Raw genomic sequence first — 114,265 nt, forward strand, 5'->3', positions numbered from 1 at the left:
CCACGGGGGTTAGTCCGGATCCGCATCAGTGCGGGAAGGGCGGCTTAGTTGACTTGCCAACCCCCACCCAACGCCTTGTACAACGCCACGCTCGCCTGGACCCGTGCCAGGCGCAGTTGCACATTCATATCCTGCGCCGCATAAAGCGTGCGTTGGGTTTCGAGCACGGTGAGCAGGTCTTCGGCGCCGGCCTGGTAGCGGCTTTGAGCGATGTCGAAGGCGTTCTGGGCTTGTTGCAGTTCTTCGGTCTGCCACCGCCGTTGCTGGTCGATTCCGCGGATGCTGCTCAGGGCTTTTTCGACGTCGGCGAAGCCGTTGATGATGGCGGCGCGGTACAGCTCCAGCAGTTCTTCCTGGCGGGCGCGGGCCTTGTCCCGTTCAGCTCTCAGGCGGCCGTTGTTGAAGATCGGTGCGGTCAGGCCGGCGGTGAGGTTGTAGACGTTGTTGCGCAGCAACTGGTCGGCGATGTCGGCGCCGGTGCCCAGGCTCAGACCGAGGGTGACGGAGGGCAGCAGGGCGGCGCGGGCCACGCGGATGTCGGCCTCGGCCGCCGTCAGGCGCGCTTCGGCGGCGGCGATGTCCGGGCGGCGACGCAGCAGTTCACTGGGCACGCCGGCCTCGATGGCGGGCCAGTGCACGCGGTCGAACTGTTCATCGGCGAGGTTGAGCGATTGCACCGGCTGCCCCAGCAGCGTCGCCAAAGTGATGTGTGCTTCCCGGGCTTGTTGCTGCACTTGGGGCAACCGGCGTTGCTGGGCCGCCACCAGGCTTTTCTGCTGGGACAGTTCCAACGCCGTGGCGCTGCCGGCGTCGTAGCGGGTCTGAACCAGGTTGAGCACGCTTTGGGCGTTGGCGAGGTTCAATTCGGCGATGCGTTGCTGTTCGCCCAGGGACAACGCCTGGGTATAGCTGTTGGCAACCCCGCTGAGCAACGTCAGCTCCACCGTCGCCCGGTCGAACTGGCTGGCCGACAGGCTGCTCAATGCACTGTCCCGCGCCGCCCGTTTGCCGCCCCAGAAATCCAGTTCATAGGTGGCGCTGAGGTTCGCGTCGTAGTAATCGATGGTGCGGCTTTCCCGACTCACGTCCAGTTGGCTGTAGCCTTTGCCCCGCAGCAACTCTTGTCGATTGCCGTTGAGCCCGGCCTTGATCTCCGGCAACAGTGGCGCACCGGCGATCACCGCGCTGGCCTGGGCCTGGCGAACCCGGGCCATGGCGGCGGCCAGGTCATGGCTGTCCAGGCGCGCTTGTTCGATCAGCCGGTTCAACTGCGGGCTGCCAAAGTGCGTCCACCATTGCTGGTTGTCAGTGCGAGCGCCTGGCGTTTCGACATTTTGCCAGGCCGGCGGCGGCTCGATGCCGCTGTCCGGTTTCGGCAGCGGCGAGCCACAGGCCGCCAGCATAAGGCTCGCGGCCAGAAGGGTCAGGTGCGCTTTCATAGGGTGCGATTCATTCACTGGTGAGGGCCGCGACCGGGTCGAGGCGAGCCGCCTTGCGGGCCGGCATGAAACCGAAGACCACGCCGGTGACCAGGGCGCAGCCGAAGGCACCGAACACCGCCAGCCATTCGAACGCCACGGCGATCTTGCCCAGCAGCAGCGCACCGCCCACCAGCAGCGCCAGGCCGATGCCGGCCAGTCCGCCGACCACCGAGAGCATCACCGCTTCGGTGAGGAACTGGCGCAGGATGTCGCGCTGGCGGGCGCCGGTGGCCATGCGGATGCCGATTTCCCGGGTCCGTTCGCGTACGGTCATGAGCATGATGTTCATCACGCCAATGCCGCCCACCAGCAGCGAGATCGCCGCGATGGCGCCGAGCATCAGCGACAGCGTGCCCTGGGTCCGCGCTTCGGCCTGGATCATCGCGGCGTTGTTGGTCAGTTCGAAATCCTGCTTGCCGTTGTGCAGGCGCAACAGCGTGCGGGAGACGGCTTGCTCGGCCTGCCGGACCTTGCCCGCGTCCCGGGCGGCGATCACCACGTACTCGGGATGACGGCTGCCGAACAGCCGTACGCTGGCGGCGGAGTAGGGCACGGCGATGCGGTTGTCGGCGTCCGAATCGCCGGAACTCGCGCCCTTCTCGGCCAGCACGCCGACCACTTGGAAGGGCACGTTTTCGATCAGCACGTAGCGGCCGATGGGGTCGGCGACGTCCTTGAGCAGCTTCTGCCGGACCTTGTGGCCGATCACCGCCACCGCTGCGGCACTGCGTTCGTCGGCGTCGCTGAAGTAGCTGCCCTGGACCACCGGCCAATTGAAAATGGCCGGGAACTGGGTGTCGTTGCCGCCCACGTAGCTGGTGTGGTCAAGGTTGCCGAAGCGCACGCTGGCTTCGGCACCGTTGACCGGCATGATCTGCTGCACCTCGGGCAGGGCGGCGAGGGCCGCCAGGTCCTGTTCGCTGATAATGCCCTTGGCCGCGCGCGGGTTGGGCGCGGTGCCGTTGAGGTAGATGATGTTGGAGCCGAAGGCGCCCATCTGGGCCATGACCTGGCGCTTGCTGCCTTCGCCCACCGCCAGCATCACCACTACGGAAGCCACGCCGATGACGATGCCCAGCAGGGTCAGGGCGGTGCGGAAGCGGTTGATCCACATCAATCGCCACGCCGCTTGCACGGCGTCGAGCAGCTCGCCTTTCCAGGCACCGTTGTGTTCGCTGCCGGCGCTCAGGCGCTGGCGCAGGTCCACCGCTTGCAAGGCTGACGGATTGACCGCCGAGGGTTGCGCATCGGCCACGGCGCTGTCGCTGATGATCAGCCCGTCGCGGATCTCGATGATGCGCTTGGCCCGGGCCGCCACCTCGCGGTCGTGGGTGATCAGGATCACCACGTGGCCCTGGCTCGCCAGTTCATCGAGCAGCGCCATAACCTCGATGCCGCTCTGGCTGTCGAGGGCACCGGTGGGTTCGTCGGCGAGGATGATGTGGCCGCCGTTCATCAAGGCCCGGGCGATCGACACCCGTTGCTGTTGCCCGCCGGACAATTGATGCGGTCGGTTACCGGTCCGGCTCGCCAGGCCCAGGCGTGCGAGCAGGGCGCTGGCCCGGGCGTGGCGCTCGGCCGCCGAGGTGCCGGCGTAGATCGCCGGCATTTCGACGTTTTCCTGGGCGGTGCCGGAAGGAATCAGGTGATAACCCTGGAACACGAACCCGAAGGCTTCGCGGCGCAACCAGGCCAGTTCGTCGCTGCCCAGGCGAGCGACGTCTTCGCCGGCAAAACGGTACTCGCCACTGGTGGGGCGGTCGAGGCAACCGAGGATGTTCATCAGCGTGGATTTGCCGGAGCCGGACGCGCCGACGATCGCCAGGAACTCGCCGGCGTGGATCGACAGGTCGATGCCGCGCAGCACTTCGACCCGAGGGCTGTCGCCGCCGCCATAGGCCTTGCGGATGTCGCGCAGTTCGATCAGCGGTGTGTTCATTCAGCCTCCGTTTCCGGCGGCCGGACCGATCAGCACCCGCTCGCCCTCGCTCAGGCCATCGAGCACCTGGGTGCGCAAACGGTCGCTGACGCCGGTGCGAACGGCCCGTGGCTGGACCTCGCCGTTGTCGGCCAGCACCCGGACCTGGCCGGTGGCTTCCTGCAATGCGGCGCTGGGCACGCTCAGCACATCCTTGGCCTGGGCGGCGACGAAGAAGACCTGGGCGGTCATGTCCGTCATCAAGGCGCGGTCGGCGTTGTCGACGTCGAGCAACACCGTATAGAGCACCACCCGTTCGCTGCCGCTGCGACCGCCGTTGGGATTGCCGCCCTGACTGGCCTCCAGCGGGCGCGGCGGCACCGGGAGAATCTGGCGCACGGTGCTGCTCCAGCGCCGGGTGCCGCCGGCCAGGGTGGTGAAATAGGCGTTCATCCCGGGTTTGACGTGGCCGATGTCCGCTTCCGAAACTTCGGCCCAGACGGTCATCGGCGTCAACTTTGCGATGCGCAGGATCAGCGGCGTTTGTTGCTGGGCGTTGAGGGTCTGGCCTTCTCGGGCGCCGACCGCGACCACGGTGCCGCTCATCGGCGCGTAGATCCGCGTGTAGCCCAACTCGGCCTCGTCGCTGCGCAGGTTGGCCTGGGCCTGGCGGATCTGGGCCTGGAACATGTCGATGCGTGCCTGGGTCGCCCGGACCTCGGCGCGGGCGGTCTGCACGTCCTCTTCGCGGGTGGCGCCGCCGGCCTTGAGTTGTTGCTGGCGCTGGAATTTCTGCTGCGCCAGGTCGTGCTGGGCCCTTTGCTCCTGCAACTGCGCCTTGAGGTTTTCGATGGAGAAGCGTCCGGCGTCGAGCCTGGCCTTTTGGGTGGAAGGGTCGATCTCCACCAGTAACTGGCCCTCGCGCACCTCGTCGCCGGCTTCGACGTGGATCTTCTGGATCTGCCCGGACGCCTGAGCCCCGACGTCGACATAGCGTCGCGGTTGCAGGGTGCCCAGGGCCGTCACGCTGTTTTCGATATCGCCGCGGGTGACGAGCGCGGTGGCCGGCGCTTCGCGGTTGGGGGCCACGGCTTGCCAGGCCGCGAAGGCGACAGCCGGAAGCAGGGCGAAGGTCATGAGCCAGGCGCGTCGGGTAGGGCGGGGAGGTTTCATGCAGGGTTCCGGCCGGTGGTATCGAGCCCGTCGCACGCGTGTCTGGGACGGGAGGCTGTTCTGGTAAACGAGCGCTTTGGGCGGGAATTTACTGGTTGAAACACTTGGTAGCAGGATCGCTACCCAGGAACAGGGTGGCCCCTGTGGCGAGGGAGCTTGCTCCCGCTGGACTGCGCAGCAGGCCCAAGGCAGGCGCCGCCGTTAGCGCTGTCGAGATGGAGCTGCAGATGAGGGCCGCTTCGCGCCCCAGCGGGAGCAAGCTCCCTCGCCACAGGGGCTTTGTGTCGCGCCATTTATTGCGGGGCGAACGCTGAGATAAAGGAAAGCTTTAAATCTATATGAGAATTACTATAAATTACGCGATTGATGCTGCCACCATCGTGCCACTGCCGAATCCAGGCACGCCGAGGGGCACAGGGATAGCGGTCGCAGGCACTGCGCACGGGAGTCAGGTTGGAAAACTACTATCGCGAACTGGTGTGTTTCCTCAACGCCAGGCTCGGCAACCGCCAGGCGGCCGAGGATGTGGTGCATGACGCCTATGTGCGGGTGCTGGAGCGCGCCAGCGACACGCCCATCGAACAGCCGCGGGCCTTTTTATACCGCACGGCGCTGAACCTGGTGATCGACGGGCATCGACGCAATACCCTGCGCCAGGTCGAATCCCTGGACGTGCTGGATAACGAAGAGCGCTTCTTCACGCCGTCGCCCCACACCAGCCTCGATCATGGCCAGCGCCTGGACATGCTGCAGCGGGCCCTGGCCGAATTGCCGCCGCTGTGCCGCGAGAGCTTTCTGTTGCGCAAGCTCGAAGGCCTGTCCCACCCGCAGATCGCCGAGCGGCTGGGCATTTCCCGAGCGCTGGTGGAAAAACACATCGTCAACGCCATGAAACATTGCCGCGTTCGCGTGCGACAGTGGGACGCATGCTGATTTATCTCCCGCCGGTCCCACGGCGGTAAATTTTTTTTCACTGTCCTCGTTCCTCTCAACAGACGACTGACCGCCCCGGGCACCTACCGCCACGGCGTCGGTAGGTCACCCAGGCTTTTCGCGCCCTGTTGAGGGGCTTTTCCAGAGGACACTGGACATGACACAGGCAATTGCAGCGCCCATCGTTCACGACTTGATCGGCATCGGCTTCGGCCCCTCGAACCTGGCGCTGGCCATCGCGCTGCAAGAACGAGGGCCCGTGCAGGGCGAACTGGATGTGCTGTTCCTCGACAAGCAGGCCGACTATCGCTGGCACGGCAACACCCTGGTGACCCAGAGCGAACTGCAGATTTCGTTCCTCAAGGACCTGGTGACCCTACGCAATCCCACCAGCCCATACTCGTTCGTCAATTACCTCAAGCACCACGGCCGCCTGGTGGATTTCATCAACCTGGGCACCTTCTACCCGTGCCGTATGGAGTTCAACGACTACCTGCGCTGGGTCGCCGCGCAGTTCGCCGAGCAGAGCCGCTATGGCGAAGAAGTGCTGCGCATCGAGCCGGTCCTGCATAACCAGCAGGTGGAAACCCTGCGGGTGATTTCCCGCGACAGCCAGGGCGAAGAATTCGTGCGCACCGCCCGTTCGGTGGTGGTCAGTGCCGGCGGCACGCCACGCATTCCCGAGGCGTTCAAGGCGCTGAAGGATGACGCTCGGGTGTTCCACCACTCCCAATACCTGGAGCGCATGGCGACCCAGCCGTGTGTGAACGGGCAACCGATGAACATCGCGATCATCGGCGGTGGGCAAAGCGCGGCAGAGGCGTTCATCGACCTCAACGACAGTTTCCCTTCGGTGCAAGTCGACATGATCCTGCGCGGTTCGGCCCTCAAGCCGGCGGACGACAGCCCCTTCGTCAACGAAGTGTTCTCGCCGGAGTTCACCGACCTGGTGTTCCAGCAACCCCACGGCGAGCGCGAGCGCTTGATCAACGAGTACCACAACACCAATTATTCGGTGGTGGACATTGACTTGATCGAACGCATCTACGGGATTTTCTACCGCCAGAAAGTCTCCGGCATCGCCCGCCATGCGTTCCGTACCCTGACCACGGTGGAGAAGGCCACGGCCACCGAAGCCGGCGTCGAATTGGCCGTGCGCAACAACGCCACCGGCGAGTTGACGGTGCGCCGCTACGATGCGGTGGTGCTGGCCACCGGTTACGAGCGGCACATGCACCGTACCCTGCTGGAACCGCTCGCCCAGTACCTGGGGGATTTCGAAGTGGACCGTCACTACAAGCTGATCACCGACGAGCGCTGCAAGGCCGCGATCTACATGCAGGGCTTCTGCCAGGCCAGCCACGGCCTGAGCGATACGCTGCTGTCGATCCTGCCGGTACGCGCCGATGAAATCGCCGGCTCGCTGTATGAGCACGGCAAGCTCCGCGGCCAGGGGCGTACGGTGCGTGACCAGTTGTTGGCTGCGGTGTAGAGCCCGAATGTCCTGACCCACCCGGATCCTGTGGGAGCGAGCCTGCTCCGGGCGGCGATCCGACGATGACGGCGGTACATCTTGCATCAATGCAAGCTGATCCACTGCTATCGCGAGCAAGCTCGCTCCCACACTGGTCTGGGCCGAACACCAGTCCTGCGGCCATCTGCGGTCCCCTGTGGGAGCGAGCTTGCTCGCGATGACGGCATCACATTCAGCATCAATGCAAACAGACACACTGCTATCGCGAGCAAGCTCGCTCCCACACTGGTTTTGCGCCGAACATCTATCTTGCGATCACCTCCCACAATGGGGCCGGTGTGAATACAGTTTTTTATTCAACCCCGAGCCCCCGTGAGTTCTTCAGGCAATTCCTCAGAAATTTCCTACACTCATCTCACGCCTGCCACGGTTCGGCAGGCTTTGACGGTTCGCTGTTCCCTCGCATTGGCAGTTTGAACCCATCCGCCGGTTGCCCTGGCTGAATGCAGTCGGTGGTGTTCCGGGCCGATTACGCCAAGCGCAACACTTGAACCCGATGAAGCTGTCTTTATGCGCAGGCCTGGCGGTGCTGTTGCTGGGCTCATTGAGCATGTCGCCGCCGGTGGCCGGAGCCCCCGAGACTTTGCAGGTGCTCGGGCGTTCCCATGTGGATGACTATGCGGCGTCACTGGGCGCCGCTGACTGGGCCTGGCTGCGGCAAAAGGGCACGCTTGTGCTGGGCACCTCGGCGCCGGACTACGCACCGTTCAGCATCACTGGCAATGGCCGCGACTATGAAGGCCTGACCGCCGACTACGCGCAATTGCTCGGTCAACTGCTGCACGTCTCAGTACAGGTGCAGCGCTATCGATCCCGTGCCGAATCGCTCGAGGCCCTGCGCAGCGGCGAGATCGACTTGCTCGACACCGCCAACGGTTTCGAAGCCGCAGAGCCGGACCTGAGCATGTCCCAAGCCTACGCCGATGACCTGCCCACCCTGGTGGCGCGTATTGACGACAGCCAGGACTTGCCCTCGGACCTGGCGGGCAAGCGAGTGGCGATGCTCTATCACTACCTGCCCCCGGACACGGTGAAGGCTTTTTATCCCGAGGCCACCTTGCAGTTGTACCCCTCGACCCTCAACGCCATCGGCGCTGTGGCGTTCGGGCAGGCCGACGTATACCTCGGGGACTCGATCAGCGCCAATTACCTGATCAGCAAGAACTACCTGAACAACGTGCAACTGGCGGACTTCTCGCGCATGGAGGTCCAACCCTTCGCTTTTGCCCTGCGCCGCGACAACCTGCGTTTGCTGCGCATCGTCAACGCCGCGCTGCAAGCCATTCCCGCCGGCGAACGCATGGACATCCTGCGCCGCTGGAGTGCGGGCGGGGCGAGCATGCCGGGACAGCAAGCGTTGCAGTTCAGCGTCAACGAGCAACGCTGGCTGGATACCCATCCGCGAATCCGGGTGGTGATCGACGAAAACTTCCTGCCCCTGACATTCATCGACCAGCAAGGCCAGTTCCGCGGCATCAGCGCCGATGTGCTGGCCAGGATCGGTTTGCGCACCGGCCTGAAGTTCGACATCCAGCGGGGCAAGTCGGTGTACGACCTGATCGAGCAGGTCAAGAGCGGCCAGGCCGATATGCTGGCGGCCATCACCGTCAGCACCGAATCGGACGATGAAGACGCGCTGCGCTTTACCCGCCCGTACCTGACCAACCCGTTCGTGCTGGTGGCGCCACCCAATGCCCAGGCCCCACTGACGCTGAACCAGATGGCCGGCAAGCGCCTGGCGCTGGTGCGCGGCAACGTACTGCAGCAATACCTGCAAGAACATTTTCCCGAGGTACAACGGGTGCCCGCCGAAAACGTCCCCGAGGCCATGGCCATGGTCGCCGCGGGCACGGTGGACGGCGCGATCAATTCGCTGATCAGCGCGCGCTACATGATCTCTCGGCAGTACCGCGACCGATTGCAAATCACCAGTACCGTCGGCACTTTGCCGGCGCGCATCGCCTTGGCGACCCCCCGCGGTTCGGTGGAGCTGTATTCGATCCTGGACAAGGCACTGTTGAGCATCTCCCCCGAAGAAATGGACGAGCTGACCAACCGCTGGCGCAGTGAGGTGGTGATCGACGACAGCTACTGGCTGCGCAACCGCACGACCATCGTCCAGGGGTTCGCCATCGCCGCGTTGCTGCTGCTGGTGACGCTGGGGTGGGGCCTGTACCTTCGGCGTCTGCTGGCGCAACTGCGGGCGGCAAAAGAGAACGCCGAGCAGGCCAACCGGGCCAAGACCACCTTTGTGGCGACCATGAGCCATGAGATCCGCACGCCGATGAACGCGGTGATCGGCATGCTGGAACTGGCGCTGAAAAAAGCCGACCGGGGCGTGGTCGACCGTTTCGCCATTGAAGTCGCCTCGGGCGCCGCCCGGGGCATGCTGGACCTGATCGGCGACATCCTCGACATCGCCCGCATCGAATCGGGAAAACTGTCGCTGACCCCGGAGCGGGCCAATCTGCACGAATTGGTCGAGTCGGTGGCACGCATTTTCGAAGGCCTGGCCTGGCAGAAACATTTGCATCTGCAACTGGATCTGGACGCGTCAATTCGGCGCGACGTGTTGATCGACCCATTGCGCTTCAAGCAGGTGGTATCGAACCTTCTGGGCAACGCGATCAAGTTCACCGACCAGGGCCTGGTGCGCCTGAGCGTGCGTGGCGAACCGGGCGCGGTGGAGGGACAGCTAGGTATCTGCCTGAGGATCGAGGACACAGGCAGCGGGATTTCGCCGCAAGACCAGCGGCGCCTGTTCAGTCCTTTCACCCAGGCCAGCCATGCCGGCCAGTCGGCCCGCAGCGGCTCCGGGCTGGGGCTGGTGATCAGCCGCACCTTGTGCGAAATGATGGGCGGCAGCCTGACATTGAGCAGCGTGCCGGGGCAGGGCACCCAGGTTGAAGTCCGCCTCAGCCTGCCGACGCTCGACACCTTGGCAGATACGCCGGCAGACCCGCCGCCAACCGAGGACGAGGCGCCCGCACCGCTGCGGCCGTTGAACATTCTGGTGGTGGATGATTACCCGGCCAACCGCCTGTTGCTGGCGCAGCAACTCAATTACCTGGGGCACCGGGTCCAGGATGCGCAGGACGGTGTCGAAGCTCTGCACACCTGGCGCGGCGAGCACTTCGATGTGGTCATCACCGATTGCAACATGCCGTTGATGAGCGGCTACGAACTGGCCCGGGCCATTCGCGCCGAAGAGCGCGCCCAGGGCCTGCCACCGGGGCTGATCCTGGGCTTTACCGCCAATGCCCAACCTGAGGAAAAGCAGCGTTGCGCCGAGGCCGGTATGGACGATTGCCTGTTCAAGCCCATCAGCCTCAAGCAACTGAGCGCGCGCCTGGCTTCCGTCGTGCCGGATGCCGTTGAAGCGACAGGCAGCGCCGATATCGACCTGAGCAGCCTGGAACAACTGACCGGTGGCGACACCGACGCCATCCAGCAATTGTTGCAGGAGCTGGTGCGCAGCAATGCCGCAGATGCCGACCGGCTGCGGCACCTGTTCAGCCAGCACAACATGCCCGGCCTGGCGGACCTGGCGCACCGGATCAAGGGCGGCGCCCGGATCATCCAGGCGCGGCGCCTGGTCAATGCCTGCGAAGCACTCGAAAATGCCTGTCGCGGAGCCGAAGGGGTATCGCTCGGCCAGGCGGTGGAGGATGTGCAGCAGGCGATGGAGCAGTTGGCAGAGCGTCTGGAAACCATGGCCGATGGACAATGACTCAAGAACACCCAAACTCCTGTGGCGAGGGAGCTTGCTCCCGCTGGACTGCGCAGCAGGCCCAAGTCTGTGAACGCCTCGCACTGAAGCGCCAGCCCATCGATCGAGCGGGAGCAAGTTCCCTCGCCACAGGATCAGGTCATCCACACGATTTCTCTCGTTTGATCGGGATTACTCTTTTCCTTCTGCTTTTTCGGACTTGTCCTACAGCGCCTCTCAAAACCTTCCTCTAGCCTGACGCCCCAGTTTCCTACCCGTTGCGTTGCTACTGGAATACCCCGATGCCTAACAAAGCACTACGTATCCTGATTGCCGACCCACAACATACCCATCGAGTGGTGCTGGAGCGCCTGTTCAATCAACTGGGCTATTTCCGGATTGTCCCCGTGAGTCACCTGCAGGAATTGTTGACGCTGGTGGAGTATGGCAGCGAGCCATTCGACCTGGTGGTGATCAACGCCGGGATGGCGAGCGGGGCGTTGGACTTGCACGATTTTGTTATCTATAACCCACAGGTTCGTCACGGATGGGTCTATAACGCGCCCGCGACCGGTGTGCGACCAGTGCCTGTCGGGCGTCGGTCGAGCATGCACTGGAGCCTGGCCCCGCTGCCGGACCTGGCGTCATTGCGTGGGCTGATGGCGCGGGTCGATGTGCAGGTCGACGCGTCGCAAGCACCGCTGGCGAGAGTGCTCCGGCAGGCTTATGGAAGCTGAGCCGCACCGTTGGTCCGAACTGTCAGACCTGACAGGTGGCCGGACCGGACATTTGTGCAAGAGTCCGCTGCCGTCGTGGCATCGGTGCCATGGATACCGACCGGGGGAATTGCCTTGAAAGACGTATTGATCGTGGATGACCACCCTGTCATACGAGGCGCATTGCGACTCATCTGCCAGAACGAAGGGTTCACCCGCGTGCGCGACGCCAGTGGCGCGGCCGACGCCAGGACCTTAATCAAGGAAGGCGCGCCGGATCTGGTGATTCTGGACTTGGTGATGAACGGTTTCGACGGCCTGGACCTGCTGGTCTGGATCATGGAGCAATTTCCTGACTGCGGCGTGCTGGTGTTCACTTCCCAGGATGCGCAACACTTCTGCAACCGTTGCATCTCGGCCGGCGCCCGGGGATTTGTGACCAAGAAAAGCGACCTGAAGGAGCTGATCAAGGCGATCCATGCGTTGAAGTCCGGCTATGCCTATTTTCCCCAGATGTCGGTCAGGCTCGATTTCCAGCAGCGCACCGAACAACAGGCGCTGGAAAGCCTGTCTACCCGCGAGCTGTCGATCCTGCGCATGCTGTCGATGGGCATGCGCGGCAAAGACATCGCCGAAAGCCTGTTCCTGAGCCCGAAGACCGTCAGCACCTACAAGACCCGTTTGCTGGAGAAGCTCGGTTTGAAGTCACTGGTGGGGCTGTCGGAGTTTGCCAGGCGTAATCATCTGTAGGCCGATGGGACGGATGTTCACAGATTTTTCCATTCACCAGAAATCCCGCTGTGGGAGCGAGCTTGCTCGCGATAGCGTCGGCACTTTCAACACTCATGCAAGATGACCCACCGCTATCGCGAGCAGGCTCGCTCCCACAGTAGAGTGGGGAACGGGCGTTCTGCAAATAGAACGCTAAGACCGGTTTTTGCGATCTAGTGCGTTAAAGACGCCGGTTTTAAGCTGTGTCCATGGCATCGCTACCCTGATCTGGAGACACAGCATGAAAAACATCATCGGCCTCTACACCAGCCCGCGGCCTCATTGGGTGGGCGATGGCTTTCCAGTCCGCACGCTGTTTTCCTACGACAACCTGGGCAAGCACATCAGTCCGTTCCTGCTGCTGGACCACGCGGCCCCTAGCGAATTCACACCGACTCCTGAGCGTCGCGGCGTCGGCCAACATCCCCATCGTGGTTTCGAAACCGTGACCATCGTCTACCAGGGCGAACTGGAGCACCGTGATTCCACTGGCAGCGGCGGTACGATCGGCCCGGGCGACGTGCAGTGGATGACTGCCGCCTCGGGCATCATCCATGAAGAGTTTCACTCCGAAGCCTTCGCCCGGCAGGGTGGGTTCATGGAAATGGTCCAGCTGTGGGTCAACCTGCCCGCCAAGGACAAGATGGCCCCGGCGGGCTACCAGACGCTGCTCAAGGCTGACATTCCGAACATCGCCCTCAAGGACGATGCCGGCAGCCTGCGATTGATCGCCGGTGACTTCGACGGGCAGCACGGCCCGGCAAAGACCTTCACCCCGATCGACGTCTGGGACATCCGCCTGAATGCCGGGAAAAACCTCACCCTCGACCTGCATGAGGGCCACAACACCGCTTTGGTGGTGCTGCGAGGTTCGGTCCAGGTCAATGACCGCGAACGTGTCGAGGCCGGACAACTGGCACTGTTCGAGCGAGCGGGCGACCAGTTGAGTCTGCAAGCCAACAACGACGCGGCGGTGCTGCTGCTCAGCGGCGAGCCGATTGACGAACCCATCGTCGGCCATGGCCCGTTCGTGATGAACAGCGAGCAGGAGATTCACCAGGCGTTCAGCGATTTCCATTCGGGTCGCTTTGGGCGGATGGAAGGCTGAAACCAGCCACGCCGAAATAAATGTGGGAGCGAGCTTGCTCGCGATGGCGGCATGACAGTCAAAGATAAGGCGACTGTCGCACCGCCATCGCGAGCAGGCTCGCTCACACTGTTTTATGGTGTATCTACAGTATCTTCAACTTGTGCCACTCTAGCCGTCGATGATCTTCCTGGAGCTGTCCCGATGCTGTCCCTGATCTCCGACCACCCGTTGCTCTGTGCCCTGGTGCTGCTTGTGCTCGACCTGCTGATGTGGCGGCTGGTCAGTGCCAGCCGGACCTATTGGAAAATCGGTGGGCGGTTGGTGATTTTCTCGCTGTTCAGCATGTTGCTGTTCAACGAGGGGCTGAACCCGATGGTGCCGGCGCAGTGGCCCGACGACGTGCCGCGGCACCTGGCCGCCACTGGCTTGCAGATCGCCTGGTGGCTGTTCGCCGCACGTACCCTGACGGTGATGATCGGCGCGGCGATGATGCAACGGGTCGGCCACACCGGGCGGCTGTTGCAAGACCTGCTCGGTGCGGTGATCTTCCTCATCGCCGTCATCGCGGCGCTGGCGTATGTGCTGGATCTGCCGGTCAAGGGCGTGCTGGCGACCTCCGGAGCGATGGCGATCATCGTCGGCCTGGCGTTGCAAAGCACCCTGAGCGACGTGTTCTCGGGGATCGTGCTCAACACCACCAAGCCCTATCAACTCGATGACTGGATTTCCATCGACGGCACGGAAGGCCGGGTCACCGACATCGACTGGCGGGCCACGCGCTTGCAGACCTCCCAGGGCAGCATGGCGGTCATTCCCAACTCCCTGGCGGCCAAGGCCAAGATCGTCAACTTCAGCCGACCCAGCGATGTGCACGGCTTGTCCATCAGCGTCCAGGTCAGCCCGCACGCCCGGCCGCAGAGAGTCATCGAAGCGTTGGAGCGGGCGATGATCGGCTGCCGGAGCCTGCTGGCCAGCCCGGCGCCCTGCGTGACGCTCAAAAGCTCCGGCAGTGACGGGGCGCAATACGAAATCAGTGGCTTCGTGGCGTCGATGAGTCAGAAACGTGACGTGCGCAATCAGCTGTTCGACCTGGCATTCCGGCATCTGCGGGCGTCAGGCATCAGCCTGTTGTCCACTACTGAAAGCGCGTCGGCCAGTGCCTTTTCGCGGCCTCGGGCGCTGCTGGAAAGCTCGAGCATCTTTTCCACCCTGCGCCAGGAAGAGAAAGAGACCTTCAGCCAGAACATGACCCTGCAGACCTTCCGCGCTGGGGAAATGATCCTGCCGGCCGGGGAGGTCAGCGATCATCTGTTCATCATTGAGTCGGGGGTGGTCAGCGTCACGATGGTGCGCAATGGCCAGGTACTGGAAGGTGGGCGCATGGGACCGGGCGAGGTGATTGGCGAAGCGGGCATCGTCGCCGACCAGGCCACCCTGGCGGACTTTTCCGCCAAGACCTTCTGCACCCTTTATCGCATCGAAAACAGCTACCTCAAACCCTGCCTGGATGCCCGTCGCGATATCAACGACGCGATGAAAAACCTGTTGGATTTCCGCATGCACCTGGCCCAGAACCTCACCCGCGAAGCGCCCAAACCGGTGGCCAAGAAGCGCTTCCTGCAATGGCTGCGTAGCCGGGCTTGAGCAACTTCCGAGGTCGAATCCGACCCCCTGTGGCGAGGGAGCTTGCTCCCGCTGGGTTGCGTAGCGACCCCAAAATCTTTGCGCCTGCTGCGCAGTCGAGCGGGAGCAAGCTCCCTCGCCACAGGGGCGATATTTGCCAGCCCTTTTGGGTTCATGGCCCCTGCGCAAAACCCGCACCGATGGGTCCATTGGCTACCCGAACTTCCCAACAATTGGCTATTTGTAGTGCGCCAGCGCAGCGCTAACGTAGCGCCACACCACATTGTTCTGGAGTTCACCATGCAACCGCGTATCGATTTCTACACCGCTTCCCCTGACGCCTTCAAAGCCATGCTGGCACTGGAAACCGCCGTCTCGAAACTGGGTTTGGAAAAATCCCTGCTGGAGCTGGTCAAGCTGCGTTCTTCGCAGATCAACGGCTGTGCCTTCTGCATCGACATGCACACCGCCGATGCCCGTAAGGATGGCGAGACCGAACGCCGCCTGTACGCCGTGACTGCCTGGCGTGAAGCGCCGTTCTTCACCGGCCGCGAGCGCGCCGCACTGGCCTGGACCGAAGCCCTGACCCGCCTGAGCGACACACACGCCCCGGACGCCGACTACGAACTGCTGAACCAGCATTTCACCCCCAAGGAAATGGTCGACCTCACCGTGGCCATCAACGCCATCAACGGCTGGAACCGTTTGGCGGTGGGCTTTCGGAAGATGCCGGAGGCTTGATTGTTTCACCTGTTGAGGTGGGGCACGGGGAGCCCTCCACGATAGTCTGGTATCCAGGTTCCGTTTAACCGCCACCCAAAAAACTGTGGGAGCGAGCTTGCTCCGGGCGGAGATCCGACGATAGCGTTGGATCAGCAATGTTGATGTTGACTGACACGACCGCTATCGCGAGCAGGCTCGCTCCCACAGGGGGTTGCATGAACCTCCGGATCTGAATACGACAGATATCCAATGTGGGAGCGGGCTTGCTCGCGAATGCGGTAGGCCTGTCAGAATCAAGGCGGCTGACACTACGCTATCGTCGGATCGCCGCCCGGAGCAAGCCCGCTCCCACAAAACAGCGTTGCCGCCCCTGAGGTCGGCTTTTTCCCTCCTGCATCCTTTTGGCATCGCCACCGCAATAGGTTTGCTTCCCCTTAATGGGAAAGATTACTATTCCCGCCCCGTCCCAGCAGCACACCGCGATGACCCCTAAGTTGCCCCGCAGGCCCGGCTTTTTCGAGCATTACGAAGAGTTGATCGGCACCTGGACCCGTCGCCTGCGCAGTCGTGAACAGGCCGAGGACCTGGCCCATGACACCTTCGTGCGGGTGCTCGAGTCCGATTCGGCGGCGGTCCAGCAGCCGCGGGCCTATCTTCATCAGACGGCACGTAATATTGCAGTAGACAGTTATCGGCGCGAAGATCGACGGGGAGCCATGGAGGAGGCGGTCCTTGACCATCGTCAGTCGCTGTCGGGCGACCCGGAGCACTTCATGCACGCGATCCAGCTGGCGGACTCCATCGAACGGGCGCTTGCCGAGCTGCCGGCCAATTGCCGTACGGTGTTTGTCTGGCAGAAGATCGAAGGCCTGACCCAGGCGGAAATCGCCGAGCGCCTGGGCCTGTCAAAAAACATGGTGGAAAAGTATATGATCCGCACCCTGCGGCATCTGCGTGATCGGCTGGACGGACCCGACTCATGATCTGCGCCTACTTTTCACCCGAACCACAGGACCTTCCATGATGGACAGCCGTGCATGCCCGTGCGGGCAGGACAGGGTTCGCGATGACGCCGCGCAGTGGTTCGTACGCCTGCAAGCGCCTGCCATGGGGGCCGATGAGCGCCAGCGTTTCGAGGCCTGGCTGGACGAACATCCCAACCACCGCGATGAAATCCAGTTGCTGCAAGGCATCTGGAGCGCCACGGACCTGTTGCCCAGGGAACGTCTGCAAGCCCTCTGCGAACCGCCGGTCCAACGTCCCAAGCGCCGTCCGCTGCTGCGCTACGCGGTGGCAGCCGGTGTCCTGACGGTGGCGGTCGGCCTGGGGCTGTTCAGTGGCTTGGGTTCGCCCGCCGACTACAGCGCTGAGTTCGCCACGGCGCTCGGCGAGCGTCGGCACATTGCCTTGCCGGACGGCTCAGTCATCGACCTTAACAGCAGCAGCCGGGTGCGAGTGCAGTTCGCCCACCGTCAACGCCGGGTGGAACTGGCGCAAGGCGAGGCGTTGTTCCGTGTCGAGCATGACGCCGGCCGGCCGTTCACCGTGGATGCCGGCAACGGCCAGGTGACGGTGACCGGGACACGCTTCGACGTACGCCGGGACGCCAATAAAACCCGGGTGGCGGTGGAGCAGGGCAGCGTCAAGGTCCAGGGCCGCGACGTGCCGGTCAAACTCACGGCCGGGCTGGGTACCCAGATCGATGCCCAAGGCAAGGTCGCCGTCCCTTATGCGATCAACGCCGATGAACTCACGGCCTGGCGCAACGGCAAACTGGTGTTCAACGATGCGCCGTTGCGTGAGGTGGCCGAAGAGGTTTCCCGTTATCGCGCCAAACCCTTGCGCGTCGGCAGCCCGGCGGTGGGCAGCCTGCGTCTGACCAGCGTGTTCAGCGTGGGTAACACCGATGCACTGCTCAAGGCCTTGCCGAACATACTCCCGGTGGCCGTTCGTACCCTGGATGACGGCAGCCAGGAAATAATTGCGCGATAGATTCAGGTTTTTTCCGAGTTCTTCGTCTTCTTGTCCAACTGCAACTGGTTTGCATTAACAGACGCGTATTCTTGCGATCAACAGGACAAGGTTCGACGTGAAAACCCCCGCCAAAAACAACAACCGTACCGCCGCAACCTGGTTGCCACTGGCCCTGACCCTGGCCGTCAGCACGGCGACGGCCCCGGTTTATGCCGACCAGGGCGCGACCTCCATCCACATCCAGGCGCAGCCGTTGGGCCAGGCCCTGAGCCAGCTGGGGCAGCAGACCTCGTTGCAGGTATTTTTCAGTCCCGAGCTGGTGGCCGGCAAGCAAGCGCCGGCGGTGGACGGCACCCTGTCTGCCGAAGCGGCTTTGCGTCAGTTGCTTCAGGGCAGCGGCCTGCAATACCAGATCGATGAGGGTTCGGTCACCGTGGTGTCGGCGCCAACGGCGTCCAGCGCTGGCCCGATAGAGTTGGGCGCAACCGAAATCCAGGTGGTCGGTGACTGGCTCGGCGACGCCAACGCCGAGGTGGTACAGAATCATCCCGGCGCGCGGACGGTGATCCGCCGCGAAGCGATGCAGGAGCAGGGCGCGATGAACGTCGGCGACGTGCTGCGGCGCGTGCCCGGCGTGCAGGTGCAGGACGCCAACGGCACCGGTGGCAGCGACATCTCCCTGAACGTTGGCGTGCGCGGTCTCACTTCGCGCCTGTCGCCGCGTTCCACGGTGTTGATCGATGGCGTACCGGCAGCCTTCGCCCCTTATGGTCAGCCCCAGCTGTCCATGGCGCCGATCTCTTCGGGCAACCTGGACAGCATCGACGTGGTGCGCGGTGCCGGTTCCGTGCGCTACGGGCCGCAGAACGTCGGCGGGGTGATCAACTTCGTGACCCGGGCGATTCCGGAAAAAGCCACCGGTGAAATCGGCTCGACCCTGGAAACCTCCCAGCACGGTGGCTGGAAACACATCGACACGGCCTTCCTCGGAGGGACCGCCGATAACGGCCTGGGCGTGGCGCTGCTATATTCCGGCGTCAACGGCAACGGTTATCGCAAGAGCAACAACGACAACGACATCGACGACGTCATCCTCAAGACCCATTGGGCGCCGACCGAGGTGGACGATTTTTCGCTGAATTTCCATTACTACGACGCCAAGGCCGACATGCCCGGCGGGCTGAAACAAAATCAGTACGATGCCGATCCGTTCCAGTCCGACCGCGACTGGGACAATTTCAGCGGCCGGCGCAAGGATGTGTCGTTTAAGTGGCTGCGCCAGATCGACGAGCGCACCCAGGCCGAAGTGCTGACCTATTACTCCGACAGCTACCGCGGCAGCACCATTGCTTCGCGGGACCAACGCAACCTGGTGTCCTACCCGCGCACCTATTACACCTTCGGCATCGAGCCGCGGGTCTCCCATGTGTTCGACCTGGGCCCGACGACCCAAGAGGCCAGCGTCGGTTATCGCTACCTCAAGGAAGGCATGCACGAAGAGGCCAGCCGCCTGGCGTTGCGGGACAACCAGCCGGTGGTGCGGCCGGGGTCCGACGGGCACGTCTATCAGGACCGCACCGGTGGCACGGAAGCCCACGCGGTCTACATCGATGACAAGATCGACGTGGGCAAATGGACCATTACCCCTGGCCTGCGCTTCGAAAGCATCAGCACAGAATGGCACGACCGCCCGGTGCTCGATACCACTGGACGTCCTGTGCAGGAGAAACGTCGCAGCATCGACAGCAACGAACCGCTGCCGGCCCTGAGCGTGATGTATCACCTGTCCGATGCCTGGAAACTGTTCGCCAACTACGAGACCTCATTCGGCAGCCTGCAATACTTCCAGCTCGGCCAGGGCGGCGACGGCAACAACACCGCCAACGGCCTGAGCCCTGAGAAGGCCAAGACCTACGAGATCGGCACGCGGTACAACGATGACGTGTGGGGCGGTGAAGTGACGCTGTTCTACATCGACTTCGACGATGAATTGCAGTACATCAGCAACGACGTGGGCTGGACCAACATGGGCGCCACCAAGCACCAGGGCCTGGAAGCCTCGGTGCATTACGACATGGCTGCGCTGGACCCACGCCTGGAAGGCTTGACTGCCAGTGCCGGGTTCACCTACACCCGTGCGACCTATGAAGGCCAGATCCCCAGCTTCAAGGGGCGGGACCTGCCGTTCTACTCGCGCCAGGTGGCTAACCTGGGCCTGCGCTACGAGGTCAACCGCTGGACCTACAACCTCGACGCCTTCGCCCAGTCCAAGCAACGCTCACCCGGCAACAGCGTGAACGCCGATGGCAGCTTCAGTGGCGACTACATCACCGACGGCACCGCCGACGGGCAGTACGGCGACATGCCCGGCTACGTGTTGTGGAACGTACGCGGCGGCTATGACTTCGGTGAGCAATTGTCGAACCTGAAAATCGGCGCCGGGGTGAAAAACCTGTTCGATCACCAGTACTACACCCGTTCGAGCGACAACAATTCGGGTATCTATGTAGGGGCGCCGCGTACATTCTTTGTGCAGGCAAGTGTGGGGTTCTGACGGAAGTTGCACCGTAACCCCGGAGAACGACGCTGGGGAGGAGCCATAACTCTGAAAAAGAAATACAAACCCCATGGCGAGGGAGCTTGCTCCCGCTCGGCTGCGAAGCAGTTGTGAACCTGTGGTCGCGATCCAGCAGGTTTTGGGGCCGCTTCGCGACCCAGCGGGAGCAAGCTCCCTCGCCACAGGGGGAGTGCGCAGGGTTCAGACCTTGAGCACTTTCCCGCTGGCCGCGACCGCCACCAGCGATATCGCCAGCAACCCGAAGGCAATACTCAGGCTGCTGCCATGGGCCACGAACCCGATCAGTGCCGGGCCGGCCAGGATGCCGGCATACCCGATGGTGGTGATGGCCGGCACGGCGATGGCCTCAGGCATCAGCGTCTGCTTGCCGACCGCGGTGTACAGCACCGGCACGATGTTCGAGCAACCGGCCCCCACCAACGCATACCCCAGCAGCGCCGCCTGCCACATCGGTGCCAGGGTCGCCAGCAGGAACCCCGTCGCTGCGAGGGTCCCGCCGTAGATGATGATGCGTTTGGGGCCCAGGCGACGCACTACGGAGTCGCCTGTCAGCCGGCCCACCGTCATGGTCAGCGCGAACGCGGCATACCCCAGCCCGGCGTAGGCGGTCTCCACGCCACGTTCGCTGGCCAGAAACACCGCGCTCCAATCCAGCACGGCGCCTTCGGCCAGGAACACGATAAAACACAGAATGCCGATAAACAGCACCACGCCGTGGGGAATGGCAAACGCCGGTCCCGAGCTTTCGCTGCCATAGGGCAGCAGATGCGGGGCGGCCTTGAACAGCGCCACCAGCAACAGCGCGTTGACCACCAGCGTCGACCCCAGCGGCGACAGGCCCAGGCCAAGCAGGGCGCTGACACCGGCCGCGCCGATGATGCCACCGAGGCTGAACATGCCGTGGAAGCCCGACATCATGGTCTTGCCACTGGCCCGTTCGACGATCACTGCTTGCAAGTTCACCGTCGAATCCACGGTGCCGAGCCCGGCGCCGAACACGAACAGCGCCGCCACCAGCCAGGGAAGCGTCGTCATCGTTGCCAGCAAAGGCAGCGCCAGGCAGATCAGAATCGTGCCGCCGCTGAGCACCCGCCGGCAGCCGAACCGCGTCGCCAGTGCGCCGGAAATCGGCATCGCCAGAATCGACCCGACCCCCAGGCACAACAACAGCAATCCGAGGGTGCCCTCGTCCAGGTTCGCCCGCACCTTGGCATACGGCACCAATGGCGCCCAGGCGGCAATGCCGACACCAGCGATGAGATAGGCAATGCGGGTGGACATCTGTTCCAGGCGTCCGGGGACAAAGGTTGGCGGGGGCGTAATGGCGGTCATGCAACGTCCTTGGTTTCGTGCGGTTCGGTGAGGCGGGTAGCGGCCTATGCTTGCATATCCACTGACCGCGCCGCGACCCCAAGGTGCCAGAACGCCGCCTTGTCCTCCTTGCATCCCGGGGCTTTAGCGTCCCTCGAACAATTGGATGCGCGCCACCTGGTCCGCCTCGATATCCAGAGCGAGAAGGGCGGCCAGGGATGCGGGCTCATCGATGCATTCGACGATCACCCTTCGCGCCGACGTGGCATGGGCCGACAAGTGCTTGGCCCGGCGCAACGCACGCTTGACGGCGGGATCCACCGGTATCGGTGGCCGGCCTTTGCGCACGTTATCGCAAAAGGTCAGGGCGACCTCGCGTGGGGTGGGCGGCGGCGGTGAAGCCAGGCCAATCTCCGCGAACAACCGGTTGAGCTGATCGGCGGTGGAAACGGCCCTGGGGAAACCGGTGAAGGCCGAGGCTTGTACCACCAGTTCGACGATTTCCCCCGGTGCGAGGCCGGACGCCAGCCCGGTCCTGAAATGTACGCTCAGGGGCGGCCCGACCATGCCGGCCGCAACGATGGCGGCCAGCGTTGCGCCTTCTCGCAAGCGTGGATCGAGGCCGGGGCGACTCTGCAGATGACCGTACACCACGCCCACCGCCAGTTCGCCGAGCGCCGGCGCGGTGTGGAACAGGGCATCGAGGCGCGCGCCACCGTCTGGCACCAGTTCGATGAAATGTTTGCGGCCTTCGCTGTAGAGCTCGGCCATGGGGCTGGAAGAGGCTTTGCGGGGCATGGGGGCGTCCTTGTGCCTGGGATTGGAAGAGCCAAAATACGGGTTCTTCCGGTCGGTGCGCACCTGTCGGAACTGACAGGTTACGACCGCTGTTTTTGCGTGTATGAGGTGTGTTTCTGGTGCTTGGGCCCTTAAAGTGGCGGCTCATCTGGCAGCTTCCGGACCCGATTCATGACGCAGTTCTATGATGCACGCGGCAATCTCTACGGGGTGGTTTCCCCTCAACAGGTGCGGGCTTGCGGTGTGGCCTTGCCGCCGACGGCGACCCTTGCCGCGCAGGTACGAGAAATTTGGGCCGCGGCGGCGATACAGGCGTTCTGTGCCTGGGCGCCGGGCGAGCAACCGGTGGGAGCCAAGGACCATCGCAGCGATGGTCTGTTGATCGGACCCTTCCAGGAGGAACCACCTTTCGATGTGTTGATCGTCAACACCGACGGCACGCTGGCCGAACGCAGCGGCAACGGTCTGACGATTTTCTCCCAGGCGCTGCGAGAGCAAGGCTTGATGCCGGACGATGGTGAATGTGTGCTACAGGTTCATCATGACAAGCGCCAAGGCTTTTCACCGTTGCAGACTTCGGTGCGGGCCGCTGAGTTCGAGGGCCTGCAAGGCTTCTGGCTGGACCTGGGGCAGCCACTGTTCGGGCCGCAGGCGGTGGGTGCCCAAGGGGTGGACAGTGTGGCCTTCGATCAACGAGACCTCAGTCGAGTACCTGCGCTCTGTGAGTTGGACCCGGCCTGGGGCTACAGTCAGTTCGTCAACCTGGGCAATCCGCACTGCGTGACGCTGGTTGAGCATGCCGAGGCGTTGCCGGCCAATGCGCAGATGGGCGCTGCGCCACTCTTGCAGGAGCTGACCCGCATCGCGTTCGCCGCGCCCGGAGGCGACGGGGTTCCCTGTCCGCTGGGGGTGAACCTGCAATGGGGCTGGCGCGAAGACGAAAAGCAACTGGCGGCCCGGGTGTTCGAGCGCGGCGAAGGGCCCACCGCTTCCTCGGGCACCAGTGCCAGCGCCGTGGCCTGCGCCGCGTGGCGGGTGGGCTGGGTGAAAGCGGGGCCGGTCAGCGTAGTGATGCCGGGCGGCACGGCGCCGATTCTGTTGCAGGAAGAGAGTGGAGAATTGGTGCGGGTGAGTCTGTTTGGGGCGGCCAGGGCCATACCTTGAGGGAGTGGTGAGGCTGATGGCCTCATCGCGAGCAGGCTCGCTCCCACAGTGGATCTTCAGTGGTCATCAATCTGATGTACGACGCTGAACCCCTGTGGGAGCGAGCTTGCTCGCGATAGCGCCGGATCAGTCACCCCAGTATTAATTGATAGGCCGCCATCGCGAGCAAGCTCGCTCCCACGGGACGGCATCAGGGGTCAGTCCAACTGCGCGCCGAATTCCACCACCGACATCTGCCGCTTCATCAGCACCTCGCCATTGCGAATCGAATACAGCGGCAACCCCTGGCTGCGGATCATTTCGTAATCGCTGTCCGCCGACAGGATCAGCAGGTTTGCCGGACGTCCGGGCTCCAGCCCATAACGTTCGCCCAGGGCCAGGGCCTTGGCGCTGTTGTCGGTGACCAGGTCGAGGGCGCTTTGCAGGTTGCGATAGCCGAGCATGTGGCAGATATGCAGCCCGGCTTCCAGCACTCGCAGGATGTTGCCGTTGCCCAGGGGATACCACGGGTCGACGATGGAATCCTGGCCGAAGCAGACGTTCATCCCGGCCTCGAGCAGTTCATTGACCCGAGTGACGCCACGGCGTTTGGGGAAGTTGTCGAAGCGCCCTTGCAGGTGAATGCTTTCGGTCGGGCAGGACACGAAGCTGATGCCCGAATGCCCGAGCAGGCGGAACAGCTTGGCGCAGTAAGCGTTGTCGTAGGAACCCATCGCGGTTGTGTGGCTGGCAGTGACGCGTGCGCCCATGTCGCGGCTGCGGGCTTCTTCGGCGAGCACTTCGAGAAAGCGCGAGTGCGGATCGTCGGTTTCGTCGCAATGCACATCCACCAGGCAGCCGGTACGTTCGGCCAGGTCCATGAGGAACTTAACCGAGCTGACGCCCTGGTCACGGGTGTACTCGAAATGCGGGATGCCGCCCACCACGTCGGCACCCATGCGGATCGCTTCCTCCATCAATTCGCGGCCGTTGCGATACGACTCGATGCCTTCCTGGGGAAACGCGACGATCTGCATGTCCACCAGATGGCGACTTTGCTCGCGCACTTCGAGCATTGCCTTGAGTGCGGTGAGCTCGGGATCGGTCACGTCGACATGGGTGCGCACATGCTGGATGCCGTGGGCGGCCAGGGCCTGGAGGGTCTTGCGGGCGCGGGTCTGGGTGTCCTCCAGAGTGATGGTAGCCTTGCGTTCGCCCCAGCACTCGATGCCTTCGAACAGCGTGCCGCTCATGTTCCAGCGCGGCTCGCCGGCGGTGAGGGTGGCGTCCAGGTGGATGTGCGGCTCGACGAAGGGCGGCACCACCAGGTTGCCGCCGGCATCGAGATCCTGCGGACCGAGGCTCGGGGCCTCGGTCTGGCGGGCGATGCTGGCGATCAGGCCGTTTTCCAGGTGCAGCTCATGCAAGCCTTCGCGGTTGCGCAGGCGGGCGTTGATGATGTGCATCAGGCGAGTCCCTTTCAGAGGTCTTGGGGTGGCACGTCAGCGGAGCGAGCTCCCATTGCGCCGATCAATAGCACATACGTCAGTGAGTGGCGAGTGCCCTCTGCGCCGTTACGACACTCGCTCGCAAGGGTCAGCCCCGGGTTCCGGATCCCTGGGCGTGCGCACCGACGCCCACAAACCGCAATACCGCCGCGACGATCGCTTCCGGTGCATCCTCCTGGACCAGATGCCCGGCGTTGGGAATGGGCAGGAACCGTGCGCCCGGAATCAACCGTTGCAGGGCCCGGCCGCGTTCGATGGGGATCCACTGGTCGTTCTCGCCCCAGAGGATCTGCGTCGGGCAACGCACGTTGGGGTACAACCCCTCGACTTCGCGGGTGTAGCGCTCGTCCATCTGCGCAATCTGCCGATAGAACGCGGCTTGACCTGTCTCGCCAAGCCAGGGCTGGACGTAGGGCGCCAACTCTTCGTCCGGGATGTCCCGTTCGATCGCGCCGCGGATATAGGCCGGTACGATGGCCCGCTGGATGTAATCGGGCAGGCCGCTGAAGGCCATTTCATGTTGACGGACGTGCTGCACGAAAGGCGACCCCCAGGGTGACAACGCGACCGGGTCGATCAGAGTCAGGCTGCGGTAGTTCTTGGCATTGAGCAGGTGCGTGCGCAGCGCGGTGGCGCCGCCGAAGTCATGGGCCACCACATCCGGGCAGTCCAGGCCCCAGTGCGCCAGCAACTGCGCGAACAACGAGTTCTGCACGCCGAGGGACACGTCGGTGTCGGGTTGTGCGGACTGGCCGTAGCCCAACAGGTCGAAATAATGCACCCGGTGAGTGGAAAAGAAGAGCGGGGCGATCCGGTGCCACACATAGGACGAGAAGGGCGTCCCGTGAACAAACACCAGCGGCGGCCCGTCACCCCGGATGACGTAGCGAATGGAATGCCCGTTGAAATCGTATACCTGATCCAGCAGCCAGTCGGTCATGGTCGATGCTCCACCGAGAAGGGTTCAGGGTGTAGAGCATAGGCCAATGCACGGTGGCAGGAGCGCACAGTTGTGGCGAGGGAGCTTGCTCCCTCGCCACAGGAGCAGCGCGGGTTTTATTCACCGTGATAGATGCAACCACTGGTGCAGGTTTCATGGATACGAATGGCGCTGAGTTCCGGCAGCAACGGCTTCAACTCGTTCCAGATCCACTTGGCGAGGACTTCGCTGGTGGGGTTTTCCAGGCCGGGGATGTCGTTGAGGTAGTTGTGGTCCAGGCGCTCGTAGAGTGGCTTGAAAATCGCCTTGATCTCCGAGAAATCGCGGATCCAGCCGGTGTGCGGGTCGATGTCGCCGCTCAGGTGGATCGCCACCTTGAACGAGTGACCGTGCAGGCGCCCGCACTTGTGGCCGTCCGGCACGTGGGGCAGGCGGTGGGCGGATTCGAAGGTAAATTCTTTGAAGATTTCCACAGGTTCGGGCTCTTTAAGGTAACGGTCGCGAGGCAGGCGGCGCAGTTTATCAGTTTGATCCCCGCGGTGCGCGAGCGTGCTGACTAAAGGGTCAGCAAACGCTCGCCCAGGCCACCCTTGGCTGCCAGTTCCAGGAACTCGTCACCGAGGCGCCGGCTCTCGTCCATCGCCGTGCGCCAGTATTTGCGGCGGCTCGGGTCGTCCCCCATGAAGCGCTTGAAGTCGTTACGGTCCGGCAGTTTGCCGTAGGGCAGGCGCGCCAGGTATTCGCGCGACGGTGCCAGCAACAGCACGTCCTGCAAGCGTTCGACGTTGCCCTTGCGCCAGGGCAGGCCTTTGTCGAACCAGCCGGGAATCACCCGGTCGGTGAAGTGCGGATACAGCACGATGTCCTCGCCGCTGTAGGGCAGGTCGAGGTGATAGTCCAGCAGGCCACCGTCGCGGTACGTACCGGCGCCGGCGCCCGGCAGGTCGCGTACGCCTTCCATCACCATCGGGATCGAGCCGGACGCCAACAAGGCCTGGCGCAGGTTGTCGGCTTGCAACGGCACGAAGCGCGACGGGAAGTCGTTCAACGGATGCAGCGGCGGGGCCTGGCGCGGATCGTGGATGATCAGCCGCTCGAAATGCCGCGACAGCCGGGCCCGGCCGCGCAGGTTGTCGGCAATCACCGACGACAGGCCCAAGGCCAGTCGCCCACGGTGGTCGAGGGCCAGCGGACCGTGACTCTTGACCACCATGATATTGAGCCGGTAATGCGGGGTCTCGAGGATCGAGCTGTCGCGGCCTTCGAGCAAGTCATCGAGCATGCGCTGCGAGCTTTGCGTGACCCCGGCCATCGTCACGCCCTTGGCGAAGCTTTGTTCGTTGTACAAGGTGCCCAGGCGGCGGATGCCCTCGGCTGCGTCCGGCAAGCAGGCGCTGGCGAAGCGCCAGGAACCCACCGAAGCACCGATCAGCGAACGCTGCCGGGGCGCGGCAGGCAGCCATTCACCGAACAGCGCCAGGTCCAGGCCCTGGATGCCCAATGCCTTGGGCCCGCCGGCGGCGCCCGGCAGGATGCCGACATCGGCAGCGTTCAAGCCGGCCCGGCGAATACGCGCGAACGCACGGGGGCCGGCCTTGAGGGTGAGGGCGGGGAACTTGATGTGGATGGCGGTCATACCGGTCTCGTGACGTAAGCAAGCAAAGGATTATAGCGACTCAAGCCCCTGTGGGAGCGAGCCTGCTCGCGATAGCGCAGTATCAGCCAGCATTCATTCGACTGACGCACCGCTATCGCGAGCAGGCTCGCTCCCACAGGGGAATACACATTGACTTGGGTTCAATGATGGCAATTCAGTTTCAGTTAAGTTCGCACCGATACAGTGCATCGCTGAAGATTATAAAAAGGAGACACCCCATGAACCGCTTGACTGCCGTTTTCTTCGCGACGCTCATGGCTGTAAGCACCGGTCTGGTCCACGCGCGCGACCTCAACGCCGACGAGTCCCGCAAGTTGCAAGACGCTGGTACCATCCTGACCTTTGAAAAACTCGACGCTGCCGCCCTGGCCGAACACCCGGGCGCCACGCTCACCGATGCCGAACTGGAAGAAGAGTACGGCAAGTACATTTACCAGGTTGAGCTGCGCGATACCGAGGGTATCGACTGGGATCTGGAATTGGACGCCGTTACCGGCAAGGTACTCAAGAATCATCAGGATACGTAATGAAGCTTAATTTACGCGCCCGCAGCCGATGGGCGTTGGCGCTGCTGACGTTCTGTTCGGTGGTGGTGGCCCGCGACCTGGACCAGGACGAAGCCCTGCAGTTGCGTCAGCAAGGCGTGATCCTGCCGCTTGAGCAATTGCTGCAGCAGGCGCTGGACCTTCACCCCGGCGCCAAGCTGCTGGAGGCTGAGTTGGAAGAAAAGCACGGCGTCTATATTTACGAGGTCGAGTTGCTGGACACCGACGGCGTCGTGCGCGAGCTGGACCTGGAGGCCAAGACCGGCCGTTTACTCAAGGATAAGGAAGACTGATGCGCCTGCTTCTGGTGGAAGACCACGTCCCCCTGGCCGACGAATTGATGGCCGGGCTGACCCGGCAGGGATACGCCGTCGACTGGCTCGCCGACGGGCGCGATGCGGTGTACCAGGGCAGCAGCGAGCCCTACGACCTGATCATTCTCGACCTGGGCCTACCGGGCGTACCGGGGCTGGAGGTGCTGGCGCAATGGCGTGCGGGCGGTCTGGCGACGCCGGTGCTGATCCTCACTGCACGCGGGTCCTGGGCCGAGCGCATTGAAGGCCTCAAGGCCGGCGCCGACGATTATCTGACCAAACCGTTTCACCCCGAAGAGCTGCAACTGCGGATACAGGCGCTGTTGCGCCGCTCCCATGGTCAGGTCAACCAGCCGACATTGCAGGCAGCCGGGCTGCATCTGGATGAGGGCCGCCAATGCGTGGTTCGTGATGGCACCGACATCCAGTTGACCGCCGCCGAGTTCCGGCTGTTGCGCTACTTCATGCTTCACCCCGAGCAGATTCTTTCCAAGAGCCACCTCGCCGAGCATTTGTATGACGGCGAGACCGAGCGCGACTCCAACGTGCTGGAAGTCCACGTCAATCACCTGCGGCGCAAGCTGGGGCGCAGCGTGATCGAAACCCGTCGCGGCCAGGGTTACCTGTTCGGCGGGCAGGCGCAGTGAGGACGCTACAGTGAGAGCTCTACAGTGAGAATCATGCCGTGAGGTCCATCCAGCGACGCCTGAGCCTGGGGCTGATCGGGGTCATGGTGGTGGTCGGCCTGATCCTGGCCCAGACCAGCCTGTGGCTGTTCGAATTGGGTTTGCAGCGTTACCTGGAAGCCGGGTTGCGCAATGACAGCGAGAACCTGCTGGTGGCCCTGGTGCGTGGCCCGCAAGGCCTGCAACTGGATGAGCGGCGTTTGTCGCCGGCCTATCAGCGGCCGTTTTCCGGGCATTACTTCCGTATAGATTTCGCCGACGCACACTGGCGTTCCCGTTCTCTCTGGGACCAGGAACTGCCTCGGCTCGACCATCCTGGTCTGCACAGCAACCTGCAACTGGGCCCCGAGGGGCAGAAACTGCTGGTGCTGCGTACCGACTATCGGCGCTTGGGCCAGGCGATTTCCATCAGCGTGGCCCAGGACTACACGCCGGTGCGCGACAGTTTCCGGCGGATGCAGCAGATCGGCCTTGGCCTGGGGCTGGCGGGGCTGTTGCTGATTCTGTTGCTGCAACGGATTACCGTGCGTCGCGCCTTGCGCCCGCTGGACCGGGCCCGGGAGCAGATCGCGCAGTTGCAACGCGGGCAGCGCTCGCAACTCGACGAGCAAGTGCCACGGGAGCTGGAGCCGCTGGTGGCGCAGATCAATCATCTGCTGGCCCACACCGAGGACAGCCTCAAGCGTTCGCGCAACGCCCTGGGGAACCTGGGGCATGCCCTGAAAACGCCACTGGCGGTGCTGCAAAGCCTGGCGTCGAACGAGAAACTCGATTCGCATCCCGAGTTGCGCAAGTTGCTGCTCGATCAGCTGGAGCAGGTCCGGCAACGACTGAACCGTGAACTCAATCGTGCGCGATTATCCGGTGATGCCTTGCCAGGCGCACACCTGGACTGCGACGCCGAGCTACCGGGGCTGCTGGCGACACTGAACATGATCCATGGCGAGCACCTGCAACTGAGCTACGTCGCCCCGTCGGGCCTGCACTTGCCTTGGGATCGCGAAGATCTGCTGGAATTGCTCGGCAACCTGCTGGACAACGCGTGCAAATGGGCCGACGCCGAAGTGCGCCTGACCGTGAACGAGACGACCGGTGGATTCTGCCTGGCCGTCGAAGACGACGGCCCGGGCATCCCCGAAAACCGCCGCGACCAAGTGTTCAGCCGCGGCACGCGCCTGGATGAACAGACCGACGGACATGGCCTTGGCCTGGGGATCGTGCGGGACATCGTCGACACCTGGGGCGGCACCCTGGCCTTGCTCGACAGCGAGTGGGGCGGGCTCAAGGTGCTGATCGAACTGCCGAGGCGTTGACGTACCTTCAACCACCACAAATCCCCTGTGGGAGCGAGCTTGCTCGCGATGGCGTCGCTTCAGTCGCCTTCTATGCAAGCTGATACGCCGCTATCGCGAGCAAGCTCGCTCCCACAGGGGACTGTAGCGTCTGCAAGTATTGCGAACCCTGGAACCCGCCGCATGGCGCTTGCAGCTTGCAGCCGCTTGCTGCAAAGTCGCGCCTTTTTTGTCCGGTGGCTTTCCATCGCTGTGCTTTGAGGTAACGATGATAAATGCAGTAATTGCCGCGGTTGGCGTCATGCTGGTGCTCAGCCTGTCCCGCGTGCATGTGGTAATCGCGCTGATCATTGGCGCGTTGGTCGGTGGTCTGCTCGGGGGCCTCGGGATCGAGGCAACGCTCAAGGCGTTCAACGCCGGCCTGGGGGGCGGGGCGACGGTGGCGTTGTCCTATGCGTTGCTAGGCGCCTTCGCCGTGGCGATTGCCAAGTCCGGCATGGCCCATGCCCTGGCCGACAAAGCCCTGGCCTTGGTTGACCGTCAGGACGCCGCCGGCGGTTCCGGCGTCAAATGGGTGCTGATCGGCCTGCTGGGCACGGTCGCGGTCGCCTCCCAGAACGTGCTGCCGATCCACATCGCCTTCATTCCGCTGTTGGTGCCGCCGTTGCTCTACGTGCTGGCCAAGCTGCAATTGGACCGCCGGCTGATTGCCTGCGTCATGACCTTCGGCTTGATCACCCCCTACATGTTCCTGCCGGTGGGCTTCGGCAACATTTTTCTCAACGAAATCCTCTTGGCCAACATCGCCCGCAGCGGCGTGGACGTCAGCGGCATCAACGTCACCCACGCCATGGGCATCCCCGCGTTGGGCATGGTGTTCGGCCTGCTGCTGTCGTTTTTCAGCTATCGCAGGAAACGCGTCTACGACCTGAAGAAAATCGCCCGTGTCGAGCAAGTGGCCGTACGCTACAACCCGCTGAGCCTGATGGTCGCCGGACTGGCCGTGGCAGCGGCGTTCGCGGTACAGCTGCTGGTGGACTCGATGATCATCGGCGCACTGGTCGGGTTCCTGATCTTCTCGTTGTCGGGGGTAGTGCGCTGGCGCGAGACGGATGACCTGTTCACCGAAGGCATGAAGATGATGGCGATGATCGGCTTCATCATGATCGCCGCCTCGGGTTTCGCCGAAGTGATGAAAGCCACCGGTGAAGTCCAGAGCCTGGTGGAGGCCTCGGCGGGGTGGATCGGCCACAATAAGGGCATCGGCGCGTTGCTGATGTTGCTGGTGGGGCTGCTGGTGACCATGGGCATCGGTTCATCGTTCTCCACGGTGCCGATCCTGGCAACGATCTTCGTGCCGCTGTGCCTGCAACTGGGCTTCAGCCCGCTGGCGATCGTCTGCATTGTCGGCACCGCCGGTGCCCTGGGCGACGCCGGCTCGCCCGCCTCGGACTCGACCCTGGGCCCGACCTCCGGCCTGAACATCGACGGCCAGCATCATCACATCTGGGACACCGTGGTCCCGACCTTCATCCACTACAACATGCCGCTGCTGGCGTTTGGTTGGGTGGCGGCAATGGTGCTGTAACCAGAGACCGTGTCGCCTTCATCGCGAGCAGGCTCGCTCCCACAGTTTGACCGGGTTGTCGAATTCACCCGGTCCCCTGTGGGAGCGAGCCTGCTCGCGATAGGGCCTTCAAGCCTCCGGCCAAGTCTTCACCTTGTCCTACAGTTTTGCCCCGGCGTGCCGTTAACCCGTCTAACCACGCCACAAAACCAACAAGAGTGATCAGCATGCGCATGAGCCTGAAGGCTAAAGTCTTGTCCCTGGCGATACTGCCCGTATTGCTGTCCGCTATGATCATCAGCCTGACCACGGCTTTCATCTTGAAGGAGCAGGCCGGTAACGAGGTCAAGCAGACCCGCGAGCGGCTGCTCGCCGACGCCAAGGCCACGCTGCAGAACTACGTGGCGGTCGGGCTCACGGCTATCAAGCCTCTCTACGATGCTGCCGCCCCTGGCGATAACGCGGCGCGGGCCGAGGCGATCAAGCTGTTGTCCAATGTCAGTTACGGCAAGGACGGCTACTTCTTCGGCTACGATTCCGAAACCGTGCGCCTGTTCAAGGCCAACAGCCCGGACGGCGTGGGCAAGAGCTTCAAGGACAACCGCGACCCGAACGGTGTCTACGTCAACCGTGACCTGGTGAAAGTCGCCAAGGACGGGACGCACTATCTGGAATACAGCTCGCCATTGCCCAACAGCCAGGAACTGGTGCCCAAGCTCGGCTACACCGAGTACCTGGCCAAGTGGGATATGGCGGTGGGCAGTTCGGTCAACCTGGACGGCATCGAAGCCCAGGTGGCCTTGGTGGAAGCCAAGGTTCATGAGCGTGTGCAAGGCGTGATATTGAGCATCGTCGGGATCGCGGCCGTGGTGTTGCTGGTGATTGCGGTGGTGGGTCTGCTATTGGCCAACACCATCCTGCGGCCGCTGCACCTGATGAAAGACAACCTGGATGACATCGCGGCGGGCGAGGGCGACTTGACCCGGCGTCTGGCGATCACCAGCCAGGACGAACTCGGTCAGCTGGCCGGCTCGTTCAACCGCTTCGTCGACAAGATCCATGGCCTGGTGCGCCAGATCACCGACATGACCTCGCAACTGACCGGGCTGGTGACGCAAGTCTCCGAACAGGCCCAGCGTTCCGAACAGGCCATGGAGCGCCAGCGCCACGAAACCGATCAGGTCGCCACGGCGATCAACGAGATGTCCTCGGCGGCCCAGGAAGTCGCCCGCAGTGCCCAGGGTGCTGCGGTCGCGGCCCAGCAGACCGATGAAGAAGGCCAGTCCGCCAAGCGCGTGGTGGCCGGCAGCATCCAGCAGATCCACGCGTTGGTGAATGACATCCGCAGCAGCGGCGTGTCCCTGGACAGCCTGCAACAGGACGTGGCCTCGATCGTCAGCGTGCTTGGGGTGATTCGTTCGATTGCCGAGCAGACCAACCTGCTGGCGCTCAACGCGGCCATCGAGGCCGCGCGGGCCGGGGAGGCGGGACGTGGTTTCGCGGTGGTGGCCGATGAAGTGCGGGCGCTGGCCAGTCGGACCCAGCAGAGCACCCAGGAAATCCAGGGCATGATTGACCGCCTGCAGTCAGGTACCCATGCCGCCGTGGAAGCGATGCGCCGCTCCAGCGAGGCTGGCGACGGGACTTCGGTGCGTGCCAACGAGGCGGGTGCGTCCCTGGACGCCATGGCGCAGCTGATCGGCACCATCAACTCGATGAACGCCCAGATCGCCAGCGCCGCTGAAGAACAGACCGCCGTGGCCGAGGAAATCAACCGCAGCGTGCACCAGATCGCCGTGGCGGTGGACAGTGTTGCCGATGAAACCCAACTCGGCGCCCAGACCTCCCGCAGCCTGAACGAACTGGGCCAGCGCCTGGGCAAGCTGGTGGGGCAGTTCCGCATCTGACCCAGACAGTGCGGCAGGAGCTGCCGAAGGCTGCGATCTTTCTCTCTTCGATCCAGATGTATCGCCTGGGCAACCGGGCCCTATCGGAAGCGGAGGATCGCAGCCTTCGGCAGTTTTTGCCGCGATCCACAGGCTGCGCGGGCCCCCTGTGGGAGCGAGCTTGCTCGCGATAGCGGTGGTTCAGGCAACAAAGGCGTTGAGTGTGCAACCGCTATCGCGAGCAGGCTCGCTCCTACAAGGGGAGGCGTTGCCTACCCCTGGCGCACATCCCGCATCAACAACCCGAACCGCAGATCCACCGCATCCGGGATCGGCACATACACCACATGCCCATCTCCCGGCGCCACGTCGATGCCGTGACCATTGGCGTCCTGCAACTGGTGCAGGTCGAAGTGGAAGTTGCCCTTGGGCGTCATCAATTCCAGGTGATCGCCCACTTCGAAGCGGTTCTTGACCCGCACCTCGGCCAGGCGCTCGCGGCGTTCGCCGGTCAGCTCGCCGACGAATTGCTGGCGCTCCGACACCGAGCTGCCGTGCTGGTAGTTCTGGTATTCGTCATGCACATGGCGCCGTAGGAAACCTTCGGTGTAGCCGCGCTGGGCCAGGGATTCCAGATCGATCATCAGGCTGCGGTCGAACGCTCGACCGGCCATCGCGTCATCGATGGCCCGGCGGTACACCTGGGTGGTGCGAGCGCAGTAGAAGTGCGATTTGGTCCGGCCTTCGATCTTCAGCGAATGCACGCCCATGTGCGTCAGCCGCTCGACATGCTGCACGGCCCGCAAGTCCTTGGCATTCATGATGTAGGTGCCGTGTTCGTCTTCGAAGGCCGGCATGGCTTCTTCGGGACGGTTGGCTTCATGCAGCAGGAATAACTGCTGGGTAGGCGCTCCGAGGCCGAGGGTCGGTTCGGGCCGGCAGGTCTGCACGATGTCGCCCGCGGCGTTTTCCACCGCCGGTTGCGCCGAGTACTTCCAGCGGCAGGCGTTGGTGCAGCTGCCTTGGTTGGCGTCGCGCCGGTTCAGGTAGCCGGATAGCAAGCAGCGCCCGGAATAGGCCATGCACAGCGCGCCGTGGACGAAGACTTCCAGCTCCATGGCCGGCACCTGTTGGCGGATCTCGGCGATTTCCTCCAGCGACAGCTCGCGCGACAGGATGATCCGGCTCAGGCCCAGTTGCTGCCAGAATTCGACACTTGCCCAATTCACGGTATTGGCCTGCACCGACAGGTGGATCGGCATCTGCGGGTAGTGTCGGCGGACCAGCATGATCAACCCCGGATCGGACATGATCAGCGCGTCCGGCGCCATGGCGATCACCGGCGCCAGGTCCTTGAGAAAGGTGCGCAACTTGGCGTTGTGCGGGGCGATATTGATAACCACGTAGAACCGCTTGCCCATGGCCTGGGCCTCGCGGATGCCGAGGGCCAGGTTGGCGTGGTCGAATTCATTGTTGCGTACCCGCAAGCTGTAGCGCGGCTGGCCGGCATAGACCGCGTCGGCACCGTAGGCGAAGGCATAGCGCATGTTTTTCAGGGTGCCGGCGGGGGCGAGCAGTTCGGGGGCTACGAGGGGCATGGTGGCGTCGGGTCGCAAAAAGCGCGCAGCCTAGGCCATGGGCCGCCAAGCGGTATTGACCTGGATCAATGCCAGCGGGCAAACGCGACGGCACTCCGGCGTGCCCGGGAGGACTAACGTGTATCCCGCCTTTGGACATGGAAAGCTGATGAATCGAAAAATGTTGCAAAACCGGGCCCAGATGCTGCTGCTGGTCCTGGTTACCGTTGCCTTCGTCTGGATCCTGGTGCCGTTCTACGGCGCGGTATTCTGGGCAGTGATCCTGGGTATCGTCTTCGCGCCGATGCAGCGTCGCCTGCAACTGAGGTTCGGCTGGCAGCGCAACATCACATCGCTGCTGACCCTGAGCATCTGCGTGGTCATCGCGATCCTGCCGGTGATTGTCATCGGCATGCTGTTGGTGCAGGAGGGGGCGGCGCTGTACAAGAGCCTGGAAAGCGGGGAGCTGGACATCGCCGATTACCTCGCACGGTTCAAGGACGCGCTGCCTCCCTACTTCCAACACCTGCTGGACCGCTTCGGTCTGGGTAACCTGAGTGGCTTGCGCGACAAGATCGTCAAGAGCGCGATGCAGGGCAGCGAGTTCTTTGCGACCCAGGCGTTCAGCTTCGGCCAGGGGACGTTCCAGTTCCTGGTCAGTTTCTTCGTGATGCTTTACCTGTTGTTTTTCTTTCTGCGCGACGGCCCGGAACTGGTGCGCAAAGTGCGCGAGGCCGTGCCCCTGGCCGAGCACCAGAAGCGTCGCTTGCAATTGAAATTCAACCGGGTAGTGCGGGCGACGGTGAAGGGCAACCTGTTGGTCGCCATTACCCAAGGTGCGTTGGGCGGCCTGATCTTCTGGGTACTCGGGATCCCGACGGTGCTGCCCTGGGCCGTGCTGATGGCGTTTCTTTCATTGCTGCCGGCCGTCGGGGCAGGCATCGTCTGGGCGCCGGTGGCGGTTTACTTCCTGCTGTCCGGGGCGATATGGCAGGGTGTGGTGCTGGCGCTGTTCGGAGTGTTCGTGATCGGCCTGGTGGACAACTTTCTGCGTCCGATCCTGGTGGGCAAGGACACCAAGATGCCCGACTACATGGTGCTGGTCTCGACACTTGGCGGGTTGGCGGTGTTCGGCCTGAACGGTTTTGTGATCGGGCCGCTGATCGCTGCGCTATTCCTGTCCTGCTGGGCATTGTTCGTCGAGAGCCGACCGCGGGTGAAACTGCCCTAGGCGCTCAGTACATATGGGCCGATGCGTTGCGACATGGCCTGGGCGGCGGGCAGTGAAGTCAGCGGGCCGCTGATGGTCACGCCATCCTGCACCAGATACCAGCAGGCCAGCAGGCCTCGCTCCCTGAGAGCGGCGGGAACGGCGCTGCCGATGACGGACATGATCTGAACCTTTGGCATGGGAAACCTCCATAAATCGATGGAGTTACCTTACGACTCAGCCCGTGGTGAGGAAAAATCAACCGGCTCGATAGTGGGAATCGATGCCGCTCAATCGACGACCAGATCGAGCATGTGCACCACTTCATGCTCATTGAGCAGGCCCTTGCGCACCAGGTTTTCCGCCAGCAGGGAAAGGAACTTGGCACTACGGTGGCCTTCCAGGTGCTTGAGTTCGGTCAGCGCGTTGTACACCTTGCTGGAGGTGCACAGGCCAACGATGCGGTGGGGGTTTTGCGTGGGCATACCTTCGTCCTTGTTGTTATGAAGCTGTTGTTGACGGACTGCGCCAGTGTGCGGCGCAGTCATGACGCCCGCGTGACAGCCTGGGTTGTAGGAAAAAAGAAAGCAGGATTCAGACCATAATGCCTTTCTGGCGCCGGATTATTGTTCCGGCAGCGACATTGAACAGGCTTATTTGGCCATCAACCCGGATTGCGCCCACAAAAAAGCCCCTGGAACTCTCGTTCCAGGGGCTTGATGTGTTGCTGTCTGGCTCCACGACCTGGACTCGAACCAGGGACCCAGTGATTAACAGTCACTTGCTCTACCAACTGAGCTATCGCGGAATGACGCGTATGTTACTGATTGGAAAAGAGAAGTCAAGCTTTGGATGATGATTGGGGCGCTGGAAGGGCGGTGGGCGATCCATTGCTTACCTGTTACCGCTTCACCCAGCTCCAGAAGCGGGATACACAAAGCCCGATGTGGGAACACGGATCCATGTGGGAGCGAGCCTGCTCGCGATTGCGGTGTGTCAGTCATGAAGATGTTAACTGATACACCGCAATCGCGAGCAGGCTCGCTCCCACAGGGTTTTACGAACTCCGGATATTCGGCGCGCCTCAGATCACCTGGACGATCGCCTTGGTCACCACATCAATGTTGTTCTGGTTCAGCGCCGCCACGCAGATGCGGCCGGTGTCCAGGGCGTAGATGCCGAACTCGTTGCGCAGGCGCGTCACTTGTTCAACGGTCAGGCCGGAGTAGGAGAACATCCCGCGCTGGCGTGCGACGAAGCTGAAGTCGCGGTGCGGAGCGGCCTTGGCCAGCATGTCCACCATCTGATTGCGCATGCCGCGAATGCGCAGGCGCATTTCGGCCAGTTCCGCTTCCCACTGGGCCCGCAGCTCAGGGCTGTTGAGCACGGCGGCGACGATGCTGGCGCCATGGGTTGGCGGGTTGGAGTAGTTGGTGCGGATCACGCGTTTGACCTGGGACAGCACGCGAGCGCTTTCCTCCTTCGACTCGCTGACGATCGACAGGGCGCCGACGCGCTCGCCATACAGCGAGAACGACTTGGAGAACGAGCTGGACGCGAAGAAGGTCAGGCCCGATTCGGCGAACAGGCGCACGGCCGCCGCGTCTTCGTCGATACCGTCGCCAAAGCCCTGGTAGGCCATGTCCAGGAACGGAACGTGATGCTTGGCCTTGACCACGGCCAGCACGTTTTTCCAGTCCTGCGGGCTCAGATCCACGCCGGTCGGGTTGTGGCAGCAGGCGTGCAGCACGACGATGGAACGGTCGGGCAGGGCGTTGAGGTCTTCGAGCAGGCCGGCGCGGTTCACGTCATGGGTGGCGGCGTCGTAATAGCGGTAGTTCTGTACCGGGAAACCGGCGGTTTCGAACAGGGCGCGGTGGTTTTCCCAGCTTGGGTCGCTGATGGCGACGACGGCGTCCGGCAGCAGTTGCTTGAGGAAGTCGGCGCCGATCTTCAGTGCGCCGGTACCGCCTACGGCCTGAGTGGTGATGATGCGGCCAGCGGCGATCAGCGGCGAGTCCTTGCCAAACAGCAGGGTCTGGACCGCCTGGTCATAGGCGGCGATGCCGTCGATCGGCAGGTAGCCACGGGAAACGTGCTGGGCCACGCGAATCGTCTCGGCTTCGACCACGGCGCGCAGGAGTGGAATGCGCCCCTCTTCGTTGCAGTACACACCTACGCCCAGGTTGACCTTATTGGTACGGGTGTCGGCGTTGAATGCTTCGTTGAGGCCCAGGATGGGGTCGCGGGGTGCCAATTCGACAGCGGAAAACAGGCTCATTATTGCGCGGCTCTGAATGGAGTGAGGGGGACGTGTGACGCTCCAGCCGGATGCACTAGAGCGGTGCACAAACGGGGAGCTAGTATAGAGGCCATCACCGGGCGCGGCGACAGGCGATTCGGCTTTTACGGTAAGAATTTTGGTTTTTTTTCGACCGTTAGTCCCTTCGCGGCGTCAAAGTCTTCAAGGCTTGTAGGACGTTTGTCTTGAAAGCGAAGGGAATCACCTCCACATTGTGCACATCCCAGCTTTTTCCTCGGACGACTTCAGTCGTTTCGGTCTTTCTCGTTCCTGTCGGTTGGCCGACCGGGGTGAACCCAGAGGTTATGTCATGTCTGAATTCCAGCTCGTCACACGATTCAAGCCCGCCGGCGACCAGCCGGAAGCCATTCGCCTGATGGTCGAGGGCATCGAGGCCGGTCTGGCGCACCAGACGCTGCTCGGTGTGACCGGTTCGGGCAAGACATTCAGCATCGCCAACGTGATCGCCCAGGTACAGCGCCCGACCCTGGTACTGGCGCCGAACAAGACCCTGGCCGCGCAGTTGTACGGTGAGTTCAAGGCCTTCTTTCCAAACAACGCGGTGGAGTATTTCGTCTCCTATTACGACTACTACCAGCCCGAGGCCTATGTGCCATCGTCGGACACCTTCATCGAGAAGGACGCCTCGATCAACGACCACATTGAGCAGATGCGGTTGTCGGCGACCAAGGCGCTGCTCGAACGCAAGGACGCGATCATCGTCACCACCGTATCGTGCATCTACGGCCTGGGCAGTCCGGAAACCTATCTGAAGATGGTGCTGCACGTGGATCGTGGCGACAAACTCGACCAGCGCGCCTTGTTGCGGCGCCTGGCGGATTTGCAGTACACCCGCAACGACATGGATTTCGCCCGGGCCACTTTCCGGGTACGCGGCGACGTGATCGACATCTACCCGGCGGAATCGGACCTGGAAGCGATCCGCATCGAGTTGTTCGATGATGAAGTAGAGAGCATCTCGGCCTTCGATCCGCTGACCGGCGAGGTGATCCGCAAGCTGCCACGCTTCACCTTCTACCCCAAGAGCCACTACGTCACGCCTCGGGAAACCCTGCTCGACGCCATCGAGGGAATCAAGGCCGAGCTGCAGGAGCGCCTGGAGTACCTGCGTTCGAACAACAAGCTGGTGGAGGCCCAGCGCCTGGAGCAGCGGACCCGTTTCGACCTGGAAATGATCCTGGAGCTGGGCTACTGCAACGGCATCGAAAACTACTCGCGCTACCTGTCCGGTCGTCCGGCGGGCGCGCCGCCGCCTACCTTGTACGACTACCTGCCGGCCGATGCGCTGCTGGTGATCGACGAATCCCACGTCAGCGTGCCCCAGGTCGGCGCCATGTACAAAGGCGACCGTTCGCGCAAGGAAACCCTGGTGGAATACGGCTTCCGCCTGCCATCGGCGCTGGACAACCGGCCGATGCGCTTCGACGAATGGGAAAGCGTCAGTCCGCAGACGATTTTTGTCTCGGCCACCCCCGGCAATTATGAGGCTGAGCATGATGGGCGGGTGGTCGAGCAAGTCGTGCGCCCGACCGGTCTGGTGGATCCGCAGGTCGAAGTGCGGCCGGCGCTGACCCAGGTGGATGACCTGTTGTCGGAAATCACCAAGCGCGTGGCATTGGAGGAGCGGGTGCTGGTCACCACGCTGACCAAGCGCATGGCCGAAGACCTCACCGACTACCTGGCCGACCACGGCGTGCGGGTGCGCTACCTGCACTCGGACATTGACACGGTGGAGCGGGTCGAGATCATCCGTGACCTGCGCCTGGGCACCTTCGATGTGCTGGTGGGCATCAACCTGCTGCGCGAAGGCCTGGACATGCCGGAAGTGTCGCTGGTGGCGATTCTCGATGCCGACAAGGAAGGCTTCCTGCGTTCCGAGCGCTCGTTGATCCAGACCATTGGTCGGGCTGCACGTAACCTCAATGGCCGGGCGATTCTCTACGCCGACAATATGACCGGCTCCATGGAGCGGGCCATCGGTGAGACCGAGCGGCGTCGAGAGAAGCAGATTGCCTTCAACCTTGCCAACGGCATCACGCCCAAGGGGGTGTTCAAGGATGTCGCCGACATCATGGAAGGCGCCACTGTACCGGGTTCGCGCAGCAAGAAGCGCAAGGGCATGGCCAAGGCCGCCGAAGAAAGCGCCCGCTACGAAGCCGAACTGCGCTCGCCGAGCGAAATCACCAAGCGCATCCGTCAGTTGGAAGAGAAGATGTACCAGCTGGCCCGCGACCTGGAGTTCGAAGCGGCGGCGCAGTTGCGCGACGAGATTGGCAAGTTGCGGGAGCGGTTGCTCACTGTCTGAGTTTGCATTGTCCCTTGCGGGCCTCATCGCGAGCAGGCCCGCTCCCACAGGGGATTTGTGAACGCCACGAATCCAGTGTGGGAGCGAGCCTGCTCGCGATTAAGGACTACGCGGTCTGACAGATGCACAAATCCCTTTGACTGGAGCCCGCCCACCATCGCCTGCTACCATTCGCCCCTTGTTTGATCTTCGCTTTTACCTTCTTTCCGAGACATGCCATGACCACCGTCCGTACCCGCATCGCGCCGTCGCCCACTGGCGATCCCCATGTCGGCACCGCTTACATCGCTCTGTTCAACTATTGCTTTGCCAAGCAGCACGGCGGTGAGTTCATCCTGCGGATCGAGGACACCGACCAGTTGCGTTCGACCCGCGAGTCCGAACAACAGATTTTCGATGCCCTGCGCTGGCTGGGGATCGACTGGAGCGAAGGCCCGGATGTCGGCGGCCCTCACGGCCCGTACCGGCAGAGCGAGCGCGGCGATATCTACAAGCAGTATTGCCAGCAACTGGTGGACATGGGTCATGCGTTCCCGTGCTTCTGCACCGCCGAAGAGCTGGACCAGATGCGCGCCGAGCAGATTGCCCGCGGCGAAACCCCGCGCTACGACGGTCGTGCGCTGCTGCTGTCCAAGGAAGAAGTCGCCCGTCGCCTGGCGGCCGGCGAGCCTCATGTGATCCGCATGAAGGTGCCGAGCGAAGGCGTCTGCGTGGTGCCGGACCTGCTGCGTGGCGATGTCGAGATCCCGTGGGATCGCATGGATATGCAAGTGCTGATGAAGACCGACGGCTTGCCGACGTACTTCCTGGCCAACGTGGTCGACGACCACCTGATGGGCATCACCCACGTCCTGCGTGGGGAAGAGTGGCTGCCATCGGCGCCGAAACTGATCCTGCTCTACGAGTACTTCGGCTGGGAGCAACCGCAACTGTGCTACATGCCATTGCTGCGTAACCCGGACAAGAGCAAGCTGTCCAAGCGCAAGAACCCGACCTCGGTGACCTTTTACGAGCGTATGGGCTTCATGCCCGAGGCGATGCTCAACTACCTGGGGCGCATGGGCTGGTCGATGCCTGACGAGCGCGAGAAGTTCTCGTTGCAGGAAATGGTCGAGCACTTCGACCTGTCGCGGGTCTCCCTGGGCGGGCCGATCTTTGACATCGAGAAGCTCTCGTGGCTCAACGGCCAGTGGCTGCGCGACCTGCCGGTGCAAGAGTTCGCCGCGCGCGTGCAGAAGTGGGCGTTGAATCCTGAATACATGATGAAGATCGCCCCCCATGTGCAGGGCAGGGTAGAGACCTTCAGCCAGATCGCCCCGCTGGCCGGCTTTTTCTTCGCCGGTGGCGTGACGCCGGACGCGAAGCTGTTCGAGTCCAAGAAACTCTCGGGCGATCAGGTGCGTCAGTTGATGCAACTGATCCTGTGGAAGCTCGAAAGCCTGCGCCAGTGGGAGAAGGACAGTATTACCGCGACCATCCAGGCCGTGGTCGAGTCCCTGCAACTGAAGTTGCGCGATGCGATGCCGCTGATGTTCGCCGCCATTACCGGCCAGGCGAGCTCGGTGTCGGTGCTCGATGCAATGGAAATTCTGGGGCCGGACCTGACCCGTTTCCGTCTGCGCCAGGCCATTGATCTGCTCGGTGGCGTGTCGAAGAAGGAAAACAAGGAGTGGGAAAAACTGCTGGGCGCGATCGCTTGAGCGGTCGATGAGGCAGGGCATACCCCGGTTTTCCGGGGTTTGTCGGTAAGTGATTGTTATCCCGGCAAAAAATTTTCAAATTTGTTGAAAATAAATTTGACAGCCTTCCGATACGCCCTTAAGATTCGCCCCGTCCTCAGCGATGAGGGGCTATAGCTCAGCTGGGAGAGCGCTTGCATGGCATGCAAGAGGTCGACGGTTCGATCCCGTCTAGCTCCACCAATTTACACTTCAAGGTCTGGCCACACCGGCCTTGAAGCGATCAACACTCAGCGTTGATCAGTTGTATAGAAGGGTTTGCGTCCCCTTCGTCTAGTGGCCTAGGACACCGCCCTTTCACGGCGGTAACAGGGGTTCGAGTCCCCTAGGGGACGCCAGTTTTACCAATAGCGATGTTGCAAGATGTCGCTGCGCCGCGAGGCGAAAAATCCGGGGCTATAGCTCAGCTGGGAGAGCGCTTGCATGGCATGCAAGAGGTCGACGGTTCGATCCCGTCTAGCTCCACCAATCGACAGGTTCAAGGTCTGGCCACACCGGCCTTGAATCGATCAGTTCTCAGCGCTGATCAAGCAAGAAGGTTTGTGTCCCCTTCGTCTAGTGGCCTAGGACACCGCCCTTTCACGGCGGTAACAGGGGTTCGAGTCCCCTAGGGGACGCCACGATTACCCGCTCTGCGGGATTTTATAAGGGTCATTCAATTCTTGAATGGCCCTTTTGTTTTGCCTGGCATTCAGCCAATCCTCCCTTTTAAAAAGACGATCCTGACGGGCGGTCCGAATTTTCGCTTGCAGAAAATTATTACGCGGATAATATTCTGCTCATAATATTCGGAGGCACCTATGAGCGATAAAAAGGCACAAACCCGAGAACGCATTATCAAGGCCGCCAGCGATGCATTGATCCAGCGCGGCCCGGCCGAGCCGAGCGTAGGCGAAGTGATGGGCGCAGCCGGGCTGACGGTGGGCGGGTTCTACGCCCATTTCGAAAGCAAGGATGCGCTGATGCTCGAGGCGTTCAAACAATTGCTCAGCCGGCGCCGCGGCTTGATCGCCGACATGGATGCTGAGCTGACCGGTGAAGAGCGGCGCGCCCTGATAGCGGCGTTCTATCTGTCGCGCAAGCATCGTGATTCCACCGAGAACGCTTGCCCGCTCCCGGCGTCGATCGGCGAGCTGGGGCGTTTGCCGGATCCGTTTCGGGACGTGCTCAGCGAGCACATCGAGTTGATGACCGCGCAGTTGGCGGCAAGTCCCGAAGACGCCGACAAGGCCCTGGCCGACATCGCCTTGATGGTGGGCGGCCTGGCCCTGGCGCGAGCCCTGGGCCCGGGAGAATTGTCGGATCGTGTGCTGCGTGCGGCCAAGTCGGCAGTGCGCTGAGCGCCAAATGCATCCTTGGAGATGAGCGATGGACAGGTTGAGCTGGATTCGTAGCGTTAATGGCACGCTGGGCCGGGTGGCTCCGCAGTGGGTGGCGAAGAAGATGCGAACGGTGTTCATGCGTCCCCGGGATCTGCCGCCGCGGGACTGGGAGTTGCCCCTGTTGGCGAGTGCCGAGCGCGTCACCTTGCGCTTCGGTCTCTCGGCCTTGCGTTGGGGCCATGGTCCCGCCGTTTTGCTGATGCATGGTTGGGAAGGGCGGCCTACCCAGTTCGCGGCGTTGATCACTGCGCTGGTGGGCGCCGGCTACACCGTCGTGGCGCTGGACGGCCCGGCCCATGGTCGCTCTCCAGGTCGCGAGGCGAACGTTCTGTTATTTGCCAGGGCCATGCTCGAAGCCGCAGCTGAACTGCCACCGTTGCAGGCGGTGATCGGGCACTCGATGGGCGGCGCCAGCGCGATGCTGGCGGTCCAATTGGGCTTGCGCACCGAGGCGCTGGTCAGCATCGCGGCGCCCGCCCGTATCCTTGGTGTATTGCGCGGTTTTGCCCGTCATATGGGGCTGCCGCCCAAGGCACGCTCGGCGTTCATTCGCCAGGTGGAGAGGGATGTGGGCATGTCCGCGTCGAAGATGGATGTCGCGCATTACCAGTTGGACGTGCCGGGGCTGATCGTTCATGCCGAGGACGATACTTCGGTGTCGGTCAAGGAATCGCAGCTGATTCATGAGGCCTGGTTCGACAGCCGCTTGCTGCGCTTGCCACAGGGCGGGCATCAGCGGGTGCTGGCCGATCCCCGGGTGATTGATGGCGTGTTATCGCTGTTGGCCGGGCGCAGCCTGCAAGCACGGCAATCGGCCTGAATGGTTGAAAAGTCTGCCCTCGGTGATGTCGATATATTCAGCGGTGATGCAGTCGGTCCTGACGCCATCGCGGGCAAGCCCGGCTCCCACAGCGATCGGGTACACTGCACCGATCCACATTCGACCGGGAGAGGGGCATGGGCTGGGATCGGGCAACGCCGTTCATCATTGATCTTCAAGTAAACGCCGAAGACATCGACGGCCTGGGTCACGCCAACAATGCGGTGTACGTCAGTTGGTTGGAACGCTGTGCCTGGCGGCACTCTCAGCGCCTGGGCCTGGACTTGGTGGAATACCGGCGGTTGGATCGGGCCATGGCGGTGGTGCGGCATGAAATCGATTACCTGGCGGCGGCCTATGAAGGCGACGAGTTGCAACTGGCCACCTGGATCGTCGACTGGGACCAGCGGTTGAAGATGACCCGGCATTTCCAACTGATCCGTCCCCGCGACAACGCCACCCTGTTACGGGCCCAGACCACCTTTGTCTGCATCGAACTGTCCAGCGGCCGGCCCAAGCGCATGCCGCCGGAGTTCATCGAAGGCTATGGCGCGGCCATGCCCGCGGCAGCTTTGTCGTGAACTGAACCCCTGTGGGAGCGAGCCTGGCTTGATTCTTGAGAACATCAAAAATCTTCTGTGGGAGCGAGCCTGCTCCGGGCGGCGATCCGACGATGACGGCAGCACATCCAACATTGATGTAGCCTGACCCACCGCCATCGCGAGCAGGCTCGCTCCCACAATGGATTGTGGTGGATTTGATTCCTGGGAACCCCGCAGGGTTTGCTGGTGAATGCCAATACGCTGGGCAAAATCCGGTAAACTGCCGCACGTTTTTCCGTTGAGTGTGTGTTTCCCATGCAAATTGCCCTGGCGCCCATGGAGGGGTTGGTTGACAACATCCTGCGGGATGTCCTCACCCGCGTTGGCGGTATCGACTGGTGTGTCACCGAGTTCATCCGTGTCAACGACCGCCTGCTCACGCCGGCGTATTTCCACAAGCTCGCCCCTGAACTGCTGACCGATGCCAAGACGGCTGCCGGTGTGCCGCTGCGGGTGCAGTTGCTGGGGTCCGATCCGGTGTGCCTGGCGGAAAACGCGGCGCTGGCCTGCGAATTGGGCTCCGAGGTGATTGACCTGAATTTCGGCTGCCCGGCCAAGACGGTGAACAAATCCCGAGGTGGCGCGGTGTTGCTCAAGGAACCGGAACTGCTCAACCGGATCGTCGAGCACGTGCGTCGCGCGGTCCCCGGCCATATTCCTGTCACGGCCAAGATGCGCCTGGGCTTCGATAGCCCCGATGGCGCGCTGGTATGTGCCACGGCCCTGGCCGAAGGCGGCGCCGAGCACATCGTGGTGCATGCGCGGACCAAGACCGACGGCTACAAGCCTCCGGCGCACTGGGAATGGATTCCCCGGGTCCAGGAGGTGGTCAAGGTGCCGGTATTCGCCAACGGCGATATCTGGAGCGTGGAAGATTGGCGCCGTTGCCGCGAGATCAGCGGCGTGGAAGACATCATGCTCGGCCGCGGTCTGGTTTCCCGCCCGGACCTGGCCCGGCAGATCGCCGCAGCCCGGGCCGGCGAGGAAGTGGTCGAGATGTCGTGGGCCGAGCTGCAACCGATGCTCCAGGACTTCTGGCGACAGGTGGTCGAGCAGCTGACACCGCGCCAGGCGCCCGGTCGATTGAAGCAATGGCTGGCGATGCTCACCCGCAATTACCCCGAGGCGGTGCAGTTGTTTACGGCGTTGCGCCGGGAAACCGAGCTGGACGCGGTGGGCCATTTGCTGGGTGTGCCACGTACCGAAGCGGCCTGAAAAAAATTTCAGAAAAAGCTCTTGAAAAGTTTTTGGCGAACCCTAGATAGGGGTTACGCGATGCCGAATCCGGGTCGCTGAGACAAAAAACCTTGCTGATTTTTCAGGAGATTTGAATCATGAGTACTGCATTTTCGTTGGCCCCGCTGTTCCGTTCCTCGGTAGGTTTCGACCGCTTCAACGATCTGTTCGAAACCGCTTTGCGCAACGAGCCGGGCAGCAGCTATCCACCCTACAACGTGGAAAAATACGGTGATGATGAATACCGTATCGTAGTGGCTGCTGCGGGTTTCCGGGAAGAAGACCTGGACCTGCAAGTGGAAAAAGGTGTGCTGACCATCAGCGGCGGTAAGCGCGAGGCCAGCAATGACAGCGTCACCTACCTGCACCAGGGCATTGCCCAGCGTGCATTCAAGCTGTCCTTCCGGTTGGCGGATCATATCGAGATCAAGTCCGCTGGCCTGAGCAACGGTCTGTTGAGCATCGACCTGTTGCGGGTGATTCCGGAAGAGGCGAAAGCCAAGCGCATCCCGATCAATGGGGCGCAGCAACAACCCGCGCTGCAAAACTGATGCACCGCAACTGAAAAAGGGCACCGAAGTGGCGCCCTTTTTCATGGTCGACGCGCCCCTGTGGCGAGGGAGCTTGCTCCCGCTGGGTTGCGAAGCAGCCCCAAAAAAGCTCGATACAGGGCAGCCTGACACATCGCGTCGGCAGGTTTTAGGGTCGCTGCGCAGCCCAGCGGGAGCAAGCTCCCTCGCCACGAAGGTGAGCGGCGTTTTCACGGCAACAACCGCTCAAACGCCTCCAGTGGCAACGGCCGGCTATGCAAATAGCCCTGGTACAAATGGCAATCGAGCCCCTGCAGAAAGTGCAACTGTTCCAAGGTCTCTACACCCTCGGCGATCATTTCCAGGTTGAGGCTGCGGGCCATGGCGACGATGGCGCGGATGATTTCCGCGTCGTTGGGGTCGGTGGTGGCATCGCGTACGAATGACTGGTCGATTTTCAAGGTGTCTACCGGCAGGCGCTTGAGGTAGGTCAGCGATGAGTAGCCCGTACCGAAGTCGTCCATGGCGAAGCTGACCCCGAGCTTCTTGAGCCGGCGCATCTTGCCGATGGTGTCGTCCAGGTTCTGGATCACGATGCCCTCGGTGACTTCCAGCTTCAGCATGGAGCAGGGCAAGCCGTGGGTGGCGAGGCTGTTTTCGATGCGCTCGACAAAGTCGCTCTGGCGGAACTGTCGCGGGCTGATGTTCACGCACAGGCTGAACTGCCGCGGATCGACCTTGCCCTTGGCGATCAGTTGCTTGAAGCCGTCGCAGGCTTCGTCGAGGATCCAGGTCCCGACTTCCAGGATCAGGCCGCTGTCTTCCAGCACCTTGATGAATTCGTTGGGCGATTGGGCGCCCAGCTCCGGATGGTGCCAACGGACCAGGGCCTCGGCACCAATGATGCGATTGGTCCGGGCGTCGACCTGGGGTTGGAAGTGAAGGCTGAACTCGCCACGGGCCAGGGCCTGGCGCAAGTCCGTTTCCATGCGCAGGCGCTCGCTGGCGGCTTTCTGCATAGTGGCGTGGAACATCTGTGAGGTGTTGCGTCCCGAATCCTTGGCCCGATACAGCGCGATGTCGGCGCGCTTGAGCAGATCGGCCGGAGTCGAGCCATGGTCGGGGATCAGCGCCATGCCGATGCTTGGGGTGACCTGCAAACGTTGGCCATCGAGTGACATCGGCTCTGAAAGCAGTTCGCGCAGAGTATCGGCCAGGTTCTGTACCTGTTCGCTGACAACGGCGCGGCTGCCTTCCAGGCCGCTGAGGAGCACCACGAATTCGTCACCGCCCAGCCGCGCCACGGTGTCTTCCAGGCGTACGCTGGCCTCCAGGCGCGCGGTGATGATCTTCAGCACCGTGTCGCCCACCGGATGACCCAGAGAGTCGTTGATGTGCTTGAAGTGGTCCAGGTCGAGGAACAGCAGGGCGCCACGCAAGTTGTGGCGCTTGAGCAGGGCGATCTGCTGGCTCAGCCGGTCCATCAGCAAGGCGCGGTTGGGCAGGTTGGTCAGTGGGTCGTGATAGGCCAGGTGACGAATCTGGGCCTCGGCGTTGCGCAGCAGGCTTACGTCCCGGGCGGTCAGCAGCAGGCAGGGTGTCTCGTTGAGCGTGATGGGCTCGACCGACACCTCCACGGTGAGTATTTCCCCGCGTTTGTTACGCCCGAGCATTTCCTGATGGTGGACGCGGCCTTTGAGTTGCAGTTCAGCCAGCAGGGCGGTGCGCTGTTTGTCTTCAGCCCAGATGCCGACCTCGTAGACCGTATGACCGATCACTTCATCGGCACGGTAGCCGGTCAGGCGGCAGAAACCATCGTTGACTTCCAGGTAGCGACCGCTATCGCGTTCGGTGATGGTGATGGCATCCGGACTTGAGTGGAACGCCTTGGCGAATTTCTCTTCACTGGCCTTGAGCGCCGCTTCGGAGCGCTGCTGTTGGGTGATGTCCCGCAGGGTGGTGACGATGCACGGTTGATTGTTAACGTTGATCTGCCGGCTGGAGATCACGCAGGTCAGCGGTTGGCCGTCCTTGTGATGAACGACGATGGCGACGTTGTTCAAGGACTGCTCGCGAATCACCCGCTCGATGCGTTGCAGGCTGCTGCCTGGAGCATCCCAGAGTCCTATTTCGTCGGCGCTGCGGCCAATCACGTCGCTGGCGTCCCAGCCGAAGGTCTGGCTGAAGCTCGAATTGATCTCGATGAATCGGCCACTGTCCTGGTGGGTGACGCAGATCGGATCGGGGCTGACGTGAAACAGCGTGGCGAATTTTTCTTCCGACGCCGCCAGGCTCTGTTCGCGTTCGACCTGGTCGGTGATGTCCAGCAACGTCCCGGCCATGCGCAAGGGGCTGCCGTCGTCATTGCGGTAGAGGCGTGCGCGGCTTTCCAGGTAGCGGGAGCTGCCGTCCGGCAGTTGCACGCGGTAGGTCAGTTGGTAATTGCCGGCCGGGCCTTCGCGCAGGCTGCGATAGGCGTTGCGCATGTTGTTGCGTTCCTCGGTAGGCACACCGTCGAAAAACGCGTCGAACGACTCATGAAAAGGCTTGGGCTCCAGCCCATGGAGCTGCGCGGCCCGGGCCGAACCGTAGAGCATGCCGCTGGGAATGTGCCAGTCCCAGGTGCCCAGTTGCGCCGAATCGAGGGCCAGGTCGAGGCGTTCCTGGCTGTCCTTGAGCGCCTGTTCGGCCTGTTTGCGCTCGGTGGTGTCAAGGAAGGTGCTGAGCAGGTAAGGCTGGCCTTCGATCTCGACTTTCTGCGCGCTGAGAAGACCGGTGTGAATCAGCTCGTTACTGGCCCGCAGTTCTACCTCCATGCTTGCCACTTCGCCTTTGGCCTGGATGGCTTCGAGCAGTTTCGCCCGTTGCGAGGGCTGCGCCCAGAGGCCCAGCTCCAGCGTCGTGCGGCCGATAATGTCATGCAACGGCCAGCCAAACAGGCTTTCGAAGTATTTATTGGCCTCGATGATCAACCCGTCTTCCTGGCGGGTCAGCAAAACCATGTTCGGGCACAGATGAAACAGCGTGGCAAAGCGTTTTTCCGAACTGCGCAGGGCCTGTTCGCGCTGGCGCTGGTGAGTGATTTCGCGGATTACCCCGATCATGCGCGGGCGGCCGTGCTTGTCCGGCAGCACGCTGCCGTTGATTTCCAGCCAGTGCAGGCTGCCATCGGGCCAGACGATGCGGTGGTGCATCGCCTGCTCCAGCGGTGCACCGGCAACCGCCGCATGGAAGGCGCGCACGGCCCTGGCCCGGTCTTCGGGCAGCAGCAGGTCCAGATAGTCCACATCGGTGGGCAGCGGGTGGCGCGGGTCGAAGCCGAACAACGCCTGGGTGCCGCGGGACCAACTGATCTGCCCGGTTTCGATGTCCCACGACCAGGCTCCCAGCCGCGCGCCGTTCAGGGCGGCCAGCAACTGCGGCGCGCTGTCCCAGCTTTGCTCGGACCGTTTCGGGTCAAGCGCCTGGATACGCGGCAGGGGAGGGAGATGGTCAGCGGGATTGGGCATCGTATAGCAGGCCTTGAGCAGGTTTGGGCGTTAGGCACAGGTGGTGCGGCTCTATAGGAGTAGCACAACCTACGCCGTTGTCCCTGGCAGATCGATTTGTGCATCCAATAGGGCCATGAAAGCCCGTGCTGCATTCGAAAGCGTCCGTTCGGTATGCAAGATATAGCCTAGCTGGCGACTGAGCTGTATGCCCGGCAAAGGGATGCGGGCCACCTGTTCATCGAGCATGGTTCGCGGCAAGACGCTCCAGGCCAGGCCGATGGAGACCATCATCTTTATGGTTTCCAGATAATTCGTACTCATCGCGATGTTCGGCGTCAGGCCCTGGGCCTCGAACAATCGTTGCACGATGTGATGGGTGAACGTATTGCCGCCGGGGAACACCGCAGGATGCAGGGCGATGTCCGCCAGGCTGACCGCGCCGTTTTCCAGCAGCGCGTGTTCCGGGGCCACGACGAAATCCAGCGGGTCATCCCATACCGGCGTGGCGCGAACCAGCGTGTGCGGCTCAGGGGCGAGCGTGATGACGGCCAGTTCCGCCCGGCCATGGAGGATTTCCTCGTAGGCCACTTCCGAATCCAGGAACTGGATATCCAGTGCGACCTGGGGGTAGCGGCGGGTGAACTCCCTCAATAAAGGCGGCAAACGGTGCAGGCCGATGTGATGACTGGTGGCGAGCGTCAGGCGACCGGTCACTTCGCCGGTCAGGTTGGTCAGGGCGCGGCGGGTATCGTCCAACACGTTGAGTATCTGATAAGCCCGTGGCAGCAGGGCCCGGCCGGCCTCGGTCAGGCCCACTTCACGGCCCAGGCGGTCGAACAGGCGCACCTTGAGCTGCTGCTCCAGGCCGGCAATCCGCTTGCTGATGGCCGGCTGTGTCAGGTGCAGGCGCTCCCCGGCTCCGGAGAAACTACCGGTCTCGGCGATGGCGATAAAGGCATTGAGATTGGCGAGGTCCATGGGCGATTCCGTTCGAATTCCAACTGGTTATGCAAAGTATGAAAAATATGAATTTGAGTTATTTAATGTAACCTCATAGCATCAGCCTCACAAGCCAAGGGGTTATTGATCCGTTCAAGCCCAGGGCATAGAAACAAGCTGATGAGGAACCGTCTGATGGCCGGCAAAACGCTCTACGACAAGCTCTGGGATTCGCATTTGGTCAAGCAGCGCGACGATGGCTCCGCGCTGATCTACATCGACCGTCACATCATCCACGAGGTGACCTCGCCGCAAGCCTTCGAAGGCCTGCGCCTGGCTGGGCGCAAGCCATGGCGTATCGATGCCAACATCGCGACCCCGGACCACAACGTACCGACCACGCCGGAGCGCAAGGGTGGCATCGAGGCGATCGTTGACCAAGTCTCGCGCTTGCAGGTTCAGACCCTTGACGATAACTGTGACGAGTACGGCATCGTCGAATTCAAAATGAATGACGTGCGTCAGGGCATCGTCCACGTGATCGGCCCGGAGCAGGGCGCGACCTTGCCCGGCATGACCGTGGTCTGCGGCGATTCCCACACCTCGACCCACGGTGCTTTCGGCGCTCTGGCCCATGGCATTGGCACCTCCGAGGTCGAGCATGTGCTCGCCACCCAGTGCCTGGTCGCCAAGAAAATGAAGAACATGCTGGTGCGCGTCGAGGGCAGGCTGCCGTTCGGCGTGACCGCCAAGGACATCGTGCTCGCGGTGATCGGCAAGATCGGCACCGCTGGCGGCAACGGCCATGCCATCGAGTTCGCCGGCAGCGCTATTCGTGAGCTGTCCATCGAAGGCCGCATGACCATCTGCAACATGTCCATCGAGGCCGGTGCCCGCGTCGGGCTGGTGGCCGCCGATGAAAAAACCGTGGCCTATGTCAAAGGCCGTCCGTTCGCTCCGAAAGGTGCCGAATGGGATCTGGCGGTCGAAGCCTGGAAAGACCTGGTGTCCGACCCCGACGCTAAGTTCGACACGGTGGTCGAGCTCGATGCCGCGCAGATCAAGCCGCAGGTCAGCTGGGGCACATCGCCTGAAATGGTATTGGCGGTGGACCAAAACGTTCCCGATCCGGCCAAGGAAGTGGATCTGGTCAGGCGCGACTCCATCGTCCGTGCCTTGAAATACATGGGTTTGAGCGCCAACCAGGCGATTACCGACATTCAGCTCGACCGTGTGTTCATCGGTTCCTGCACCAACTCGCGGATCGAAGACCTGCGCGCTGCGGCAGTGATTGCCAAGGGCCGCAAGGTGGCCTCGACCATCAAGCAGGCCATCGTGGTGCCGGGCTCAGGGCTGGTGAAGGCCCAGGCAGAAGCGGAAGGGTTGGACAAGATCTTCCTCGAAGCCGGTTTCGAGTGGCGTGAGCCGGGGTGCTCGATGTGCCTGGCGATGAACCCGGATCGCCTGGAGTCGGGCGAGCATTGCGCTTCCACCTCCAACCGTAACTTCGAAGGCCGTCAAGGCGCCGGTGGCCGTACGCACCTGGTGAGTCCGGCCATGGCCGCGGCGGCCGCTGTCAACGGTCGTTTCGTCGACGTCCGCGAATTGATCTGAAGGAGCGCAGCATGAAAGCTTTTACCCAGCACACCGGTCTTGTCGCGCCTTTGGATCGTGCCAACGTCGACACCGACCAGATCATTCCCAAGCAGTTCTTGAAATCCATCAAGCGCACCGGCTTCGGCCCGAACCTGTTCGACGAATGGCGTTACCTGGATGTCGGCCAGCCGTACCAGGACAACTCCAAGCGCCCTTTGAACAAGGATTTCGTCCTCAACGCCGAGCGCTACCAGGGCGCCAGTGTGTTGCTCGCCCGGGAGAACTTCGGTTGCGGTTCCAGCCGCGAACACGCGCCATGGGCCCTGGAAGAGTACGGTTTTCGCAGCATCATCGCGCCGAGCTACGCCGACATTTTCTTCAACAACAGCTTCAAGAACGGCTTGCTGCCGATCATCCTCGGCGACGCTGAAGTGGACGAGCTGTTCCAGCAGGTCGAGGCCAACCCGGGCTACCAGTTGCAGATCGACCTTGCGGCGCAGACCGTGACCCGTCCGGACGGCAAAGTGTTGAGCTTCGAGATCGATGCGTTCCGCAAGCACTGCCTGCTCAATGGGCTGGACGATATCGGCCTGACCTTGCAGGACAGCGACGCGATTGCGGCGTTCGAAGCCAAGCACCGGACGAGCCAGCCTTGGTTGTTTCGTGATGCTTGATTTTGCATAAGGCGTAATGGCGCCATCGCGAGCAGGCTCGCTCCCACATTGAATTTGCGGCGTTCACAAGAACCCTGTGGGAGCGAGCCTGCTCGCGATGAGGCCAGCCCAGGCAACACAACCCTTAAGGACATCCCATGACCAACACCGCCCACAGCCAAGTCGTACAAAAGCAATTCGGTGAGCAGGCCTCGGCCTACCTGAGCAGTGCCGTGCACGCCCAGGGCGCCGAGTTCGCGCTGCTACAGGCTGAGCTTGCCGGTCATGCTGGCGCCCGCGTGCTCGACTTGGGTTGCGGTGCCGGGCATGTGAGTTTCCATGTGGCCTCCCTGGCCGAGGAGGTCGTGGCGTACGATCTGTCCCAGCAGATGCTCGACGTCGTGGCCGCTGCGGCAACGGATCGTGGCCTGGGCAATATCACCACGGTGTGCGGTGCCGCCGAGCGTTTGCCATTTGGTGATGGCGAATTCGATTTCGTGTTCAGCCGTTATTCGGCGCATCATTGGAGCGACTTGGGCTTGGCCTTGCGCGAGGTGCGCCGAGTGCTCAAGCCGGGTGGGGTGATGGCGTTCATCGATATCTTGTCGCCGGGCACGCCGTTGCTCGACACTTACCTGCAAAGCATCGAAGTGCTGCGCGACACCAGCCATGTACGCGATTACTCGGCCGCCGAGTGGCTGCGCCAGGTCAGCGAGGCGGGGCTGTATGTGCGCAGTACCTCACGCCAACGCCTGCGCCTGGAATACCAGTCCTGGGTCGAGCGCATGCGCACGCCCGAGGTGATGCGCGCGGCCATCCTGCAGTTGCAGCGCTCGATGGGCGATGAAGTACGCGAATATTTTGAGATTGAGGCCGATGGTTCGTTCAGTACAGATGTACTGGTGCTGTGGGCCGAGCGATAGAATTTTTTCCGGCAGGTCCTGGGTTGCAGAACCAGGGGCCGGCCGCCAGAACAAACGAGGAAAGCATGAGCAAGCAGATTCTGATTCTCCCAGGTGACGGCATCGGTCCGGAAATCATGGCCGAAGCGGTCAAGGTCCTGGAGCTGGCAAACGACAAGTACGGCCTGGGCTTCGAACTCAGCCACGACGTGATCGGCGGCGCCGCCATCGACAAGCACGGCGTACCGTTGGCCGACGAAACCCTGGACCGCGCCCGCGCCGCCGATGCGGTGCTGCTGGGCGCCGTGGGCGGCCCGAAATGGGACAAGATCGAGCGGGACATTCGTCCTGAGCGCGGCTTGCTGAAGATTCGTGCGCAACTGGGCCTGTTCGGCAACCTGCGTCCGGCGATCCTTTATCCGCAACTGGCCGACGCCTCGAGCCTGAAACCGGAAATCGTCTCCGGCCTGGACATCCTCATCGTTCGCGAGCTGACCGGCGGTATCTACTTCGGTGCCCCGCGTGGCACCCGCGAGCTGGAGAGCGGCGAGCGCCAGGCCTACGACACGCTGCCCTACAGCGAAAGCGAAATCCGCCGGATCGCCCGGGTCGGCTTTGACATGGCTCGCGTGCGGGACAAGAAACTGTGCTCGGTGGACAAGGCCAACGTGCTGGCCTCCAGCCAACTGTGGCGTGAAGTGGTCGAGCAGGTGGCCAAGGATTACCCGGACGTCGAGCTGAGCCACATGTACGTCGACAACGCCGCCATGCAACTGGTGCGTGCGCCGAAGCAGTTCGATGTGATCGTCACCGACAATATGTTCGGCGACATCCTGTCCGACGAAGCGTCGATGCTCACCGGTTCCATCGGCATGCTGCCGTCGGCTTCCCTGGATGCCAACAACAAGGGCATGTACGAGCCGTGCCACGGTTCGGCGCCGGACATCGCCGGGCAGGGCATTGCCAACCCGTTGGCGACCATTCTGTCGGTGTCGATGATGCTGCGCTACAGCTTCAACCTCACGGACGCCGCCGACGCGATCGAGAAAGCGGTCAGCGTGGTGTTGGACCAGGGCTTGCGCACGGGCGACATCTGGTCGGCCGGTTGTACCAAAGTCGGTACCCAGCAAATGGGCGACGCAGTAGTCGCCGCGCTGCGGAATCTGTAATCTCTCGGGCCCACTGCTTCGACGGTGGCCCACTTTTGTATAGGTGTAGTTGCGATGAAACGTGTAGGTCTGATCGGTTGGCGCGGCATGGTCGGTTCCGTGCTCATGCAGCGAATGCTGGAAGAGCAGGATTTCGATCTCATTGAACCGGTGTTTTTCACCACTTCCAATGTCGGTGGCCAGGGCCCGTCCGTGGGCAAGGACACCGGTGCGCTCAAGGATGCCTACAGCATCGACGAGCTCAAGAGCCTTGACGTGATCCTGACCTGCCAGGGCGGCGACTACACCAGCGAAGTCTTCCCCAAGCTGCGTGAAGCAGGCTGGCAGGGCTACTGGATCGACGCCGCTTCCAGCCTGCGCATGCAGGACGACGCGGTGATCATACTCGATCCGGTGAACCGCAAGGTCATCGACCAGCAGCTGGATGCGGGCACCAAGAACTACATCGGCGGCAACTGCACCGTCAGCCTGATGCTGATGGGCCTGGGCGGGCTGTTCGAGGCCGGTCTGGTGGAGTGGATGAGTGCCATGACCTATCAGGCGGCATCGGGTGCGGGCGCGCAGAACATGCGTGAGCTGATCAAGCAGATGGGCGCGACCCACGCCGCCGTCGCCGATGACCTGGCCAACCCGGCCAGCGCCATCCTGGACATCGACCGCAAGGTCGCCGAGGCGATGCGCAGCGATGCGTACCCGACCGAGAACTTCGGCGTGCCGCTGGCCGGCAGCCTGATCCCATGGATCGACAAGGAACTGCCGAACGGCCAGAGCCGTGAAGAGTGGAAGGCCCAGGCCGAAACCAACAAGATCCTGGGCCGTTTCAAGAGCCCGATCCCGGTGGACGGCATCTGCGTGCGCATCGGCGCCATGCGCTGCCACAGCCAGGCGCTGACCATCAAGCTGAACAAGGACGTGCCAATCGCCGACATCGAAGGGCTGATCAGCCAGCACAACCCTTGGGTCAAGCTGGTGCCTAACAACCGCGACATCAGCATGCAGGAGCTGAGCCCGACCAAGGTCACCGGCACCCTGAACGTGCCGGTGGGCCGCTTGCGCAAACTGAACATGGGCTCGCAGTTCGTTGGCGCCTTCACCGTCGGCGACCAGTTGCTGTGGGGCGCGGCCGAACCGCTGCGCCGCATGCTGCGGATCCTGCTCGAGCGTTGATTCGATGTGGCTGTGAACGAACCCGCGCCTTGTGAGAGGTGCGGGTTTTTTTATCTCGGTTGGGTGAGTTCCCTGTGGCGAGGGAGCTTGCTCCCGCTGGGCTGCGAAGCAGCCCCAGAACTCTAGCGGTTGCTGCGCAACCGAGCGGGAGCAAGCTCCCTCGCCACAGGTTCTCCTGTGTTCAATTGCTTGCCCGCCAACCGCCCGGTAAAGTGCCGCTCCCCCCGTTTTACCCGAGGTAGACCCATGAGCCAGTCCATTGATATTGCCGTGATCGGCGCCACCGGTACTGTCGGCGAAGCCCTTGTCCAGATTCTCGAAGAGCGGGACTTCCCGATCGGCAACCTGCACCTTTTGGCCAGCAGCGAATCAGCAGGCAGTTCGGTGATGTTTCGCAAGAAAAACGTGCGGGTGCGGGAGGTCGACGACTTCGACTTCAGCAAAGTCCAACTGGCGTTTTTCGCCGCTGGTCCGGCGGTGTCCCTGAGCTTCGCTCCGCGTGCCAGCGCTGCTGGTTGCGCGCTGATCGACTTGTCGGGCGCCTTGCCGCCGGAGCAGGCGCCGCAGATCGTGCCGGAGGCAAACGCCCAGGTGCTTGCCGGTCTGAAGAAGCCCTTCCAGGTCAGCAGCCCCAGCGCGTCGGCCACGGCGCTGGCGGTGGCGCTGGCACCGCTGCGGGACTGCCTTGACCTGCAGCGCATCAGCGTGACCGCCAGCCTCGCGGTATCCGCCCAGGGGCGTGTCGCCGTGAGCGAACTGGCGCGCCAGACCGCCGAGTTGCTCAATGTTCGCCCGTTGGAGCCAAAGTTTTTCGACCGGCAGATGGCATTCAATCTGTTGGCCCAAGTGGGGCCTGCGGATGAGCAGGGCCACACGCAGTTGGAGAAACGCCTGGTGCGTGAGTTGCGCCAGGTGCTGGATCAACCTTTGTTAAAAATTTCAGTGACTTGCATTCAAGCTCCGGTGTTTTTCGGCGATAGCTTGAGCGTGACTGTGCAGTCTGCAAAGGCCGTCGACCTGGCTCAGGTGAATGCAGCCCTGGAATCCGCGCCCGGTATCGAGCTGGTGGAGGCGGGGGATTACCCGACGCCAGTAGGCGATGCGGTGGGCCAGGATGTGGTTTACGTGGGGCGCGTGCGCGGCGGGATCGACGATCCGGCGGAACTGAATATGTGGCTGACGTCAGATAACGTGCGTAAGGGCGCCGCGCTCAATGCGGTGCAGGTGGCGGAGCTGTTGATAAAAGAGTTGCTGTAAAAGATACTTGGCGGCAATTTGTCGAATGATTCTAGCTGGGCGCTATGCTTGGTCAGGATGCTGAAGGCGAACCTCCCTCTGGGGGCTTTCCCGGGGCATGAGTGAAATGATCGCGCGCACCGTCGCTTCGGGGCTGCGCGCAATGCCTTACGGCAGCGGCACCAACACGTTCTCGCTGGCCGAGGAATGTTCAAACAAAGGAAGAGGCTATGGTTCAAGTTCGCAAACTGGTATTAGCAATAGCGGCCGCCTCGGCGCTGTCTTCCGGTATGGCGCAAGCGCTCGGGCTCGGGGAATTGACCCTGAGGTCGACGCCGAACCAGCCTCTGGTCGCCGAGATCGAACTGCTCGATGTCCAGCAGTTGACCGCAGCCGAAGTCGTGCCAAGCCTGGCCTCGCCCGATGACTTCGCCAAGGCCGGGATCGACCGCCAGGCCTTCCTCAATGACCTGACCTTCACCCCGGTCATCAATGCCAATGGCAAGAGCGTGCTGCGAGTAACGTCCAGCCGACCGCTGTCCGAACCGATGGTCAAGTTCCTGGTGCAGGTGATGTGGCCCAACGGCCGCCTGTTACGCGACTACAGTGTGTTGCTCGATCCGTCCAAGTTCTCGCCACAGGCCGCTGACGCCGCTCGGTCCAAGTCGTCCCAGGTCGTGTCCACGCCGGTCACTGGCGCGACCAGGCCGTCCCAGTACACCACCACACCGCGCGACACCCTGTGGGAAATCGCCGCCAAGGTACGCAACGGCGGATCTGTCCAGCAAACCATGCTGGCGATCCAGGCGCTGAACCCGAACGCCTTCATTGATGGCAACATCAACCTGCTCAAGACCGGCCAGGTCCTGCGTCTGCCGGACCCGGTGCAAAGTACGGCCTTGCCGCAGCCTCAGGCCATCGCTGAAGTTGCCGCGCAGAACGCCGCCTGGCGTTCCGGTCGCCGCAGCGTGGCGGGTGGCGGCAAGCAGCAGTTGGACGCAACCAGGCGTGGTCGCGGCGAAGGCGCGCCGGCGCCGGCCGCCGGTCGCGACAACCTGAGCCTGGTCTCGGCCGAATCGGCGAAGGCGGGCGCCAAGGGCAAGGGCGCTGCAGGTGATGCCCAGGCACTGAACAACAAGCTTGCCGTGACCCAGGAAAGCCTCGATGCGGCTCGCCGGGATAACGAAGAGCTGAAAAGCCGCATGGCGGATCTGCAAAGCCAACTGGACAAACTGCAGCGCCTGATCGAGCTGAAGAACAATCAACTGGCCAAGATGCAGGCCGAAGGTGCTGCGGTTCCACCGGCTGGTGAAGCGCCTCCCGTGATGTCGGCCGAGTTGGCCCAGGCCCCGACGGCCCAGACCCCGGCCGTGGAACCTGCACCTGCACCTGCACCTGCACCTGCACCTGCGCCTACGCCTGCACCTGCACCTGAAGCAGCGCCACCTGTGGCTCCGATCGAGCCGGCGCCCGCTGCGTCCAACGAGGCCAAATACAATGATCTGCTCACCAATCCGATCCTGCTGGGGTTGATCGGTGGCGGTGTGCTGCTCCTGCTGTTGTTGCTGTTGCTGCTCGCTCGGCGACGCAAGGCCCAACAGGAAGCCGAAAAGCATTTGCGCATGGCGCGCGCCCTCGAGGAGGAGGCCGACTTCTCCCCGGAGCTCGATCTGCCCCCGAACAGTTTCGAGGGCATTGAAGTTCCACCGCCAAGCGTAAAACTCGAGCCGAAACCTGCGCCGGCCCCCGCGCCTGTGCCCAAGCCGGCTCCGGTGGTCGCGCCAGTGATCGTTACGCCGCCGATTGCCGCACCACTGGTGGCGCCGGCAGCCGAGCGCTCCGATGATGTACTCCCCCAGGCCCAGGCCCACATCGACCGTGGTCGTTTGAACCAGGCCGCTGACATGCTTGAGCAGGGCATCAAGGCCGAGCCACAGCGCAGCGACCTGCGCCTGAAACTCATGGAAGTCTATGGTCAGCAGGGTGACCGCGATGCGTTCGTCGCCCAGGAGCGCCAACTGGTGGCCAATGGCGATAACTATGCCCAGGTCGAACAGCTCAAGAGCCGTTTCCCGGCCATGGCGGTTGCCGCCACTGCGGGTGTGGCCGCAGCGGCTGTCGCGGCGGAATTGGACGCGCAGTATGTCAAGGAGCTGCTGGAAGATCCGTCGCCCACCAACGAGGAATTGGACAGCGCTTTCGACTTGAGCCTGGATGACCTGGACGCGGCGCCGGTCGCACCGGCCCCCGAGCCTGTCGCCGAGCTGGATGCGTTCCCCGAGGACGATGACCTGAGTTTCGAGTCGGTACTCAAGCAGCAGACCCAGGCCAACGAAAGCCTGGATGACCTGTCGGAATTCGACCTGGACCTGGGGGCCGATGCTCCGACTCCGGTGGCGGCACTGGACGATGAAGACTTCCTGCTGGACCTGGGCGACGACCTGAAAGGTTTCGACTCGCCTGCGGCCGACGCGTCCGCCCTGGCCGACACGCCGGCGGACGATCTGGAGCTGCCGGCGGATTTCGATCTGTCCCTGGCCGATGAAATGGACGCGCCTGCAGCACCCAAGGATGCCTTCGAGTCCGAACTGGACGATGTCAACGCCGAGCTGGATCGGCTGTCCGACAGCCTGGGCCAGCCGACTTTCACCGCCGAAGACGCGATGGTCGGTGCGGAAGAGGAGCCGGACTTCGACTTCCTCAGCGGTACTGACGAGGTGGCGACCAAGCTCGACCTGGCCCAGGCCTACATCGACATGGGTGACAACGACGGCGCCCGGGACATCCTCGGAGAAGTCCTCAGCGAAGGCGATGCCACCCAGCAGAGCGAAGCCAAGGAGATGCTGTCGCGCCTGGCGTAAGGTTCTCGGGTCAGCAGAAACGGCAGCCGGTGAGGCTGCCGTTTTTGTTTGGGGCGCGAAGAGGTGGCGCCTGGCCGAGCCTCATCGCGAGCAGGCTCGCTCCCACAGGGGATTTGGGTGCCCCGCAAATCCTGCGTCTACCGATGCCCTCTGTGGGAGCGAACTTGCTCGCGAAAGCGTCGTGTCAGGCGACATCATGTTGGCTGGTCCACCGTCATCGCGAGCAGGCGCTCCCACATGGGTTGAGGGCTTGCGCAAGTTCTGCGTCTACCGCCGCTTCCCCCTGTGGGAGCGAGCCTGCTCGCGATGACGCCAGCCCATCCACCACCGTATCAACAGTTGCGCTGGCATCCCGAACCTTCGGCCTTATAATGCCCGCCTTTGCGTACTTCAGCAGGCTGTAATTCCTTGGCAAACATAGACAACCCGGCCGCCGAAATGGCGGCCGAAGGCTTCTCCCGGATCGCCTTGGGCGTTGAATACAAAGGCTCGCGCTATCGTGGCTGGCAGCGTCAGGCTTCCGGCGTACTGACCGTGCAGGAAACCCTTGAAAACGCACTGTCCAAGGTCGCCGACTCGCCCGTGTCGCTGCATTGCGCTGGCCGGACCGATGCCGGCGTGCACGCCTGTGGCCAGGTGGTGCACTTCGATACCCAGGCCGAGCGCTCGATGAAAGCCTGGGTCATGGGTGCCAATATCAACCTGCCCCATGATGTCAGCGTCAGTTGGGCCAAGGTAATGCCGGCGCATTTTCATGCCCGCTTCAAGGCCATCGCCCGGCGTTATCGTTACGTGATCTACAACGATCAGATCCGCCCGGCGCACCTGAACGAAGAAATCACCTGGAACCATCGTCCGCTGGACGTCGAGCGCATGGCCGAGGCCGCGCAGTACCTGGTCGGCATCCATGATTTCAGTGCGTTTCGTGCCGGGCAGTGCCAGGCCAAATCACCCATCAAGGAGCTGCATCACCTGCGCGTGACCCGCCACGGCAAGATGATCGTGCTGGACATCCGCGCCAGTGCCTTCCTGCACCACATGGTGCGCAACATCGCCGGCGTACTGATGACCATTGGCGCCGGTGAGCGGCCGGTGGAATGGATCAAGGAAGTGCTCGAAAGTCGGATCCGGCGCTCGGGCGGCGTGACCGCCCATCCATTCGGCCTGTATCTGGTGCAGGTCGAATATCGCGACGAATTCGAGCTGCCGGAGCGTTACATCGGGCCACATTTCCTCACGGGCTTCTGCGAACTCGACGGCTGACGCTCTGCGCAGCATTTGCTACCATCCGGGACTTTCACGGATTTACCTGAGGTTTTCACGACATGTCGGCCGTTCGCAGCAAGATTTGCGGGATCACCCGCGTCGAGGACGCGTTGGCGGCGGTCGAGGCCGGAGCCGACGCCATCGGGCTGGTGTTCTACGCCAAGAGTCCGCGGGCGGTGACGGTGCAGCAGGCGAGGGCGATCATCCAGGCCTTGCCGCCGTTCGTGACCCCGGTGGGCCTGTTCGTCGACGCCAGTCGTTGCGAGCTGGGCGAGATACTCGATGCCGTGCCGCTGGCGCTGTTGCAGTTTCATGGCGATGAGAGTCCGGCCGACTGTGAAGGCTGGCATCGTCCGTACGTCAAGGCATTGCGAGTCAAGGCCGGTGATGACATCGCTGCTCGTTGCGACGCCTTTGCCAGCGCCAGCGGCATCTTGCTCGATACCTACGTGGAAGGTGTGCCTGGCGGTACCGGGGAAGCATTCGACTGGTCGTTGGTGCCGCAGGGCCTGAGCAAGCCGATCATCCTCGCCGGTGGCCTGACGGCGGAAAACGTCGCCGCGGCCATTCGCCAGGTCCGCCCTTACGCGGTGGACGTGAGCGGTGGGGTGGAGCAGGCCAAGGGCATCAAGGACCCGGCAAAGATTCATGCGTTCATGGCGGCTGTGCGCGGTTGCCAGTAGTCAATGTGACGGCTGGCAGACTGCCGCCGTCCATACCTGCACTGTACAAAGCAGGCAGGCACCGCCTTCGGGCGGGCCAAAAGCGTAGGGGCAACCGCGGTGCAGCGGTTGTCGGGATGGCTGAGGTAGATGGGCTGCACGCAGGTCATGTTTCGCACTGACCGTGGTGGCCGCTGGACCCTCGCCGCACAATGAATTTAGCTCAAGGGCATACGCGGGGCCGCGAACCAGAGCGTTCGGGTCGCCGGTACTGGAGAAAGAAAGCATGAGCAACTGGTTGGTAGACAAACTGATCCCTTCGATCATGCGTTCCGAGGTGAAGAAAAGCTCGGTGCCTGAAGGTCTGTGGCACAAGTGTCCGTCCTGCGAAGCGGTGCTGTACCGCCCGGAGTTGGAAAAGACCCTGGACGTTTGCCCCAAGTGCAACCACCACATGCGCATCGGCGCGCGTGCCCGTATCGATATCTTCCTGGACGCTGAAGGCCGCGTGGAGCTGGGTGCAGACCTGGAGCCGGTGGACCGTCTGAAGTTCCGTGACGGCAAGAAGTACAAGGACCGCCTGACCGCCGCCCAGAAGCAGACCGGTGAAAAAGACGCCCTGGTGTCCATGAGCGGCACCCTGCTGGGCATGCCGGTGGTGGTCTCGGCGTTCGAATTCTCGTTCATGGGCGGTTCCATGGGTGCCATCGTCGGCGAGCGCTTCGTTCGTGCGGCCGACCATGCCCTGGAAAACCGTTGCCCGATGATCTGCTTTGCCGCTTCCGGTGGTGCGCGGATGCAGGAAGCACTGATCTCCCTGATGCAGATGGCCAAGACCTCTGCGGTGCTGGCGCGTCTGCGTGAAGAAGGCATCCCGTTCATTTCGGTGCTGACCGACCCGGTCTACGGTGGTGTTTCCGCCAGCCTGGCAATGCTGGGCGACGTGATCGTCGGCGAGCCGAAAGCCCTGATCGGCTTTGCCGGTCCGCGAGTGATCGAACAGACCGTGCGCGAGAAACTGCCGGAAGGCTTCCAGCGCAGCGAGTTTCTGCTGGAGCACGGCGCGATTGACCTGATCATCGACCGTCGCGAGCTGCGTCCGCGCCTGGGTAACCTGCTGGCGCAACTGATGGGCCTGCCGACGCCGACCTTTGTCGCCGCGCCGATCGAGCCGGTCGTGGTTCCGCCGGTCCCTGCCGGGCTATGACCCAACGCACCCTGGGCGACTGGCTCGCCTACCTCGAGCAGTTGCATCCTTCGGCCATCGACATGGGGCTGGAGCGCTCACAAGCGGTAGCGTCCCGCATGGGACTGGCCAAGCCGGCGCCCCGGGTCATCACCGTCACCGGCACCAACGGCAAGGGTTCGACCTGCGCTTTTGTGGCCTCGCTGCTGCGGGCCCAAGGGCTGAACGTCGGTGTCTACAGTTCGCCGCACCTGCTGCGCTACAACGAGCGGGTGCAGGTCAACGGTGTCGAAGCCTCTGACGCCGCGCTGTGCGAGGCGTTTGCCGCAGTAGAAGCCGGGCGTGGCGATATTTCCCTGACGTACTTCGAGATGGGCACCCTGGCAGCGTTCTGGCTGTTTGCCGAGGCCGGCCTCGATGCCGTGGTGCTGGAAGTCGGATTGGGTGGGCGACTGGATACGGTCAATCTGGTGGACGCGGACATCGCGCTGGTCACCAGTATCGGCGTCGACCATGCCGATTACTTAGGTGATACCCGCGAATCGGTGGCGTTCGAGAAGGCCGGTATCTTTCGCCAGGGCGCGCCTGCACTCTGTGGCGACCTCAATCCGCCCCAGCCATTGTTGGACAAGGTTCGCGAACTGAACTGTCCATTCTTCCTGCGCGGTCGGGATTTCGACCTGGCAATGACCGAGCAGCATTGGCAATGGCGTGGCAGCGATGCCCGGGGCAATCCCGTGGAATTGCGTGACCTGCCGCTGCTGGACCTGCCAATGGAAAACGCTGCGCTGGCGCTCCAGGCGTACCTGTTGCTGGGACTGCCGTGGGATGCCGATCAGATCATCGGAGCATTGCAAGCGACTCGCATCGTCGGTCGTCTCGACCGTCGACAGTTCGACTGGCAAGGCAAGCGTCTTAATCTGCTGCTGGATGTCGGTCATAACCCCCATGCGGCGCAGTACCTGGCCGAGCGCCTGGCGCGACGGCCGGTGGTGGGCCGGCGTCTGGCGGTGTTCGGGCTGCTGTCCGACAAGGATCTGGATGGCGTTGTCGCCGCGTTGGATGCTAGTGTCCAGCAATGGGCGGTCACACCGCTGGATACACCTCGCTCACGTACGGCGGCGCAGTTGCAGGACGCCTTGCAGCGTCACGGTGCCGCCGTGCAAGCCTATGGCAGCGTGGCGGCCGCTCTGGAGGGGCAGGCCGCCCAGGCGACGGTGGATGACGAGATTCTGCTGTTCGGATCATTTTTTTGTGTTGCCGAGGCCCTTCAATGGCTGGCCCGGCACTCCACGGAGGAAGCTGCAGATGGCATTGCTGGATAAGGCGTACAAGCAGCGCATGGTCGGGGCACTGGTATTGGTGGCCCTGGCGGTGATTTTCCTGCCGATGCTGTTTTCCCGTCAGGACGAGCAGCGCCAGGTCACTGTCGATGCGCCAGCTGCGCCCCAGGCGCCGGCGGTTACGCCGGTGCAGGTCGAGCCGGTGGCAGTGCCCGAACCGCAGGCGCTGCCCCAGGAGCCTGTGCCGAGCGACGAAGAGATGGCCGGGCAGCCTGCTGCGCCTTCGACGCCGATTGCCCCTGCACCGGTGGCCCCGACTCCAGCCGCTGCGGCGACGCCCGCCAAGCCGGCTGTCGCGCCGACGCCGGTTCCGGCCGCTCCGGCCGTCAAGCCGGCCCCGACCCAGCCCATTACCGCTGCGCCTACCAAGCCGGACACGACCCAGAGTCGGGTGGATGCCAATGGTCTGTCGGTCAGTTGGTCGGTACAACTGGCCAGTCTGACCAGTCGCGAGAGTGCCGAAAACCTGCAGAAAACCTTGCGCAGCCAAGGCTACAACGCCTATATCCGTTCAGCAGACGGCAAGAACCGGGTCTTCGTCGGCCCGTTGATCGAGCGTGCCGAAGCCGACCGCCTGCGCGATCTGTTGAGTCGCCAGCAGAACCTCAAGGGTTTTGTGGTGCGTTTCCAGCCTGAACGCGGTTGACGGCGATTTATCTGATTTGAAACACGCAGCTTACCGACAGCCCTGCGCTCTGCTAAAATGCGCCGCCTTATCCGTCCGTAGGCTGCACCGTGCCATTTACCTGGGTTGACTGGGCGATCGTTGCGATCGTCGCCATCTCTGCTTTGATCAGTCTGAGCCGTGGCTTCGTCAAGGAAGCCCTCTCGCTGCTGACCTGGATCATCGCGGGAGTCGTAGCCTGGATGTTTGGTGGCTCGCTGTCCCAATACCTCGCCGGATACATTGAAACACCGTCGGCTCGCGTGATCGCGGGCTGTGCCATTCTCTTTATCGCCACCTTGCTGGTGGGCGCCATGATCAACTATCTGATCGGCGAACTGATTCGCGTCACCGGGCTTTCCGGGACGGACCGGTTCCTTGGCATGGCCTTCGGTGCCGCGCGTGGCGCGTTGCTGGTGGTCGTGGCTGTCGGGCTGTTGAGCCTGGGGCCGGTACAGCAGGATACGTGGTGGCAGGAGTCCCGGCTCGTGCCACAATTTCTATTGGTCGCAGACTGGTCCAAGAACCTGATCCTGGGTTGGAGCAGTCAGTGGCTTGCCAGCGGTATCAGCGTACCCGCTGAAATACCGTTCAAGGAACAGCTCTTGCCGATGGCCAAAACGCCGCAGTGAGGGTTGTTCAGTTCAGATCCATTAAGTAGGGGTTGCGTCGCATGTGTGGCATCGTCGGTATCGTCGGTAAGTCGAACGTCAATCAGGCGCTGTATGACGCGCTAACCGTGCTCCAGCACCGCGGCCAGGACGCTGCCGGTATCGTGACCAGCCATGATGGCCGGTTATTCCTGCGCAAGGACAACGGCCTGGTACGTGACGTGTTCCACCAGCGCCACATGCAGCGCCTGGTCGGCCACATGGGCATCGGCCATGTGCGCTACCCGACGGCGGGCAGTTCGACGTCGGCCGAGGCCCAGCCGTTCTACGTCAACTCGCCGTACGGCATCACCCTGGCGCACAACGGCAACCTGACCAACGTCGAGCAACTGGCCAAGGAGATCTACGAATCGGATCTGCGCCACGTCAACACCAGTTCCGACTCGGAAGTGATGCTCAACGTGTTTGCCCATGAGCTGGCCCAGCGCGGCAAGCTGCAGCCTACCGAAGAAGACGTGTTTGCCGCCGTGACCGACGTGCACAACCGTTGCGTGGGTGGCTACTCGGTCGTGGCCATGATCACCGGCTACGGCATCGTTGGTTTCCGCGACCCCCATGGCATCCGTCCGATCGTGTTCGGCCAGCGTCACACCGACGAAGGCGTCGAGTACATGATCGCCTCCGAAAGCGTATCCCTGGACGTGCTGGGTTTTACCCTGATCCGTGACCTGGCGCCAGGCGAAGCGGTGTACATCACCGAAGACGGCAAACTGCACACCCGTCAGTGCGCGACCAACCCGTCCCTGACCCCATGCATCTTCGAACACGTGTATCTGGCGCGCCCGGACTCGATCATCGACGGTATCTCGGTGTATAAGGCACGCCTGCGCATGGGCGAGAAGCTGGCCGAGAAGATCCTGCGCGAGCGTCCGGACCACGACATTGACGTGGTCATCCCGATCCCTGACACCAGCCGCACGGCGGCCCTGGAATTGGCCAACCACCTGGGCGTCAAGTTCCGCGAAGGCTTCGTCAAGAACCGCTACATCGGTCGTACCTTCATCATGCCGGGCCAGGCGGCACGGAAAAAATCCGTACGCCAGAAGCTCAATGCCATCGAGCTGGAATTCCGCGGCAAGAACGTGATGCTGGTGGATGACTCCATCGTCCGAGGCACCACCTGCAAGCAGATCATCCAGATGGCCCGTGAAGCCGGCGCCAAGAACGTGTATTTCTGCTCTGCGGCCCCGGCCGTGCGTTACCCGAACGTCTACGGCATCGACATGCCGAGCGCCCATGAGCTGATCGCTCACAACCGCAGCACCCAGGACGTGGCCGACCTGATCGGCGCCGACTGGTTGATCTACCAGGACCTGCCGGACCTGATCGAAGCGGTTGGCGGGGGCAAAATCAAGATCGAGCAATTCGACTGCGCGGTATTCGACGGCAAGTACGTCACCGGCGACATCGACGAGGCCTACCTGAACAAGATCGAGCACGCACGTAACGATGCGTCCAAGGCGAAGACTCAGGCGGTCAGTGCGATCATCGATCTGTACAACAACTGAAAGACGAACCGGCCCTGAGGGGCCGGTTTGCGTTTAACCGATTGAAGGAGTGGCAGCATGAGTCAGGATTGGGATGCCGGTCGGCTGGACAGCGACCTTGAGGGCGTAGCGTTCGATACCCTGGCGGTTCGTGCGGGCCAGCACCGCACACCGGAAGCCGAGCATGGCGATCCGATGTTCTTCACTTCCAGCTACGTGTTCCGCACCGCCGCCGATGCGGCTGCGCGGTTTGCTGGCGAAGTGCCGGGCAATGTTTACTCGCGCTACACCAACCCGACCGTACGGGCTTTCGAGGAGCGCATCGCCGCCCTGGAAGGCGCCGAACAGGCCGTGGCGACCGCCACTGGCATGGCCGCGATCATGGCTGTGGTCATGAGCCTGTGCAGTGGTGGTGACCACGTGCTGGTGTCGCGCAGCGTCTTCGGCTCGACCATCAGCCTGTTCGAAAAGTACCTCAAGCGCTTCGGTGTCGAAGTCGACTACGTGCCCCTGGCGGATTTGTCCGGTTGGGATGCAGCGATCAAGGCCAATACCAGGCTGCTGTTTGTCGAATCGCCTTCCAATCCCCTGGCCGAGCTGGTGGACATCGCCGCGCTGGCGGAAATCGCTCACGCCAAGGGCGCCATGCTGGTGGTGGATAACTGCTTCTGCACCCCGGCATTGCAACAGCCCTTGAAGCTGGGAGCGGACGTGGTGGTGCACTCGGCGACCAAGTTCATCGACGGCCAGGGGCGTTGCATGGGTGGCGTGGTGGCCGGTCGTGGCGAACAGATGAAAGAGGTGGTGGGCTTTTTGCGTACCGCCGGGCCGACCCTTAGCCCGTTCAACGCCTGGATCTTCCTCAAGGGCCTGGAAACCCTCGGCCTGCGGATGAAGGCCCATTGCGCCAATGCCCAGGCCGTGGCCGAGTGGCTGGAACAGCAGGACGGCATCGAGAAAGTGCATTACGCCGGCCTCAAGAGTCATCCGCAACATGACCTGGCCGTGCGCCAGCAGCGCGGTTTTGGTGCGGTGGTGAGCTTTGAGGTCAAGGGGGGCAAGGAGGGCGCCTGGCGTTTCATCGACGCGACAAGGCTGATCTCCATTACTGCCAACCTGGGTGATAGCAAGACCACCATCACCCACCCGAGCACCACCTCCCACGGCCGTTTGTCGCCCCAGGAGCGTGAAGCGGCGGGCATTAGTGACAGCCTGATCCGCGTTGCGGTCGGTCTGGAAGACGTGGTCGACCTGCAAGCCGATCTGGCTCGTGGGTTGGCGGCTTTGTGATCGAGCTGGCTACGCCGCCCAGCGGCACTCATGGCCGGGTCGCACTGGTTACGGGCGCCGCACGCGGCATAGGCCTGGGCATCGCTGCCTGGCTGATCTGCGAAGGCTGGCAGGTGGTATTGACCGACCTGGACCGCGAGCGCGGTTCCAAAGTGGCGAAGACCTTGGGTGACAACGCTTGGTTCATCGCCATGGACGTCGCGGACGAGGCGCAGGTCGCCACCGGTATTGCCGAAGTGCTCGGGCAATTCGGGCGGCTTGACGCGCTGGTGTGCAACGCGGCCATTGCCGACCCGCACAACATCACCCTGGAAAGCCTGGACCTGGCCTACTGGAATCGGGTCCTGGCGGTGAACCTGGGCGGGCCGATGCTGTTGGCCAAGCACTGTGCGCCGTACCTGCGCGCCCACAACGGCGCCATCGTCAACCTGGCCTCGACCCGCGCCGGCCAATCGGAGCCTGATACCGAGGCCTATGCGGCAAGCAAGGGTGGTTTGCTGGCCCTGACCCATGCCTTGGCTATCAGCCTTGGCCCGGAGATCCGGGTCAACGCCGTCAGCCCGGGCTGGATCGACGCGCGGGATCCGTCCCAGCGTCGCGCTGAGCCGTTAACTGACGCAGACCACGCCCAGCATCCGGCGGGGAGGGTGGGCACGGTGGAGGACGTGGCAGCGATGGTGGCGTGGCTGTTGTCACGCAATGCCGGTTTCGTCACAGGCCAGGAGTTCGTGGTAGACGGCGGCATGACCAAGAAAATGATTTATGAGTGAGGGGGCAGCTGCAAGTGGCGAGCTACAAGCTGCAAGCGACTGTGTGGTGTCGGCGCTTCTGACTTGCAGCTTGAAGCTTGCCGCTCGAAGCTGTTTTTGAAAAAAAACCAATCCTGCTATTGACTTAGCTTCGGCACCTGCGTAAATTTCGCGGCCTCAACGAAGCAAAGGGTGATTAGCTCAGCTGGGAGAGCGTCTGCCTTACAAGCAGAATGTCGGCGGTTCGATCCCGTCATCACCCACCATGTTTTACGAGAGTCTTGCGAAAGCAAGACGGAAGCTGTCAAAAGCCTCCACCGACGCGCAGCGGTAGTTCAGTCGGTTAGAATACCGGCCTGTCACGCCGGGGGTCGCGGGTTCGAGTCCCGTCCGCTGCGCCATATTTTCCGAAGCAGGTTCGCCTGGTTCGAGATCAAGAGCCCTAGGGTTTTGATCAGACGAGTTAATTGGACGCAAGTCCACAGCGATACGCAGCGGTAGTTCAGTCGGTTAGAATACCGGCCTGTCACGCCGGGGGTCGCGGGTTCGAGTCCCGTCCGCTGCGCCATATCTGCTTCGAGGCCCGCTGAACGCCTTGAAGCTAAGAAGAAAGCCGTAGGCTTCTTCCCATCGATAGCAAAGACCCTGGTCGAAAGACCGGGGTTTTTTGTTTTCAGCATAATGATGAGAATCGTGGCGAGGGAGCTTGCTCCCGCTGGGCTGCGAAGCAGCCCCTTTCCACATCCACGAAGCGCTTGAGGCGGGACCTCAAAACCCAAGCCGATCCCGCAACCCGTAATACCAGGCGCCCATCGCCGCAAACGGCGTACGCAACAACTGGCCACCCGGGAACGGGTAGTGCGGCAGGTCGGCAAACGCATCAAAACGCTCAGCCTGACCACGCAGTGCCTCCGCCAGTACCTTGCCCGCCAGGTGCGTATAGGTCACGCCATGGCCGCTGCAACCCTGGGAGTAATAGATGTTGTCCCCCAGGCGTCCGACCTGAGGAAGACGAGACAACGTCAGCAGGAAGTTTCCGGTCCAGGCGTAGTCGATCTTCACATCCTTGAGTTGCGGGAAGGCCTTGAGCATCTTCGGCCGGATAATCGCTTCGATGTTCGCCGGATCCCTCGCGCCATACACCACGCCGCCGCCGAAGATAAGGCGCTTGTCGCCTGTCAGCCGGTAGTAGTCGAGCAGGTAGTTGCAGTCCTCGACGCAATAATCCTGGGGCAGCAGGCTGTGAGCCAGTTCCTCACCCAGGGGTTCGGTGGTTATCACCTGTGTACCGCACGGCATGGACTTGGCTGCCAGCTCCGGCACCAGATTGCCGAGGTAGGCGTTACCCGCCACTATAATGAATTTGGCCCTGACCTTGCCCTGAGGTGTATGCACAACGGGACTGGCGCCGCGCTCGATGCGCATGGCCGGCGACTGCTCATAAATCACCCCGCCCAAAAACTCCACCGCCGCCGCTTCGCCCAGCGCCAGATTGAGCGGATGAATATGCCCGCCGCTCATGTCCAGCATCCCGCCGACATACTCATCACAAGCCACTACTTCGCGAATACGGCGCTGATCCATCAGCTCCAGCTGGGTGTGACCAAAACGCTCCCATAAACGCTTCTGGGACTCCAGGTGGCCCATTTGCCTGGCCGTGAGCGCGGCGAATACACCACCATCCTTCAAATCGCACTGAATCTGATACTTCGCCACCCGCTCGCGAATGATCCGGCCGCCCTCGAACGCCATGTTGCCCAGCAACTGCGCCTGCGCGGGCCCGACGCTGCGCTCGATCACGTCGATGTCGCGGCTATAGCTGTTAACGATCTGTCCGCCGTTGCGACCCGATGCACCAAAACCGACCTTGGCTGCTTCAAGGATCGTGACCTTGAAACCGTTCTCCAGCAAAAATAGGGCAGAGGACAGGCCGGTGTAGCCCGCGCCGATCACGCACACATCGGTCTCGACGTCATCCTGCAGGGCCGGGCGCGACGGGGCCGGATTGGCCGACGCGGCGTAATAAGACGCTGGGTAGGGAGTGTTCGCCATTCTGCAACCTCTGTTTTATATTTTTTACGAATGCGCAGATCCTACCCGAGATAAAAATCGCCCGCCAGCCACCGGCAAATCTTCGCCCGGCGGGGGAAATTAAATATTTTGCATATTCATAGGGTTAGGTGAAAAAAAGGTGTTGACACCCCTTTGGAATTCCGTAGAATGCCGCCTCACAGCAGGCACGTAGCTCAGTTGGTTAGAGCACCACCTTGACATGGTGGGGGTCGTTGGTTCGAGTCCAATCGCGCCTACCAAACAAAATCCGCTCTGCTGGGCGGTCTAGAAGGGGTTACCGGAAACGGTAACCCCTTTTTGTTTTCTGCCATTTGCAAAATTTTTGCAAATCCTACTTCAGAGCTCGTTTGAAGCAGGAATGGAATGACGCTCTGCGAGCGGAAGCAACCCGTGCCGATTACAACCTTGTCGAAACCAGGATACCGAGCCCCCAGGACAAGGAGGGTGTTGGTATCATCCGTGTCAACGAGAATACGCCGCAGAAAATAATCTGGGCGGTGTAAAAGGCAAAGAAGCCCAGCATAGGGCTGGGCTCGTCGAACCGACAATATCCACTTCCAATAGAAGCGCCGCAAGACCACGCATTACTCGGCTTTTGTGCTTTTGACCTCGAAGAAGGGTTAACCAATGACAAGTAAGCTTGAGGAAAGCACAGCGGTGACTGCTGCCGACATTGAGCGCTCTATCCAGGCACTCAACAAAATGGCTGAACGCCTCTGGGGGGACGGTCGGGAAGCGGAGGCGAAAGCCTTGCTGAGCGCCTTGGATGCTTTAAACAGAGCGCTCGACAGGATCAGGATAGGTCAGAGCCGCAGGGTTCTTCATTGATGTTTGACTGCTCTTCGACACCGACGCGCTCATCGATGTCGTTTTCGAAATCGCCGTTTACCGCATCCGCACCGTCACTTAGGTGCTGGAAAATATCGCGTTTCGTTCGGATATCAGTTCAGATGCCGTTTTTCGTAAATGACAAACAACGTCGCTGTGTGGCAGGTGTGACGTGGTGGGACGTAATTGGAAGACGGCTGCGGGCGGAGGCGGCGGAATAACTGAAACGGGCGGCTTCTGGGCGCACGTTCCCAGGGAGCTGCAAAAGCACTACAGTGGTCTCGTTAGCCTGTATCATGCTGTCGTTGCGGCGATACTCTCAGGTCTTTTTTCTGAGCAAGGGGAGGAACGCGGTAGCCCTTTAAAAGCTCATTCGTGTCAATAGTACGATGGAATCTTGGAGGGGAAATTCATGACTGAAACTGTAAAAAAACCTCTTTCAGAGCAAGCTATTCGGAATCTGGAGCTTCAGATCCCTGATGTGGCAGCAGGAGCCACTCATGCGGCGTTTTTCCGCGCCCTCGCGGCTGGACATGCGGTGCTCAAGGTTGAAGGTAACCAGATCGTTGAGTCGAAGGCTGACGGCAGTGTACGGGTGGTTGGCGAAGCCAAGCCTCGTCGCAAGGTGACTGTAGGAGAAGTCGTCAAAGTTCGTTGTATCAATGCCAGTGCCTAGATTGCGAGTATTTGCAGGCCCTAACGGATCCGGCAAGAGCACGATCAAAGAGCAGATCCCCGCTAATCTCATCGGCACGTATGTAAACGCTGACGAGATAGAGAAGGAGGCCAACGCTTCTGGTTTTGTTGATCTTGCAAAATTTGATATCACAACGACTCTAGAAGCTTTGCAAACGTTCTTCGCGGATCACCCACTGCTTCAAAAAGCAGGACAGCAAGATCATGCAGACCTGATAACTCTAAACGATCAGCGCGTGGACTTTCGCGGCGTCCAGATGAACTCCTATTATGCTTCTGTAATGTCTGACTTCATTAGGCACAATCTGCTTGCCCAGAAGGTCAGCTTTACATTTGAAACCGTAATGTCTTTTAAGGACAAAGTTGAGTTCATGCAGCTGGCACGGGCCAATGGCTACAGAACATATCTATATTTTGTCGCGACCGAGTCCCCAGAAATCAATATCAACCGGGTTGCGAACCGTGTCGACGATGGTGGTCACGACGTGGCGCAAGACAAGATTATTGAACGTTACTACCGTTCGGTTGAGCTTCTTCCTGCCGCCATCGCTGCTTCGAATCGTGCTTATATTTTCGATAACTCCGGGGAGCAGTCCGTTCTGCTGGCTGAAGTAACCGATGGGACGGAACTCCAGTTCCATGAAGAGGAAATACCGGATTGGTTCGTGCACGGGTACGTGGACAAGGTTACGAACTCTGGCGACTATTAAATATCAATTGTGCGACGGTAAGTCCGTGCGTAGCGATTTCGGAGCCACCGCATGAAGTTCTTCCTGGCCACCCTGGCCGTTGTATCACTCGCAGGCTGCTCCACACTCTCCGAAACCTTCGACGATCGCCCCCGCTGCGGGCCTCATCCCTATTGCGGATCCGCCAGTGATATCGAGCTGATCAAGGCCGCGACGGACGAAGATGCCGGGATCCTACGGGCCCTGGTACCGCTGGCGGTGATCGACCTGCCGTTCAGCATCGTCGTCGATACGTTGTTCCTGCCGTATACCGCTTTTGCCAGTGACCCTGCTCGGGACTGAGCCGTCAGCTATGCCGGCGATCCATGAGCCGATTTCCTGAGTTGAACAAGGAGCACGTAAGTGACAAGCAAGTTAGTGGCGTGCGCGTTATGTCTGCTGAGTGTGTTAACTGTTCAGACTGCTTACAGCAGCGCGGTGGATGAGTCTGAAGAGAGCGCATCAACGCTCTGCAGAATACTCGATGGCCTCGACGCCTTGACCCAGGCTTCGGAGTTCTCGGCCAAGAGCCGGACGGTCAACATTGTCATAGACGGCTCTGCCGAAGACGCCCAAAAACTCTGTCCGCAAATCAGCGCACTTGTCGAGCAGAACGAATTGGTTTTCGCCAAGGGTTGGGCGGTGCAAATCTCATCTTCCAGTCCAGACTATTCGGTTATCGGGACTTGTCCGTTGTAGTTGGCCTGCTCCAACCGGGCCAGGTATTCGCTGGCCTTGCGATATTTCTCCACCCGCTCCAGGTCTTTCGGACCTGGGTGCTCGATCCGAGACAAATCACTATTCTCCGCAAGGTCAGCCAACTTCACCCGGCGGGCCAGCGGATTATGTGCCGCACGCTGGATAAAGGCCTGGTAAGTCTCGTCTTCGCGTTTGGTCAGGGATTCAATGGCGACCAGGACGGCTTCGCTGAAGCCTGCATTGCGCAGGTCGGCGAGCGTTACCTCGGTGTCTTCGATCACGTCATGCAGCACCGCCACCATTTGCTCTTCGTCACCCCTCAGGCGCAGCATGACTTTCAGCGGATGCAAGATATAGGGTGAGCCACCTTTATCGATTTGCCCTTCGTGGGCCTGTGCTGCAATGGATATGGCCTTTTCAAGCGTACTCATGAGCTGTCTCGCCTAATTCTCATTTTCTCAGCGCGCCACGCTCTTCAGTGTGACCGCTTCACGGGACATCGTAGCGAATGTCTTGATGGGGTGCTGGTGCAACTTTCCGACACTGGTTTCTTCCGCCCGGCATAAACGTGGAACGCGACGGTCGGCCGGTCATCTATCTTTAACACGTTCGGAGCACCCGGTATGGATGTCTACAGGATCGAATTCGAAGAGGGGAGGTGGACGCTCTATAAAGCGCACGGCTACAAGATCATCATGCGCGCCGAGACTCACCGAGCGCTGATCGACCATCTCCATGCCTTGGCCCAGGGAAAGGCAGCGGTGGTTCGTTTCGCCGCCCCAGGTGGCGTGCGCGAGCTCAGGATTGGTGAGGTTCAGGAGGACGGTTCATAGCCGCCCTCAAAGCGCTTTGGATAACCGGATCCTGGCCACCGGCGCGGCGTCTACTCTACGATGCAAACCCAGCGATGATTCTGTCTGTACGGGGCTCGTGTGAAAGCTACATCGCAAACCATCACCATCCCACGGTCCTGAAGTGCCTCGGTCAGTTGTACGAGTGTTTCTGCTTCGATAGTCATTGCTGTTACCTCGTCAGATACTGCGTCACTGCGTTGACTGCATTCATAATTCTTGACCGAGGGCCTTCAGCAATAATTCATTTTTTCTATTTGGCGGATTCCAGCGGTTTATCAAGGAGCCCCACGTCATGCGTAGGGCTCGAGGTGCTCATTGACCCAGGTGCTTGCGAACATCTACCACCATCGGTCCAACCGCCTTTACGGCAGCCTTTAACTGGTCTTCATTGACCCCGAGCTCCTTCGTCCAGTACTTCAATTCCCATTCTTCGGAAGTATTGATGCGGTTCCGGTCCTGGGGGCCGCGGTTGCTCAAGTTATCAGTCATTGCTTCGTTCCTTGCATAAGGCCTGGGATCGCCAGGCGACAACAAGGTAGACCGCTGGGCTTAACGATTTGTGCCAGATCATTGCCGAAGGTTCTTCGGTTCATCGCGATCAGTCCGCAGGTCGCTCGCCGCCTGGCAGCGCCGAGTTTGCTGTCATCCAAGACGCAAGTACCTGAACCAGACATCGCCGGAAACGGCGAGAGTGGTCTCGGTGATGCGATGCAGGATGCCCAGGCCTGGTTCATCGTCCTCATGAAAGCCGGCAAAGACCGTACGTCCCCCTACGGCGGGTATGAGCAACTCCACTTCGGTTACAGTCGAGTTACTGGTGTACCCCATGACCAGCCTGACTTTTTGTCCCTCTCGCGGGGGGTGCGGTAGCTCGAGGTCTCCTGGCTTGCCATGCAGGTCCTCGCCGAGAGGCCAGAGTTTCCTGCTGTTGTTGATGAAGAATTTCGGGCGCTCCAGCAATGCACCCAGGAGTGTTGCAAGCCTGTCCTGCACCCGTACCCTGAATGTGCAATCGATCAAACGGATATCGCAGTTCTGTCCGGCACTGACCCAGTCCTGATCATCGTCAGTATCAATGAGCAATGCGCCATACGTCTGGAGCAGGACAGGCGCAACGGGTGGCTGGGGGGCTGAGCAGTCGATTCTTGAGACGCAACCGCCAGTCATGGTGTATTCGCCCGGCGCCTGTGGCTTGAAGGCGATCCCGTCTTCCTGGCCAAAGCCACGGCAATTTCTGATGGACGCAATGATCCGCAAATTCGTGTTATCGCCCTGAGTAGCAATGGATTCCCCCACGATGTTTTCCAGGTCGAGCTTGAGCGCGAACATGGACGGCTTCGAGGGGAGCCTGTCATTGAGGTTGACGTCCACACTCAGGCCGCTGCCATGGGCGTTGTGGAGGGTGAACTCTTCGCAAACTGCGATGGAAGCATCGATGAATTGAATTCGGCCAGGCCTGACCCAGAGCCGTTGGGGCACATTCAACTGGGATCGATATTGAAGACCCTCGACGATGATCCTGCGCCAGAATCGATAGTCGATCGGGGTTCCCGCGGGTTTTGCTGTGCCAGGGCTTTGCGAATGCAGGAGCAGCTCCAGGTCGCCGACCGCTCTGTGGCTGATGATCGTAATGTTACGCATCAAGAGGTCGCCATCGCAGAAGCCTCCCGTGTCGCCTCTTCCTTTGACGAACCCGTCACTGCGAAGCGCCATGCTTCGGGCGTGGAAGGTGACCGTGTCGAGGTCCAGATTGCCCAGCGCGGTAACCAGGATCCCGCTGTGGCCTACCACCATGTTGCGCAATCGCAACCATTCCATGAACGGCTGATGGAAATCCACACGACTGAGCACGCCGTCTCGCAGGGTGACCCGTTGGCAGAGATTATTACCAGTCGCCCCCCATCCTTCACCGTCGGCACGGGGGGTTACTTCTATGTCGTAGCAGGTATTGAGCTGGAAGTTATAGGCATAATTGAAGCTTTCGTTGCGGATGGCCCATTGCATTTCCGTTCGGGCCGTAACCTGGCAGCACTCGAAAAAGTAAATATAGGTTGGATTGCGTGGCGTATAAATACTTTCATCCTGGATGAAGCGCACATCCAGATCGAGCAGGCTGGTACTTACCCGGACATATTCACTCGACACGGCATTGTTGCGGATATCCAACGTTAATCCCTTGACCGTGCGTCGTCGTTCTTCCATTCGAAACACTTTGACCGAGGATACGTTAACGCCCGCCAAGGAATATCTTAATGGCGAGCACACCACGCCATCTTTGTAGACTCTGTTTAACTCAATTCGTTTTTTTATCTCCGAGCGATAGGTATAAAAATCCTGCTCGGTGTAGATGATGACAAAGCTGTCGCTGACTTCCGGACGGCCGAACCAGCCCGAGAATCGCGACGAGCCTACGTCCAGATCCTGGGAACTCATCAAAAGCCGGACGACCGGGGAGTCCGGTCCATAGGTCTGTGGGCTGTTCTGTCGGGTGAACACGAAACGCCCGGACCAGGACGAACAATCAAATATGGCGCCAGAGAAATCGCAATCGGTGGTGAGTTCAACCAGGCCGTTACCCAGGAGCTTGAATCGGCCCCTTGCAACCAGCGTCGCTTGTGCCTCGTTGGCCGCGCTTGCTGCTTTCTGCAGCGCGGGCAAGCAATCCTCGTTGCCTGATGCGTCTGCACCGAATGCCGCCAGGGACATCCGCTCCGATGCGTCGGGAAGTACGCGCAGCTTCAACCCTGCGGCAGTTACAAGATGAGGTTCAGCGGTCTGGATCATGACTTCATAACGCCAGCCCTGCGCTAGAAGGAGGTCGCCGGCCGATAGTGTCGAGTAATCAAGATCAACATCTTCCAGCATTTCGGAAACGGAACTAAACAATGCACCTATACGCGCAGACAGGCGGCGTGTGAGTTTGGCTTCGGTAATTGAATGATCAGGCAGTTCTTCAAGTTGACGGTCCATGGCACTGCTTCCTACGCAGGAAACGTCGAGTTATTACCTCAACGTTGAAATCAGGTTTCGATGTACTCCGGATATTAGGCGGTCAGCTTTGCGACAGACGAGTTGAATGAGTAACTACTTATGTAGCCTGGCTCATGTTCGGTTTTTAACTGTCAGGTATGACAGGTGCGACAAACGGTCAACTTACGATGGGTTAGTGTTGCGAGAGTGGGCTTTGCTTGTTGTAGCGATCTGGCGGGAATGCCCACTGCTTGAAAAGTGGGCGGAAACCCCTTGAGCCCTCGACCGAATATCAGGTCATGCCGCCGCTCCCTCACCAAACGTCTGTTCTTGCATCGTGACCATGAAGGGCAGCGGTATGGCTTGTTTCACTTCAACGCACGCCACTTCAAATCCACCCACGACCTGCCCATGAAGCTCGCCCAGCCGGATTGACTCTTCTTCCTTTGCCTTTGCCATTCTCGCGTGGTTCGCTGCGATTTCGTTGAGAGTTGACACGGTACATCTCCGGTTGGCTGACCCTGTATTGATAAATTGCCGCCGCGTCAGACGCACGTCGTCCTTGGGCTGCTGACAGCATCCTGTGCAAGCCCTGAGCCAGACATGGTCGCGGTGTGCGGGCCACGTTCGACAGGTGACGAATGGCGCACGCGGACTGCGCCGAACGACGTCAACAACGCCGACGACGTATCAACCATGCCTCAACAATAAGTCACTGGTAATACAAGCCGTCCCGTCGGAGCCGGGGCTTTCGGTCAGTCTGTCCCTGCCGTGCAGACAGGCGCCGCGCGTGTCGGTCTTACAAGCAAAACGGTCACGACGCCGATCAGGCTGCTGAGCACTGCCAGTAACAGAATCACCCGTTGCGTTCCAACAGGCGCAGCCAATACCGCCACCAGTAGCCCCGCCAGCGGTTGCGACAGGTTATTGAGGAGCGTCATGACGCCGACGGTCTTGCCGAAATCCTGAGGCGGAATGACTCGCTGGCGGATGCTGCGCATGTACACGTTGAACATCTTGTCGAAACCGACGATCAGCAGGAAACCGACCGCATAGCCCCATGCGTGCGGGCTGAAGGCGGTGATGAAGGCGCCTGCGACAATCAGGCAGTAGGACAGGCTGCCCAGGAGTTTCGAGGGGAGGGTCACCCGGGCCAGGAAAAACAGGATGAGGATAGTGGTTACGGCCCCCGCCGCCTGTAACCCGGCATAATAATCCTTACCGGCACTGTATTGGCCGATCACCATGGCGGCCGAAGTCGCCAGGGTGACGCCAATGATCAGGTTGACGCCTACGGCCAGACTGATGACCTTCTTGAGCTCCGTCAGATTGCGGATATGGCCGAAGGCGATGCGCAACGGGTTGAGCCAGAGGTCGTGGTGTTGCTCGAATGTTTCCAGGGTGACCGAGCTGGTGCGTTGCCAGTACAGCATCGCCAGGTCCGCCAGCATGAACAGACCGGCAATCGCCAGCACTACCCAGTGCCACGCCCACACTTCGAGCATCAGCGCGGCGAGCAGCGGGCCCAGTACCAGGCCGGTCTGGTCGGCGATTTGCGAGTACGACAAGGTCTTGGTGTAGGTGTAGTGCTTGAATATGTAGGGCATCACCACTTCGCGGGCCATGATGCCCTGGGTGGTCAGCACACCACACAGTGCCGAGAGGGCCACGATCCAGTAGATGCCTCCAAAAATTGCATATAGGACCACTGCCGCGACGCAAGCCGCGGCGCGATAGACCTGGCTGATGTGCAGAATACGGATGGGCGGGAACTTGTCGCACAGGGCGCCACAGATCGGAAACGACAAGTAGCGCGGCAGGGATTCCACGAAGAAGGCCAGGCCCGCCCAGGAGACGCTGTTGGTGGTCTGGAACACAATCAGCGGGACGATGAACAGCAGTATCTGATCGGCCAGCCGAGAGAGGAACATCGAGGTGAAAAAGGCCAGGTAATCCTTGCGCATGGTGTTCTCGTATCGAGGAGCGGGGAGCCGGTCGAAGCTCAATAGGCAGAGCCGGACGCATCGTTGAGGTTATGTCGCTCGTCGCCCCTGAGAGGCGGATTGAAAACGCTGACCAGAATCAGGTCCTGGTCTTTTCCGCCACGCAGGTAATGGCGGTCATGCTGGTCGAGTACATAGATATCGCCGGGACGGATCGGATACACGTTGCCCTCCATGTCTTCGACTTCCCCCTCGCCGGCAATGCAGTAGCAGGCTTCGAGATGGTTGCGATAGTGCAGCAATGACTCGGTCCCGGCGCGTACTACGGTATGGCACACGGTGTAGCCCATGCCGTCTTTCTCGGTCAGCAGCCGATGGCTGGTGCCGGCTCCCCACTCGACGAAATGGGCGGTTTTTTCGATGTCGGATTTGTTGCGAACAAACATACCTGTCTCCTTGGTGGTGTTACGGCGCGATAGTTATCTGGGCGCTGGCCGGCGCGTCGACGATAAAGTCGGCGAAGCCTTGCATGGCGCTGTCCCAATGGACGTCCCGGTGCGCGACCATGGCCTGCAGGTCGCGCCAATGACGATGAAGCATGTTGTGGCGGGTCATGGACGAGGCGCCCGCATGTTCGACCAGGCGCTGGACGGCTTGAAGGCAAAGCCGCGCCACATAGCTGCGATCGCGCTTGAGCCGCAGCAATTCGTCCGTGGTCAATGACCGTCGTGCCTGGCCGGACTCGTGCAACCCGGAGACGAGCGTGGTGTACAAGGCCGTCGCCGCCGACAATTGCGCGGCGCTGTGGGCCAGCCGCTCCCTTGCCTGGGCCGAGGCCGGGATCCTCTGCTGTCTCAGTGATTCGATATGACTGGCATAAGCCCCTTCGGCGCAGCCCAGCACAGGGCCGAGAAGGGACGTGGTGATAAAAGGCACGATGGGCACGCTGTACAGGTAATCGTCCGATAGTTCGCTTGTGCGATGCGCGAAGATCTCCTCAAGACGGAACACCTGTCCGGCGGGGACGCGGACATCGCGCAGCAATACATCGTGCGAGCCCGTGGCGGCCATGCCGCAGGTGTCCCACGTATCCAATATCTCCACGTCGCGGGTCGACACCACCAGCAGCATGCGTTCCGAGCCAAGCGTTCCGTCATGGTCGGTCACGGGCGCGTTGAGCAATAACCAGGTGGCGTGCTCGATCCCCGAGCTGAAGCGCCAGGTGCCGTTGACCCGAATCCCGTCCGCGTCCCGGGACAACCGGCTTTCAGGACCGACCGATGCGGAAGCGAACAGCTGCGGTCGGTCATTCTCGAACAACCGCTGCTGGCATGCCTGGCTCAGGCGGCCCGCAATGGCGGCATGCCCACCGACCAGGCTGATCATCCAGGCCGTCGAAGCGCAGGCGCGGGCGGCCAGTCGCGAAGTCTCCATCAGCACGGGCCAGCCGGGCGTGTCCAGGGACTGACGGCGAGGGGAGACCAGTTCAAGCAACCCGTCATCGAACAGCTCGTTAAACGTCATCTGGCTCAGTTTTCGATTCTGCTCGGCATCCGCCGCGCGCTGCTGCCAATCCGCCAGGCGTTGTCGAACCCGTTCCACGGGCGTCGACCGGATCGTCTTGCCGACGCCGTGCATGTCGTCCTCACGCATTGGCGCGTTCCTCTTCGACAGGCCGCGGGGCGCGACTCAGATAGCCGATGGCAGAGGCCTCGAAGCAAAACCCTTCAGGTTGGTGGATCGGGCCCAGCAAGGCGAGGAATTGCTCGAGTCGGGCTCCATCGTCCGTGGCAACAAACTCATAGAAATTGGTGCTGTTCCACAACAGATAGACGTATTTGAAATGGCTGGACAATGCTTCGACGAGCTCACCCATCAGCACTTGGCCGTTTTGCATTTGCTCCAGCATCTGCCGGCGTTTCCAGTCGATCTCTTCCTGACTGAAATAACGCGTCTTGAAGCCATCGTCCTTCTTCCGCTCACGCTCCAGGTACTGCCCAGCGTCCGCGTGGTTGAGCTTTTCAAGAAAAAACACCAGGGCTCCAGGTTTCAACAACGGCTTGATGTGGTTGACCTGGGCTTTGCGGTCGCGGGTATAGAACTGGAAGGCTGCGGTTTCATAGACGTAGTCGAACCCTTCCTTGAAGCGGCTGTAAGGCTGCTCGGTGAACACTCCGGGTTGCAGGGTCAGGAACGACTGGGGATAGAACACGGAACGCGCCGGGTCGGCATACCGGTCGAAGTGCGGTTGGTTGGCTTTGTTGGGCGAGGTGGTGAAGGTGTTGATCAAGCCCTGTGAGAGCGCAGCCAGGGCGCGCCCGTTGCTACCGTCGAACGCGTCGATCTCGAAAAAACTGAAGGTCCGGGGCTCTGTGGCCTGCCGCGCCTGGGAGAGTCGTGTAAGGGCGACGCCAATACGCGCCATCTCTTCGAGGATGTACGGAACGCTCGCCAAAAAGTGCAGGAACAGCGGGCCGGCGTCCGCCACCAGGCGGTCGTGATAGGCCACGACTTCGGCGTCCGTCATGGCGTGCCGCAGATGGCTGGTCAGCGCTTGCGCCGGAACCTGGGTCGCTCCGGTGGCCAGGCGATGGAAATGCTCGGCCAGATGCAGCATCGAGCTGGTTTTCAGGTCTTCGTCCGGGCTGAACGAAATGACCGGTTGTGCAGCGTCCATTTATATCGCTCCCTGATATCAGATCAGTCCCTTGGCGGTGATCTTTCCCGAGTCGGTTTTCGGCAAAGTCTCCATGAAGACGCATTGGGTCGGCACCATGTGCCAGTCCAGCGACGCTTGGCAGTGTTCCAACAACATCTGTTCGGTCGTGTCCTGGCAATCGGCTTCCAGGACGACGCAGGCCTTGGGGACGAAGCCGGCGGACTCGTCGGAAACGGGAACCACCACGACTTGGGCGACCGATGGGTGGGACGCCAGGCATTGTTCGATTTCGCGCGGGTTCACTTTCCAGAGATTGCGCGCAAACAGATCGTCCTTGCGGCAGACGTAATAGAGATAACCTTGCGCATCCCTGCGAAAGAAGTCGCCGGTACGGTAATGTCTGTCTCGGCCGAAACTGTTGTATTTGAACGCCTTGGCCGTTTCCTCAGGCATCTTCCAGTATTCCAGCATCAAATAGTCGCTGCTCACCAGAAGTTCGCCGACCACTTCCGGCTCTGTAACCGGTTCGTCATGTTCGTTGACGATCACCGCGTGCACGCCTTTAAGCGGCTTGCCTACCGAATTGGGATAACTTGCAATATCGGCGGGGGGCAGATAACTGACTCGCTTGCATTCGGTAAGACCGTAGTTGGAAAAAATATCGACGTTGGGAAGTGCCCGTCTTATTTGTTGGATATGTTTCGGATAAAGCGGCTGGCCACTGCTGGAAATATAACGAAGTGAGGGTAATTGCCGTTGCCAATGCTCGTCCATGCTTGCCAGCAGGAAAAATACCGGCGGGAAGACATGCAAGCCGGTTACCTGTTCCCGTCTGATCACGTTGAGCACGTCAACGGCACAGTGGGCAGGTTGGCTTTCGATTACCGCAGTGCCGCCAAAGAACAACGGCATCATGATGTTGTAGACGCCGTAGTCGGAAGCCAGGGTCGAATAACTGAGGATGACATCGCTGGCGGTATTGCCCAGGTACTCGATGACGCTGGTCGCTGCGGCGATCATGATGGCGTGGTTGACCACTACGCCCTTGGGATTGAAGGTGGACCCGGAGGTATAGAAGATCGAGGTCGGCAAGCGTTCGTCGACAGCGGGAAAGGGCTCCTCCAGATCTTCCGGAGCCAACGCTTGCAAGGCCTTTTCAAGACTGGAAGCGTCCGCCGGGAGGTCCTGGAGTGAACCGAAGACAAGCAACGTCTGCAGGTCCGCCGCCGAGGCCAGGGCTTCAGGATCCTCGTAGCGATCAGTGAGCAATACCCGGGCATCGGTATGTTCGAGTTGATAGAGCAGTTTACTGCGGCTGTAGGTGGGGTGCGTCGCGACAGTAATGGCGCCGATTTTCAAGACACCCAGAAAAGCCGCGACCAGGTCCGCGCTGATTCGAGAGTACAGCGCTACACGGTCGCCGCGCTTGACGCCGCACTTGATCAACAAGGCTGCGATCGATGTGGCGCGTTTTTCCAGGGCGTCGTAGCGCGTGTGGACGCCATCGATCACCAGGGCGGATTTGCCAGGTGTACGACGGGCATTATTTTCAAAGAAATGATGAAAAAGAGGCATCAGCGATCCCTTGCATTAACTGCCTGTTGTTTCAATTGAGTCGAGGATTTACCTGGGCGGTGATACGAGGCGAGAAAAAACACGCGCCTGTACAGGAGTGGGATGAATATTCAGAAGCGATATACAGCGCGGCAGCGAGAGGTGGCATAGCGTGAACTCCTTGTTATTTTTATTGCCATCCATGATGAAGCTGAAGCTCGAAGTCGGCCTGATAGTTCCATTCGCAAGTTTGACTGTCAAGCGTGTCGAGTCGTGTTGGTGCAAGGTTTTTGTCACGGTGTCGTGACAATAATGAAGAAGCGAAAAAATGTGAGAAATTGCCTAAAGACCGATCTTCTATACAAGTAAGAATAATCTTGAACACCCGTAGAACGAACGCTGAGGGTAAATGGCACGTCGCCTTGGCGTCCGGGCCTCGTACAGGGTTCTGGCGGCGTGCACCCAATGACCGTACTGATCGTCTACATTTAGGGGTATCTCCCTTTCTCAAGAGAATGACCATGCTTACATCACGTTCGTTGATTGCAGCTTTTACCTGCCTGGCCCTGGTGGCAGGTTCCGAAGTTGCCATGGCGGATCCAGGCAACGGCAAGGGCAACGCACAGTTCGACCATGGCCAGGGTCATGGGCAAGGAGGCCAGGGTGGACCGGGCAACAAGGGTGGGCAGGGCAATCCTGGCAACAAGGGGAATCAGGGCGGCAAGGGCGGCGGCGATTGGCACAACGGCCCCAGCATTGATCGAGGCGGCATCATCAATGTGATCGGCGGCTATCGGGATTACTGGAGCCCGGGCCCCGCACTGCCTCCGGGCATTCAGAAAAACCTCGCCCGAGGCAAGCCGTTGCCTCCCGGTATCGCAAAGAAACTGGACGGTCGCTTATTGGGTCGGTTGCCGCACTACGATGGCTACGAATGGCGCCAGGCAGGCACCGACCTGATTCTGGTGGCGATTGCCAGCGGCATTATCTATGAAGTGCTGAGCGGCGCGTTCGACTGACGCGTTGGCCAGTCGGTGAAGCGAACCTTATGTGGGAGCGAGTCTGCTCGTGATGACGGTCCGTCAGTTGCTGCATTATCGGCTGAGCTGACGCTATCGCGAGCAGGTTTCGTATCAGTTTTCAAGTTGGCGCAGGCGCTTGTACAAGGTGTTGCGGCTGACCCCCAGCCGTCGCGCCAGGTGTGAAATATTCCCGCCGACGGCCTGCAACTGCCTGTTCAAGTCTTCGGCATCGTTCAAGTCCACCGCCAGCGGTTCGGGGGTGTCGACCGGCTCCATTTCCAGGTCGACGAAGAAGTCGTCCGGCAGGTGTTCCGGGCGGATCGGCTGTTCCTCGGCCATCGCCAGGGCCACTTGCAGCACGCTGCTGACCTGGCGCAGGTTGCCCGGCCACGGATGGCGCTCGAACAGCTCCAGGACCTCGCGGCTCAAGCCGGCCCATTGGGTCGGTTCGCGGTGGTGTTCCCACAGGCGTCTGAACAGGGCCTGCTTGTCGCTACGCTCGCGCAGCGGTGGCAATTCCAGGGTCAGGCCGCCGATGCGGTAGTACAGATCTTCCCGGAACCGGCCCAGTTGCACCTGTTCACGTAGCAAACGGTTGGTGGCGGAAATGATGCGGATGTCCACCGGGAACAGCTCGGCGCTGCCCACCGGTTGCACGCAGCGCTCCTGCAATACCCGCAGCAGCCGGGCCTGGGTCGGCAGCGGCATGTCGCCGATCTCGTCGAGAAACAGCGTGCCACGGTCGGCCTTGCGAATCAGGCCGATGCTGCCTTTCTGGTTGGCGCCGGTGAAGGCGCCTTTTTCGTAACCGAACAGTTCCGACTCCACCAGCTCGGCGGGGATCGCCGCGCAGTTGACTGCGATGAACGCCTGCTTGCAGCGCGAGCTGGCCTGGTGCAGGGCCTTGACGAACACTTCCTTGCCGACGCCGGTCTCGCCATGGATCAGCAACGGAATGTCTTTTTCCAGCAAACGTTCGGCCTGGCGCACGGCCTTTTCTACGCGGCTGTCACCAAAATGCAGGGTGTTGAGGTTGATGACGTTGCTGGCGGGCGCCGGAGCCGGTGTGGGTGGGGGCTCGGCAAACACCCGCGGCTTGATCGACAACTGGCTCGGGCGCTTGAGCAGGCATTGGAAGCGGTTGCGTCCCGAAGCTTGCAAGGAGAAGGGCAGGCCGTCGGGCTGGTTCAGCAGCTCCATCAGCGAGACTTTGAACAGGCTTTCGATGCTCACCCTGGACAGGCTCAGACCCAGCAGGTTGTCGGCCCGGCGGTTGGCGGACAGCACCTGGCCGGTTTCATCGAAAATCAGTAATCCGGCCCATTGGCTGTCGAGGTTGTTCAAACCGGTGTTGAAAGTCAGCTGGAAGTGTTCGCCGCGAAACAGGTTCAGGATCAGCCGGTTCTCCACGGTCTGGCTCATCATCTTGACCATGCCCAGGGTGTGAGAGGGCGGCAGGTAGCTGTCGCTGGAAACATCCAGCACGGCGATGACCTTGCGTTCGGCATCGAAGATCGGCGCGGCCGAACCGGTCATGAACCGGTTGGCTTTGAGGAAGTGTTCATCGTGCTCGATGTGCACGGCCTGCTCGCAGGCCAGCGCGGTGCCGATGGCGTTGGTGCCGGTGCAGCGCTCCATCCAGCTTGCCCCGGCGCTGAAGCCATGGGCCAATTTCGGTTCGATGAAGCGTTGGGTGCCCCACGAGGTAAGCACCTGGCCCTGGTTGTCGGCCAGCATGATCAGGCAGTTGGAGTTGCTCAGGATGTTTTCGTAATACGGCAGCACTTCCTGGTGGGTGGTCTGCACCAGTGAATGCTGGCTCTCCAGCAACTGGGCAATGCCTTCGGCGGGCAGCGGGTCGAAGGACGGCACGCTCTGATGGCTCAGGCCAAAGGCGCGGCAACGGGACCAGGAAGCCTGGATGATGGCCTCGTGGGACAAGGCAGGAGCAGGTGCGGCCATGGGGCACTCTCGCAGGAGCTTTTTATTGTTGGGTGAGTCTCGCACATCCTCCTTGTGCTGGGGCAGGTCTGGATATCACTTAATGCACATTCCCCCTGTGGGAGCGAGCCTGCTCGCGATGGCGTTGGGTCAGTCAACATTATCGGCGCTGACACACCGCTATCGCGAGCAGGCTCGCTCCCACAGGGGATCATAGCCGGCCCGGTATGCCTTCCTTCAGTGTTGTTCAAATTTGTTCATTGTCAACGCTCGGACTGTTCAGTTGTTCAGCCTGAGTTGTTCACTTTCGTTCATCAACGAACACTTTTTCCTGACGGATTTCAGGTAAATACAGCCAGATCAAGGGTTTGCAATTTCTGGCATGGCTTTCGCTTTTGCACGTGGGCCGCTTGACTCCAAATAATAAAAAGGCCGAGCCATGTCATTAAAGCTTGAGCACATCTGTCGCACCGTCGAAGGCCAGACCTGGATCGACGATGCCAATCTGAGTTTCGAACCCGGATCCTTCAACGTCCTGCTGGGCCGTACGCTGTCCGGCAAGACCAGCCTCATGCGGCTGATGGCCGGGTTGGACAAGCCCGACAGCGGACGCGTGCTGATGAACGGCGTCGACGTCACGAACAAGCCCGTGCGGCTGCGTAACGTGTCGATGGTCTATCAGCAGTTCATCAATTACCCGACCATGACCGTTTTCGAAAACATCGCCTCGCCGTTGCGCCAGGCCGGTGTCTCCGATGAGGTGATCCAGAGCAAGGTGCTGGAAACCGCGCGGATGCTGCGGATCGAGAAATTCCTCAAGCGTCATCCTCTGGAATTGTCCGGCGGCCAGCAACAGCGCACGGCCATGGCCCGGGCGCTGGTCAAGGACGCCGAGCTGATCCTGTTCGATGAGCCGCTGGTGAACCTGGACTACAAACTGCGCGAAGAGCTGCGCCAGGAGATGCGTGAACTGTTCCAGGCGCGCCATACCATTGCTGTCTACGCCACCACCGAACCCAACGAGGCCTTGGCCTTGGGCGGTACGACCACGATCCTGCATGAAGGGCGGGTGATCCAGAGCGGCAAGTCGTCCTCGGTCTACCACCAGCCACAAACCGTGCTGGCCGCCGAGCTGTTCTCCGAACCACCGATCAACCTGATGCCGGGGCGCATTGCCGGCAATGAGGTGAGCTTCGCCAATTTCGTGCACTTCCCGCTGAACGTCGACCTGCGGCCAGTGGGCGAGGGCGAGTTCCGCTTCGGTGTGCGGCCCAGCCATATTTCCCTGGTGCCGAGCAACGACGATGACCTGGAGCTGGCGGTCACCGTCGAGGTCGCTGAAATCAGCGGTTCGGAAACCTTCCTGCACGTGCGTAACGAACATTTCCTGCTGGTGCTGCACCTGCCAGGTGTTCACGAGTACGACGTGGATGCGCCGATCCGCATCTACATCCCGACCCACAAACTGTTTGTCTTCGACGCCCAGGGCAAGTTGGTCCAGGCGCCGGGCCAGCGCATCGCGAGGGTTGCCTGATGGCTGAAATTCATTTGCAGAACCTCGCCCACAGCTATACCAGCACTCCGGCGGGCCCCGAGGATTACGCGATCCGCGAAATGAACCACGTCTGGGAGCAGGGCGGCGCCTATGCGTTGCTCGGCCCATCGGGTTGCGGTAAATCCACGTTGCTCAACATCATATCCGGTCTTCTCAGCCCCTCAGAGGGCCAGGTGAAGTTCGACGGCAAGGTCGTCAACGAGCTGAGCCCGGAGCGGCGCAACATTGCCCAGGTGTTCCAGTTCCCGGTGGTCTACGACACCATGACGGTGTTCGACAACCTCGCGTTCCCGCTGCGCAACCAAGGCATGGCCGAGCCGAAAGTCCATACCAAGGTGCAGGAAATTGCCGAGGTGCTCGACCTGCAGAACCTGCTGGACAAGAAAGCCCGCAACCTCACCGCCGATGAAAAACAGAAAGTCTCCATGGGCCGTGGGCTGGTGCGCGACGACGTGTCGGCGATCCTGTTCGACGAACCTTTGACGGTGATCGACCCGCACCTGAAATGGAAGCTGCGGCGCAAGCTCAAGCAGATCCACGAGCAGTTCAACATCACCATGGTTTACGTCACCCACGATCAGTTGGAGGCCTCCACCTTCGCCGACAAGATCGCCGTGATGTATGGCGGCCAGATCGTGCAGTTCGGTACGCCCCGTGATTTGTTCGAGCGCCCGAGCCACACCTTCGTCGGATATTTCATTGGCAGCCCCGGCATGAACCTGATCGAGGTCACGGCGCAACCCGGTGGCGTGGGCTTTGCCTCGACCCATTTGCCGCTCTCCGCGACCCTGCAACAGCGGGTGGCCGAGGCGCAGGGCAAGCGCCTGAAGGTCGGCATCCGTCCGGAGTTCATTCACGTCTGGGACGGGCCATACGACGACGCGATGCGCGCCGAAGTCGTCCACGTCGAAGACCTGGGCACTTACAAGATCCTGACCCTGAACCTCGATGGCGCGCCGTTGAAAGTGCGCCTGGCCGAGGACAAACCGGTGCCCGAGGGCACGGCGTACATCAGTTTTCCGGCGCAATGGCTGATGGTCTATGCCGATGAATACCTGCTGGAACCGTTGAGCGAGGTGCAGCCATGAACAAGGTGCAGAACAACAAGGCCTGGTGGCTGGTATTGCCGGTGTTCCTGCTGGTGGCCTTCAGTGCCGTGATCCCGATGATGACGGTGGTCAACTATTCGGTGCAGGACATCTTCGACCAGTCCAGCCGTTACTTCGTCGGTGCCGACTGGTACAAGCAGGTGCTGATGGACCCACGGCTGCACGATTCGCTGCTGCGTCAGTTCATCTATTCGGCGTGTGTGCTGCTGATCGAAATCCCTCTGGGCATCGCCATCGCGCTGACCATGCCGACCAAGGGCAAGTGGTCGTCGCTGGTGTTGATCATCCTGGCGATTCCGCTGCTGATCCCATGGAACGTGGTGGGCACCATCTGGCAGATTTTCGGTCGCGCCGACATTGGTTTGCTGGGCTCGACGCTCAACAGCCTGGGCATCAACTACAACTATGCGGCCAACACCATGGACGCCTGGGTCACGGTGCTGGTGATGGACGTCTGGCACTGGACGTCGCTGGTGGCCTTGCTCTGCTACTCGGGGCTGCGGGCGATTCCGGATGTGTACTACCAGGCGGCGCGGATCGACCGGGCTTCGAACTGGGCGGTGTTCCGGCACATCCAGTTGCCGAAGATGAAGAGCGTGCTGCTGATTGCTGTGATGCTGCGCTTCATGGACAGCTTCATGATCTACACCGAACCGTTCGTGCTCACCGGCGGCGGGCCGGGCAACGCCACCACATTCCTCAGCCAGACCTTGACGCAGATGGCTATCGGTCAGTTCGACCTGGGCCCGGCGGCGGCGTTTTCCCTGGTGTACTTCCTGATCATTCTGTTGGTGTCGTGGCTGTTCTATACCGCCATGACGCACTCCGACGCCAACCGTTGAGGCCCGTCCCATGAACAAGAGAAAGCTGATTGCGCTGCTGATCTACATCCTGTTCCTGCTGGTGCCCATCTACTGGCTGCTGAACATGTCGTTCAAGAGCAACACCGAGATCCTCGGCAGCCTGACCCTGTGGCCGCAGGCGTTCACCTTCCACAACTACAAGGTGATCTTCACCGACCCGAGCTGGTACACCGGCTATCTGAACTCGTTGTACTACGTGAGCCTGAACACGGTGATTTCCCTGGCCGTGGCGCTGCCGGCGGCCTATGCGTTCTCGCGCTACCGGTTCCTGGGGGACAAGCATCTGTTCTTCTGGCTGTTGACCAACCGAATGGCGCCGCCGGCAGTGTTCCTGTTGCCGTTCTTCCAGCTGTACTCGTCCATCGGCCTGTTCGACACCCACATTGCCGTGGCCCTGGCCCACTGCCTGTTCAACGTGCCGCTGGCGGTGTGGATCCTCGAAGGCTTCATGTCCGGGGTGCCAAAAGAAATCGACGAGACGGCCTACATTGACGGCTACAGTTTCCCCAAGTTTTTCGTGAAGATCTTCGTCCCGTTGATCGGCTCCGGCATCGGCGTCACGGCGTTCTTCTGCTTTATGTTTTCCTGGGTCGAACTGCTGCTGGCGCGCACGCTGACCTCGGTCAACGCCAAGCCGATCGCCGCGGTGATGACGCGGACCGTGTCGGCCTCGGGGATCGATTGGGGGGTGCTGGCGGCGGCAGGGGTGTTGACTATCCTGCCGGGCATGCTGGTGATCTGGTTCGTTCGTAACCATGTGGCCAAGGGCTTTGCCCTGGGCCGGGTCTGAGGAGTCGATGATGGAATGGATGAACTGGACCGTCCCCACGGCGGCGTTCTTTGGGGTCATTGCCTTGCTGCTGGCCGGCATGACCACGTGGGAGTTTCGGTCGCCGAGCATTCCTCGGCGTGGTTTCCTGCCGATCACCACCACCCGTGGCGATCGGTTGTTTATCGGTCTTCTCGGTAGCGCCTACCTGCACCTGATGGTGATAGGCGCCACCGACTGGAGCATCTGGATAGCGTTCGCGTTGTCTTTGGTGTGGCTGTTGGCAGTGATGCGGTGGGGCTAGTCGCAAGGCGATCAGGCTCTAAAACCCAAACAGGAGGTCTCTATGTTCGATAAAAACAATAAGCTGCGACATAGCGTTTCATTGGCAGCCATGCTGGCACTCAGCGGGCTGAGTGCTGCGGCCTGGGCCGACGCCTATGAAGACGCCGCTAAGAAGTGGATTGGCAATGAATTCAAACCGTCGACCCTGACAGCCGATCAGCAACTTGAAGAACTCAAGTGGTTCATCAAGGCGGCGGAGCCGTTTCGCGGCATGAAAATCAACGTGGTGTCGGAAACCATCGCCACTCACGAATATGAATCCAAGGTGCTGGCCAAGGCCTTCACCGAAATCACGGGTATCCAGCTGACCCACGACCTGCTGCAGGAAGGCGACGTGGTGGAGAAACTGCAGACCCAGATGCAGTCCGATAAAAACATCTACGACGGCTGGGTCAACGATTCGGACCTGATCGGTACGCACTTTCGCTACGGCAAGACCGAAGCGATTACCGACATGATGGCCAACGAAGGCAAGAACTTTACATCGCCGACCCTGGACCTCAAGGATTTCATCGGTACCTCGTTCACCACCGCGCCGGATGGCAAGCTCTATCAACTGCCCGACCAGCAGTTCGCCAACCTCTACTGGTTCCGCGCCGACTGGTTCGAGCGGCCGGACCTGAAAGCCAAGTTCAAGCAAATATACGGCTACGAGCTGGGCGTACCGGTGAACTGGTCGGCCTATGAAGACATCGCCAAGTTCTTCTCCGAAGACGTCAAGGAGATCGACGGCAAGCGCGTTTACGGGCACATGGACTACGGCAAGAAAGACCCGTCCCTGGGCTGGCGTTTCACCGACGCCTGGTTCTCCATGGCCGGCGGCGGCGACAAGGGCTTGCCCAACGGCTTGCCGGTGGACGAGTGGGGGATCCGCGTCGAAGACTGCCATCCGGTCGGCTCCAGCGTGACCCGTGGCGGCGACACCAACGGCCCGGCAGCCGTGTTCGCGACCACCAAGTACGTGGACTGGATGAAAAAATATGCTCCACCGGAAGCGGCGGGCATGACCTTCTCCGAATCCGGCCCGGTGCCGTCCCAAGGCAACATCGCCCAGCAGATTTTCTGGTACACGGCGTTCACCGCCGACATGACCAAGCCGGGCCTGCCGGTGATGAATGCCGATGGCACGCCGAAATGGCGCATGGCACCTTCGCCGCGTGGTCCTTACTGGGAAGAGGGCATGAAGCTGGGGTATCAGGACGTGGGTTCGTGGACGTTCATGAAATCCACGCCTGAGAAACAGCGCCTGGCAGCCTGGCTGTATGCGCAGTTCGTGACCTCCAAAACCGTATCGCTGAAGAAAACCATCGTCGGCCTGACGCCGATTCGCGAGTCGGACATCAACTCCCAGGCGATGACCGACCTGGCGCCGAAGCTTGGCGGCCTGGTGGAGTTCTACCGCAGCCCGGCCCGTGTGCAGTGGACCCCGACCGGGACCAACGTGCCGGACTATCCGCGTCTGGCGCAGCTGTGGTGGAGCCACATCGCCGAAGCCGCCAGCGGCGAGAAGACCCCGCAACAGGCGCTCGACGGCCTGGCCAAGGATCAGGACGCGATCATGACTCGCCTGGAGCGCTCCAAGGCCCAGGCCACCTGCGCCCCGAAAATGAACCCCGAGCGCGACGCGCAATACTGGTTCGACCAACCGGGCGCACCGAAGCCGAAACTGGCGAACGAGAAGCCGAAAGGCGAGACGGTGAACTACAACGAGCTGCTGAAATCCTGGGAGGCGGCCCGCAAGTAAAACGTCTGATAGGGAAAGACAAACGGCACCGAAAGGTGCCGTTTTTTTTCCAGTCCAATGTGGGAGCGAGCTTGCTCGCGATGATGGCGGCACATTCAACATAGGTGCAAGCAGACCGACCGCTATCGCGAGCAAGCTCGCTCCCACAGTGGATTTGAGGTGTATTGGAGACTTGCGGCTGGCGCGCTTCCACAGGGGGAGCGAGTTAGCCCGCCTTGGCCGAACCTGCCCGGGGCTGTACCGCCACGGGCGACGGTCGGGTGCTCATCAATGCATCGAGGGCCTGGCGATAGCTTCGGCCCGCCAGGCTCATGCTGTTGTTGTGGGTGGCGCCCGGCACCATCAACAGGCGCTTGGGCTGCCGGGCGGCGTTGAACAATTGCTCGCTGAAGCGCGGCGGCACGTAACGGTCGGCCGCGCCATGGACGATCAACAGCGGCATGTTGATCTCGCCGATCTTGTCGATGGAATCGAACTTCTGCGACAGCAACCAGCGTACCGGCAGGGAGGTGTCTGCCATGGCGGTGGCCACATCCCCCAGAGAAGTGAACGTGGACTCGATGATCAAGCCCCTGGCCGGCACGACGCCGCCTTCCTTGACAGCCTTCTGCCCCAGCTCTGCCGCAAGGTCCACCGCAATGGCGCCTCCCAGTGAATGGCCGTAGATCAACCGCAGGGCCGGGTCCGGTTGCAGCACTTCAAGACGTTCCCAGGCGATTCGCGCATCTTCATAGACACTGGCTTCCGAAGGGAGATCGCCCTGGCTCTTGCCGAAGCCCCGGTAATCGATGGCCAACACCGAAAAGCCCATCGCGTTCAACTGCTGGATACGAAACAACTGGCCGGTCAGGTTCCAGCGCACCCCATGCAGATACAGGATCGCCGGCGCGTTCTTGCGCGCGACCGGCCACCACCACCCATGAATGTTTTCCCCGGCCTTTAAGCGCTTCGGCTTGAGATCGAACTCTTGCAGGCCGTTGGGAATCCCGCTGAACCAGGTTGCGGTCCCTGGCTCGATGCGAAACACCAGCTCGCGTTCCTTGTGCTGCAACACAGCGCAACCCACCGGCAACCCGACCACCATTGCCGCCATGAACGACAGTGCCAGCCAGCGCCGTTTAAGAACAGGAAGGGAAAATAAAGACATCGACGCGATTCGCTACCGGAAACAGAAGATGCGTTTTAACAGATTCCTGCAATGGATGGAGGGTCTTTCGGCTCAGAGGCCGAGCCTCTTCAATCCAATCGAACTCCTGCGTCACGCTCCCACTCGAAAACTCGACACCCACAAACATTGAGGTCGATATCATGACGACGCAACGTTCGGATAAAGAGGCGGGGGCCCTGCCGGCCAGGGATGCGAGCGGTGAACCGGTCCCGGTGGTGGAGCGGGATATCCGCCGGCCCGATCCTGACACTGACAAGGTCGACAAGGTGATCACTCCCACGTCGATCAGGAGCCATGAGCAGGACGCCGAAAAGCTGAAGGACAAGATCGGGCAGGTTGAGCGGGGGCTCGACCGCTGACGGCGTCACATTGTCTCTGGATCCAGAATCACACCTGTGGCGAGGGAGCTTGCTCCCGCTGGGCCGGGCTGGCGTTCCAGCGCGTAGCGGCCCTTGTTCCAGGGGACTGCTTCGCAGTCCAGCGGGAGCAAGCTCCCTCGCCACAAGGTCAATGTGGAGTGCAGGTCGACGCGCCCGTCGAGCAACGGTTGTTGGGCCAGGTCACAGGCTCGTTCGAAGCCGGGCCTGTTTGAAGCTTTTCCAGAGCCGAAGGGCAAGCCCGAGGATCAGGCCATCGGGTTGCCATGAATAAAAACTCCAACGCCAATGCTCCAGTTGTCCGGTCATGCGTTCGTGCAATTGATGGCTGGAGTTATTGAGACTGACCCGTGACGCATCGATCCACCGCCAGTTTTCGTCCAGGCCCCAGCGAATCCATTCTTCGAGCAATACCCGGCCACTCCCCAGGTCAGCGTGTTGTGGCAGGAACGCCAGGTTGTAGTCGTACAATCGGCCCTGGTCCAGCAGACCCAGGCGATAGCTGATGCACTGGCCGTTCAGCTCCAGCGTTACCACCCGCACCAGCCCTTGGGCAGCGAGGGCGGTGAAGGCGAGGTTCATCCATTGGCGGCGAACGGGGGTGGCGAAGATGCCGACACCTTCCTCGCCTTTCCAGCTGGCGTCCTCGACTTCAGCCAGGGTTCGCAACAAATGCCCCATGCTGATGGCATCTGGCGTTATCCGGCGGATCTCGCCGCCACAAGCAGCGATTCGCTTGCGCGCTCGACGCAACTTGTAGCGTGGATCACCAGAGACCTCCTGATGGTCGCTGTCGCTGATCAGGTGCACCGGAGCCCGGCAACTGAGTCGTCGCTCTGCGGTGGAACTCAGCGCCATCCAGGCGCTGAGGACGCTTTGTTCACCGTCCGGTTCGATCACTTCGTTCAACTGCAGCAATGCATGAGGCAAGTGCCGACGGATCTGCATCAGCGCCTGGCCCATGTCCTCGGCGTCCAGGCGCGCCAGCAGGGCGATGCGGTCGGCCATTGGAAAACCCAAGTGATGCAGCACCCGGAACCGCAACCCACCGATACGTTCAAGTCCTGATATCAGGGGCAGGCACAGGCATAAGGTCTGGTCCTGCCAGCCCAGCAACACATGCAGTTGCTGCTCGGGCAACAGGACGATTTCCGCTGCTTGCAGCCAGGCCAGGGTGTTGAACGGTGTTGCGTCGGCCACCTGGTTTCGCAGCTGTTCATAAGCTGAGGCAGGAAAGTCCGCCGCGCCCAGGGAGCGACACCATTGGAACCGGATCGCCATGGGGATCAGGCCGCTGAAGTCGAGGCAGCCGGCTGGGCCGGTTTACGAAAGGCGTCCAGTACCGTGCCGGTGTAAGACGTATTGCGCAGAAGCCGCCAGCGACCAAGCAAGCAGTATAGGTGGGTGATCTGCCCGCGCTCCTGGAAGCCCATGCGGATGTGCATCTTGATCGCCTGGATGTTATGCAGATCGCAGACATCGACCATGGTGTTGCAACCGTGCTCTGCCATGACTTTCCACACTTCCAACTGCATGTCCGCCGAGATGCGGGAACCCCAGTATTCAGGGATGGCCTCGCCACCGAACTGAAAGTACTCGCCAGGCTTGATTGGAAAGTTGCAGTGATAGAAATGGTGGTCGAAATAGTCCCGTGTACTGGCCCAGGCGAAACCCACGGTATCGCCCTGATCATCCAGGTACATCAAGCCTGTATAACCTTCGGCCGCCAGCTCGCGCATGGTTTCGACACGGTCGGCGAAGTGCCGGGCAAAAGCATCGGCATTGCTGATCGTGATGAACTCCAGGCGCATCGGTGGGTAGGGCTTGAGGTTATGGGGGGGGAGCGGGGTCCGTATATCATGCTCCAGCCACACCAGTCGGGTGTGGGAAAATACGTAGCGTTTGCAGAGCTGCTTTAGAACGGCGCGTAGACCTTTTTTCTGGATGCGATCACGCAATGTCTGAAGAGCGTTCATGGTGCCTCCTGACGAGTGGCAGGGTTGGGGGGGAGAGGGGCTATCCAACTGAGGGCGAACACGGTTTCCCCTGGCAGGAGAAACCTGACCTGGCCGGTCTTGCAGTCAAGCGCAGCGCTGTGGCTACGGTTGTCTGGGCCGAAATACCACAGCGTCATGCCAGGTTGAGGGCAGGCCGTGCCGTCGAGGCTGACCTGATGGGCTCGGGTGCTTTTGTTCACGCCCAGCAGACTGCGCTGCTTCCCGGTGGCCATGGCCAGGGCGTCGACTTCAAACGCGTCGTTGTCCAGGCGCAGCACCTGATCGAGCCAATGTTGTTGAATGAACTGCTGGGCCAGGCCCACGGGCTTGAGCTCGAAGCGCTGATCGTCCAGAACCCGCACCATGCCTTTGGGGTACTCCGGTTCATCGGCGGCCATGAACCAGTTGAGCATGTCCAGCCAGCCGTCGGCCGAGGCGTTGATGGCCACGGATGTCCACCACAGGCCGGCGTAATGGGTTTCCTGATCGTAAGGGCTCAGGCTCGAGCCACTGGACATGTTGGTCTGGTCCAACAGCAAGGCCTTGCGCGGCCGACCCTGGTTGTCCAGTCCCACCAGGTTGGCGGCCTGGCGGACACTGTCGCGGTAGACCCGGGTCGCCAACAGGTCGCGGATCATCCATTCATGCCAGGCCAGGGCGTCGATCTGGTCGTCGGACGTCGCCAGCAGGCGCCGTGCCCAGTCGATCCCACGCCTGTCAGCGGCATTTTCGGTGAAGGGGCCGTTGACGAACTGCGAGCTGGCCGGCATGGCGATGCGGACACCGGCACGTGCGTTGGCTGGATCGGCGCGGACCTGGGCAGCCATGCTCTGGAACATTTGCTGGAAACTGGCGAAATCTGGGTAACCGAGGTTCGGCTCATCGGCAAAACTGAGGTAGTGCAGGCCTTTGCCGCCCAACGCGCGGGTCGACGTGAGCCAGGCTTGCAAGCCGCTGTGACTGGTCTGGTCGGGCTTTAGATCGGACTGCCGCTGGCTGCCGGCCAGCAGAGTGATGTCTTGGCTGATGGCGAAGCGGTCTTGGTACAAACGTCGGAAGGCATCTTCATAAGTGGCCCTGGCTGCCGTGATATCGACGAAGCTGTACAGGCTCGCCGCCTGGGGTTTGAGCGCATCGAGCGCAGCGTAGCTGGATGGCGGCAGTAACTCATAGGGCAGGTATATGCCCAGCTTTGGGGTCGTGCCGAGCGCCTCGTCGTACAGTTTCAGGTGGGTCTGACCCGGATCCTGGCGCAGTGGCAGCAACTGCGCCGGATCCTGGGCGAACAGATTGGCGGTGCCGTCCAGCCAGAACGCGGCCTTGCCGTTGCCCTGTAGATGCAAGCGCCAGATTTGTTCGACGTCAGCCACTGGCAGCGCGACCTGATCGAACTGCCAATAGGCCCGGTACGGCTTGAGGTTCAGTTGTAATTGCTTGCCGTCGCCGACGCGCCGGGCTTGCAGCGCACGTACGCCGCCGTGAGACTTGCCTGCCAGCACCGCCTGTTCGCCAGCCGCGACCTTGAAATACAGCTCGTCGCCGTCATGGGTTTCGGCATTGAAATGCACCTTTGCCGGGGCAAACAGAGCGCGGGTGCGCGCGTCGTGCTCAACGGTGTAGCGACGGAAGCTGTAGCCGGGAATTTCCAGGCGATAACTGGCGGGACCTGGTGCCAGCGGCCATTGCTGTTCACCACGGGTCTGATCCGCCTGGACCACGCGCTCACCCGCCAATCGTCCCTGGCCGTCAAGCAGATACAGGTGTTCGATATTGGTCTCGGCTTTCCAGGCGGGCACCCAGCGCACGGTGACAATGTCCGGGCGGTCGGTTTGCAGATACAGGCTGCCATCACGGATGCCGGTCCATTGCATGGCCGCGCCTTGGGCCGAAAGCGCCAGGCCCCACAGGCCCAGCCACAGGCCGATTCTCCAGCACCACCGCGTTGACCCCATCGCGAGCAGGCTCGCTCCCACAAGGGCATTATTGGCCCCCGTGGGAGCGGGCTTGCTCGCGAAGAGGCTGGCACCCTCAACATCACGGCCAGCCGAGCGACCGCTTTCGCGAGCAAGCCCGCTCCCACAGGGGATTGATGCTGGGCACAATCTTTGCGATCGGCCCCCGTCCAGGGTGGGAGCGAGCCTGCTCGCGATGGCGTACTGGCAGGCGACGAAGCGTTTCATGCCGATTTCCCCAATAGCATCTGGCGCATCGGCAGCCAATCGCTGGGCAGGATGATCAGTGTTTGCCACAGTGCCACGCCACTGAGACGGCAGTACATCAACAACAGCCCCAGGGTGACACTCAGGTAGGCGATCGAGGACGCGGTGGCAGCGCCAACGATGCCGTAGCGCGGGATCAGAATCAGGTTCAGCGCCAGGTTCAGCAGTGCCCCCCCGCCCATCAGCAGTGAAACGGTGCCGGGGCGGTTCTTGCCCAACAGGTCCAGGCGCAGGATGCTCGCATAGCACAAGCCGAACACCCCTGGCAGCAGCGCCAGCAGGGCCGGGTACGCCGGCTGATAGTCGATGCCGAACAGGGTGACGATCAGCCATTCGCCGACCAGCACCATCCCCAGGCAGGCGCCTAGCATGGCCGTGGCGGTGAGGCGCAGGGCCAGCGGGGTCAGGCGCTTCATGTCGCTGTCCTGCTGCAGCAGGCGTTTCATCAGGGGTGTAGTGACGGCTTCCGGAACGATATGCAGCAGTTCGGCCGCCGCGCTGGCCATGGCGTAGTGCCCTAGCGCCGTGCTGCCCAGCAGCGCGCCGATGAACAGGTAATCCGAACGCGTCAACAGTTGCTGGAACAAAAGGTCCGGATGGCTGCGGACACCGTAACGCAACAGTTCGATCTGGCCGGTGCGATCCCAGCGCAGGGTGACCGCATGATCGCGACGCAACCACATCAAACCCACCAGCACCACCAGGCTCAGGCCTGTCAGCCAGCTGATCAGCGCCGCTTCCAGTGCCGTGTCTTTCCACATCCAGAACAGCGCCAGGAACAGCAACAGCGGGATCAGGGACTCCATCAGCCGCAACGCGTTGAACACGCCGACGCCGCCGGAGGCATTGTGCAGCGTCAGCAGGCCGGTCTTGAGCGCCGCCAGCGGCACGGCCAGCAACAGCAACCAGGCCAGCAGTCCCAGTTGCAGGGTGATGTCCAGTCCCGCGCCGAACTCACGCGCCAGTGCCACCACCAGCAGCGTCAGCAACGCCGCCAGCAGACACCCGAAGACCAGCACATGACTGAGCAACAGGCTCATCGGGCGATGCTGCGCCGCCTGATAACCCACGGCGGAATTCAGGCCCCCACTGGTAGTGGCGCTGATCAGGTCCGGCAGGGTGCTGAGCAGCGCCAACAGCCCTCGTTCGCTGGGCCCCAGGATCCGTGCCAGCAACACGTTGCGCAACAGGCGCAGGCCGATCATCGCCAGGCTCGTGCCCATGCTCAACGCCAGGAGCCTGAGGTAACGTGCGCGGTTCATGAACGGGCTCCTCGGCGAATACGCCAGGCCAATAACTCGGGATGACAGGCGTTGCGTTGGCTGACGCCGAAACGTGGCAGGTTCAGCGGGTCGCGGTCATGGCGATACAGTCCGGCCGCGGTGCCCAACGCGAACGCAAAACCGTGGGCTGCCACCTGCTCGCGCACACGAGCGTCGTTGTCGCCGTTGGGGTAGCAATACACCGGCAAGGGTTGGGCGCAGCCGTTTTCCAGGGCCGTGCGGCTGCGGGTCAGTTCTTCGTGCAGGCGATGGTCGTCCAGCCCGGTGAGGATCGCGTGGCTGGCGCCATGGGGGCCGAAGCGGATCAATCCGGAGTCTTCCAGCATGCGCACCTGGGTCCAGTCCAGCGCCTGGGGCTGGGAGCCTTGTGGGCAGACGTCGGTGAGGTCGCTCAATATTTTTGGATCGAGGGTCTTGAGGCTTTGCAGATAGTGCAGCAATGACAGGCTGCGGCGCTCGTCATCCAGGTCATCGAGCATAACCGGCAGCGGCCGTCCGGCCTGTTGCAAATGTTCGATCAGCGCCAGTCGCGCCACTTGGCCGTGACTGCCCCAGAGGGTTTCGCCGATGCTTTCCCACCAGAAGTGCTGGCGGCTGCCGATGAAATCGGTGGACAGAAAAATACTCGCCGGCACCTGATATTGGCGCAGCAAGGGGAAAGCATTCATGGCGTTGTCGCGCCAGCCGTCATCGAAGGTCAGGGCGACCCGCGGACGGTCCGGAACGGTGGCGGGGTCGGCCAGCAGCAGGGTCATCAGGGGAACGCATTCGAAATGCCGTTGTAGCCAGATCAGCAAGTGCTCGAAGGCTTGCGGCCCCACGCACAGTTCGTTGCGATGGGGCAGTTCGGCGGCGCGGTCGTTGCTTAGCACACGGTGCAGCATCAGGATCATGCCGGTACCCCGCAAAGGTCCGCGGCCCAGGGCTGTGTTCAGGTACAGCCAGCCGCCGGTGAGCTTGAAGACTTGTTTGATCGACATTGGCCACGCTCCTCAGCGGTTCTGCTCGGGATTCCACTGGCTGTAGCGCCGGCCCCGCAGGAACTGCCACAGGCCGACGCTCATGCCCGCGAGCGTCACCAGCACGAACGCCGCCAGGCGAAAGGGCCGGGGCAAACGGTGGTGCAGATCCAGCAGGCCAAGCAGCGCCATGGCGTAGCCGAGCGCCTGGGCTGCCAGGCTCAGGCGATAGAATCCCTGGTCGCCCCACAACCAGAGGTTGCTGAGCAGCAGCGGCAGCAGCAACACCGGTGCCAGACGGCGGATCAGCTTGTGGCTGATCAGGCCGATGGCGTACAGACCATGCCGCATCGGATTGAGCAGCGTCCGGCGCTGGGCCAGACTCTGCAGGCCACCGACGGTGACCCGCTGGCGGCGGCGAAACTGTTTGTCGGCCTCGTCCACGCCCTGGTCGATCACCCGGGCCTTCGGCACATAGACGATGGACTTGCCGGCGGCCGGCGCGCAGGTGCTGAGGAAGAAATCATCGTTGACCTGGGCCGGAATCGGCTCGAACAGTTCCCGGCGCAGGGCCAACAACGCGCCATCAGCCGAGACCATGCAATCGGTGCGGCTCTCCACTCGCCGCAACCAGCCCTCGTAGTGCCGATACAGGCTGTCGCCCAGGCTCAGGCCCTTGCCCGGCACGGGAATTTCCATGTGTCCGGCACAGGCGCCGACCTCCGGATCACCCAACGGAGCCAGCAAATGGCCGAGGGTGTCATGGGCCCATTGGTTGTCGGCGTCGGTAAAGACCAGGATCTCGCCGCTGCTGTGGGCCACGCCGGTATTGAGGGCTGCGGCCTTGCCCTGGCGGGGCAGGTCGAGCACGCTGATGCGCGGATCGATCACCTTGCGTGCGCAGGCCACGGTGTCGTCGCTGGAACCGTCGCTGGCGAGAATGATCTGCAGCGAGCGCGCCGGATAATCCTGGGCGAGCAAGGTGCGCAACTTGTCTTCGATGTGCCGTGCTTCGTTGTGGGCGGCGATGACGATGCTGATGTCCATCGGCAGCGCCTTGCCGTAGCGCCGGACCGGAAACAACGGTGTCAGCAGACTCAGTATCAGTGGGTAACCGAGGTAGGCGTACACCGGCAGCAACAGGCAGGCCCAATAAATGAATTCAGCCACGGGCAGGCCTCCTTGCTTTCCAATGACAAAGGCTGAGGATGAGCGCGGCGCCGGCCAGGTGCAGGCGCACCCAGTGCAGGCTCCAGAGCTGCAGGGTCAGGCACGGGTTGCGGTGCTTGTGGCTCTGGCGCAGGCTCAGAGCCAGGGCCGGCAATGTGCTGATCAACAGCAGGGTCAGGCCCAGGCGTGCCTGACCCTGGAGCAGGGCGACCAGTGCCAGACCGTCCAGGCCCCAGGCGCCAATCGACAATGCGGGAAAGCGCAACAGGCGCAGGCTCGGCCCGTGGTTGCGCAACAGCTGCCAATGACTGCCTTGGCGCCACAGTTCCTTACTCATCCACTCGCGCCAACTGCCTTCGTAGCCCCAGTGCATGGCCACGCTTTTGTTGACCTGCAACAATTGCGCACCGGCTTGGCGCAGGCGCAGGGAAAAATCTTTGTCTTCGCCGGTGCGCAGGGTTTCGTCGAAGCCTGCCACCTGATCGAACCAGGCGCGGCGCATCAGCAGGGTGTTGGTGGGTAGCCACTGCACCTGGTGCATGGGCCGTGAACCGGGGCGCTGGCTGCGCCGCTGCCAGGCTCGTGCGAACCACGGCGCTTGCCCGGGCATGTCCAAATCAAGGGCCAGCACGTCGCCCTGGTGGCCTTCCAATTCGATCAGCAGCGTGAGCCAGTCGGCCGGCATTTCCATGTCGGCGTCGATGAACGCCAGCCACTCACCACTGGCGACCGCAGCACCGCGGTTGCGCAGGGCACCGATATGCACGCCGGGCACCAGCAGCACTCGCGCGCCCAGCTCGCTGGCGATGCGCGGGCCGTGGTCGTCGGAGCCGTTGTCCACCACGATCAACTCGCATTCCAGTTGCGCCTGTCGTGCCGCTTCTTGCGCCGCCAACAGCGTCCGGGCGATATGCCGGGCTTCGTTGTACATTGGGATGACGATACTGATGCGGCTCATGAACGGGCCTCCTGCGGGGCGGACTGTTCGGCGTCGTAGCGCAATACGCTGGTCAAGGCGAGCATGATCCACAGTAACTTGTGGTTCGGCGCGCTCAAGAACATCAGGAACAGTGCCAGCGACAGGAAACTCATGCCCAGGTGCGTCAACAGGTCCGCCTGGGCCCAGTCCCGACGCTGGAGCCAGAGTTGGCGCGTGCGCACCAGGTTGTAGAGGCCCAGCCCAATCATGCCGACAAACATCAAACCGGCTGGCACGCCGATTTCGCTGAAGATTGCCAGGTAGGTGTTATGGGCCTCACGGTACAGGTCCCCACGTTTGCGATTGGCCGAGAACGCCTTGGCATAGCCGGTGGGGGCGTAGTGCTGCGGAAACGTCCCGGGGCCTGAACCGAGTATCGGCTTCTCGCGGATCATCTGGCTGCCCACCACAATGTACGAGGTGCGGCGCCCCAAGGAACCGTCCTTGTAGTCGTTGGTGCCGGAGCTGAGGATGCTCAATGACTGGATGCGTGCTATGTAGCTGGCAGGCATCAAGGCGATTGTCGCCGGGACCATGAGTGCCAGGCCGAGCATCGCGAACCCCAGGTGCCGAGGGCGTATACGTGGTAGCTGCGCCCGATAGTGATATAACCCGATCATCAGAGTGAGCAACAGCACGACCAGTCCTGAACGCGATTCGCTCTTGGTCATTCCACCCAACAACAGGATGAAAGCGCCACCCCAGAACAACCGGTGCAGCAGGCTCTGGCTGCGTATGGTCAACAACAATGCCAGCGGTACGGTAAACGCAATCAACAGCGCGAAGGCGTTCGGGTCTTCCAGCAAACCCGAGGCGCGACCCTGATCCTGGTATCTGGCTGAAAACATCGCGAGCACGCAGGTCGTGGTGACGCTCACGGTCATCAGCCGGGCGAACATCTCCAGGTTCAGCTCGCGACCGATCAACAACGTGATCACGAACAGGATCAGCCCGACTGCGAGTTCACGCAGATGCGTCAGGGAGGCCTCCATGTTTTCCGAGAGCAACAGACTCAGGCCATACAACGCCATGAAGCCGAGCAACGGCTTCCAGATGTTGCTACGCAAGCGCATCGCAGGAATCTGATGCACGGCCAACTGCAGCATCAGTATCAGGATCAGCGCCACACCGAGGAATTTGCTGCCGGACAACGCGTTGTCCTTGAACAGGCCTTCGAACGGCAGCAGCGCGGCAATGCCCAGCAAACCCCAGCCGGGCTTGCGGTACAGCATGGCGACGCCCACCAGCCCGAGCACCGCACCCGGTGCGAGAAACGGATAAGGGCTGACCAGCAAGGCCAGGCACACCAGCCCCAGCAGACTGACGATCGAGAGTGGGACAATCATGGCCGAGCCTCCCGCGCCGTGCGGATATAGAGCTGCGACCAGCGTTCGGCCAGCGTGCGCAGGTCGTAGCGGTCGCGCTGGGTGCGGCGCGCGTTGTCGGCGAGGATCCGCGCCAGGGGCGGTTCGCTGAACAGCGTTTCGATCTGGCGTGCCAGCTCCTCGCTGTCGGCCGGCGTGGCGAGCAGGCCGTTGTGACGGTCCTGCAAGACATCAGGAATGCCACCCACGCCGAACGCCACCACGGGCACGCCGGCCTGCATGGCTTCGAGCAGGATCATCGGCGTACCTTCGGTGCGTGAACTGATCACCAGTGCATCGAGGCGGCTCCACCAGGCGTTCATGTCGGTCTGATAACCGGGCAATTCGATGCGCGTGGGCAGCCCGGCGTCAGCGATGCGCTTGAGCAAGGGCTGGCGCTCCGGGCCGTCGCCGAGCATGACCGCGTGCAGCGACGCATGGCGCTGGCACAACGGGATCATCGCGTCGAGGAACAGGTCCGGGCCTTTCTCGCTGCTCAAGCGGCCGACGTAGCCGACCCGCCAGCGTTGCCCGTCGTCGCGATGAGGCAGCGGCGTCGTGACGGCCGGCAGACCATTGGGGATCACGGCGAGTTTTTCCGCGCTCACGCTGGCCAGGCGGTGCAGCGTCGCGATGCTTTCGGCCACGCATACCACGCGCTTGACCGGCGCGGTGCGGCACAGTTGCAGGCTCAACCACCTATAGAAGCGTTGCTTGGGGCTGCGTGGCGTGAAGCCGTGCTGGGTGATCACCAGCGGCAGGTGCAACAGGGTCGCCGCCGCCCAGCCGAACAACAGGCCCTTGAAGTTGTGCGTGTTGATCAGCGGGCGCTCGGCGCGCCGTTGCCGCAGATGCTGCAACAGTTCGGGCCAACTGGCGCAGGGGTGGCAGTCGATCCCGGCCTGGCGGAACCGCGTGATCAAAGTCGGCGGCGCCTCCAGGAACAGCACTTGATGCTGGCCGGGCGTCGCCAGGCAATGATCGAGCAGCATCCGCTCGGCCCCATAGAAGCCACCGCTGCCGAGCAGATGAATGATCGACAGAGGGCGGCTGCGTTGGGACGGGTTGAACGGCGCGTTCAATTTTTCACCCAATGGACAAGGCTGGGCACGCTCCAGTTGCGATGCGGATTGATCTGGTCAGGAGACTGTTCGTTGATTACCAACAGCACCGGCAGGTCCAATTGATGGCCGATTTGCGCCGGATGTTTGAAGCGATGGTCGAAGAACTCACGGACATAGACCAGGGCGATCGCCAACAGCAGGCCGGTGAACAAGCCGAACGGGATAATCAGCATCGGCTTGGGAAACGCCGCCGCGGTGGGTTCGAATGGCGGGCTCAAGACCCGGGCGTTGGACAGGTCGTTGTCCAGCGAACGAGTAGAGCTGGCTTCGGCGAACCGCTGGGCATAGGTGGAGAACGCCGCATGCAGGGCGTTGATCTCGGTGTCCATCTGCCGCAGCTTGCTCTGGGTTTCCTGAAGTTGGTGGATACGTTCCTTGAAGGCGGCGATACGTTCGACTTTCTGGTTGATCACCGAACTGACCACCGCCAGGTCGGTGGTGCGTTCCTGGATACGGTTGTTCACCACTTTGAGGAATTGCTGGCGAGTGCGCATGATCTGCTCCCGGGCCAGCAGCATCGGTTCGCTGCCGGGCTGGAAGATCGCCAGGTCGTTCATGTAGCGGCTGACCTGGCTGGTCAATTGCTCACCCATTTGCCTGATTTCCCGATCGTCGAAGGCAACGTTGTCCACGGTGGTGGTGAAGGTGAACGGGAAGGTGTAGTCGTTGAGTCGCGAGCTGTTCGCCGCCGCCAGGCTGGTCTTGAGGTAGTCCAGCCAGCGTTGGCCTTGCAGCAGACGGTCCTGGTACAGGCTCAGCGCCTGCTCCTCGGTGTTGATTGCATTCAGGCGAAAAGTGATTTCTTCCTTGGGATCGGAAGAGCCTACGCCTTCAAGCAGCGTCAGGCGGTTACCCTCCAAGCCGTCAAGGCGAGCCTGGTACTGGATTTTTTTCTGCTCGTAGAACGTCTGCGGCAACTCTATCGATTGCAGGTTCTGACGACCGGTGAGGTAGTTTTCCAGCAGTTGTGCCACGAACCGGGTGCCTTGGGCCGGGTCGCCGAAGCTGTAGACGATGGAGATGACGTTGGAGCCGGGCAAGGTCTCGATCTTCAGGTTTTCAATGGCTTGGTCAGTCAGCGTATCGAGCACGGTGTCGCGTACCGGATCGACCTCGAGCCCCAAGCCGTCGCGCAGCGGATTGATGACATACTCACGCAGGGGCTGGGTGACGTAGCGCTTGAGTGGTTCGCTTACCCACTTGTTGAGCATGCCCGGGCTTGGGGTGTACTCGCCCTGGTCGCGCAGGGTCTTGATGGTTTCGCGAATCAACGCCGGTGAGCGCAGGATGTTGGTCTCGGTTTCCATGTCCGCCAGGGACGGTGGGACGAACGTCGCGTTTTCCTGGTTCAGCGAAGTCGTGGCGTCGCCTTGGGAGAGCTTTTTCGACTGGACGATCACTTGGGCGGTGATATCGAAGCTCTGCTTGAGCATCAACGGCAGCACCAGGGCGATCACGGCAAAAATCAGGAAGACGCGCTTCATCCACTGCTTGTTGGCGAAGAAGATCCTGAAGAATTCGTGCAGATAGTTTTCCTTGGGGTTCATGATCGGTCACCTGGGTCAGTTTCTGTTGCTGCTTTTATCGTCGAGGTCGTAGCCGAGGCTGACGCCAACGCCCTGGAACAGCACCACATCGGCCAGCTGCCGGGCCATTTCACCGGCTTTGGCCAGGCCGGTCTTGGGCACGAAAAGCATGTCTTCCGGTTGCAGGTAGGCGATCTGCGAGGCGTCTCCGCTCAGGGCCTTCTCCACGTCGTAGTGGCGGGCTTCAACCTGATTGCCGTTGCGACGCATGATCACCACCGAGTCGAGCCTTGCCTTGACGTTCGTGCCCCGGGCCAGGGTCAGCGCCTCGAGAACGGAGATCGGCCGGCGGATCGGGTAGGAACCGGGTTGGGCCACTTCACCGAGCACATAGATCTCGTTACCGGCGGTGGACTTGAGCAGCACGTCCACAGTCATGTGGCCGGGCAGTTGGGCATAGCGCTCGTTGAGGAAGGTCTCAAGCTGGGTGACGGTCATCCCTTGCAACGGCACCGAGCCGATTTCCGGGAAGCTGGCGTAGCCATCCCGGCCCACGATGATTTCCCGGCTCATGCCGGTGGCCGGGTGGGTCAAGGTGTTGCGCAGGTTCGTCTCGCCGGACAGCGGGCTGGTCACCATTACGCTTAGTTGGTTGCGATTGGGCTGGAACAGCATCTTCTGGTTATAGGCACGCTGCACCTCCAGGCGCGCCTCTTCGGCGGTCAGGCCCGCCACTTTTACCGAGGTGTTGGCGCCCGGCAGTTCGATACTGCCGTCGGGCATCACCTGTTGCGTGCCGTTGAGTTGGCTGGCGGCGGTGAAGTTCAGGGCAACCTGGTCGCCCGGCTGCACGCGGTAAGCCTGGGAGGAGGTGGTGTCGATGTGAAAAATCACATCCAGCACATCCTGGGGCCGCAAGGTCTGTTCGACCTTGGGCATGTCGGTGGCCTGGGCATTGGCCGGTGGTGCCGTGAGGATCTGCACCGGCATCGAGCGGGTATCGGAAGTGCTGGAGCAACCGGCAAGCGGCAGCAACAGCAGGACAAGCATCTTGGCGTTCATCTCGTCATCCTTTTGCAGGCTTACAGGTTGTTGTAGAGCCACTTGGGCATGTAGTACTTGCGGCGGTTGAACACGCTGCCCACCACTTTCGCGCCGGCCTGGGCCAGGCGCTGGCGGGCGGCCTGCGCCACTTCCCAGCGGGTGTCCTCGCCGCGTACCACCAGCACCACGCCGTCCACCTGGGTGCTGAGCACCAGGGTGTCGCTGGCCGAATACACCGCGTCGGCGTCGATCACCACGAAGCGGTAGCGTGACGACAATTGCTTGAGCAGCGGACGCAGGCGCTCGGGGCTCAGGCGTTCGGCATTGCGCCCCAGGCGACCCTGGGGCAGCACATCGAAGGGCAGGCTGGACACTTGCACCACGCAGTCTTGCAACAGGGGCGGGGCGAGGCTGTTGAACAGCAGGTCGCTGAAGCCACGCTCCTTGTGCAACGACAGCTGCTGGCTGAGGTTGTGCGGCGACTGGCTGGCATCCACCAGCAACACGGGACCGCTGCTCATCTGCGCCAGTTGGGCAGCCAGCGCCATGGCGCTGGTGCTGGTGCCGGTGCCGGTATTGGCGGACGTCAGAAGCAAGGTCCGCAGTGAAGGGTCGAGCACGGTCGAGGTCAGGTTGCTCTCGCTCGGGCTCGCTATGGTGAGGATATTCGTCGAACCGTCCATTTAACTCGCTCCGTGGCCGCTGAATACTTTGAAGGGGGTGATCATCAGGATCTTCAAATCCAGCAACAGGCTCTGCTCGGCGATATAGCTGAGGTCCAGTTCCACGCGCTGGTCGAAGTCGATATTGCTGCGCCCGGAGATCTGCCACAGACCGGTCATGCCGGGGTAGATGCTCAGGCGCACAAGATGGTTGTCCTTGTAGCGATAGGCGTTGAACGAGGTCGGCCTCGGGCCCACCAGGCGCATGTCGCCGGTGACGACATTGATCAGGTTCGGCAGTTCGTCCAGGCTGCTGCGGCGCAGGAACCGACCGATAGGGGTGATGCGCGGGTCGTTGTCAATCTTGAAATCGATGGCATCGGCGCCGTGTTTGTTCAGATGGCGCAATGACTCTTTGAGATTTTCGGCGTCGGCGACCATGGTGCGAAACTTGTACATGCCGAACACGCGGCCGCGGTAGCCCGTGCGTTTCTGCACAAACAGCACCGGACCGGGGCTCGACAGCTTGACCAGCAAGGCCAGGCCCAGCAGCACGGGGCTGATCAGCAGCAAAATGGCCAGCGCACCCAGCGAAGCCATCACTCGGTTGGTGCGCGAGACGGTCCAGGGCCGGCCACCGTAGCGACCGGTCAGCCAGCCACGGCCTTGGCGGTGGATGGCGGCGTCCAGGCGCCGGCGGTGCTCGGGGTCTACACGCTTGTCGCGTCCGAGGGTGTCGGTGGGTAGGTCTTGCTCATGTCGGGTCATAGACTCCTCCGCTGAACTTCGGCCGCAAGCGGCGCATGGGCGACAGGCAGTGGGTAGTAATCAAGGAACCATTGGATGAAACGGCGCAGGCCTTCATCCAGCGCGATGCCTGGCGTGAATCCGGTGGCCCGGGCCAAGTCGCTGGCATCGGCGCAGGTGTTCAGTACATCGCCTGCCTGTAGAGGCAGCAGCTCGATGCGGGCGGTCCGGCCCAGGTGCTTTTCCAGCAGCGCTACGTAAGTGCGCAACGCCACCGGATGCTGTCCGCCGATGTTGTAGATCCGCCAGGGCGCCCGGCTTGTGCCGGGGCCGGGTTGTTCGTCAGCGTTCTGTGGCGTGACATGGGGCGCGTGTTCGAGCAGCCGGGCAATGCTTTCGATGATGTCGTCGATATAGGTGAAATCCCGTTGATGCTGCCCGTGGTTGAACAGCTGCAGGACCCGGTCTTCGGTAATGGCGCGGGCAAACTGGATCGGCGACATATCGGGCCGGCCCCACGGCCCGTACACCGTAAAGAAGCGCAGGCCGGTGCAGGGGATGCCGAACAGATGGCTGTAACTGTGGGCCATCAGTTCGTTGGCTTTCTTGCTTGCCGCGTACAGCGACAGCGGATGATCGACGTTGTCCTGCACTGAATAGGGCGTGCGCGAATTGGCGCCATAGACCGAGCTCGAAGAGGCGTAGACCAGGTGCCTGACCGGATAACGGCGACAGCCTTCCAGGATATTCAGGAATCCGCTGAGGTTGCTGTCGACATAAGCCCGGGGATTTTCCAGCGAATAACGTACGCCGGCCTGGGCGGCGAGGTGAATCACCACGTCCGGACGACGGGCGTGGAACAGTTCATCAATGGCTGTGGCGTTGGTCAGGTCGATCCGGGCCAGGGGGAATTCACCGACCTGGTCTTTCACCCACGCCACCCGGTCGTGCTTGAGCTGCGGGTCGTAGTAGGCGTTGAAGTTGTCCAATCCGCAGACCCGATGGCCGTCACGGATCAGCCGTAGGACGCAGTGAGCGCCGATGAACCCGGCTGCGCCGGTCACCAGGATATTCACGCCTGCGGCCCTGTGGCGTAGCCGTCCGGCATGGTATGGCGCAAGCCGATGCCGCGATACAACAGCCCGGCGGCGGCCAGGTGCTCGGGGTTGTACAGGTTGCGACCGTCGATGATTACCCGGGCGCGCAGTTTGCTGGCCAGCAGGTCGACGTCCACCACTCGGAAATTTTTCCATTCGGTGCAGATCACCAGCGCGTCGGCATCTTCCAGGGTGTCGTCGCGGGTGGCGCACAGGTTCAGATCCTTGCGATAGCCATAGAGGCGACGGCATTCGGCCATGGCTTCGGGGTCATACGCCTGGACCCGTGCGCCTTCGCGCCACAGCGCTTCCATCAGGTAACGGCTGGGCGCTTCACGCATGTCATCGGTGTTGGGTTTGAACGCCAGGCCCCAGACGGCAATCGATTTACCGGCCAGGCCGTCGGGAAATTGCTGGGCGAGTTTCTCGAACAGGATATGCCGCTGGCGGTCGTTGACATCGGTGACGCTACGCAGCAGGCGCAGCGGCATGCCGCTTTGTTCGGCGGTTTGCAGCAGGGCGCGCAGGTCCTTGGGAAAGCACGAGCCTCCGAAGCCGCAGCCGGGATAGATGAAGTGATAACCGATACGCGGGTCCGAGCCGATCCCTTTGCGCACCGCTTCGATGTCGGCCCCCAATCGTTCGGTGAGGTTGGCCAGTTCGTTCATGAAGCTGATGCGGGTGGCGAGCATGGCATTGGCGGCGTACTTGGTCAGTTCGGCGCTGCGGTTGTCCATGAACATCAGTTTTTCGTGGTTGCGGCAGAATGGCGCGTAGAGCTCGCTCATCTGGTCGCGGGCCAGCAGGTCGGCGGTGCCGATGATGATGCGGTCCGGGCGCATGCAATCGGCCAGGGCGCTGCCTTCCTTGAGAAACTCGGGGTTGGATACCACTCGCACGTTCAGTTGTTTCAGGCCCCGGCGAGCCAGCGCCTGGCGGGCACATTCGGCGACTTTGTCGGCGGTGCCCACCGGCACGGTGGACTTGATGATCAGGGTGCGGTCGCTGTCCATGAAGTCGGCGATCTGCCGGGTCACGGCCAGTACATGGCTCAGGTCGGCCGAACCGTCTTCGTCGGCAGGGGTGCCGACGGCGATGAATATCAGCCCGCCATGGTTGACCGCATCGCTGGCTTGGGAACTGAACAGCAGGCGACCGGCCTTGATGTTGTCTTCGAGCAGATCGGACAGGCCGGGTTCGCTGATCGGCGGCACGGCCTGCTGCAATTGACGGATCTTGTTCGGGTCGATGTCGATGCACAAAACCCGGTG

98 protein-coding genes, 9 tRNA genes and 1 pseudogene (1 of these 108 cut by a window edge) are annotated in these 114,265 nt (G+C 61.8%); 65 read left to right on the forward strand and 43 right to left on the reverse strand.

Annotated features, from left to right (window positions below; genetic code table 11):
* Window positions 1-44: 44 nt before the first annotated feature.
* The 3 genes from ACLEJQ_RS04590 to ACLEJQ_RS04600 are packed head-to-tail and all read right to left on the reverse strand — an operon-like array spanning window position 45 to window position 4,572.
* The gene (locus ACLEJQ_RS04590) at window positions 45-1,439 is read right to left on the reverse strand and encodes an efflux transporter outer membrane subunit (RefSeq protein WP_440792621.1); all 1,395 of its coding nucleotides are present in this window, start codon (window positions 1,437-1,439) and stop codon (window positions 45-47) included.
* Window positions 1,440-1,449: 10 nt separating this feature from the next.
* Complete coding sequence (locus ACLEJQ_RS04595; protein ID WP_440792623.1) at window positions 1,450-3,420, reverse strand: MacB family efflux pump subunit; 1,971 nt, start codon at window positions 3,418-3,420, stop codon at window positions 1,450-1,452.
* Window positions 3,421-4,572: an efflux RND transporter periplasmic adaptor subunit gene (locus ACLEJQ_RS04600; RefSeq protein WP_440792625.1), complete on the reverse strand. Its 1,152-nt coding sequence runs from the start codon at window positions 4,570-4,572 to the stop codon at window positions 3,421-3,423.
* Between the two features lie 453 nt (window positions 4,573-5,025).
* Here ACLEJQ_RS04600 and ACLEJQ_RS04605 point away from each other — a divergent pair, with 453 nt between their 5' ends.
* The 11 genes from ACLEJQ_RS04605 (at window position 5,026) to ACLEJQ_RS04655 (ending at window position 20,199) form a co-directional block, all read left to right on the forward strand.
* Window positions 5,026-5,505 carry a sigma-70 family RNA polymerase sigma factor gene (locus tag ACLEJQ_RS04605; protein ID WP_440792627.1) on the forward strand — a complete coding sequence of 160 codons (480 nt, stop codon included), beginning with the start codon at window positions 5,026-5,028 and terminating at the stop codon, window positions 5,503-5,505.
* Window positions 5,506-5,662: 157 nt separating this feature from the next.
* On the forward strand, window positions 5,663-6,997 hold the full coding sequence (locus tag ACLEJQ_RS04610) for a lysine N(6)-hydroxylase/L-ornithine N(5)-oxygenase family protein (RefSeq protein ID WP_440792629.1): 1,335 nt from the start codon (window positions 5,663-5,665) through the stop codon (window positions 6,995-6,997).
* 538 nt (window positions 6,998-7,535) lie between these two features.
* On the forward strand, window positions 7,536-10,769 hold the full coding sequence (locus ACLEJQ_RS04615; protein WP_440792630.1) for a transporter substrate-binding domain-containing protein: 3,234 nt from the start codon (window positions 7,536-7,538) through the stop codon (window positions 10,767-10,769).
* A 281-nt stretch (window positions 10,770-11,050) separates the two neighbouring features.
* A complete protein-coding gene (locus ACLEJQ_RS04620; RefSeq protein WP_440792632.1) occupies window positions 11,051-11,485 on the forward strand; it encodes a response regulator in 435 nt (144 codons plus the stop codon).
* 114 nt (window positions 11,486-11,599) lie between these two features.
* Window positions 11,600-12,214: a response regulator gene (locus ACLEJQ_RS04625; protein WP_440792634.1), complete on the forward strand. Its 615-nt coding sequence runs from the start codon at window positions 11,600-11,602 to the stop codon at window positions 12,212-12,214.
* A 262-nt stretch (window positions 12,215-12,476) separates the two neighbouring features.
* On the forward strand, window positions 12,477-13,343 hold the full coding sequence (locus tag ACLEJQ_RS04630; protein ID WP_440792636.1) for a pirin family protein: 867 nt from the start codon (window positions 12,477-12,479) through the stop codon (window positions 13,341-13,343).
* Between the two features lie 183 nt (window positions 13,344-13,526).
* Window positions 13,527-14,969: a mechanosensitive ion channel domain-containing protein gene (locus ACLEJQ_RS04635; RefSeq protein ID WP_440792637.1), complete on the forward strand. Its 1,443-nt coding sequence runs from the start codon at window positions 13,527-13,529 to the stop codon at window positions 14,967-14,969.
* 279 nt (window positions 14,970-15,248) lie between these two features.
* On the forward strand, window positions 15,249-15,689 hold the full coding sequence (locus ACLEJQ_RS04640) for a carboxymuconolactone decarboxylase family protein (RefSeq protein ID WP_440792639.1): 441 nt from the start codon (window positions 15,249-15,251) through the stop codon (window positions 15,687-15,689).
* A gap of 464 nt (window positions 15,690-16,153) precedes the next feature.
* Complete coding sequence (locus tag ACLEJQ_RS04645; protein ID WP_440792641.1) at window positions 16,154-16,654, forward strand: sigma-70 family RNA polymerase sigma factor; 501 nt, start codon at window positions 16,154-16,156, stop codon at window positions 16,652-16,654.
* A gap of 37 nt (window positions 16,655-16,691) precedes the next feature.
* Window positions 16,692-17,663, forward strand: coding sequence for a FecR family protein (locus ACLEJQ_RS04650; protein ID WP_440792643.1), 972 nt, complete (start codon window positions 16,692-16,694; stop codon window positions 17,661-17,663).
* A gap of 97 nt (window positions 17,664-17,760) precedes the next feature.
* A complete protein-coding gene (locus tag ACLEJQ_RS04655) occupies window positions 17,761-20,199 on the forward strand; it encodes a TonB-dependent siderophore receptor (RefSeq protein WP_440792645.1) in 2,439 nt (812 codons plus the stop codon).
* A 204-nt stretch (window positions 20,200-20,403) separates the two neighbouring features.
* Here ACLEJQ_RS04655 and ACLEJQ_RS04660 read toward each other — a convergent pair whose 3' ends face one another.
* A complete protein-coding gene (locus ACLEJQ_RS04660; protein ID WP_440792647.1) occupies window positions 20,404-21,555 on the reverse strand; it encodes an MFS transporter in 1,152 nt (383 codons plus the stop codon).
* Between the two features lie 123 nt (window positions 21,556-21,678).
* On the reverse strand, window positions 21,679-22,332 hold the full coding sequence (locus tag ACLEJQ_RS04665) for a carboxymuconolactone decarboxylase family protein (protein WP_440792649.1): 654 nt from the start codon (window positions 22,330-22,332) through the stop codon (window positions 21,679-21,681).
* Between the two features lie 171 nt (window positions 22,333-22,503).
* Here ACLEJQ_RS04665 and ACLEJQ_RS04670 point away from each other — a divergent pair, with 171 nt between their 5' ends.
* Window positions 22,504-23,496 carry a diaminopimelate epimerase gene (locus ACLEJQ_RS04670; RefSeq protein WP_440792651.1) on the forward strand — a complete coding sequence of 331 codons (993 nt, stop codon included), beginning with the start codon at window positions 22,504-22,506 and terminating at the stop codon, window positions 23,494-23,496.
* A 197-nt stretch (window positions 23,497-23,693) separates the two neighbouring features.
* On the opposite strand, the gene codA is transcribed toward ACLEJQ_RS04670, so the two are convergent.
* From codA to ACLEJQ_RS04690, 4 genes are all read right to left on the reverse strand, one after another.
* Window positions 23,694-24,941 carry a cytosine deaminase gene (codA, locus tag ACLEJQ_RS04675; protein ID WP_440792653.1) on the reverse strand — a complete coding sequence of 416 codons (1,248 nt, stop codon included), beginning with the start codon at window positions 24,939-24,941 and terminating at the stop codon, window positions 23,694-23,696.
* Window positions 24,942-25,071: 130 nt separating this feature from the next.
* A complete protein-coding gene (locus tag ACLEJQ_RS04680; RefSeq protein ID WP_440792655.1) occupies window positions 25,072-25,923 on the reverse strand; it encodes an alpha/beta fold hydrolase in 852 nt (283 codons plus the stop codon).
* 116 nt (window positions 25,924-26,039) lie between these two features.
* Window positions 26,040-26,396 carry a 6-carboxytetrahydropterin synthase QueD gene (queD, locus tag ACLEJQ_RS04685; protein WP_003203918.1) on the reverse strand — a complete coding sequence of 119 codons (357 nt, stop codon included), beginning with the start codon at window positions 26,394-26,396 and terminating at the stop codon, window positions 26,040-26,042.
* Window positions 26,397-26,479: 83 nt separating this feature from the next.
* Window positions 26,480-27,559: a patatin-like phospholipase family protein gene (locus tag ACLEJQ_RS04690; protein WP_440792658.1), complete on the reverse strand. Its 1,080-nt coding sequence runs from the start codon at window positions 27,557-27,559 to the stop codon at window positions 26,480-26,482.
* A 239-nt stretch (window positions 27,560-27,798) separates the two neighbouring features.
* Between ACLEJQ_RS04690 and ACLEJQ_RS04695 the strand changes: the two genes are divergently transcribed.
* From ACLEJQ_RS04695 to ACLEJQ_RS04725, 7 genes and pseudogenes are all read left to right on the forward strand, one after another.
* Window positions 27,799-28,107, forward strand: a complete 309-nt coding sequence (locus ACLEJQ_RS04695; RefSeq protein WP_440792660.1) for a PepSY domain-containing protein — start codon at window positions 27,799-27,801, stop codon at window positions 28,105-28,107.
* Window positions 28,107-28,418, forward strand: coding sequence for a PepSY domain-containing protein (locus tag ACLEJQ_RS04700; protein WP_440792662.1), 312 nt, complete (start codon window positions 28,107-28,109; stop codon window positions 28,416-28,418). The genes ACLEJQ_RS04695 and ACLEJQ_RS04700 overlap by 1 nt, the downstream gene beginning before the upstream one ends.
* Window positions 28,418-29,086, forward strand: a complete 669-nt coding sequence (locus ACLEJQ_RS04705) for a response regulator transcription factor (protein WP_440792664.1) — start codon at window positions 28,418-28,420, stop codon at window positions 29,084-29,086. Before ACLEJQ_RS04700 ends, ACLEJQ_RS04705 begins: the two co-directional genes overlap by 1 nt.
* A gap of 38 nt (window positions 29,087-29,124) precedes the next feature.
* Entirely contained in the window at window positions 29,125-30,438 is a 1,314-nt protein-coding gene (locus tag ACLEJQ_RS04710) for a sensor histidine kinase (protein WP_440792666.1), read from the forward strand.
* A 250-nt stretch (window positions 30,439-30,688) separates the two neighbouring features.
* The gene (locus ACLEJQ_RS04715; protein WP_440793073.1) at window positions 30,689-32,005 is read left to right on the forward strand and encodes a Na+/H+ antiporter family protein; all 1,317 of its coding nucleotides are present in this window, start codon (window positions 30,689-30,691) and stop codon (window positions 32,003-32,005) included.
* Window positions 32,006-32,274: 269 nt separating this feature from the next.
* Window positions 32,275-33,033 (forward strand): annotated as a pseudogene (locus tag ACLEJQ_RS04720) (cache domain-containing protein); the annotation flags it as partial.
* A 102-nt stretch (window positions 33,034-33,135) separates the two neighbouring features.
* Window positions 33,136-33,891, forward strand: a complete 756-nt coding sequence (locus tag ACLEJQ_RS04725; RefSeq protein WP_440793075.1) for a methyl-accepting chemotaxis protein — start codon at window positions 33,136-33,138, stop codon at window positions 33,889-33,891.
* A 251-nt stretch (window positions 33,892-34,142) separates the two neighbouring features.
* Here ACLEJQ_RS04725 and trhP read toward each other — a convergent pair whose 3' ends face one another.
* Window positions 34,143-35,468, reverse strand: coding sequence for a prephenate-dependent tRNA uridine(34) hydroxylase TrhP (gene trhP / locus ACLEJQ_RS04730; RefSeq protein WP_440792668.1), 1,326 nt, complete (start codon window positions 35,466-35,468; stop codon window positions 34,143-34,145).
* A gap of 148 nt (window positions 35,469-35,616) precedes the next feature.
* On the opposite strand from trhP, the gene ACLEJQ_RS04735 reads away from it, so the two are divergent.
* Window positions 35,617-36,678: an AI-2E family transporter gene (locus ACLEJQ_RS04735; RefSeq protein WP_440792669.1), complete on the forward strand. Its 1,062-nt coding sequence runs from the start codon at window positions 35,617-35,619 to the stop codon at window positions 36,676-36,678.
* Here the strand turns inward: ACLEJQ_RS04735 and ACLEJQ_RS04740 are convergent.
* The 4 genes from ACLEJQ_RS04740 to ACLEJQ_RS04755 all read right to left on the reverse strand — a co-directional run bounded on the left by ACLEJQ_RS04740 (window position 36,675) and on the right by ACLEJQ_RS04755 (window position 38,938).
* Window positions 36,675-36,857 carry a hypothetical protein gene (locus ACLEJQ_RS04740; RefSeq protein WP_440792671.1) on the reverse strand — a complete coding sequence of 61 codons (183 nt, stop codon included), beginning with the start codon at window positions 36,855-36,857 and terminating at the stop codon, window positions 36,675-36,677. The genes ACLEJQ_RS04735 and ACLEJQ_RS04740 overlap by 4 nt on opposite strands.
* Before the next feature lie 90 nt (window positions 36,858-36,947).
* On the reverse strand, window positions 36,948-37,142 hold the full coding sequence (locus ACLEJQ_RS04745; protein WP_007944773.1) for a hypothetical protein: 195 nt from the start codon (window positions 37,140-37,142) through the stop codon (window positions 36,948-36,950).
* 247 nt (window positions 37,143-37,389) lie between these two features.
* Window positions 37,390-37,465 (reverse strand) — tRNA-Asn (locus tag ACLEJQ_RS04750).
* A 276-nt stretch (window positions 37,466-37,741) separates the two neighbouring features.
* Window positions 37,742-38,938, reverse strand: coding sequence for an amino acid aminotransferase (locus ACLEJQ_RS04755; RefSeq protein WP_440792673.1), 1,197 nt, complete (start codon window positions 38,936-38,938; stop codon window positions 37,742-37,744).
* 331 nt (window positions 38,939-39,269) lie between these two features.
* On the opposite strand from ACLEJQ_RS04755, the gene uvrB reads away from it, so the two are divergent.
* The 11 genes from uvrB to ACLEJQ_RS04810 all read left to right on the forward strand — a co-directional run bounded on the left by uvrB (window position 39,270) and on the right by ACLEJQ_RS04810 (window position 47,615).
* Window positions 39,270-41,285, forward strand: coding sequence for an excinuclease ABC subunit UvrB (uvrB, locus tag ACLEJQ_RS04760; RefSeq protein WP_440792675.1), 2,016 nt, complete (start codon window positions 39,270-39,272; stop codon window positions 41,283-41,285).
* Between the two features lie 218 nt (window positions 41,286-41,503).
* A complete protein-coding gene (gene gltX / locus ACLEJQ_RS04765; RefSeq protein WP_440792677.1) occupies window positions 41,504-42,985 on the forward strand; it encodes a glutamate--tRNA ligase in 1,482 nt (493 codons plus the stop codon).
* A 146-nt stretch (window positions 42,986-43,131) separates the two neighbouring features.
* Window positions 43,132-43,207: transfer RNA gene (locus ACLEJQ_RS04770), tRNA-Ala, on the forward strand.
* A gap of 79 nt (window positions 43,208-43,286) precedes the next feature.
* Window positions 43,287-43,362, forward strand: a tRNA-Glu gene (locus ACLEJQ_RS04775).
* Between the two features lie 54 nt (window positions 43,363-43,416).
* Window positions 43,417-43,492, forward strand: a tRNA-Ala gene (locus ACLEJQ_RS04780).
* Between the two features lie 76 nt (window positions 43,493-43,568).
* Window positions 43,569-43,644 (forward strand) — tRNA-Glu (locus ACLEJQ_RS04785).
* A gap of 180 nt (window positions 43,645-43,824) precedes the next feature.
* A complete protein-coding gene (locus ACLEJQ_RS04790; protein ID WP_440792678.1) occupies window positions 43,825-44,364 on the forward strand; it encodes a TetR/AcrR family transcriptional regulator in 540 nt (179 codons plus the stop codon).
* A 28-nt stretch (window positions 44,365-44,392) separates the two neighbouring features.
* Window positions 44,393-45,226 carry an alpha/beta fold hydrolase gene (locus tag ACLEJQ_RS04795; RefSeq protein WP_440792680.1) on the forward strand — a complete coding sequence of 278 codons (834 nt, stop codon included), beginning with the start codon at window positions 44,393-44,395 and terminating at the stop codon, window positions 45,224-45,226.
* A gap of 137 nt (window positions 45,227-45,363) precedes the next feature.
* The gene (locus ACLEJQ_RS04800) at window positions 45,364-45,807 is read left to right on the forward strand and encodes an acyl-CoA thioesterase (RefSeq protein ID WP_440792682.1); all 444 of its coding nucleotides are present in this window, start codon (window positions 45,364-45,366) and stop codon (window positions 45,805-45,807) included.
* Between the two features lie 276 nt (window positions 45,808-46,083).
* Window positions 46,084-47,043: a tRNA dihydrouridine synthase gene (locus ACLEJQ_RS04805; RefSeq protein WP_440792684.1), complete on the forward strand. Its 960-nt coding sequence runs from the start codon at window positions 46,084-46,086 to the stop codon at window positions 47,041-47,043.
* A gap of 119 nt (window positions 47,044-47,162) precedes the next feature.
* Window positions 47,163-47,615, forward strand: coding sequence for an Hsp20 family protein (locus ACLEJQ_RS04810; protein WP_047700569.1), 453 nt, complete (start codon window positions 47,163-47,165; stop codon window positions 47,613-47,615).
* A gap of 209 nt (window positions 47,616-47,824) precedes the next feature.
* On the opposite strand, the gene ACLEJQ_RS04815 is transcribed toward ACLEJQ_RS04810, so the two are convergent.
* The gene (locus ACLEJQ_RS04815) at window positions 47,825-51,103 is read right to left on the reverse strand and encodes an EAL domain-containing protein (protein ID WP_440792686.1); all 3,279 of its coding nucleotides are present in this window, start codon (window positions 51,101-51,103) and stop codon (window positions 47,825-47,827) included.
* Window positions 51,104-51,172: 69 nt separating this feature from the next.
* Window positions 51,173-52,063 carry a LysR family transcriptional regulator gene (locus ACLEJQ_RS04820; RefSeq protein ID WP_440792688.1) on the reverse strand — a complete coding sequence of 297 codons (891 nt, stop codon included), beginning with the start codon at window positions 52,061-52,063 and terminating at the stop codon, window positions 51,173-51,175.
* A gap of 156 nt (window positions 52,064-52,219) precedes the next feature.
* Here ACLEJQ_RS04820 and leuC point away from each other — a divergent pair, with 156 nt between their 5' ends.
* From leuC to ACLEJQ_RS04915, 19 genes are all read left to right on the forward strand, one after another.
* A complete protein-coding gene (leuC, locus tag ACLEJQ_RS04825; RefSeq protein ID WP_440792690.1) occupies window positions 52,220-53,638 on the forward strand; it encodes a 3-isopropylmalate dehydratase large subunit in 1,419 nt (472 codons plus the stop codon).
* A gap of 11 nt (window positions 53,639-53,649) precedes the next feature.
* Complete coding sequence (gene leuD / locus ACLEJQ_RS04830; protein ID WP_440792691.1) at window positions 53,650-54,294, forward strand: 3-isopropylmalate dehydratase small subunit; 645 nt, start codon at window positions 53,650-53,652, stop codon at window positions 54,292-54,294.
* A 137-nt stretch (window positions 54,295-54,431) separates the two neighbouring features.
* Window positions 54,432-55,196, forward strand: a complete 765-nt coding sequence (locus ACLEJQ_RS04835; protein ID WP_440792693.1) for a class I SAM-dependent methyltransferase — start codon at window positions 54,432-54,434, stop codon at window positions 55,194-55,196.
* Window positions 55,197-55,261: 65 nt separating this feature from the next.
* Window positions 55,262-56,344 (forward strand): 3-isopropylmalate dehydrogenase, encoded by a 1,083-nt coding sequence (leuB, locus tag ACLEJQ_RS04840; protein ID WP_440792695.1) that lies wholly within the window; start codon window positions 55,262-55,264, stop codon window positions 56,342-56,344.
* A 54-nt stretch (window positions 56,345-56,398) separates the two neighbouring features.
* On the forward strand, window positions 56,399-57,511 hold the full coding sequence (asd, locus tag ACLEJQ_RS04845; RefSeq protein WP_440792697.1) for an aspartate-semialdehyde dehydrogenase: 1,113 nt from the start codon (window positions 56,399-56,401) through the stop codon (window positions 57,509-57,511).
* Between the two features lie 246 nt (window positions 57,512-57,757).
* On the forward strand, window positions 57,758-58,768 hold the full coding sequence (locus tag ACLEJQ_RS04850) for an aspartate-semialdehyde dehydrogenase (protein ID WP_440792699.1): 1,011 nt from the start codon (window positions 57,758-57,760) through the stop codon (window positions 58,766-58,768).
* 209 nt (window positions 58,769-58,977) lie between these two features.
* Window positions 58,978-61,608 carry a FimV/HubP family polar landmark protein gene (locus ACLEJQ_RS04855; protein WP_440792700.1) on the forward strand — a complete coding sequence of 877 codons (2,631 nt, stop codon included), beginning with the start codon at window positions 58,978-58,980 and terminating at the stop codon, window positions 61,606-61,608.
* Window positions 61,609-62,046: 438 nt separating this feature from the next.
* Window positions 62,047-62,871 carry a tRNA pseudouridine(38-40) synthase TruA gene (truA, locus tag ACLEJQ_RS04860; RefSeq protein ID WP_440793077.1) on the forward strand — a complete coding sequence of 275 codons (825 nt, stop codon included), beginning with the start codon at window positions 62,047-62,049 and terminating at the stop codon, window positions 62,869-62,871.
* Window positions 62,872-62,933: 62 nt separating this feature from the next.
* Complete coding sequence (locus tag ACLEJQ_RS04865) at window positions 62,934-63,557, forward strand: phosphoribosylanthranilate isomerase (protein ID WP_440792702.1); 624 nt, start codon at window positions 62,934-62,936, stop codon at window positions 63,555-63,557.
* Window positions 63,558-63,822: 265 nt separating this feature from the next.
* Window positions 63,823-64,743, forward strand: coding sequence for an acetyl-CoA carboxylase, carboxyltransferase subunit beta (gene accD, locus ACLEJQ_RS04870; RefSeq protein WP_440792704.1), 921 nt, complete (start codon window positions 63,823-63,825; stop codon window positions 64,741-64,743).
* Window positions 64,740-66,047: a bifunctional tetrahydrofolate synthase/dihydrofolate synthase gene (folC, locus tag ACLEJQ_RS04875; protein ID WP_440792706.1), complete on the forward strand. Its 1,308-nt coding sequence runs from the start codon at window positions 64,740-64,742 to the stop codon at window positions 66,045-66,047. The genes accD and folC overlap by 4 nt, the downstream gene beginning before the upstream one ends.
* Window positions 66,031-66,711: an SPOR domain-containing protein gene (locus tag ACLEJQ_RS04880; protein ID WP_440792707.1), complete on the forward strand. Its 681-nt coding sequence runs from the start codon at window positions 66,031-66,033 to the stop codon at window positions 66,709-66,711. Before folC ends, ACLEJQ_RS04880 begins: the two co-directional genes overlap by 17 nt.
* 89 nt (window positions 66,712-66,800) lie before the next feature.
* Complete coding sequence (locus ACLEJQ_RS04885; protein ID WP_039593931.1) at window positions 66,801-67,361, forward strand: CvpA family protein; 561 nt, start codon at window positions 66,801-66,803, stop codon at window positions 67,359-67,361.
* A gap of 41 nt (window positions 67,362-67,402) precedes the next feature.
* A complete protein-coding gene (gene purF, locus ACLEJQ_RS04890; RefSeq protein ID WP_440792709.1) occupies window positions 67,403-68,908 on the forward strand; it encodes an amidophosphoribosyltransferase in 1,506 nt (501 codons plus the stop codon).
* Between the two features lie 57 nt (window positions 68,909-68,965).
* Window positions 68,966-70,177 (forward strand): O-succinylhomoserine sulfhydrylase, encoded by a 1,212-nt coding sequence (locus ACLEJQ_RS04895; RefSeq protein ID WP_440792710.1) that lies wholly within the window; start codon window positions 68,966-68,968, stop codon window positions 70,175-70,177.
* Window positions 70,174-70,947 carry an SDR family oxidoreductase gene (locus ACLEJQ_RS04900; RefSeq protein ID WP_245143900.1) on the forward strand — a complete coding sequence of 258 codons (774 nt, stop codon included), beginning with the start codon at window positions 70,174-70,176 and terminating at the stop codon, window positions 70,945-70,947. Before ACLEJQ_RS04895 ends, ACLEJQ_RS04900 begins: the two co-directional genes overlap by 4 nt.
* Window positions 70,948-71,116: 169 nt before the next feature.
* A tRNA-Val gene (locus tag ACLEJQ_RS04905) sits at window positions 71,117-71,192 on the forward strand.
* Between the two features lie 58 nt (window positions 71,193-71,250).
* A tRNA-Asp gene (locus ACLEJQ_RS04910) sits at window positions 71,251-71,327 on the forward strand.
* Window positions 71,328-71,417: 90 nt separating this feature from the next.
* A tRNA-Asp gene (locus tag ACLEJQ_RS04915) sits at window positions 71,418-71,494 on the forward strand.
* A gap of 200 nt (window positions 71,495-71,694) precedes the next feature.
* Here the strand turns inward: ACLEJQ_RS04915 and ACLEJQ_RS04920 are convergent.
* Window positions 71,695-72,978 (reverse strand): NAD(P)/FAD-dependent oxidoreductase, encoded by a 1,284-nt coding sequence (locus ACLEJQ_RS04920; RefSeq protein ID WP_440792712.1) that lies wholly within the window; start codon window positions 72,976-72,978, stop codon window positions 71,695-71,697.
* 183 nt (window positions 72,979-73,161) lie between these two features.
* On the opposite strand from ACLEJQ_RS04920, the gene ACLEJQ_RS04925 reads away from it, so the two are divergent.
* The 6 genes from ACLEJQ_RS04925 to ACLEJQ_RS04950 all read left to right on the forward strand — a co-directional run bounded on the left by ACLEJQ_RS04925 (window position 73,162) and on the right by ACLEJQ_RS04950 (window position 75,950).
* A tRNA-Val gene (locus ACLEJQ_RS04925) sits at window positions 73,162-73,238 on the forward strand.
* Between the two features lie 388 nt (window positions 73,239-73,626).
* Window positions 73,627-73,827: a hypothetical protein gene (locus ACLEJQ_RS04930; protein WP_440792714.1), complete on the forward strand. Its 201-nt coding sequence runs from the start codon at window positions 73,627-73,629 to the stop codon at window positions 73,825-73,827.
* A gap of 412 nt (window positions 73,828-74,239) precedes the next feature.
* The gene (locus ACLEJQ_RS04935) at window positions 74,240-74,503 is read left to right on the forward strand and encodes a hypothetical protein (RefSeq protein ID WP_440792716.1); all 264 of its coding nucleotides are present in this window, start codon (window positions 74,240-74,242) and stop codon (window positions 74,501-74,503) included.
* Window positions 74,490-75,233, forward strand: coding sequence for a zeta toxin family protein (locus ACLEJQ_RS04940; RefSeq protein WP_440792718.1), 744 nt, complete (start codon window positions 74,490-74,492; stop codon window positions 75,231-75,233). Before ACLEJQ_RS04935 ends, ACLEJQ_RS04940 begins: the two co-directional genes overlap by 14 nt.
* Before the next feature lie 51 nt (window positions 75,234-75,284).
* Entirely contained in the window at window positions 75,285-75,554 is a 270-nt protein-coding gene (locus tag ACLEJQ_RS04945; protein ID WP_440792720.1) for a YceK/YidQ family lipoprotein, read from the forward strand.
* A 60-nt stretch (window positions 75,555-75,614) separates the two neighbouring features.
* On the forward strand, window positions 75,615-75,950 hold the full coding sequence (locus ACLEJQ_RS04950) for a hypothetical protein (protein ID WP_440792722.1): 336 nt from the start codon (window positions 75,615-75,617) through the stop codon (window positions 75,948-75,950).
* Here the strand turns inward: ACLEJQ_RS04950 and ACLEJQ_RS04955 are convergent.
* The gene (locus ACLEJQ_RS04955; protein WP_440792723.1) at window positions 75,920-76,381 is read right to left on the reverse strand and encodes an HD domain-containing protein; all 462 of its coding nucleotides are present in this window, start codon (window positions 76,379-76,381) and stop codon (window positions 75,920-75,922) included. The genes ACLEJQ_RS04950 and ACLEJQ_RS04955 overlap by 31 nt on opposite strands.
* 192 nt (window positions 76,382-76,573) lie before the next feature.
* Here ACLEJQ_RS04955 and ACLEJQ_RS04960 point away from each other — a divergent pair, with 192 nt between their 5' ends.
* Window positions 76,574-76,783, forward strand: a complete 210-nt coding sequence (locus tag ACLEJQ_RS04960) for a hypothetical protein (protein ID WP_440792725.1) — start codon at window positions 76,574-76,576, stop codon at window positions 76,781-76,783.
* Window positions 76,784-77,116: 333 nt separating this feature from the next.
* Here the strand turns inward: ACLEJQ_RS04960 and ACLEJQ_RS04965 are convergent, their stop codons facing one another.
* The 8 genes from ACLEJQ_RS04965 to ACLEJQ_RS05000 form a co-directional block, all read right to left on the reverse strand.
* On the reverse strand, window positions 77,117-77,293 hold the full coding sequence (locus tag ACLEJQ_RS04965; RefSeq protein WP_440792727.1) for a DUF3606 domain-containing protein: 177 nt from the start codon (window positions 77,291-77,293) through the stop codon (window positions 77,117-77,119).
* Between the two features lie 153 nt (window positions 77,294-77,446).
* Window positions 77,447-79,774 carry a hypothetical protein gene (locus ACLEJQ_RS04970; RefSeq protein WP_440792729.1) on the reverse strand — a complete coding sequence of 776 codons (2,328 nt, stop codon included), beginning with the start codon at window positions 79,772-79,774 and terminating at the stop codon, window positions 77,447-77,449.
* Between the two features lie 297 nt (window positions 79,775-80,071).
* Window positions 80,072-80,272 carry a hypothetical protein gene (locus ACLEJQ_RS04975; protein WP_440792731.1) on the reverse strand — a complete coding sequence of 67 codons (201 nt, stop codon included), beginning with the start codon at window positions 80,270-80,272 and terminating at the stop codon, window positions 80,072-80,074.
* A 257-nt stretch (window positions 80,273-80,529) separates the two neighbouring features.
* The gene (locus ACLEJQ_RS04980) at window positions 80,530-81,738 is read right to left on the reverse strand and encodes an MFS transporter (protein WP_440792733.1); all 1,209 of its coding nucleotides are present in this window, start codon (window positions 81,736-81,738) and stop codon (window positions 80,530-80,532) included.
* 38 nt (window positions 81,739-81,776) lie between these two features.
* The gene (locus ACLEJQ_RS04985) at window positions 81,777-82,163 is read right to left on the reverse strand and encodes an ectoine synthase (protein ID WP_440792735.1); all 387 of its coding nucleotides are present in this window, start codon (window positions 82,161-82,163) and stop codon (window positions 81,777-81,779) included.
* Between the two features lie 19 nt (window positions 82,164-82,182).
* Window positions 82,183-83,370, reverse strand: a complete 1,188-nt coding sequence (locus tag ACLEJQ_RS04990; RefSeq protein WP_440792737.1) for a hypothetical protein — start codon at window positions 83,368-83,370, stop codon at window positions 82,183-82,185.
* The gene (locus ACLEJQ_RS04995) at window positions 83,363-84,394 is read right to left on the reverse strand and encodes a class I SAM-dependent methyltransferase (protein WP_440792738.1); all 1,032 of its coding nucleotides are present in this window, start codon (window positions 84,392-84,394) and stop codon (window positions 83,363-83,365) included. Before ACLEJQ_RS04995 ends, ACLEJQ_RS04990 begins: the two co-directional genes overlap by 8 nt.
* Window positions 84,395-84,412: 18 nt before the next feature.
* Window positions 84,413-85,951: a class I adenylate-forming enzyme family protein gene (locus ACLEJQ_RS05000; protein ID WP_440792740.1), complete on the reverse strand. Its 1,539-nt coding sequence runs from the start codon at window positions 85,949-85,951 to the stop codon at window positions 84,413-84,415.
* Window positions 85,952-86,451: 500 nt separating this feature from the next.
* Between ACLEJQ_RS05000 and ACLEJQ_RS05005 the strand changes: the two genes are divergently transcribed.
* A complete protein-coding gene (locus ACLEJQ_RS05005; protein WP_440792742.1) occupies window positions 86,452-86,949 on the forward strand; it encodes an anti-virulence regulator CigR family protein in 498 nt (165 codons plus the stop codon).
* 114 nt (window positions 86,950-87,063) lie between these two features.
* On the opposite strand, the gene ACLEJQ_RS05010 is transcribed toward ACLEJQ_RS05005, so the two are convergent.
* The gene (locus ACLEJQ_RS05010) at window positions 87,064-88,914 is read right to left on the reverse strand and encodes a sigma-54-dependent Fis family transcriptional regulator (RefSeq protein ID WP_440792744.1); all 1,851 of its coding nucleotides are present in this window, start codon (window positions 88,912-88,914) and stop codon (window positions 87,064-87,066) included.
* A 418-nt stretch (window positions 88,915-89,332) separates the two neighbouring features.
* Here ACLEJQ_RS05010 and ACLEJQ_RS05015 point away from each other — a divergent pair, with 418 nt between their 5' ends.
* The 6 genes from ACLEJQ_RS05015 to ACLEJQ_RS05040 are packed head-to-tail and all read left to right on the forward strand — an operon-like array spanning window position 89,333 to window position 95,278.
* Window positions 89,333-90,427, forward strand: coding sequence for an ABC transporter ATP-binding protein (locus ACLEJQ_RS05015; protein WP_440792745.1), 1,095 nt, complete (start codon window positions 89,333-89,335; stop codon window positions 90,425-90,427).
* Window positions 90,427-91,536, forward strand: a complete 1,110-nt coding sequence (locus ACLEJQ_RS05020) for an ABC transporter ATP-binding protein (RefSeq protein ID WP_440792746.1) — start codon at window positions 90,427-90,429, stop codon at window positions 91,534-91,536. The genes ACLEJQ_RS05015 and ACLEJQ_RS05020 overlap by 1 nt, the downstream gene beginning before the upstream one ends.
* Window positions 91,533-92,399: a carbohydrate ABC transporter permease gene (locus ACLEJQ_RS05025; RefSeq protein WP_440792747.1), complete on the forward strand. Its 867-nt coding sequence runs from the start codon at window positions 91,533-91,535 to the stop codon at window positions 92,397-92,399. Before ACLEJQ_RS05020 ends, ACLEJQ_RS05025 begins: the two co-directional genes overlap by 4 nt.
* Window positions 92,400-92,409: 10 nt before the next feature.
* On the forward strand, window positions 92,410-93,210 hold the full coding sequence (locus tag ACLEJQ_RS05030; protein ID WP_440792749.1) for a carbohydrate ABC transporter permease: 801 nt from the start codon (window positions 92,410-92,412) through the stop codon (window positions 93,208-93,210).
* Window positions 93,211-93,220: 10 nt separating this feature from the next.
* Window positions 93,221-93,493, forward strand: coding sequence for a DUF2160 domain-containing protein (locus ACLEJQ_RS05035; RefSeq protein ID WP_440792751.1), 273 nt, complete (start codon window positions 93,221-93,223; stop codon window positions 93,491-93,493).
* A gap of 42 nt (window positions 93,494-93,535) precedes the next feature.
* Entirely contained in the window at window positions 93,536-95,278 is a 1,743-nt protein-coding gene (locus tag ACLEJQ_RS05040; protein ID WP_440792753.1) for an ABC transporter substrate-binding protein, read from the forward strand.
* Between the two features lie 205 nt (window positions 95,279-95,483).
* On the opposite strand, the gene ACLEJQ_RS05045 is transcribed toward ACLEJQ_RS05040, so the two are convergent.
* Window positions 95,484-96,425 carry an alpha/beta hydrolase gene (locus ACLEJQ_RS05045; RefSeq protein WP_440792755.1) on the reverse strand — a complete coding sequence of 314 codons (942 nt, stop codon included), beginning with the start codon at window positions 96,423-96,425 and terminating at the stop codon, window positions 95,484-95,486.
* A gap of 161 nt (window positions 96,426-96,586) precedes the next feature.
* On the opposite strand from ACLEJQ_RS05045, the gene ACLEJQ_RS05050 reads away from it, so the two are divergent.
* Window positions 96,587-96,805 carry a hypothetical protein gene (locus ACLEJQ_RS05050; protein ID WP_440792756.1) on the forward strand — a complete coding sequence of 73 codons (219 nt, stop codon included), beginning with the start codon at window positions 96,587-96,589 and terminating at the stop codon, window positions 96,803-96,805.
* A 201-nt stretch (window positions 96,806-97,006) separates the two neighbouring features.
* Here the strand turns inward: ACLEJQ_RS05050 and ACLEJQ_RS05055 are convergent, their stop codons facing one another.
* The 15 genes from ACLEJQ_RS05055 to ACLEJQ_RS05125 form a co-directional block, all read right to left on the reverse strand.
* Window positions 97,007-98,104 (reverse strand): GNAT family N-acetyltransferase, encoded by a 1,098-nt coding sequence (locus ACLEJQ_RS05055; RefSeq protein ID WP_440792758.1) that lies wholly within the window; start codon window positions 98,102-98,104, stop codon window positions 97,007-97,009.
* A 5-nt stretch (window positions 98,105-98,109) separates the two neighbouring features.
* Window positions 98,110-98,799: an N-acetyltransferase family protein gene (locus tag ACLEJQ_RS05060; protein ID WP_440792760.1), complete on the reverse strand. Its 690-nt coding sequence runs from the start codon at window positions 98,797-98,799 to the stop codon at window positions 98,110-98,112.
* Complete coding sequence (locus tag ACLEJQ_RS05065) at window positions 98,796-100,772, reverse strand: hypothetical protein (RefSeq protein WP_440792762.1); 1,977 nt, start codon at window positions 100,770-100,772, stop codon at window positions 98,796-98,798. Before ACLEJQ_RS05065 ends, ACLEJQ_RS05060 begins: the two co-directional genes overlap by 4 nt.
* 224 nt (window positions 100,773-100,996) lie before the next feature.
* Window positions 100,997-102,301, reverse strand: a complete 1,305-nt coding sequence (locus tag ACLEJQ_RS05070; RefSeq protein WP_440792764.1) for a lipopolysaccharide biosynthesis protein — start codon at window positions 102,299-102,301, stop codon at window positions 100,997-100,999.
* Window positions 102,298-103,302, reverse strand: coding sequence for a polysaccharide deacetylase family protein (locus tag ACLEJQ_RS05075; protein ID WP_440792766.1), 1,005 nt, complete (start codon window positions 103,300-103,302; stop codon window positions 102,298-102,300). The genes ACLEJQ_RS05070 and ACLEJQ_RS05075 overlap by 4 nt, the downstream gene beginning before the upstream one ends.
* A 12-nt stretch (window positions 103,303-103,314) precedes the next feature.
* Window positions 103,315-104,451, reverse strand: a complete 1,137-nt coding sequence (locus ACLEJQ_RS05080) for a glycosyltransferase family 2 protein (RefSeq protein WP_440792768.1) — start codon at window positions 104,449-104,451, stop codon at window positions 103,315-103,317.
* Window positions 104,444-105,409 carry a glycosyltransferase family 2 protein gene (locus ACLEJQ_RS05085; RefSeq protein WP_440792770.1) on the reverse strand — a complete coding sequence of 322 codons (966 nt, stop codon included), beginning with the start codon at window positions 105,407-105,409 and terminating at the stop codon, window positions 104,444-104,446. Before ACLEJQ_RS05085 ends, ACLEJQ_RS05080 begins: the two co-directional genes overlap by 8 nt.
* On the reverse strand, window positions 105,406-106,776 hold the full coding sequence (locus tag ACLEJQ_RS05090) for an O-antigen ligase family protein (protein ID WP_440792772.1): 1,371 nt from the start codon (window positions 106,774-106,776) through the stop codon (window positions 105,406-105,408). Before ACLEJQ_RS05090 ends, ACLEJQ_RS05085 begins: the two co-directional genes overlap by 4 nt.
* Window positions 106,773-107,876, reverse strand: coding sequence for a glycosyltransferase family 4 protein (locus ACLEJQ_RS05095; RefSeq protein WP_440792774.1), 1,104 nt, complete (start codon window positions 107,874-107,876; stop codon window positions 106,773-106,775). Before ACLEJQ_RS05095 ends, ACLEJQ_RS05090 begins: the two co-directional genes overlap by 4 nt.
* Entirely contained in the window at window positions 107,873-109,465 is a 1,593-nt protein-coding gene (locus ACLEJQ_RS05100; protein WP_440792776.1) for a GumC family protein, read from the reverse strand. The genes ACLEJQ_RS05095 and ACLEJQ_RS05100 overlap by 4 nt, the downstream gene beginning before the upstream one ends.
* Before the next feature lie 15 nt (window positions 109,466-109,480).
* Window positions 109,481-110,506 carry a polysaccharide biosynthesis/export family protein gene (locus ACLEJQ_RS05105; protein ID WP_440792778.1) on the reverse strand — a complete coding sequence of 342 codons (1,026 nt, stop codon included), beginning with the start codon at window positions 110,504-110,506 and terminating at the stop codon, window positions 109,481-109,483.
* A gap of 20 nt (window positions 110,507-110,526) precedes the next feature.
* Complete coding sequence (locus tag ACLEJQ_RS05110; RefSeq protein WP_440792779.1) at window positions 110,527-111,171, reverse strand: CpsD/CapB family tyrosine-protein kinase; 645 nt, start codon at window positions 111,169-111,171, stop codon at window positions 110,527-110,529.
* Window positions 111,172-111,918 (reverse strand): sugar transferase, encoded by a 747-nt coding sequence (locus tag ACLEJQ_RS05115; RefSeq protein WP_440792781.1) that lies wholly within the window; start codon window positions 111,916-111,918, stop codon window positions 111,172-111,174.
* Window positions 111,915-112,973, reverse strand: coding sequence for an NAD-dependent epimerase (locus ACLEJQ_RS05120; protein ID WP_440792783.1), 1,059 nt, complete (start codon window positions 112,971-112,973; stop codon window positions 111,915-111,917). The genes ACLEJQ_RS05115 and ACLEJQ_RS05120 overlap by 4 nt, the downstream gene beginning before the upstream one ends.
* Window positions 112,970-114,265: the 3' portion of a UDP-glucose dehydrogenase family protein gene (locus tag ACLEJQ_RS05125; RefSeq protein WP_440792784.1), read on the reverse strand. 69 nt of this gene lie beyond the right edge of the window; only the last 1,296 of its 1,365 coding nucleotides appear in the window; the start codon falls outside the window, past its right edge; the stop codon is at window positions 112,970-112,972. Before ACLEJQ_RS05125 ends, ACLEJQ_RS05120 begins: the two co-directional genes overlap by 4 nt.

Origin of the sequence: Pseudomonas sp. SMV71 (assembly GCF_052042015.1) — a bacterium.
GTDB lineage: Bacteria > Pseudomonadota > Gammaproteobacteria > Pseudomonadales > Pseudomonadaceae > Aquipseudomonas.

Excerpts from the sequence above, each read along its gene's own strand:
- leuC (WP_440792690.1), top strand. The coding sequence starts at position 52,220 with ATGGCCGGCAAAACGCTCTACGACAAGCTCTGGGATTCGCATTTGGTC.
- ACLEJQ_RS04795 (WP_440792680.1), top strand. The coding sequence starts at position 44,393 with ATGGACAGGTTGAGCTGGATTCGTAGCGTTAATGGCACGCTGGGCCGG.
- ACLEJQ_RS04940 (WP_440792718.1), top strand. The coding sequence starts at position 74,490 with ATGCCAGTGCCTAGATTGCGAGTATTTGCAGGCCCTAACGGATCCGGC.
- ACLEJQ_RS04695 (WP_440792660.1), top strand. The coding sequence starts at position 27,799 with ATGAACCGCTTGACTGCCGTTTTCTTCGCGACGCTCATGGCTGTAAGC.
- ACLEJQ_RS05015 (WP_440792745.1), top strand. The coding sequence starts at position 89,333 with ATGTCATTAAAGCTTGAGCACATCTGTCGCACCGTCGAAGGCCAGACC.
- ACLEJQ_RS04815 (WP_440792686.1), bottom strand. The coding sequence starts at position 51,103 with ATGCCCAATCCCGCTGACCATCTCCCTCCCCTGCCGCGTATCCAGGCG.
- ACLEJQ_RS04700 (WP_440792662.1), top strand. The coding sequence starts at position 28,107 with ATGAAGCTTAATTTACGCGCCCGCAGCCGATGGGCGTTGGCGCTGCTG.
- ACLEJQ_RS04735 (WP_440792669.1), top strand. The coding sequence starts at position 35,617 with ATGAATCGAAAAATGTTGCAAAACCGGGCCCAGATGCTGCTGCTGGTC.
- ACLEJQ_RS05090 (WP_440792772.1), bottom strand. The coding sequence starts at position 106,776 with ATGATTGTCCCACTCTCGATCGTCAGTCTGCTGGGGCTGGTGTGCCTG.
- ACLEJQ_RS04880 (WP_440792707.1), top strand. The coding sequence starts at position 66,031 with ATGGCATTGCTGGATAAGGCGTACAAGCAGCGCATGGTCGGGGCACTG.
- ACLEJQ_RS05115 (WP_440792781.1), bottom strand. The coding sequence starts at position 111,918 with ATGACCCGACATGAGCAAGACCTACCCACCGACACCCTCGGACGCGAC.
- ACLEJQ_RS04835 (WP_440792693.1), top strand. The coding sequence starts at position 54,432 with ATGACCAACACCGCCCACAGCCAAGTCGTACAAAAGCAATTCGGTGAG.
- ACLEJQ_RS04620 (WP_440792632.1), top strand. The coding sequence starts at position 11,051 with ATGCCTAACAAAGCACTACGTATCCTGATTGCCGACCCACAACATACC.
- codA (WP_440792653.1), bottom strand. The coding sequence starts at position 24,941 with ATGCACATCATCAACGCCCGCCTGCGCAACCGCGAAGGCTTGCATGAG.
- ACLEJQ_RS04935 (WP_440792716.1), top strand. The coding sequence starts at position 74,240 with ATGACTGAAACTGTAAAAAAACCTCTTTCAGAGCAAGCTATTCGGAAT.
- ACLEJQ_RS04650 (WP_440792643.1), top strand. The coding sequence starts at position 16,692 with ATGATGGACAGCCGTGCATGCCCGTGCGGGCAGGACAGGGTTCGCGAT.
- asd (WP_440792697.1), top strand. The coding sequence starts at position 56,399 with ATGAAACGTGTAGGTCTGATCGGTTGGCGCGGCATGGTCGGTTCCGTG.
- ACLEJQ_RS05070 (WP_440792764.1), bottom strand. The coding sequence starts at position 102,301 with ATGAACCGCGCACGTTACCTCAGGCTCCTGGCGTTGAGCATGGGCACG.
- ACLEJQ_RS05020 (WP_440792746.1), top strand. The coding sequence starts at position 90,427 with ATGGCTGAAATTCATTTGCAGAACCTCGCCCACAGCTATACCAGCACT.
- ACLEJQ_RS05105 (WP_440792778.1), bottom strand. The coding sequence starts at position 110,506 with ATGAACGCCAAGATGCTTGTCCTGCTGTTGCTGCCGCTTGCCGGTTGC.
- gltX (WP_440792677.1), top strand. The coding sequence starts at position 41,504 with ATGACCACCGTCCGTACCCGCATCGCGCCGTCGCCCACTGGCGATCCC.
- ACLEJQ_RS04920 (WP_440792712.1), bottom strand. The coding sequence starts at position 72,978 with ATGGCGAACACTCCCTACCCAGCGTCTTATTACGCCGCGTCGGCCAAT.
- ACLEJQ_RS05030 (WP_440792749.1), top strand. The coding sequence starts at position 92,410 with ATGAACAAGAGAAAGCTGATTGCGCTGCTGATCTACATCCTGTTCCTG.
- ACLEJQ_RS04995 (WP_440792738.1), bottom strand. The coding sequence starts at position 84,394 with ATGGACGCTGCACAACCGGTCATTTCGTTCAGCCCGGACGAAGACCTG.
- ACLEJQ_RS04630 (WP_440792636.1), top strand. The coding sequence starts at position 12,477 with ATGAAAAACATCATCGGCCTCTACACCAGCCCGCGGCCTCATTGGGTG.
- folC (WP_440792706.1), top strand. The coding sequence starts at position 64,740 with ATGACCCAACGCACCCTGGGCGACTGGCTCGCCTACCTCGAGCAGTTG.
- ACLEJQ_RS04680 (WP_440792655.1), bottom strand. The coding sequence starts at position 25,923 with ATGACCGACTGGCTGCTGGATCAGGTATACGATTTCAACGGGCATTCC.
- ACLEJQ_RS04660 (WP_440792647.1), bottom strand. The coding sequence starts at position 21,555 with ATGACCGCCATTACGCCCCCGCCAACCTTTGTCCCCGGACGCCTGGAA.
- ACLEJQ_RS05025 (WP_440792747.1), top strand. The coding sequence starts at position 91,533 with ATGAACAAGGTGCAGAACAACAAGGCCTGGTGGCTGGTATTGCCGGTG.
- ACLEJQ_RS04800 (WP_440792682.1), top strand. The coding sequence starts at position 45,364 with ATGGGCTGGGATCGGGCAACGCCGTTCATCATTGATCTTCAAGTAAAC.
- ACLEJQ_RS04980 (WP_440792733.1), bottom strand. The coding sequence starts at position 81,738 with ATGCGCAAGGATTACCTGGCCTTTTTCACCTCGATGTTCCTCTCTCGG.
- purF (WP_440792709.1), top strand. The coding sequence starts at position 67,403 with ATGTGTGGCATCGTCGGTATCGTCGGTAAGTCGAACGTCAATCAGGCG.
- ACLEJQ_RS05010 (WP_440792744.1), bottom strand. The coding sequence starts at position 88,914 with ATGGCCGCACCTGCTCCTGCCTTGTCCCACGAGGCCATCATCCAGGCT.
- ACLEJQ_RS05000 (WP_440792740.1), bottom strand. The coding sequence starts at position 85,951 with ATGCCTCTTTTTCATCATTTCTTTGAAAATAATGCCCGTCGTACACCT.
- ACLEJQ_RS04990 (WP_440792737.1), bottom strand. The coding sequence starts at position 83,370 with ATGCGTGAGGACGACATGCACGGCGTCGGCAAGACGATCCGGTCGACG.
- ACLEJQ_RS04855 (WP_440792700.1), top strand. The coding sequence starts at position 58,978 with ATGGTTCAAGTTCGCAAACTGGTATTAGCAATAGCGGCCGCCTCGGCG.
- ACLEJQ_RS04595 (WP_440792623.1), bottom strand. The coding sequence starts at position 3,420 with ATGAACACACCGCTGATCGAACTGCGCGACATCCGCAAGGCCTATGGC.
- ACLEJQ_RS04665 (WP_440792649.1), bottom strand. The coding sequence starts at position 22,332 with ATGCCCCGCAAAGCCTCTTCCAGCCCCATGGCCGAGCTCTACAGCGAA.
- ACLEJQ_RS04970 (WP_440792729.1), bottom strand. The coding sequence starts at position 79,774 with ATGGACCGTCAACTTGAAGAACTGCCTGATCATTCAATTACCGAAGCC.
- ACLEJQ_RS04590 (WP_440792621.1), bottom strand. The coding sequence starts at position 1,439 with ATGAAAGCGCACCTGACCCTTCTGGCCGCGAGCCTTATGCTGGCGGCC.
- leuB (WP_440792695.1), top strand. The coding sequence starts at position 55,262 with ATGAGCAAGCAGATTCTGATTCTCCCAGGTGACGGCATCGGTCCGGAA.
- ACLEJQ_RS04705 (WP_440792664.1), top strand. The coding sequence starts at position 28,418 with ATGCGCCTGCTTCTGGTGGAAGACCACGTCCCCCTGGCCGACGAATTG.
- ACLEJQ_RS04790 (WP_440792678.1), top strand. The coding sequence starts at position 43,825 with ATGAGCGATAAAAAGGCACAAACCCGAGAACGCATTATCAAGGCCGCC.
- ACLEJQ_RS04810 (WP_047700569.1), top strand. The coding sequence starts at position 47,163 with ATGAGTACTGCATTTTCGTTGGCCCCGCTGTTCCGTTCCTCGGTAGGT.
- leuD (WP_440792691.1), top strand. The coding sequence starts at position 53,650 with ATGAAAGCTTTTACCCAGCACACCGGTCTTGTCGCGCCTTTGGATCGT.
- ACLEJQ_RS04985 (WP_440792735.1), bottom strand. The coding sequence starts at position 82,163 with ATGTTTGTTCGCAACAAATCCGACATCGAAAAAACCGCCCATTTCGTC.
- ACLEJQ_RS04965 (WP_440792727.1), bottom strand. The coding sequence starts at position 77,293 with ATGACTGATAACTTGAGCAACCGCGGCCCCCAGGACCGGAACCGCATC.
- ACLEJQ_RS04640 (WP_440792639.1), top strand. The coding sequence starts at position 15,249 with ATGCAACCGCGTATCGATTTCTACACCGCTTCCCCTGACGCCTTCAAA.
- ACLEJQ_RS04670 (WP_440792651.1), top strand. The coding sequence starts at position 22,504 with ATGACGCAGTTCTATGATGCACGCGGCAATCTCTACGGGGTGGTTTCC.
- ACLEJQ_RS04895 (WP_440792710.1), top strand. The coding sequence starts at position 68,966 with ATGAGTCAGGATTGGGATGCCGGTCGGCTGGACAGCGACCTTGAGGGC.
- ACLEJQ_RS04615 (WP_440792630.1), top strand. The coding sequence starts at position 7,536 with ATGAAGCTGTCTTTATGCGCAGGCCTGGCGGTGCTGTTGCTGGGCTCA.
- ACLEJQ_RS05035 (WP_440792751.1), top strand. The coding sequence starts at position 93,221 with ATGGAATGGATGAACTGGACCGTCCCCACGGCGGCGTTCTTTGGGGTC.
- ACLEJQ_RS05005 (WP_440792742.1), top strand. The coding sequence starts at position 86,452 with ATGCTTACATCACGTTCGTTGATTGCAGCTTTTACCTGCCTGGCCCTG.
- ACLEJQ_RS04820 (WP_440792688.1), bottom strand. The coding sequence starts at position 52,063 with ATGGACCTCGCCAATCTCAATGCCTTTATCGCCATCGCCGAGACCGGT.
- ACLEJQ_RS04645 (WP_440792641.1), top strand. The coding sequence starts at position 16,154 with ATGACCCCTAAGTTGCCCCGCAGGCCCGGCTTTTTCGAGCATTACGAA.
- ACLEJQ_RS04930 (WP_440792714.1), top strand. The coding sequence starts at position 73,627 with ATGACAAGTAAGCTTGAGGAAAGCACAGCGGTGACTGCTGCCGACATT.
- ACLEJQ_RS04600 (WP_440792625.1), bottom strand. The coding sequence starts at position 4,572 with ATGAAACCTCCCCGCCCTACCCGACGCGCCTGGCTCATGACCTTCGCC.
- ACLEJQ_RS04805 (WP_440792684.1), top strand. The coding sequence starts at position 46,084 with ATGCAAATTGCCCTGGCGCCCATGGAGGGGTTGGTTGACAACATCCTG.
- ACLEJQ_RS05110 (WP_440792779.1), bottom strand. The coding sequence starts at position 111,171 with ATGGACGGTTCGACGAATATCCTCACCATAGCGAGCCCGAGCGAGAGC.
- ACLEJQ_RS04955 (WP_440792723.1), bottom strand. The coding sequence starts at position 76,381 with ATGAGTACGCTTGAAAAGGCCATATCCATTGCAGCACAGGCCCACGAA.
- ACLEJQ_RS04635 (WP_440792637.1), top strand. The coding sequence starts at position 13,527 with ATGCTGTCCCTGATCTCCGACCACCCGTTGCTCTGTGCCCTGGTGCTG.
- uvrB (WP_440792675.1), top strand. The coding sequence starts at position 39,270 with ATGTCTGAATTCCAGCTCGTCACACGATTCAAGCCCGCCGGCGACCAG.
- ACLEJQ_RS05055 (WP_440792758.1), bottom strand. The coding sequence starts at position 98,104 with ATGGCGATCCGGTTCCAATGGTGTCGCTCCCTGGGCGCGGCGGACTTT.
- ACLEJQ_RS05045 (WP_440792755.1), bottom strand. The coding sequence starts at position 96,425 with ATGTCTTTATTTTCCCTTCCTGTTCTTAAACGGCGCTGGCTGGCACTG.
- ACLEJQ_RS05050 (WP_440792756.1), top strand. The coding sequence starts at position 96,587 with ATGACGACGCAACGTTCGGATAAAGAGGCGGGGGCCCTGCCGGCCAGG.
- ACLEJQ_RS05100 (WP_440792776.1), bottom strand. The coding sequence starts at position 109,465 with ATGAACCCCAAGGAAAACTATCTGCACGAATTCTTCAGGATCTTCTTC.
- ACLEJQ_RS04740 (WP_440792671.1), bottom strand. The coding sequence starts at position 36,857 with ATGCCAAAGGTTCAGATCATGTCCGTCATCGGCAGCGCCGTTCCCGCC.
- accD (WP_440792704.1), top strand. The coding sequence starts at position 63,823 with ATGAGCAACTGGTTGGTAGACAAACTGATCCCTTCGATCATGCGTTCC.
- ACLEJQ_RS04690 (WP_440792658.1), bottom strand. The coding sequence starts at position 27,559 with ATGACCGCCATCCACATCAAGTTCCCCGCCCTCACCCTCAAGGCCGGC.
- ACLEJQ_RS05085 (WP_440792770.1), bottom strand. The coding sequence starts at position 105,409 with ATGAGCCGCATCAGTATCGTCATCCCAATGTACAACGAAGCCCGGCAT.
- trhP (WP_440792668.1), bottom strand. The coding sequence starts at position 35,468 with ATGCCCCTCGTAGCCCCCGAACTGCTCGCCCCCGCCGGCACCCTGAAA.
- ACLEJQ_RS04725 (WP_440793075.1), top strand. The coding sequence starts at position 33,136 with ATGGAGCGCCAGCGCCACGAAACCGATCAGGTCGCCACGGCGATCAAC.
- ACLEJQ_RS04755 (WP_440792673.1), bottom strand. The coding sequence starts at position 38,938 with ATGAGCCTGTTTTCCGCTGTCGAATTGGCACCCCGCGACCCCATCCTG.
- ACLEJQ_RS05075 (WP_440792766.1), bottom strand. The coding sequence starts at position 103,302 with ATGTCGATCAAACAAGTCTTCAAGCTCACCGGCGGCTGGCTGTACCTG.
- ACLEJQ_RS04865 (WP_440792702.1), top strand. The coding sequence starts at position 62,934 with ATGTCGGCCGTTCGCAGCAAGATTTGCGGGATCACCCGCGTCGAGGAC.
- ACLEJQ_RS04960 (WP_440792725.1), top strand. The coding sequence starts at position 76,574 with ATGGATGTCTACAGGATCGAATTCGAAGAGGGGAGGTGGACGCTCTAT.
- truA (WP_440793077.1), top strand. The coding sequence starts at position 62,047 with ATGGCGGCCGAAGGCTTCTCCCGGATCGCCTTGGGCGTTGAATACAAA.
- ACLEJQ_RS05040 (WP_440792753.1), top strand. The coding sequence starts at position 93,536 with ATGTTCGATAAAAACAATAAGCTGCGACATAGCGTTTCATTGGCAGCC.
- ACLEJQ_RS04850 (WP_440792699.1), top strand. The coding sequence starts at position 57,758 with ATGAGCCAGTCCATTGATATTGCCGTGATCGGCGCCACCGGTACTGTC.
- ACLEJQ_RS04945 (WP_440792720.1), top strand. The coding sequence starts at position 75,285 with ATGAAGTTCTTCCTGGCCACCCTGGCCGTTGTATCACTCGCAGGCTGC.
- ACLEJQ_RS05065 (WP_440792762.1), bottom strand. The coding sequence starts at position 100,772 with ATGGGGTCAACGCGGTGGTGCTGGAGAATCGGCCTGTGGCTGGGCCTG.
- ACLEJQ_RS04610 (WP_440792629.1), top strand. The coding sequence starts at position 5,663 with ATGACACAGGCAATTGCAGCGCCCATCGTTCACGACTTGATCGGCATC.
- ACLEJQ_RS04745 (WP_007944773.1), bottom strand. The coding sequence starts at position 37,142 with ATGCCCACGCAAAACCCCCACCGCATCGTTGGCCTGTGCACCTCCAGC.
- ACLEJQ_RS05060 (WP_440792760.1), bottom strand. The coding sequence starts at position 98,799 with ATGAACGCTCTTCAGACATTGCGTGATCGCATCCAGAAAAAAGGTCTA.